This window comes from Lysobacter sp. Root983 (assembly GCF_001429345.1).
GTDB lineage: Bacteria > Pseudomonadota > Gammaproteobacteria > Xanthomonadales > Xanthomonadaceae > Lysobacter.
The window spans coordinates 114,011-229,353 of sequence record NZ_LMJO01000017.1; the positions used below are offsets into that span (position 1 = coordinate 114,011).

General features: G+C 68.9%; 91 protein-coding genes and 2 tRNA genes (2 of these 93 running past the window's edge). 47 read left to right on the forward strand and 46 right to left on the reverse strand.

The genetic code is table 11. The annotated features are described in order from the left end of the window. A protein-coding gene (locus ASE43_RS16295; protein WP_057161225.1) for a SufE family protein crosses the window boundary here: on the forward strand, positions 1–111 show its end. The gene continues 342 nt to the left of window position 1, outside the view; 111 of the gene's 453 nt are visible here — the last part of the coding sequence; the start codon falls outside the window, past its left edge; the stop codon is at positions 109–111. Continuing rightward, positions 108–1,361, forward strand: coding sequence for an MFS transporter (locus ASE43_RS16300; RefSeq protein WP_056173703.1), 1,254 nt, complete (start codon positions 108–110; stop codon positions 1,359–1,361). Before ASE43_RS16295 ends, ASE43_RS16300 begins: the two co-directional genes overlap by 4 nt. A gap of 209 nt (positions 1,362–1,570) precedes the next feature. Here the strand turns inward: ASE43_RS16300 and dksA are convergent, their stop codons facing one another. Further along, a complete protein-coding gene (gene dksA / locus ASE43_RS21390) occupies positions 1,571–2,647 on the reverse strand; it encodes an RNA polymerase-binding protein DksA (protein ID WP_082576228.1) in 1,077 nt (358 codons plus the stop codon). A gap of 278 nt (positions 2,648–2,925) precedes the next feature. Between dksA and yidD the strand changes: the two genes are divergently transcribed. The 3 genes from yidD to ASE43_RS16325 are packed head-to-tail and all read left to right on the forward strand — an operon-like array spanning position 2,926 to position 5,386. Continuing rightward, positions 2,926–3,174 (forward strand): membrane protein insertion efficiency factor YidD, encoded by a 249-nt coding sequence (gene yidD / locus ASE43_RS16315; RefSeq protein ID WP_200943927.1) that lies wholly within the window; start codon positions 2,926–2,928, stop codon positions 3,172–3,174. Beyond that, positions 3,159–4,490 (forward strand): dihydroorotase, encoded by a 1,332-nt coding sequence (locus ASE43_RS16320; RefSeq protein ID WP_057161227.1) that lies wholly within the window; start codon positions 3,159–3,161, stop codon positions 4,488–4,490. The genes yidD and ASE43_RS16320 overlap by 16 nt, the downstream gene beginning before the upstream one ends. After that, positions 4,487–5,386, forward strand: a complete 900-nt coding sequence (locus ASE43_RS16325) for a M23 family metallopeptidase (RefSeq protein WP_057161228.1) — start codon at positions 4,487–4,489, stop codon at positions 5,384–5,386. Before ASE43_RS16320 ends, ASE43_RS16325 begins: the two co-directional genes overlap by 4 nt. 26 nt (positions 5,387–5,412) lie before the next feature. Here the strand turns inward: ASE43_RS16325 and ASE43_RS16330 are convergent, their stop codons facing one another. From ASE43_RS16330 to efp, 7 genes are all read right to left on the reverse strand, one after another. Beyond that, complete coding sequence (locus ASE43_RS16330; protein ID WP_162258804.1) at positions 5,413–7,005, reverse strand: diguanylate cyclase; 1,593 nt, start codon at positions 7,003–7,005, stop codon at positions 5,413–5,415. A 535-nt stretch (positions 7,006–7,540) separates the two neighbouring features. After that, entirely contained in the window at positions 7,541–8,473 is a 933-nt protein-coding gene (gene folE2 / locus ASE43_RS16335; protein WP_235568775.1) for a GTP cyclohydrolase FolE2, read from the reverse strand. A 147-nt stretch (positions 8,474–8,620) separates the two neighbouring features. Further along, complete coding sequence (locus ASE43_RS16340; RefSeq protein WP_162258805.1) at positions 8,621–9,379, reverse strand: squalene/phytoene synthase family protein; 759 nt, start codon at positions 9,377–9,379, stop codon at positions 8,621–8,623. Further along, on the reverse strand, positions 9,376–10,062 hold the full coding sequence (locus tag ASE43_RS16345; RefSeq protein WP_056173686.1) for a phosphoglycolate phosphatase: 687 nt from the start codon (positions 10,060–10,062) through the stop codon (positions 9,376–9,378). Before ASE43_RS16345 ends, ASE43_RS16340 begins: the two co-directional genes overlap by 4 nt. After that, entirely contained in the window at positions 10,059–10,808 is a 750-nt protein-coding gene (gene ubiG / locus ASE43_RS16350; RefSeq protein WP_057161231.1) for a bifunctional 2-polyprenyl-6-hydroxyphenol methylase/3-demethylubiquinol 3-O-methyltransferase UbiG, read from the reverse strand. Before ubiG ends, ASE43_RS16345 begins: the two co-directional genes overlap by 4 nt. Positions 10,809–10,854: 46 nt before the next feature. After that, on the reverse strand, positions 10,855–12,195 hold the full coding sequence (locus ASE43_RS16355) for a TRZ/ATZ family hydrolase (protein WP_057161232.1): 1,341 nt from the start codon (positions 12,193–12,195) through the stop codon (positions 10,855–10,857). A 377-nt stretch (positions 12,196–12,572) separates the two neighbouring features. Then, entirely contained in the window at positions 12,573–13,139 is a 567-nt protein-coding gene (efp, locus tag ASE43_RS16360; RefSeq protein ID WP_055909928.1) for an elongation factor P, read from the reverse strand. A 217-nt stretch (positions 13,140–13,356) separates the two neighbouring features. On the opposite strand from efp, the gene epmB reads away from it, so the two are divergent. Then, a complete protein-coding gene (gene epmB / locus ASE43_RS16365) occupies positions 13,357–14,388 on the forward strand; it encodes an EF-P beta-lysylation protein EpmB (protein WP_057161233.1) in 1,032 nt (343 codons plus the stop codon). 62 nt (positions 14,389–14,450) lie between these two features. Next, complete coding sequence (locus ASE43_RS16370) at positions 14,451–16,526, forward strand: EAL domain-containing protein (RefSeq protein WP_057161234.1); 2,076 nt, start codon at positions 14,451–14,453, stop codon at positions 16,524–16,526. A 252-nt stretch (positions 16,527–16,778) separates the two neighbouring features. Here the strand turns inward: ASE43_RS16370 and ASE43_RS16375 are convergent, their stop codons facing one another. The 4 genes from ASE43_RS16375 to htpX form a co-directional block, all read right to left on the reverse strand. Then, positions 16,779–17,081 (reverse strand): hypothetical protein, encoded by a 303-nt coding sequence (locus ASE43_RS16375; protein ID WP_056173673.1) that lies wholly within the window; start codon positions 17,079–17,081, stop codon positions 16,779–16,781. Continuing rightward, entirely contained in the window at positions 17,074–17,610 is a 537-nt protein-coding gene (locus ASE43_RS16380; RefSeq protein WP_057161235.1) for a hypothetical protein, read from the reverse strand. Before ASE43_RS16380 ends, ASE43_RS16375 begins: the two co-directional genes overlap by 8 nt. Continuing rightward, positions 17,607–18,245, reverse strand: coding sequence for a TetR/AcrR family transcriptional regulator (locus ASE43_RS16385; RefSeq protein WP_057161236.1), 639 nt, complete (start codon positions 18,243–18,245; stop codon positions 17,607–17,609). Before ASE43_RS16385 ends, ASE43_RS16380 begins: the two co-directional genes overlap by 4 nt. Positions 18,246–18,439: 194 nt before the next feature. Further along, the gene (gene htpX / locus ASE43_RS16390) at positions 18,440–19,348 is read right to left on the reverse strand and encodes a protease HtpX (RefSeq protein WP_056173664.1); all 909 of its coding nucleotides are present in this window, start codon (positions 19,346–19,348) and stop codon (positions 18,440–18,442) included. A 197-nt stretch (positions 19,349–19,545) separates the two neighbouring features. On the opposite strand from htpX, the gene gluQRS reads away from it, so the two are divergent. The 4 genes from gluQRS to phbB (ASE43_RS16410) all read left to right on the forward strand — a co-directional run bounded on the left by gluQRS (position 19,546) and on the right by phbB (ASE43_RS16410) (position 22,834). Next, positions 19,546–20,469, forward strand: coding sequence for a tRNA glutamyl-Q(34) synthetase GluQRS (gene gluQRS, locus ASE43_RS16395; protein ID WP_057161237.1), 924 nt, complete (start codon positions 19,546–19,548; stop codon positions 20,467–20,469). Between the two features lie 43 nt (positions 20,470–20,512). Continuing rightward, positions 20,513–21,253: an acetoacetyl-CoA reductase gene (gene phbB, locus ASE43_RS16400; RefSeq protein WP_056173658.1), complete on the forward strand. Its 741-nt coding sequence runs from the start codon at positions 20,513–20,515 to the stop codon at positions 21,251–21,253. Positions 21,254–21,497: 244 nt separating this feature from the next. Continuing rightward, a complete protein-coding gene (phaR, locus tag ASE43_RS16405; RefSeq protein ID WP_057161238.1) occupies positions 21,498–21,998 on the forward strand; it encodes a polyhydroxyalkanoate synthesis repressor PhaR in 501 nt (166 codons plus the stop codon). Positions 21,999–22,093: 95 nt separating this feature from the next. Further along, positions 22,094–22,834: an acetoacetyl-CoA reductase gene (gene phbB, locus ASE43_RS16410; protein ID WP_056176436.1), complete on the forward strand. Its 741-nt coding sequence runs from the start codon at positions 22,094–22,096 to the stop codon at positions 22,832–22,834. A 226-nt stretch (positions 22,835–23,060) separates the two neighbouring features. Here the strand turns inward: phbB (ASE43_RS16410) and ASE43_RS16415 are convergent, their stop codons facing one another. Both ASE43_RS16415 and ASE43_RS16420 read right to left on the reverse strand, forming a co-directional pair. Beyond that, entirely contained in the window at positions 23,061–23,993 is a 933-nt protein-coding gene (locus ASE43_RS16415; RefSeq protein ID WP_057161239.1) for a M48 family metallopeptidase, read from the reverse strand. Between the two features lie 88 nt (positions 23,994–24,081). Further along, positions 24,082–25,917 carry a formylglycine-generating enzyme family protein gene (locus ASE43_RS16420; protein ID WP_082607333.1) on the reverse strand — a complete coding sequence of 612 codons (1,836 nt, stop codon included), beginning with the start codon at positions 25,915–25,917 and terminating at the stop codon, positions 24,082–24,084. A 157-nt stretch (positions 25,918–26,074) separates the two neighbouring features. Between ASE43_RS16420 and rnd the strand changes: the two genes are divergently transcribed. From rnd to ASE43_RS16460, 10 genes are all read left to right on the forward strand, one after another. After that, positions 26,075–27,160: a ribonuclease D gene (gene rnd / locus ASE43_RS16425; RefSeq protein WP_056173647.1), complete on the forward strand. Its 1,086-nt coding sequence runs from the start codon at positions 26,075–26,077 to the stop codon at positions 27,158–27,160. Positions 27,161–27,197: 37 nt separating this feature from the next. Continuing rightward, positions 27,198–27,273 (forward strand) — tRNA-Ala (locus ASE43_RS16430). 166 nt (positions 27,274–27,439) lie between these two features. Further along, positions 27,440–28,750: an antiviral reverse transcriptase Drt3a gene (gene drt3a / locus ASE43_RS21395; RefSeq protein ID WP_082607334.1), complete on the forward strand. Its 1,311-nt coding sequence runs from the start codon at positions 27,440–27,442 to the stop codon at positions 28,748–28,750. Then, entirely contained in the window at positions 28,743–30,707 is a 1,965-nt protein-coding gene (drt3b, locus tag ASE43_RS21400) for an antiviral reverse transcriptase Drt3b (RefSeq protein WP_082607335.1), read from the forward strand. Before drt3a ends, drt3b begins: the two co-directional genes overlap by 8 nt. Positions 30,708–31,171: 464 nt before the next feature. Further along, the gene (locus tag ASE43_RS16435) at positions 31,172–31,588 is read left to right on the forward strand and encodes a helix-turn-helix transcriptional regulator (RefSeq protein WP_057161241.1); all 417 of its coding nucleotides are present in this window, start codon (positions 31,172–31,174) and stop codon (positions 31,586–31,588) included. A 43-nt stretch (positions 31,589–31,631) separates the two neighbouring features. Further along, entirely contained in the window at positions 31,632–32,042 is a 411-nt protein-coding gene (locus ASE43_RS16440) for a VOC family protein (protein WP_056173641.1), read from the forward strand. A gap of 89 nt (positions 32,043–32,131) precedes the next feature. Next, entirely contained in the window at positions 32,132–32,350 is a 219-nt protein-coding gene (locus ASE43_RS16445; RefSeq protein ID WP_057161242.1) for a hypothetical protein, read from the forward strand. A gap of 174 nt (positions 32,351–32,524) precedes the next feature. Next, a complete protein-coding gene (locus tag ASE43_RS16450; protein WP_057161243.1) occupies positions 32,525–32,974 on the forward strand; it encodes a DUF1801 domain-containing protein in 450 nt (149 codons plus the stop codon). A gap of 294 nt (positions 32,975–33,268) precedes the next feature. After that, the gene (locus ASE43_RS16455) at positions 33,269–34,921 is read left to right on the forward strand and encodes a multicopper oxidase domain-containing protein (protein ID WP_057161244.1); all 1,653 of its coding nucleotides are present in this window, start codon (positions 33,269–33,271) and stop codon (positions 34,919–34,921) included. A gap of 54 nt (positions 34,922–34,975) precedes the next feature. Continuing rightward, positions 34,976–35,704, forward strand: coding sequence for an FKBP-type peptidyl-prolyl cis-trans isomerase (locus ASE43_RS16460; RefSeq protein WP_057161245.1), 729 nt, complete (start codon positions 34,976–34,978; stop codon positions 35,702–35,704). 21 nt (positions 35,705–35,725) lie between these two features. Here the strand turns inward: ASE43_RS16460 and ASE43_RS16465 are convergent, their stop codons facing one another. Beyond that, on the reverse strand, positions 35,726–36,877 hold the full coding sequence (locus ASE43_RS16465) for a metallophosphoesterase (protein WP_057161246.1): 1,152 nt from the start codon (positions 36,875–36,877) through the stop codon (positions 35,726–35,728). Positions 36,878–36,967: 90 nt separating this feature from the next. Beyond that, entirely contained in the window at positions 36,968–40,021 is a 3,054-nt protein-coding gene (locus ASE43_RS16470; RefSeq protein ID WP_057161247.1) for a TonB-dependent receptor, read from the reverse strand. 215 nt (positions 40,022–40,236) lie between these two features. Between ASE43_RS16470 and ASE43_RS16475 the strand changes: the two genes are divergently transcribed. Both ASE43_RS16475 and ASE43_RS16480 read left to right on the forward strand, forming a co-directional pair. Continuing rightward, on the forward strand, positions 40,237–40,788 hold the full coding sequence (locus tag ASE43_RS16475) for an RNA polymerase sigma factor (RefSeq protein ID WP_082607338.1): 552 nt from the start codon (positions 40,237–40,239) through the stop codon (positions 40,786–40,788). After that, positions 40,785–41,804: a FecR domain-containing protein gene (locus ASE43_RS16480; RefSeq protein ID WP_057161249.1), complete on the forward strand. Its 1,020-nt coding sequence runs from the start codon at positions 40,785–40,787 to the stop codon at positions 41,802–41,804. The genes ASE43_RS16475 and ASE43_RS16480 overlap by 4 nt, the downstream gene beginning before the upstream one ends. Before the next feature lie 152 nt (positions 41,805–41,956). Here the strand turns inward: ASE43_RS16480 and ASE43_RS16485 are convergent, their stop codons facing one another. From ASE43_RS16485 to ASE43_RS16500, 4 genes are all read right to left on the reverse strand, one after another. Beyond that, the gene (locus tag ASE43_RS16485; protein ID WP_057161250.1) at positions 41,957–44,749 is read right to left on the reverse strand and encodes a TonB-dependent receptor; all 2,793 of its coding nucleotides are present in this window, start codon (positions 44,747–44,749) and stop codon (positions 41,957–41,959) included. Between the two features lie 70 nt (positions 44,750–44,819). After that, on the reverse strand, positions 44,820–45,767 hold the full coding sequence (locus ASE43_RS16490; protein ID WP_057161251.1) for a helix-turn-helix transcriptional regulator: 948 nt from the start codon (positions 45,765–45,767) through the stop codon (positions 44,820–44,822). Between the two features lie 354 nt (positions 45,768–46,121). Then, positions 46,122–47,900, reverse strand: a complete 1,779-nt coding sequence (locus ASE43_RS16495) for an ATP-binding protein (RefSeq protein ID WP_057161252.1) — start codon at positions 47,898–47,900, stop codon at positions 46,122–46,124. Positions 47,901–47,910: 10 nt separating this feature from the next. Further along, entirely contained in the window at positions 47,911–48,660 is a 750-nt protein-coding gene (locus tag ASE43_RS16500) for a response regulator (RefSeq protein WP_056173603.1), read from the reverse strand. A gap of 140 nt (positions 48,661–48,800) precedes the next feature. Between ASE43_RS16500 and ASE43_RS16505 the strand changes: the two genes are divergently transcribed. From ASE43_RS16505 to ASE43_RS16520, 4 genes are all read left to right on the forward strand, one after another. Beyond that, positions 48,801–50,099: an FAD-dependent monooxygenase gene (locus ASE43_RS16505; protein ID WP_162250601.1), complete on the forward strand. Its 1,299-nt coding sequence runs from the start codon at positions 48,801–48,803 to the stop codon at positions 50,097–50,099. Further along, the gene (locus ASE43_RS16510) at positions 50,096–50,518 is read left to right on the forward strand and encodes a winged helix-turn-helix domain-containing protein (RefSeq protein WP_056173598.1); all 423 of its coding nucleotides are present in this window, start codon (positions 50,096–50,098) and stop codon (positions 50,516–50,518) included. The genes ASE43_RS16505 and ASE43_RS16510 overlap by 4 nt, the downstream gene beginning before the upstream one ends. A 114-nt stretch (positions 50,519–50,632) precedes the next feature. Next, positions 50,633–52,162 (forward strand): S8 family serine peptidase, encoded by a 1,530-nt coding sequence (locus ASE43_RS16515; RefSeq protein ID WP_057161254.1) that lies wholly within the window; start codon positions 50,633–50,635, stop codon positions 52,160–52,162. A gap of 83 nt (positions 52,163–52,245) precedes the next feature. Beyond that, a complete protein-coding gene (locus tag ASE43_RS16520; RefSeq protein ID WP_056173590.1) occupies positions 52,246–54,084 on the forward strand; it encodes an ABC transporter ATP-binding protein/permease in 1,839 nt (612 codons plus the stop codon). 114 nt (positions 54,085–54,198) lie between these two features. On the opposite strand, the gene ASE43_RS16525 is transcribed toward ASE43_RS16520, so the two are convergent. Further along, entirely contained in the window at positions 54,199–58,332 is a 4,134-nt protein-coding gene (locus ASE43_RS16525) for an autotransporter domain-containing protein (protein ID WP_157500019.1), read from the reverse strand. Positions 58,333–59,007: 675 nt separating this feature from the next. Then, entirely contained in the window at positions 59,008–59,481 is a 474-nt protein-coding gene (locus tag ASE43_RS16530) for a hypothetical protein (protein WP_235568777.1), read from the reverse strand. A 290-nt stretch (positions 59,482–59,771) separates the two neighbouring features. Between ASE43_RS16530 and ASE43_RS16535 the strand changes: the two genes are divergently transcribed. From ASE43_RS16535 to ASE43_RS16575, 9 genes are all read left to right on the forward strand, one after another. Next, positions 59,772–59,848 (forward strand) — tRNA-Arg (locus tag ASE43_RS16535). Between the two features lie 80 nt (positions 59,849–59,928). Next, positions 59,929–61,461 (forward strand): aldehyde dehydrogenase family protein, encoded by a 1,533-nt coding sequence (locus ASE43_RS16540; RefSeq protein ID WP_056173582.1) that lies wholly within the window; start codon positions 59,929–59,931, stop codon positions 61,459–61,461. 58 nt (positions 61,462–61,519) lie between these two features. After that, positions 61,520–62,260, forward strand: a complete 741-nt coding sequence (locus tag ASE43_RS16545; RefSeq protein ID WP_057161256.1) for a metallophosphoesterase family protein — start codon at positions 61,520–61,522, stop codon at positions 62,258–62,260. Between the two features lie 51 nt (positions 62,261–62,311). After that, the gene (locus tag ASE43_RS16550; protein WP_057161257.1) at positions 62,312–62,641 is read left to right on the forward strand and encodes a hypothetical protein; all 330 of its coding nucleotides are present in this window, start codon (positions 62,312–62,314) and stop codon (positions 62,639–62,641) included. A gap of 107 nt (positions 62,642–62,748) precedes the next feature. Beyond that, entirely contained in the window at positions 62,749–63,804 is a 1,056-nt protein-coding gene (locus ASE43_RS16555) for a quinone-dependent dihydroorotate dehydrogenase (RefSeq protein WP_056173573.1), read from the forward strand. Next, complete coding sequence (gene murB / locus ASE43_RS16560; RefSeq protein ID WP_057161258.1) at positions 63,801–64,847, forward strand: UDP-N-acetylmuramate dehydrogenase; 1,047 nt, start codon at positions 63,801–63,803, stop codon at positions 64,845–64,847. Before ASE43_RS16555 ends, murB begins: the two co-directional genes overlap by 4 nt. A gap of 20 nt (positions 64,848–64,867) precedes the next feature. Beyond that, positions 64,868–65,755 carry a DMT family transporter gene (locus tag ASE43_RS16565; protein WP_057161506.1) on the forward strand — a complete coding sequence of 296 codons (888 nt, stop codon included), beginning with the start codon at positions 64,868–64,870 and terminating at the stop codon, positions 65,753–65,755. Positions 65,756–66,038: 283 nt separating this feature from the next. Then, positions 66,039–67,442: a pectin acetylesterase-family hydrolase gene (locus tag ASE43_RS16570; protein ID WP_056173568.1), complete on the forward strand. Its 1,404-nt coding sequence runs from the start codon at positions 66,039–66,041 to the stop codon at positions 67,440–67,442. Positions 67,443–67,457: 15 nt separating this feature from the next. Further along, the gene (locus tag ASE43_RS16575; RefSeq protein ID WP_082607340.1) at positions 67,458–68,066 is read left to right on the forward strand and encodes a hypothetical protein; all 609 of its coding nucleotides are present in this window, start codon (positions 67,458–67,460) and stop codon (positions 68,064–68,066) included. 131 nt (positions 68,067–68,197) lie between these two features. On the opposite strand, the gene ASE43_RS16580 is transcribed toward ASE43_RS16575, so the two are convergent. The 5 genes from ASE43_RS16580 to ispG form a co-directional block, all read right to left on the reverse strand. Further along, positions 68,198–68,659: a hypothetical protein gene (locus ASE43_RS16580; protein WP_056173564.1), complete on the reverse strand. Its 462-nt coding sequence runs from the start codon at positions 68,657–68,659 to the stop codon at positions 68,198–68,200. A gap of 264 nt (positions 68,660–68,923) precedes the next feature. Then, on the reverse strand, positions 68,924–70,612 hold the full coding sequence (locus ASE43_RS16585) for a YadA-like family protein (protein ID WP_057161259.1): 1,689 nt from the start codon (positions 70,610–70,612) through the stop codon (positions 68,924–68,926). Between the two features lie 109 nt (positions 70,613–70,721). Next, positions 70,722–74,051 carry a S8 family serine peptidase gene (locus ASE43_RS16590; RefSeq protein ID WP_057161260.1) on the reverse strand — a complete coding sequence of 1,110 codons (3,330 nt, stop codon included), beginning with the start codon at positions 74,049–74,051 and terminating at the stop codon, positions 70,722–70,724. A gap of 308 nt (positions 74,052–74,359) precedes the next feature. Then, positions 74,360–75,088 carry a phosphatase PAP2 family protein gene (locus ASE43_RS16595; RefSeq protein WP_082607341.1) on the reverse strand — a complete coding sequence of 243 codons (729 nt, stop codon included), beginning with the start codon at positions 75,086–75,088 and terminating at the stop codon, positions 74,360–74,362. Further along, the gene (ispG, locus tag ASE43_RS16600; protein WP_057161261.1) at positions 75,063–76,334 is read right to left on the reverse strand and encodes a flavodoxin-dependent (E)-4-hydroxy-3-methylbut-2-enyl-diphosphate synthase; all 1,272 of its coding nucleotides are present in this window, start codon (positions 76,332–76,334) and stop codon (positions 75,063–75,065) included. Before ispG ends, ASE43_RS16595 begins: the two co-directional genes overlap by 26 nt. A gap of 140 nt (positions 76,335–76,474) precedes the next feature. Here ispG and xseA point away from each other — a divergent pair, with 140 nt between their 5' ends. From xseA to ASE43_RS16620, 4 genes are all read left to right on the forward strand, one after another. After that, entirely contained in the window at positions 76,475–77,830 is a 1,356-nt protein-coding gene (xseA, locus tag ASE43_RS16605; protein ID WP_057161262.1) for an exodeoxyribonuclease VII large subunit, read from the forward strand. Between the two features lie 296 nt (positions 77,831–78,126). Beyond that, the gene (locus tag ASE43_RS16610; protein WP_057161263.1) at positions 78,127–79,773 is read left to right on the forward strand and encodes an acetolactate synthase large subunit; all 1,647 of its coding nucleotides are present in this window, start codon (positions 78,127–78,129) and stop codon (positions 79,771–79,773) included. Positions 79,774–79,814: 41 nt separating this feature from the next. After that, positions 79,815–81,287 carry an aldehyde dehydrogenase family protein gene (locus tag ASE43_RS16615; RefSeq protein ID WP_057161264.1) on the forward strand — a complete coding sequence of 491 codons (1,473 nt, stop codon included), beginning with the start codon at positions 79,815–79,817 and terminating at the stop codon, positions 81,285–81,287. Positions 81,288–81,660: 373 nt separating this feature from the next. Next, positions 81,661–83,595 carry a VWA domain-containing protein gene (locus ASE43_RS16620; protein WP_235568780.1) on the forward strand — a complete coding sequence of 645 codons (1,935 nt, stop codon included), beginning with the start codon at positions 81,661–81,663 and terminating at the stop codon, positions 83,593–83,595. Here the strand turns inward: ASE43_RS16620 and ASE43_RS16625 are convergent. Further along, positions 83,585–86,380, reverse strand: coding sequence for an EAL domain-containing protein (locus ASE43_RS16625; protein WP_235568808.1), 2,796 nt, complete (start codon positions 86,378–86,380; stop codon positions 83,585–83,587). The two genes, ASE43_RS16620 and ASE43_RS16625, sit on opposite strands and share 11 nt — an antisense overlap. Before the next feature lie 313 nt (positions 86,381–86,693). Between ASE43_RS16625 and ASE43_RS16630 the strand changes: the two genes are divergently transcribed. The 5 genes from ASE43_RS16630 to ASE43_RS16650 are packed head-to-tail and all read left to right on the forward strand — an operon-like array spanning position 86,694 to position 91,080. Further along, positions 86,694–87,248: an RNA polymerase sigma factor gene (locus ASE43_RS16630; RefSeq protein ID WP_056173542.1), complete on the forward strand. Its 555-nt coding sequence runs from the start codon at positions 86,694–86,696 to the stop codon at positions 87,246–87,248. Continuing rightward, complete coding sequence (locus tag ASE43_RS16635) at positions 87,245–88,300, forward strand: hypothetical protein (protein WP_057161265.1); 1,056 nt, start codon at positions 87,245–87,247, stop codon at positions 88,298–88,300. The genes ASE43_RS16630 and ASE43_RS16635 overlap by 4 nt, the downstream gene beginning before the upstream one ends. 10 nt (positions 88,301–88,310) lie before the next feature. Then, entirely contained in the window at positions 88,311–88,913 is a 603-nt protein-coding gene (locus ASE43_RS16640; protein ID WP_056173537.1) for a YigZ family protein, read from the forward strand. Further along, entirely contained in the window at positions 88,910–90,691 is a 1,782-nt protein-coding gene (locus tag ASE43_RS16645; RefSeq protein WP_057161266.1) for an ABC transporter transmembrane domain-containing protein, read from the forward strand. Before ASE43_RS16640 ends, ASE43_RS16645 begins: the two co-directional genes overlap by 4 nt. A gap of 20 nt (positions 90,692–90,711) precedes the next feature. Further along, complete coding sequence (locus tag ASE43_RS16650) at positions 90,712–91,080, forward strand: MmcQ/YjbR family DNA-binding protein (RefSeq protein WP_057161267.1); 369 nt, start codon at positions 90,712–90,714, stop codon at positions 91,078–91,080. Between the two features lie 60 nt (positions 91,081–91,140). Here the strand turns inward: ASE43_RS16650 and ASE43_RS16655 are convergent, their stop codons facing one another. The 12 genes from ASE43_RS16655 to ASE43_RS16710 all read right to left on the reverse strand — a co-directional run bounded on the left by ASE43_RS16655 (position 91,141) and on the right by ASE43_RS16710 (position 105,413). Continuing rightward, positions 91,141–92,322 (reverse strand): S1 family peptidase, encoded by a 1,182-nt coding sequence (locus ASE43_RS16655; protein WP_057161268.1) that lies wholly within the window; start codon positions 92,320–92,322, stop codon positions 91,141–91,143. A 936-nt stretch (positions 92,323–93,258) separates the two neighbouring features. Beyond that, complete coding sequence (locus ASE43_RS16660) at positions 93,259–94,491, reverse strand: S1 family peptidase (RefSeq protein WP_057161269.1); 1,233 nt, start codon at positions 94,489–94,491, stop codon at positions 93,259–93,261. Positions 94,492–95,026: 535 nt separating this feature from the next. Next, positions 95,027–96,196, reverse strand: coding sequence for a S1 family peptidase (locus ASE43_RS16665; RefSeq protein WP_057161270.1), 1,170 nt, complete (start codon positions 96,194–96,196; stop codon positions 95,027–95,029). A 448-nt stretch (positions 96,197–96,644) separates the two neighbouring features. Next, positions 96,645–97,850, reverse strand: coding sequence for a S1 family peptidase (locus ASE43_RS16670; RefSeq protein ID WP_162258806.1), 1,206 nt, complete (start codon positions 97,848–97,850; stop codon positions 96,645–96,647). Positions 97,851–98,282: 432 nt separating this feature from the next. Continuing rightward, positions 98,283–98,702, reverse strand: a complete 420-nt coding sequence (locus tag ASE43_RS22700) for a L,D-transpeptidase family protein (RefSeq protein WP_057161511.1) — start codon at positions 98,700–98,702, stop codon at positions 98,283–98,285. Positions 98,703–98,811: 109 nt separating this feature from the next. Beyond that, positions 98,812–100,449, reverse strand: coding sequence for an acyl-CoA dehydrogenase family protein (locus ASE43_RS16680; protein ID WP_157500023.1), 1,638 nt, complete (start codon positions 100,447–100,449; stop codon positions 98,812–98,814). Positions 100,450–100,523: 74 nt separating this feature from the next. Beyond that, positions 100,524–101,765, reverse strand: coding sequence for an NAD(P)/FAD-dependent oxidoreductase (locus ASE43_RS16685; protein ID WP_057161272.1), 1,242 nt, complete (start codon positions 101,763–101,765; stop codon positions 100,524–100,526). Positions 101,766–101,886: 121 nt separating this feature from the next. Then, on the reverse strand, positions 101,887–102,093 hold the full coding sequence (locus ASE43_RS16690) for a cold-shock protein (protein ID WP_056176409.1): 207 nt from the start codon (positions 102,091–102,093) through the stop codon (positions 101,887–101,889). 192 nt (positions 102,094–102,285) lie between these two features. Further along, positions 102,286–103,059, reverse strand: coding sequence for an S-methyl-5'-thioinosine phosphorylase (locus ASE43_RS16695; protein ID WP_057161273.1), 774 nt, complete (start codon positions 103,057–103,059; stop codon positions 102,286–102,288). A 1-nt stretch (position 103,060) separates the two neighbouring features. Continuing rightward, positions 103,061–103,630, reverse strand: coding sequence for a hypoxanthine-guanine phosphoribosyltransferase (locus tag ASE43_RS16700; protein ID WP_056173511.1), 570 nt, complete (start codon positions 103,628–103,630; stop codon positions 103,061–103,063). Next, positions 103,630–104,625 carry a beta-N-acetylhexosaminidase gene (gene nagZ / locus ASE43_RS16705; RefSeq protein WP_056173508.1) on the reverse strand — a complete coding sequence of 332 codons (996 nt, stop codon included), beginning with the start codon at positions 104,623–104,625 and terminating at the stop codon, positions 103,630–103,632. Before nagZ ends, ASE43_RS16700 begins: the two co-directional genes overlap by 1 nt. Before the next feature lie 272 nt (positions 104,626–104,897). Further along, positions 104,898–105,413, reverse strand: coding sequence for a CYTH domain-containing protein (locus ASE43_RS16710; protein WP_057161274.1), 516 nt, complete (start codon positions 105,411–105,413; stop codon positions 104,898–104,900). 1,169 nt (positions 105,414–106,582) lie between these two features. Between ASE43_RS16710 and ASE43_RS16715 the strand changes: the two genes are divergently transcribed. Then, on the forward strand, positions 106,583–107,914 hold the full coding sequence (locus ASE43_RS16715; RefSeq protein WP_235568786.1) for a S8 family serine peptidase: 1,332 nt from the start codon (positions 106,583–106,585) through the stop codon (positions 107,912–107,914). Between the two features lie 97 nt (positions 107,915–108,011). Here ASE43_RS16715 and rlmD read toward each other — a convergent pair whose 3' ends face one another. From rlmD to ASE43_RS16730, 3 genes are all read right to left on the reverse strand, one after another. Next, entirely contained in the window at positions 108,012–109,367 is a 1,356-nt protein-coding gene (gene rlmD, locus ASE43_RS16720; protein WP_057161276.1) for a 23S rRNA (uracil(1939)-C(5))-methyltransferase RlmD, read from the reverse strand. A 146-nt stretch (positions 109,368–109,513) separates the two neighbouring features. Continuing rightward, entirely contained in the window at positions 109,514–110,119 is a 606-nt protein-coding gene (locus ASE43_RS16725; RefSeq protein ID WP_056173498.1) for a YdbL family protein, read from the reverse strand. A 35-nt stretch (positions 110,120–110,154) separates the two neighbouring features. Beyond that, positions 110,155–112,194 (reverse strand): hypothetical protein, encoded by a 2,040-nt coding sequence (locus ASE43_RS16730; RefSeq protein ID WP_157500025.1) that lies wholly within the window; start codon positions 112,192–112,194, stop codon positions 110,155–110,157. Positions 112,195–112,240: 46 nt separating this feature from the next. Here ASE43_RS16730 and ASE43_RS16735 point away from each other — a divergent pair, with 46 nt between their 5' ends. Next, positions 112,241–112,978 (forward strand): response regulator, encoded by a 738-nt coding sequence (locus ASE43_RS16735; protein WP_057161513.1) that lies wholly within the window; start codon positions 112,241–112,243, stop codon positions 112,976–112,978. An 82-nt stretch (positions 112,979–113,060) separates the two neighbouring features. Here ASE43_RS16735 and recO read toward each other — a convergent pair whose 3' ends face one another. The 3 genes from recO to rnc all read right to left on the reverse strand — a co-directional run. Continuing rightward, positions 113,061–113,822, reverse strand: a complete 762-nt coding sequence (gene recO / locus ASE43_RS16740) for a DNA repair protein RecO (RefSeq protein WP_057161278.1) — start codon at positions 113,820–113,822, stop codon at positions 113,061–113,063. 94 nt (positions 113,823–113,916) lie between these two features. After that, the gene (gene era / locus ASE43_RS16745; RefSeq protein ID WP_056173489.1) at positions 113,917–114,813 is read right to left on the reverse strand and encodes a GTPase Era; all 897 of its coding nucleotides are present in this window, start codon (positions 114,811–114,813) and stop codon (positions 113,917–113,919) included. A gap of 54 nt (positions 114,814–114,867) precedes the next feature. Continuing rightward, a protein-coding gene (gene rnc, locus ASE43_RS16750; RefSeq protein WP_057161279.1) for a ribonuclease III crosses the window boundary here: on the reverse strand, positions 114,868–115,343 show its 3' portion. The gene runs 202 nt beyond the window's last position; 476 of the gene's 678 nt are visible here — the last part of the coding sequence; the start codon falls outside the window, past its right edge; its stop codon occupies positions 114,868–114,870.

The following is a 115,343-nucleotide window of genomic DNA, read 5'->3' on the forward strand; positions in this document are numbered from 1 at the left end:
GCCGACTACATCGCCGACATCGGCTTGGCCAAGCACCTCTCGCCGACCCGCAGCAACGGCCTGTCCTCGCTGCTGGCCTTCATCCGCGACCAGGCCCGTCGCCGGCTGTGAACGCAGCGGCGACCGCCCCCGAGCCGTCGCTGCTGCATAACCGCGGTTTCGTCGGCCTGCTGGTCTATCGCCTGCTGGCGATGCTGTCGTACCAGATCGTCGCGGTCACGGTCGGCTGGCACATCTACAAGCTCACCAAGGACACCCTCGCGCTGGGCCTGATCGGTCTGACCGAGGTAGTGCCCTACTTCTGCTTCGCCCTGTTCGCCGGCTACGCGGTCGATCACCTGCCGCGGCGCAAGCTCGGCATGTTCGCCTGCCTGGGCCTGCTGCTGACCACCCTGATGCTGGCCGGCGTGGCCAGCGGCCACCTGCCCGCGGGCGCGTTCGGCATCGGCACCCTGACCATCTATGCGGCGATCGCGATCAACGGCGTGGTGCGCGCGTTCCTGTCGCCGGTCTACATGTCGCTGTTCGCGCGCGTGCTCAAGCGCGAGCAGTTCGCGCGCGGCGCCGGCGTCGGCAGCGTGGTCATGCAGACCGGGCTGGTGGTGGGACCGGCGCTGGGCGGCGGCCTGATCGCCTGGGGCGGCATGACCTCGGCCTACCTGACCTCGGCTGCGTTCGCGCTGGCCGCGGCCATCGCGATCGTTTCCCTGCGCGTGACCGAGCCCGCGCCCGCGGCCGAACGCGCGCCGGTGTTCAAGAGCATCGGCGAAGGCCTGCGCTTCGTGTTCAACAACCAGATCGTGCTGGGTGCGCAGGCGCTGGACATGTTCTCGGTGCTGTTCGGCGGCGCGGTCGCGCTGCTGCCGGCCTTCATCCACGACGTGCTGCATTACGGACCCGAGGCCTTGGGCATCCTGCGGGCGGCGCCGGCCGCCGGCGCCGTGCTGGTCGGGCTGTGGCTGGCGCGGCATCCGCCGCAGAAGCACGCTGGGCGCTTGCTGCTGTACGCGGTGGCCGGTTTCGGCCTGTGCATCATCGGCTTCGCGCTGTCGCGCCAGTTCTGGCTGTCGGCGACCATGCTGCTGTTGTCGGGCATGTGCGACGGCGTGTCGGTGGTGCTGCGCTCGACCATCCTGCAGTTGTCGACGCCGGACGAAATGCGCGGCCGGGTGTCGTCGATCAACGGCATCTTCATCGGCTCGTCGAACGAGCTGGGCGCGTTCGAATCGGGCGTGGCGGCCAAGCTGCTGGGCCTGGTGCCGTCGGTGGTGTTCGGCGGCTGCATGACCCTGGCGGTGGTGGCCGCGACGGCGAAGCTGGCGCCGAAACTGCGGCGCTTGAATCTGCGCGATTTGCAGTAGCAGCGCTGGTCGGTCGAGCTTAAAAGCAAATCCCCCCTAGCCCCCCTTTTTCAAAGGGGGGAACAGCAAGCCGGCCTTTCGACGCACTGCCTCCCCCTTTGAAAAAGGGGGATTGAGGGGGATTGAGGGGGATTTGCTCCTGCTCGCGCCCAATAACGAAAAAGCCCCGCTCGCGCGGGGCCTTTCGCAAGCGATCCGAGCCGCCAGGCTCAGTCGCCCATCTGCTTCTGCATGTGCTCCCAACGCTCCTGCGCGTCGATGGTGCGCTCGGCGGTGAGGCGGGCTTCCAGACGCTCCAGGCCGATCTCTTCGCCGGTGTCGACGCAGAAACCGTAGTCGCCCGAGTCGACGCGCTTGAGCGTGCTGTCGATCTTGCTGATCAGCTTGCGGTAGCGGTCGCGGGTGCGCAGTTCCAGCGAGTTCTCGGTTTCGCGGGTCGCGCGCTCGGCTTCGTCGCCGACGTCGCGGACTTCGTCCTTCAGGTTCTCGATGGTCTGCTTGGATTCCTCGACCAGGTCGGCGCGCCAGCTGAGCAAACGCTGGCGGAAGTACTCCAACTGCAGCGGACTCATGTATTCCTCGTCCACGGCCGGGCGATAGCCCTGCGGCACGATCGGACGGCCAGTGGCCTCATCGTTCTGGTACGGGACGACCTTCACCTTGGCCTTGGGCGCGGGCGCCTGGGGCTTGGCGGCCACGGCCACGGCGACCTTGCCCAGGGGGCGGGTTGCGGCGGGCTTGGCGGCGGGCGGGGTCGCAGCGGTGGGGGACTTGCTGGAGACTGGTTGGGTCACTGTGCTCTTTGCGGGTTCGTTCTTGCTCGCGGGCGTCGCCACCGGTGCGGTCTTGGTCGGCGGGCTCGCTGCGGGTTTCTTGACGACGGTGGGCTTGGGCTCTGGCTTCCTTGCCGCGGCCGGCGGGGCCACCACGGGTTTCTTGACCACCGGGGCCTTGCTGGCGGCGACGGGCTTCTTGGCCGGCGCAGCGGGCTTGGCCGCGGGCTTCTTCACGGGCGCCGCCTGCTTGGCGACGACCGGCGATTTCTTGGCCGCAGGCTTGGGCGCGGGCTTCTTGACCGGCGCCGCCTTCTTGGCCGCGGGTTTCTTGACTGCGGGCTGCTTGGCGACCTTCTTGGCGGCGACCTTGGCCGCGGGCTTCTTCGCCGCCGGCTTCTTGGTCGCGGTTTTGCTGGCCGCAGTCTTGGAGGAGGCGGCCTTCTTCACGGCCGGCTTGACGGTCTTCTTAGCCGCCTTGGCGGCCTTCTTCGCAGGTTTTTTCACTGCCACGAGCGGCTTGTCCTTCTATTCCCTGAGGGAACTCCCGGACCGTTCCGGAAGCTTCGCGAACCGCGAGGTCCGCTCGGCGATCAAATACACAAATGCGCGACCGCCGCAAGCGAAATCCGCCGTACCCGGCATTTTTCGCCTCGTCAGGCCAACCCTGTCACTGGGGTTCGCCCGGCCTTGCCTTGCGCTTGCCTTGTGAGAGGAAAGCGCGCTGTTATACCCTGCCCCGACTACTGCGGCAACCGCAATCCGACACCGGTCGTCCGCATTAAGGAAACGTGATCGACCGCCTCCTCATCGTCCTGCTACGCGGTTACAAGCGCTGGATCAGTCCACTGCTGGGGCCGCGCTGTCGCTTCTATCCGACCTGCTCGGAGTATGCGATGCAGGCGATCGCCCGTTTCGGCGCCTTCAAGGGCAGCTGGCTCGCCTTGCGGCGGATTTTGCGCTGTCACCCCCTGCACCCCGGCGGCCACGACCCGGTGCCGCCCCTGGACCCCGGAAAACACTCATGTCATCGACACTGATCGTCAACGCCCGCTTGGTCAACGAAGGCCGCGAATACGACGGCGACCTGCGCATCGAAGACGGCCGCATCGCCCGGATCGGCGCCGGCCTGTCCGCGCGCGACGGCGAAATCGTGGTCGACGCCGGCGGCCGCCGCCTGCTGCCGGGCATGATCGACGATCAGGTCCATTTCCGCGAACCGGGCATGGAGTACAAGGCCGACATGGCCACCGAATCGGCCGCGGCGGTGGCGGGCGGGCTGACCACCTTCATGGACATGCCCAACACCAACCCGCCGACCCTGAATGCCGAGGCGCTGGAGGACAAGTACCGCCGCGCCGCCGGCCGCGCCTGGGCCAACTACGGTTTCTACCTGGGCGCCAGCAACGACAACCTGGCCGATATCCAGCGCCTGGATCCGCGCACCGCGCCGGGCGTGAAGGTGTTCATGGGCGCGTCCACCGGCAACATGCTGGTCGACGATCCGGTCACCCTGGACGCGATCTTCCGCGACGTGCCCACGCCGATCATCACGCATTGCGAAGACACCCCGATGATCGATGCCGAACTGGCGCGCTACAAAGCCAAGTACGGCGACGACATCCCGGCCGAATGCCATCCCGACATCCGCTCGCGCCAGGCCTGCAAGAAGTCCACCGAGCTGGCGATTTCGCTGGCGCGCAAGCACAACACCCGCCTGCACGTGCTGCACATCAGCACCGCCGACGAGCTGGCCCTGTTCACGCCCGGCCCGATCGAAGGCAAGCGCATCACCGCCGAAACCTGCATCCACTTCCTGCGTTTCGACCGCGCCGATTACGCCGCGCTCGGCCATCTGATCAAGTGCAATCCGGCGATCAAGGACGCCAGCGACCGCGAGGCGCTGATCCGCGCCGTGGCCGAGGACGTGATCGACGTGCTGGCCACCGACCACGCGCCGCACACGCTGGAAGAAAAGGCGCGCCCCTACACCTCCGCGCCCAGCGGCCTGCCGCTGGTCCAGTACGCGCTCAACGCCGCGCTGGAGCTGGTCCACGAAGGTCGCCTGAGCACGGCCCAGGTGGTCGACAAGTTCGCCCACGCGCCGGCCAAGCTGTTCGACGTCGAAGGCCGCGGCTTCCTGCGCGAGGGTTACGCCGCCGACCTGGTGTTGATCGACGACACGCCCTTCACGGTGCGCCGCGAGGACGTGCTGTCCAAGTGCGGCTGGTCGCCGTTCGAGGGCCGCACCTTCCATTCGCGCATCGCCTCGACCTGGGTCAACGGCGTGCTGGCCTGGGACGGCGCGCGTCTGGTCGGCGCCGCCAACGGACAGCGCCTGGCGTTCGCACGATGAGGTCGGCCGCGGCGGTCGCGCTGGCGACGCTGGCGCTGGCCGCCTGCAGCGCGGCGATCGCGCAAAGCCAGCCCGCGCAGGCTCCGATGGCCGCACCGGCGCCCGCCGCAGACAGCGCCGATCCGCGCGTGGTGTTTCCGCCGTCGGTGCAGCAAGGCGCGATGGTGATCGGCAAGGTGCCGGCCGGCGCGACCGTGCGCTACGGCACGCGCACCCTGCGCGTCACGCCCTACGGCTCGGTGGTGTTCGGCATCGGCCGCGAGCAGGCCGCGCCGGTCGAGGTCGAGGTGATCGACGCCGACGGCCGCAGCCAGCGCGTGAGCATCGCCGTGCTGCCGCGCGACTGGCCGATCGAACGGATCAACGGCGTGCCGCCCAAGACCGTGAATCCGCCGCCCGAGATCGCCGAACGCATCCGCCGTGAGCAGGCCCTGGTCACCGCCGCGCGCGATCGCGACGACGAGCGCGCCGACTTCGCCCAGGCCTTCGTGTGGCCGGTACGCGGCCGCATCAGCGGGCGCTTCGGCAATCAGCGCGTGTACAACGGCCAGCCCGGCTCCGCCCATTCGGGCATGGACATCGCCGCGGCCACGGGCACGCCGGTGCTGGCGCCGGCCGCGGGCGTGGTCGCCTTCGCCGCGCCCGACCTGTACCTGACCGGCGGCACCCTGCTGCTCGACCACGGCCACGGCATCAGTTCGAATTTCCTGCACCTGTCGCGCATCGACGTGAAGGTCGGCGACCGCATCGCGCAGGGCCAGGTCGTGGGCGCGGTCGGCGCCACCGGCCGCGCCACCGGGCCGCACCTGCATTGGGGCATGAACTGGTTCGACGTGCGCATCGATCCGCTGCTGGTGCTGGAACGCGGCGACGCGGTGCGCGCCGGCGCGAAGTAAACCCACCCATCGCGCCGCGGCGGGCGCTAGTGCACCAGTTCCTGCGCGCGCGAAGCGCTGTGGCCGGTCACGCGATCGCGGCCGGCGGACTTGCTGGCGTACAAGGCCGCGTCGGCGCGCTCGAGCAGGTGCTCGGCGGTTTCCTCGGGCATCAGCTCGGCCACGCCCAGGCTGAGGCTGGACGCCAGCAGCTTGCCGTCGATCGACAGGGGCCGGCAGTTCACCGACGAGCGCAGGTTCTCGGCCACGCCCAGGGCCTCGCGCAGTTGGGTGTCGGGCAGCACGACCAGGATCTCGTCGCCGCCGTAGCGGCCGAACAAATCGTAGGTGCGCAGCCGGTTGCGGGTGCGCAGCGAAATGATGCGCAGGGTCTGATCGCCGACCCGATGGCCGTGCTCGTCGTTGATGCGCTTGAAGTGGTCGACGTCGAAGAACACCACCGACAGCGGGCGCCGGCTCTTGTGCGCGGACTCCACCGCGGCCTTGAGGCGGGCCTCGATCGCCGGCCGCGTCATCGCGCCGGTCAGTGCGTCGTAAGTCGCCTGGCGGCTGGCCTGGTCGCGATCGCGGCGCAGCTGCTGCAGCTTGTCGGACAACCCGATCATCAACACCAGTCCGCCCATCGCGAAGCCGACCGGGAAGGCGTAGTCCATCCACTCCGGATTGCCCCACCAACCCAATAAACCGGCGAAACGCAGGCCGGTCAGCACGAACATCGGCGCCCACGACAGCAGCAGGAAATAGGCTTCGCGCTGGCGCCGCAGCGCGCCGATCGCGCCGGCCGCCATCACGATGCCGTAGCCGATCAGCAGGACCAGGTTGGCCGCCACCGCGACCAGCGGCGCGACCGTGGCCAGGGTCACCAGCATCAGCAGCACGATCGAGATGTTGCAGACCATCAGCAGCCGCATCAGCCGCGGCTGGGTCTGGCGCAGGCTGAGGTAGTGGGCCATGAAGGCGTTGCTGGCCAGCACCGCGATCAAGCCGAACATGCGCCCGGCGCGCGCGTCGTCGCTGACCAGCATCGCCAGGAACGGAATCGAACGCGCTTCGCCGCCGTAGCAGATCAGGTACAGCAGCTGCGCCAGCAGGGTCAGGCTGAGCATCAGATAGCTGCGCTCGCCGATCCCGGCCCAGAAGCCGAACCCGAGAATCGTCAGCACCACCATCGTGGTGAGCACGGCGGTGCGCCAGGCGACATGGGTCATGTCCTTGGCGTGCACCACCGCCAAAGGCTCGATCGAAGCCGTCATCGGCAACGGCGTCAGCGATTGCACGCGCAGATACACCGATTCGCCGGCGGCCAGGCCGTGGCTCAAGGGCACCACCAACGCGCGTGTGGAGGCGGTACGGTCGGCGCCGTTGCCCAGCAACGCGCGCGGCACCGGCAGCGGCGAATTCGGCAGCCAGACTTCGACGCGATTGAGGTGCGGCGAGCGCAGCACCAATTGCGGCTGATCGGCGGCGGAGCGATCGCGTGTCGCGGTCAACCGCCACCAGCGCGGCGCGCGTTCGCGTTCGCGCACGGACAGATCGGACACGGGGACGAAACGGTCGTCGAAGTCGCCGGCGATGACCTGCACGGGCAAGGGGTCGGCCCCCAGGCGCGAGAGTTGCAAGGATGGCGACTGCGCCGGCGCGACGGCCGCCACTAGCATCCCCAACCAGACCATGACGGCCTGCCACCTACGACGCGAGGGTCTCCCCATAACCCGCCCCGGCACGCTGCAACGCTTTGAGCATAGCCCAATGAGCGTGACGACGCGCACGGTTTGACGGCCGTTTAGGTGCGCTAGACGGCCGGTAGAGGTGCTTGAAGCGAGGGTGGGTGGTGGCTTTCGGATGCCAGCCGCGTGCCGCTCTGGACGGGGCGGCTAGCCGGGGCCGGCGACCGGGCCAACCCTCTCCGCAACGCGGCTGGAACGATGGGTGGCGAGTCGGCCGGGCGGCCGACAGGCGCTCGGCGTGGCGCGCCCCGCGACCGCCAAATAACGCGGAAGTCGCTGCACCGTCGGCTGTGCAGACCTAAAGCGCAACCCGCTTTCGCGGCAATGACGGATTGCATTGGCGCCGACGCTTGGCGACGTCGCCAGCCGCTCGCGGTGCGTTCGCGGAACCAACGGCGGCCCCGCCGCGCGGTCCCTCAGTAGCCGCTCAGTCGCGCGCGCCCTGCCCGCTCACACGTGCGACCGCATCGTGCGCATGCAGGCTTTCGAAATGCGCGACCTGCGCATCGTAGCGGTCGATGCGCGGGTCGCCCGACAACGCCGCGGCGACCCGGCGGGCCGCGTCTTCGCAGAACATCAGGTTTTCGGCGTTGAGGCGGGCGAAGGCCTGCTCGTCCTCGCGCTTGACCGCGGTCTGCACCGGCGTGCCCAGGGCCTGCTCGATGGCATCGATCAGCGCGTTCAGCGGCAGCTCGTCGAAGGCCGGACGCAGTTCGACCCGGATATCGGCGCGGCTGCGCTGCGCGTGCGGCGTGGCGGCCAAGCCGCGCTCGGACGCCAGCCACTCGCCGACCACGGCGGTCGACAACGGACGGGCGGCGGCGAAGTCCTCGACGAAGCGTTCGGCGTTGAGCTGGCGCGACAGCGCCGCCGAGGCCGGACAGGTGCTGGAGTACTCGACCGAGAAACGCAGGCCCAGATGCAGATGACCGTCCAGCAAGGTCGCGTCGATCTCGACCGGATAGCGCTTCCAGCCGGCGTTGGCGCTGGCCAGGGCCGGGCGCAGCAGCAGTTGCTCGTAGCGCAGCAGCAGGCGCGCGGCGCTGGAGAGTCCGCCCTGACCTTCGATCAGCGCCTGCAGCACGCGCCGCAGCCCGGCCGGGGTGACTGTCTCGCTGGCGAAGGCGTCCTGCAGTTGCAGGTACATGCGCGACATGTGGATGCCGCGCGCGTCGGCGTCGCGCAGATCGACCGAGACGTCGACCGAGGCCGCGACTTGGATCGCCTCGCCGTTACCTGAGGCCACGCGCAGCGGCAGGGCGATGTTGGACATGCCGACCCAGTCCAGCGGACGCGCCGCGGCAGCGGCGTCGAAGGCGACATCGGGAAGGCGACGCGGGGTGTTGGAATGGGTGGTCACGACAGCTTCGATAAGGGCGGCGTGGGGGACCGCAACGCAGGCCATTCTACCGGCCGGGCCGGGCCCGCCCCTGTCCGGGGCTGAAACGCTGTGTCTGCGCGGCCGCGATTGGGCCGTGTACGCGCCGCGCCTATGTGCCGGCGCGGCCTAGCGGCGGCCGCGCGCGCCGCGCCAGGCGCTGAGCAGCGCGCGCCAGGGCGACAGCGGCCGGGCGGCGTCGCCGGCGCGCAGGCGCGCCAGCGCCAGCGCGGCCCACAGTCGCCTGGGCAGGCTCGCGGCCGGCTCGGCGGGCCAGTGCGCGCGCAGTTCCTGCGCCCAAGCGGCGACCGCACCGGCCTCGCCCACGCGTGCCAGCACGCCCAGCGGCACGGCGCTTTCGCCCTCGTGGGCCAGGCGCGCGTGGAGCAGGCCGGCGCCGGTCGCGGCGGTATCGCCGGGACCGGCCGCGACGCCGAACAGGGCCGCATCGACCGCGGCCAGCGCGGCCGCGTAGGCCTGTAGGGAGGCGCTCGCGTCGTCGCGGTCGAGCGGACGTTCGCGGGTTTCCAGCAGCGTCGGCAACGCCGTCGCCAACGCCGCCCAGGGCGCCGCCTGGCGCTGCAAGGCCTGGCCCAGCGGATGCCGGCGCCGGCCCTGCGACCAGCCCTGCAGCTCTTCCAGCCACCAGCCCAGCTTGAGCTCGCCGGGCCGGGCATCGCGTCCGCCCCAGGCGGCATCGGCCAGCTCCTGCTGCAGCGCGGCCCAGGCCAGCGCGGTCTGGCGCTGCGCGGCCGGCACGAAGGTTTCGGCCAAGGCCCATTCCGGCCAGCGCGCGCGCCACTTGCCGATGAAGCTGGCCAGGGCGTCCTCGGGCGCGGCGGCGCCGTGGTCGCCGTCGCGCGCCTGATCGGCCTGCGGTTCGCTCATCGCGTGGGCGGCCACGCCGCCGCCGCGCACAAGGTATCGGGTTGTTCGATCAGGCGATCGCCCTGCCAGGCCAGCGGATCGTCCTCGGCCAGGCGGTAGCCCCACAGCGCGACCACCGACGGCATGCCGGCCGCGCGCGCGGCGATGATGTCGCGCTCGTCGTCGCCGACGTAGACGCAATCGGCCGGCGCCACGCCGATGCGCTCGGCGGCCACCAGCAGTTGCAGCGGATCGGGCTTGCGCTTGGCCAGGGTGTCGCCGCCGATCAGCACCGCGCAGCGCGATTCCCAGCCCAGCAGCGGCATCAGCAGCTGCGCCAGATACTCGGGCTTGTTGGTGACGATGCCCCAGACGCTGCCGGCGGCTTCCAGTTCGGCCAGCATCGCCTCGATGCCGTCGAACGGTCCGCCGTGGCGGCCGAGTTCGCGCTGATAGTGGTCGAGAAATTCCTGCAGCCAGCCGCTGCGCTGCTCGGCCGGCACCTGCGGAAACGCCGCCGCGAGCATGGCCTGGCCGCCGCGCGACACGTGCGGGCGCAGCTGCGACAGGGGCATGGGCGCGTCGCCGCGCGCGGCGCGCATCACGTTCAGCGCGGCCAGCATGTCCGGCGCGCTGTCGAGCAAGGTGCCGTCCAGATCGAACAGCACCGCCTTGGGAAACGCCGTCGCCGCCTCGCGGTTCATGCGCTTTCCGGCTTGCGCGCGCAGGCCAGGTAGTTGACGTCGGTGCGCGCGATCACGCGCGCGGCGTTGCGCCAGGGTTCGTACATCAGACCGCTCACGTCCTCCAGTTGCAGCTCGGCCGCGCGCAGCCACGCCGCCAGCTCGGAGGGCTTGATGAAATCGCGATACTGGTGGGTGCCCTTGGGCAGCACGCGGGCGACGTACTCGGCGCCGACGATGGCCAGCGCGAACGCGGCCGGGGTGCGGTTGAGCGTGGACAGGAACAGACGCCCGCCCGGCTTGAGCAGGCTGGCGCAGGCGCGCACGATCGCCGAGGGATCGGGGACGTGCTCCAGCATTTCCATGCAGGTGATGGCGTCGAAACTGCCCGGCTGTTCGGCCGCCAGCGACTCCACCGATTGCTGGCGATAGTCCACGCGCACACCGGTTTCCAGCTTGTGCAGGCGCGCGACCTTGAGCAGTTCCGGCGCCAGGTCGATCGCGACCACGTCGGCGCCCTCGCCGGCCAGGGCCTCGCTGAGCAGACCGCCGCCGCAGCCGACGTCGAGCACGCGCGCGCCGCTCAGGGTGCTGCGCTGCGCGACATAGCCCAGACGCGCCGGGTTGAGCGCGTGCAGCGCCTTCTGCGGGCCCTGCGGGTCCCACCAGCGGTTGGCCAGGGCGCCGAACTTGTCGAGTTCGGCCTGGCTGTAGTTGTCGTCGCCGCCGGTCGGGGCCGATTCGGACGCGGTGCCGTGTGCGCTCATGGGAGGACTGCCTGTGCGTACGTGAAAAGGGGGAACGGCGCCGGACTCAACGCCCGAGCGCGGCGATCCGGCCGCGCCATTGGCGCGCGTTGGCGATCAGGGCCTGGACGTCCATATCCACCAGCACGCGCTGGCGCAGCTTGGCGGCGCCGGCGATCCAGACATCGCTGACCTGATGGCGGCCGGTGGCGTAAATCAACTGCGAGACCACGTGGTGCAGCGGCTGGGTTTCGAGCTGGTCCAGGTCGACGCAGACCAGGTCGGCCTGCTTGCCGACCTCGATCGAGCCGACCCGGGTTTCGAAGCCGAGCGCGCGCGCGCCGCCCAGGGTGGCCGCGCGCAACGCGCTGAACGCGTCCAGCGCCGAGGCGTCGTCGGCCACGGCCTTGGCCAGCAGCGCGGCGGTGCGGGTCTCGCCGAACATGTCCAGGTCGTTGTTACTGGCGCAGCCGTCGGTGCCGATCGCCAGGTTGACCCCGGCGTGGTGCAACTTGCAGGCCGGGCAGAAACCCGAGGCCAGCTTGAGATTGGATTCCGGGCAATGCACCACGCTCACGCCGCGCTGCGCGCACAACTCGATCTCGGCGTCGGTGAGCTGGGTCATGTGCACCGCGATCAGACGGTCGGTGACCAGACCCAGGCGGTCCAGCCGCGCCAGCGGGCGCTGGCCGTGCAGCTTGATCGAGTCGGCGACTTCCTGCGCGGTCTCGTGGGTGTGCAGGTGCACCGGCAGATCGAGCTGATCGGCGAGCATGCGGACGCGCTCGAAATTCGCGTCGCTGACCGTGTACGGCGCATGCGGCGCGAACGCGGTCGCCACCAGCGGATCGTCGCGCCACAGGTCGTGAACCTCGCCGGCGCGGTCGAAGTACTCGTCCGAACTCTGGGCCCAGGCGGTCGGGAAATCGATCACCGGCAGGCCGACCCGGGCGCGGAAGCCGTGGCGCTTGTAGACCGCGGCCTGGACGTCGGGGAAGAAGTAGTTCTCGTTGGCGCAGGTGGTGCCGCCGCGCAGCATCTCGGCGATCGCCAGGGTGACGCCATCCTCGACGAACTGCGGCCCGATCACCGCCGCCTCGACCGGCCAGATATGGCCTTGCAGCCATTCCATCAGCGGCAGGTCGTCGGCGATGCCGCGCAGCAGGGTCATCGGGTTGTGGGTGTGGGCGTTGACCATGCCCGGAATCAGCGCCGCTTGCGGGCGCGATACCGTCTCGGCGGCGCGATAGCGGCCGCGCGCTTCGGCGGTGGGCAGCACGTCGACGATGACCCCGCCGCGCACCGCCACGGCGTGGTCTTCCAGCACCACCGCATGCGGTTCGACCGGGACCACCCAGCCCGCTTCGATCAACAGGTCGCAGGATTGGGTTTCGGTATCGGTCGTCATTCGCGTATTCGGCCCTTCGTTTTCGCGCAACGGCGGCGCGTATCGATAGCGTAGCGGGTCGGGGGCCGATTGCGGTTACGCGCGGATGGCTAGGCGCGGGGTAGCGTTCGGACCGCCCGGCTCAGGCGGTGGCGCCTGGGCTTTGGTGGATACCCCGCTTGCGCGGGAGGATCCTGATTCGATCGCGGATGTGGGGGTCGAGGGAATTCAACGTGGCGCTGAAGTCTCTGGATCCCCTTCGCAAGGGTGACGCAATTGCATCGCGATCGCGGGGAGCCTAGAGAATCCAGCATGGCGCTGAAGGCACTGGACCCCCGCTTTCGCGGGGGTGACGCATTGGCAAAGCCGTGGCCGCTGTGCGGCCACGGGCCAATGCGTCACTTCACTCGGCTGACGTACTCGCCCGAGCGGGTGTCGACCTTGATGATTTCGTCCTGGCCCACGAACAGCGGCACGCGCACGACCGCGCCGGTTTCCAGGGTGGCCGGCTTGCCGCCGCCGCCGGAGGTATCGCCGCGCACGCCCGGGTCGGTCTCGGTGATCTTGAGCTCGACGAAGTTCGGCGGCTGGACCGCGATCGGCACGCCGTTCCACAGCGTCACCACGCACTCTTCCTCGCCCTTGAGCCACTTCTCGGAACCGCCCATGCCGGCCTTGTCGGACTGGACCTGCTCGAAGGATTCCTGGTTCATGAAGTGCCAGTACTCGCCGTCCGAATAAAGGTACTGCATATCGGTATCGACCACGTCGGCCTGTTCGACGCTGTCGGTGGCCTTCATGGTCATTTCGACCACGCGGCCCGACTTGATGCTGCGGTACTTGATGCGGGTGAAGGCCTGGCCCTTGCCCGGCTTGACGTACTCGGTCTCGGTGATGATGCACGGGTCGTTATTGACCAGGATCTTCTGTCCGGTCTTGACGTCGTTCATGCCCAAGCTGGCCATGCTGAAACTCCTGCGAATGTAAGAATGAAGCGGTTGCGCCGGCCGGTACGCGGGGCCCCGACGGATAGGGGCCGCCGTACCGACGGCGGGAGGCTAGAATGTCGGGCTGCGCCAGCCACCGCCGCCGAAAGGCCGGGCGGGACGCGAACGGGACCGGAGCCGGGGAAACCCCAGGGCGCCGGGCCCACGAAACCGGATCCATACAAGCTAGCCCCGCATGATACCCGCAGCCCCGGCCTCCATACAGCCGCAGCCCCTCCCGCCCCCCGGCGCGTCCGCGCGCTGGCAGGCGCTGTGGCGCGACGCGGTGCGCGATCCGCGCGAGCTGCTGGCCCTGCTGGGGCTGGACGGCATCGCCGCCGGGGTGTCCGACGCGGCCGCCGCGCAGTTCCCGCTGCGGGTGCCGCGCGGCTTCGTCGCCCGCATGCGCGCCGGCGACCCGCACGATCCGCTGCTGCGCCAGGTCCTGCCCTTGGACGAGGAGCTGCGGCCCATGCCCGGCTACGTCCTGGACCCGGTCGGCGACGGCCTGGCCAAGGCCGGCGACGGGGTAATCCGCAAGTACCGCGGCCGCGCCCTGCTGGTGACCACCGGCAGCTGCGCGATCCACTGCCGCTACTGCTTCCGCCGCCACTTCCCCTATGCCGAGGAAACCGCGGCCGCGGCCGGCTGGCGCGCCGCGATCGACCTGATCGCAGCCGACCCGCAGATCGACGAGGTCATCCTGTCCGGCGGCGACCCCTGGTCGCTGGCCACGCCCAAGCTGGCCGAGCTGACCCAGGCCCTGGCCGCGGTGCCGCATCTCAAGCGTCTGCGCGTTCACACCCGCCTGCCGGTGGTCCTGCCCGAGCGCGTCGACGCCCCGCTGCTGGCCTGGCTGCGCGCCCTGCCCTGGCCGGTCACCGTGGTCCTGCACGCCAACCACGCCCGCGAGTTCGACGACGCCGTCGACGCCGCCCTGGCCCGCCTGCGCGCGGCCGGCGCGACCCTGCTCAACCAGGCCGTGCTGCTGCGCGGCGTCAACGATAGCGTCGAGGCGCTCGCAGATTTGAGCGAACGCGGTTTCCGTGCCGGCGTCCTGCCGTACTATCTGCATCAACTCGATCGTGTGCAGGGGGCTGCGCACTTCGAAATCGAAGACGAACGCGCCCGCGCGCTGCATCGCGCGCTGGCCGCTCGGCTTTCTGGCTATCTGGTTCCAAAACTGGTGCGCGAGATCGCCGGAGATCCCGGAAAGCGACCGCTGTAACGCGGTTCGCATGGACTCCGGCCCGGCCTTCGTGTCATAAACGCGGGCCACGGAGGTGGTGAATGCAATTCGGCAAAGACATGGTGCTGCGCCTGCTGATCGTCGACGACAGCGTCGAGGCGGCGGAAGCCATCGTCAGCGGTCTACGCAACAGCGGCATCGCCGTGCGGCCGTCGCGTCCCGAGAACGAAACCGAGCTGGCCGCGCAGGTGCTGCAGCAGCCCGACCTGGTGCTGGCCGCGCGCGATGCGCGCAATCTGCCGCTGCCCAAGGTCATGCAGCAGGTCGACAGCACCGGCAAGGACCTGCCGGTGTTGGTCCTGCTGGACAGCGTCGACGACACCGGCCTGCTGGAAGTGCTGTCGATGGGCGCGCGCAGCGTGATCCTGCGCGGCCACACCGACCACGTGCAGAACGTGGTCCGCGCCGAATGGGCCGACCTGGAAGCGCGCCGCTCGCTGCGCCGCCTGGAAGCCCAGGTGCGCGAGACCGAACGCCGCTGCGACACCCTGATCGATTCCTCGCGCGAGCCCATCGCCTACATCCACGAAGGCATGCACATCCGCGCCAACGCGGCCTACCTGGAGATCTTCGGCTTCGAATCCTTCGAAGAGATCGAGGGCATGTCGCTGCTGGACCTGGTCGCACCGGGCCAGGTCGACGGCTTCAAGCAACTGCTCAAGCAGCTGTCCAAGGGCGAGGCGCCGCCGCCGCGCTACGAAACCGAGGCGCGCGCGCTCGACGGCAGTCATTTCGCCGCGGTCATGGAATTCACCCCGGCCAGCTACGAGGGCGAGCAGTGCCTGCAGGTGATCCTGCGCCGCCAGGAGTTCGACCCCGAACTGGCACGCGAGGTCGAGGCCCTGCGCCAGCGCGACCAGGTCACCGGCCTGCTCAACCGCGCCACCTTCCTGCGCGCGCTCGAGGACGCGGTGTCCGACACGGCCCAGAACAACAGCCACCACGGCCTGCTGCTGATCGAGCCCGATCACTACGCGCGCCTGCTGCAGGAAATCGGCCTGGACGCGTCCGACGAGCTGATCGCCGCGTTCGGCGAGCGCCTGCGCACCGCGATCGGCCCCGACGATGTCGCCGCGCGCTTCTCCGAGCACCAGTTCGCGGTGCTCACGCCCAACTGCGACTACCACGCGACCTCGGCCCTGGCCGACCGCCTGCGCACCGCTTTCGCCGACCACGTGCTGGAAACCCCCAGCCGTTCGCTCAACACCACCGTCAGCATCGGCGGCGTGCAGATCGGCGAGAAGATCGCCAGCGTCACCGCGGTGCTGGGCAAGGCCAGCCAGTGCGTGCTGTCCAGCATCGGCGTGGGCGGCAACCGCACCGAGCTGTTCGATCCGGGCGCGGCCGACCGCGCCGAGTCCGAACGCGTCGAAGCCTGGGTCACGCGCATCCGCGACGCGCTCGACGCCGACCGCTTCCTGATGAACTACCAGCCGCTGATCAATCTGCACGGCGAGCCGATGGAGATGTACGAGGCCTACCTGCGCATGCAGGGCGAGCCGGGCGAACTGGTGCAGCCGCTGAGCTTCCTGCAGATCGCCGAGGAGCACGGGCTGCTGTGGGAAATCGACCGCTGGGTGGTCGGCAAGGCGATCCAGGTCATCGGCGACCGCCTGCGCGCCGGCAAGCGCACCACGCTGCTGGTCAAGATCACCCAGGCCTCGCTGCAGGACGAAAGCCTGCTTCAGCACATCGAAGAGCAGCTGGCGCGACAGAACGCCGAAGGCAGCCTGCTGGTGCTGCAGCTGCCCGAGTCCAAGGTCTTCACCCACCTGCGCGCGGCGCAGGAGTTCCAGGCCCGGGTCGCCCGCTACGGCGTGCGCGTGGGGCTGGAGCAGTTCGGCTCGGGCCTGAACTCGTTCCAGATGCTCAGCCATTTCGACGCCTCGTTCCTGAAGATCGACCGCGCCTTCATGGAAGACCTGCCCAGCAGCGCCGACCACCAGCAGCGCATCCGCGAGATCGCCAGCAAGGCGCGCGAACTGGGCAAGCAGACCATCGCCGAATTCGTCCAGGACGCGGCCAGCATGTCCTTCCTGTTCGCCGCCGGCATCGACTACGCCCAGGGCCACTTCCTGGCCGCGGCGGGCCCGGATATGGATTACGACTTCCAGTAAGGCGTCGGGAATCGGGAATCGGGAATCGGGAATCGGGAATCGGGAATCGGGAATCGGGAATCGGGAATCGGGAATCGGGAAAGGCTACGGCCGCCTTCGTTGCCCCGAGTCGGCTTAGTCACGGCCATCCCGCATTCGAAGCCGAAGTCAAAAACTGACAAGCCGAGCAAGCCCCGCTTTTCTTCCCCCTTTGAAAAAGGGGGACTGAGGGGGATTTGCTTTTGAGCTTACCCAGGCGCGCTACCTACGCATTCAACCCGCCCCCAACCGATACAAATGCACCGGCTTGATCTCCGCCCGCGCGATCACGCCCTTCGCCTCCAGATCCAGCTGCACCGCCTTCAGCCACCAACCCGCCGTCTTGCCCTGCGGAAACAGCGCCTCCGGCAACCGCGGCAGCAACGCCTCCTTCGCCTCCGCCACCTTCAACCCCGGCGCTGCCTTCGGCAGCACCGACAGCAGCGCCTTGCGCATCGCCGTGTACTTGGCGCGATCCACCCGCTCGGTCTTGCCGGGCGTGTTGACGTTCTCGATCTCGATCTTGTCGTCAGGCATCGACCTTCCCTCCCACCTCGACCTTCGGGTTGCGGAACCCCATCGCCACCCAGGCGCCCAGCAACTTGGCGTAGAAACGCACCGTGTGGGTTTTCAGGTTGGGGATGTCGTCCGGCACCCGGGACGCATCGGCCAGGTCGCCCACCATCGTGCGCATCTGCGGCTTGGGCCGCGTCGCCGCCGGCCACAAGTGCGAGTACACGCTCAGCCAATGCGCGCCCTTCATCTCCAGGAACAGCGGCGTGTTGCAGCAGGTCGCGACCACGCGGCGCGAACCGGCGCCGGGACTCAGGCGGAACTCGGCCAGCTGCGCCGCGTCGGCGAGGATGCGGATGCGGTCCTTGCGGTACTCCGCGCTGGGCGTGGCGCCGTAGGACGTGAGCAGGCTATGCGCGCCGGGCAAGGTCGCCAGGCGCCCCGCCGCCTCGCGGCAGCTGTCGCACAGGCATTCGGATACCAGGATCGGCGCGCCGCTGGCTTGCAGACGGGTGCGCCCGCAGGCGCAGGCCAGGGTGGTGGTCTCATTCATGCCGCTTGCTCCTGCTCGACGCGGAACAGATGCCGGATGTACCGGTCCAGATGATCCAGCGCTTCGCGCGCAAGCTCGGGATCGTTGCCGGCCTTGGCCAGCACGAAGCCGCCCTGGATCACCGTCTGGGTATGCCGCGCCAGGCTGGCGGCGCTCCACTCGCGCGCATCGATGCCGCGATCGCGGCGCGCGCGCTCGATGTCGGCTTCCAGCGTGGCGGTGTGGCCGAAGATGCTGCGGCCGCAGGCGTCGCGGATCTCGGGCGCGCTGGTGTGCACCTCCTGCGCCATAGTCCCGACCAGGCAGGTGAACTCGGCCAGGTCGCCGGCGATGATCGCCTTGCGGAACGCGACATAGGCCAGCACGCGGTCCAGCGCATCGGCCGGCTGGTGATACGGCGCGGCCGCGAAAAAGGCGGTGGTGGTCTCGGCCCAGAACTCGGCCGCGGCCACGCCCAGCGCGTCCTTGCTGCCGAAGTGATGGAAGAACGCGCCCTTGGTCACGCCGGCCGCCGCGCACAAATCGTCGACGGTGGTGGCCGCGTAGCCTTTGGCGCGGATCACGTCCCGCGCCGCTTCCAGGAGCCGGATTCGTGCGCCGCCGCGCTCGGGCGATTGCTTGGTAGGTCTGGCCATGGGCCAAACATACCAAATAGTCGGTATGTGTCAACCCTACCCACGCAAAGCCAGCCGCGTTCCAGCCCCCACACCCCCTAGGAGCGGCGCAAGCCGCGACCCACCCGCGCACGAACCCCAAAAAACTCCCCCAGCCCCAAAGAAAAAAGCCCGCCATTCGGCGGGCTTCTTCCTGACTGCTCGGCCGCGCTAGATCAACGCGCCACCACCGACCCGCGCACCGTCTCGACCGGCGCATTGCGCAGCGCCGTGATGCGCTCTTCCAGCGGCGGGTGGCTGCGCAGCAGCTTGGACAGGCCGTGGCCGACCGCGCCGCTGATGCCGAAGGCCTGCACCTGCTTGGGCAGAGTGCTCTCGCCGTAGGTCTGGGCCAGGCGCTCCAGCGCGCCGATCATCTTGTCGCGACCGGCCAGGCGCGCGCCGCCGGCGTCGGCGCGGAACTCGCGGTAACGCGAGAACCACATCGCGATCATGCTGGCGAACAGGCCGAACACCATGTCCAGCACGAACACGATCACGTAGTAGCCCAGGCCCGGGCCGCCGTCGCGGTTGCCGGACAGATAACCGTCGATCACGCGGCCGACCAGGCGCGCCAGCACGATCACGAAGGTATTGAGCACGCCCTGGACCAGCGCCATGGTCACCATGTCGCCGTTGGCGACGTGGCTGACCTCGTGGCCCAGCACCGCCTCGGCCTCATCGCGGCTCATCGAGCGCAGCAGGCCGGTCGATACCGCGACCAGCGCGTTGTTGCGGTTGGCGCCGGTGGCGAAAGCATTGATCTCGGGCGCGTCGTAAATGGCGACCTCGGGCATGCCGATGCCGGCCGCTTCGGCCTGACGGCGGACCGTGTTCACCAGCCACTGCTCGGCCTCGTTGCGCGGCTGCTCGATCACGTGCGCGCCGGTGCTGCGCTTGGCCATCCACTTGGACAGGAACAAGGACACGAACGAGCCGCCGAAGCCGAACAGGGTGGCCATGATCAGCAGCGAGCCATTGCGCCCGGTGGTGATACCGAACGACTGCAGAACCGCCAGCACGATACTCAGCAGGGCGAGGACGGCCAGGTTGGTAGCGAGGAATAGAGCGATGCGTTTGAACATGGTCGTGGGGTTAACCGTACCCGCGCACCGTGCGCGGTCCGGAACAAAATGTGGCAGGCTCCCCGTGAATTCAAGTGAAACCCAGCCCCGCGCGGCTTTGCCCGGCGAGTCGGTTTAACTACGCTCTCCGCGCCCGATCGGCCCAAGGCTCGCGCCCGCCGTACCGCCCCGCCCCAAGACCAGCCGCCCGCACGCCCTTGCCCACGCCCCCCGCTCCCAGCTACCGCGGCCGTTTCGCGCCCTCGCCCACCGGCGACCTGCACTTCGGTTCGCTGCTGGCCGCGTTCGGCAGCTGGCTGCTCGCGCGGCATGCGAATGGCACCTGGCTGGTGCGCATAGAAGACCTCGATCCGCCACGCGAAGTCGCCGGCGCGGCCGAGCGCCAGTTGCGCGCCTTGCGCGCGTTCGGCCTGGAATCCGACGAATCCGTGCTGCGCCAGAGCGAACGCGGCGAGATCTACCGCCTGGCGCTGGAGGATCTGCTAGCGCGCGATCTCGCCTTCGCCTGCCATTGCAGCCGCAGCGACCTGGCCGCGGTCGGCGGCATCCACCGCCGCTGCGTGGCCGCGCCGGAACGCCCCGGCCGCACGCCGGCGATCCGTCTGCGCGTGGCCGACCACAGCGTGGTCGCGTTCCAGGACCGCATCCGCGGCGCGCAGAGCCAGGACGTCGCGCAGGACGTCGGCGACGTGGTCCTGCGCCGCGCCGACGGCTACTGGGCTTACCAATTGGCGGTGGTGGTGGACGACGCCGCCCAGGGCATCAGCGACGTCGTACGCGGCGCCGACCTGCTCGATTCAACCCCGCGCCAGATCCTGCTGCAGCGCGCGCTCGGCCTGCCCACGCCGCATTACGCCCACCTGCCGCTGGTGCTGGGCAGCGACGGCCGCAAGCTGTCCAAGTCCGATGCCGCGCTGCCGGTGGATCCGCAACGCCCGCTGCCGGCGCTGCGCGCGGCCTGGCAGGCCCTGGGCCAGGCGCCGGTGGCCTTGTCGGGCGCCGGCACGGTGCCGCAATTGCTCAACCGCGCGCAGGCAGAGTTCGACCCCGGTCGCATTGCGTCCACACCGACCGTTTCGCTCGCCGCGATGCACAACGGCGATTTCATATTTGCTGACTAGAATCGGGTCAGGGCCGCACCGTCGCGGCCGTGGAGAGGAAGACATGCAGTCACGCGTCGCATTGGTCACCGGCGGTACCGGTGGCATCGGCACCTCGATCGTCCAACGCCTGGCCCAGATGGGTCATCGGGTCGCGACCAACTATCGCGACGAGGCCAAAGGACGCGCCTGGCAGGCGCAGATGAAAGGACTCGGCATCGATGTGGCGCTCGCGCAAGGCGACGTGTCCTCCCCCGAACAGGCCGAAGCGCTGGTACGCAACGTCGAAAGCCAGCTCGGTCCGGTCGACATCCTGGTCAACAACGCCGGCATCACCCGCGACTCGACCTTCCACCGCATGACCCCCGAGCAGTGGACCGACGTGATCGGCACCAACCTCAATTCCTGCTTCAACGTCACCCGCCCGGTGATCGAGGGCATGCGCGAGCGCAAGTGGGGCCGGATCGTGCAGATCAGCTCGATCAACGGCCAGAAGGGCCAGTACGGCCAGGCCAACTACGCCGCGGCCAAGGCCGGCATGCACGGCTTCACGATTTCGCTGGCGCAGGAGAACGCGAAGTTCGGCATCACCGTGAACACGGTCTCGCCGGGCTACATCGCCACCGACATGGTCATGGCGGTGCCCGAGGAAGTGCGCAACAAGATCGTCGCGCAGATCCCGACCGGCCGCCTCGGCAACCCCGAGGAAATCGCCTACGCGGTGGGCTTCTTCATCCCCGACGAGGCCGGCTGGATCACCGGCGCCAACCTGTCCGCCAACGGCGGCCAGTACATGGGCTGGTAAAGCCCGTACGCGCCGCGCCGGCAGGCGCGGCGCCCCCGGTTCGGGCACCCTCGGCGCCCGGCCGTGCCGTATACGTCGTGCAGACCCCGCCTCCGCGGTCGCGCAGCCGGCGCCGCTGGCACATCGAATCCACCACGCTCCCTGCCCCGCGGCTCGGCCTGCGGCCGGGTCCGACCTTGCCTGTTGCAAGCCCCCTCGGCCTGCGCCATGCTGCAAGGCACCACGATTTTAGAGCCAAAGCTCCATGGCCTCGACCCGAGTCATCAAGAAGTACCCGAACCGCCGTCTGTACGACACCGAGATCTCCAGTTACATCACCATCGAGGACGTCCGCCAGCTGATCGTCGACGGCGAGGACTTCGAGGTCCGCGACGCCCGCTCGGGCGACGATCTGACCCGTCAGGTGCTGCTGCAGATCATCGCCGAGCACGAACAAGACGGCGAACCGGTGCTCTCGACCCAGTTGCTGAGCCAGATCATCCGCTTCTACGGCGACTCGCTGCAGGGCTTCATGGGCAACTACCTGGAGCGCTCGATGCAGACGTTCCTGGATCAGCAGGCGCAGTTCCGCAATCAGGTCGGCGGCATGCTCGGCCAGACCCCGTGGGCGATGATGAACCAGCTCACCGAGCGCAACCTGACCCTGTGGAAGGAATTCCAGCAGAACCTGTCCGGCAGCGTCGGCCAGAGCCCGGCCTCCGGCACCGGCACCAAGCCCAAGGGCGACACCAAGCGCGAGCGTTGAGCCGCGCATCGATCACCGACCGCGACGGCTCGCGCGCATCCGCGCGCGCCGCGCGTGCGCGTAGCCGGCCCGCGCCGGCGCAGGGGGAACACCACATGAGCAAACGCATCGCCGTCGTCAGCGGCGGCATCGGCGGTCTCGGCAGCGAGATCTGCAAGACCCTGGCCCGCGCCGGCCGGCGCGTGATCGCGATCGACCTGGCCTCGCGCGAGGAACGCATCGCCGCGTTTCGCGACGAAGTGCGCGGCCTGGACGTGCGCTTCGAAGCGGCCAACGTCGCCGACTACGACGATTGCGCGGGCACGGTCGAGCGCATCCACCGCGAAGAGGGCGCGATCGACATCCTGGTCAACGCCGCCGGCATCACCCGCGACACCAGCCTGCGCAAGATGGACAAGCGCCAGTGGGACGAGGTGCTGGGCGTGAACCTGGACGGCGTGTTCAACCTGTGCCGCCACGCCGTCGACGGCATGGCCGAGCGCGGCTTCGGCCGCATCGTCAACATCAGCTCGGTCAACGGCCAGACCGGCCAGTTCGGCCAGACCAACTATTCGGCCGCCAAGGCCGGCATGCACGGCTTCACCATGGCGCTGGCGCGCGAAGTCGCGCGCAAGGGCGTCACCGTCAATTCGGTCTCACCCGGCTATTGCGAGACCGCGATGGTGATGGCCGTGCCCGAAGACATCCGCGCCAAGATCGTAGACAGCGTCCCGGTCGGCCGCCTCGGCAAGCCCAGCGAAATCGCGCGCACCGTCGAGTTCCTGACCGCGGAGGACGCCGGGTTCATCACGGGCGCCAACATCCCGGTGAACGGCGGCTTGTTCATGAGCTTCTGAGAGCGTCGCGTGCGGGTAGCGCGCGCACGCAGGCCCGGTTTCGTGGCGATCGGTCCAAAAGCATCGCGGCTCACGCCGCTCCCACAGAAAGCATCGGCGCTGTAGGGTGCGGTGATAACCGCACCGTCGCGTGGTTCGGACTTACGTGATGATGCGGTTCGCCTTCGGCTCACCACATCCTACAAAGGCGCGGCGAAGCCGTAGGGCGCGGCGAACCCGCCCCGCCTCACTTCAACGGCGGCTGCCCCGCGCAATACTTCTGGTAATACGCTTCCGCCTGCGGCATCAGCCCCTGCAGCACCTGGATGCGATTGGCCGGATCCGGATGCGTGGACGCGAACTCCGGCGGACGCTGCCCGCCGCCCAACTGCTCCATCCGCTGCCACAGCGGAATCGCCTGACGCGGGTCGTAGCACGCCGCCGCGGCCAGCATCAGGCCGACCTGATCGGCCTGCGTCTCGTGGTTGCGTCCGTACGGCAGCACGAAACCGTATTGCGCACCGGCGCCCAGCGCGCCCATCACCGCCTGCTGCTGTTGCGGGTCCATGCCGCCCAGCGCCACGCCCGCCGCCATCTGCCCCATCTGCACCAACTTCTGCTGCGCCATGCGCTGCGAACCGTGGCGCAACAGCGCATGCGCGATCTCGTGCCCCATCACCACCGCCAGCGCGCTTTCGTTCTCGGCGATCGGCAGCAGGCCGGTGTACACCGCCATCTTGCCGCCGGGCAGACAGAACGCGTTGGCTTCCTTGGAATTGATGACCGCCACATCCCACTTGAAGCCCTGATAGTCGGTGGGTGCCTGCTGCTGATGCTGGGCGGCCAGATCGGCGGTGACCTGCGGCACGCGGTTGATCAGGCGCTGCGCGATCTCGCGCACCTGCTGGCTGACCTGGTTGTCGGCCGGCACCAGCGCGCCCTGCTGGCTGGCATCGCCCAGCACCTGCTGGAACGCCTGCGCGCCCAACTGCACTTCCTCGTCGGCGCTGGCGCCGTAGTGGGCCTGCTCGCCGGTGTAGGGATCGGTCTTGGCGCTGCCGAACCAGGACCAGGCCGCATAGCCCGCGAACAGGATCAGGATCCACCAGCGTATGCCGCCGAAACCGCGGCGCTGGCCGCCCTGACGTTGTTGCGCGTTCCCGAAGGGGTCGATCCGCATCTGTAGTCCTCCGCCCTGCCTGGTCTTGCCGCCTGCGCCGGCGCTGCCGGCTCCGGACGGGCGCACGGCCCGTCTGCCGCCCATCCTGTCAGATATCGCGCACCACGCGGAAGCCGATGCGCGCGCTGGTGGTGTCGGCGTCGCTGCCCTGGCGCCAGGCCGAGCGCGTCTGCGCCGGCGAACTGGCCCAGGAGCCCCCACGCAGCACCCGTGTGCGGCAGCCCGGGTTGACCCAGGCCTCGCCGTTGCGCGGCGCGCGCCGATAGCTGTCGTGCCAACAGTCGCCGACCCATTCGCTGACGTTGCCGGCGATGTCGTGCAGCCCGAAGGCGTTGGCGCGGTAGCGCCCCACCGGCGCCGGGCCCCAGGCGTTGTCGCCGTAGCCGGCGAAGGCGTTGTTCCAGCGCCGCCCGGTCGGCGATGCGTCCAGGGCGCCGGTCAGGTTGCCGACCCGGGTCAGCGGCGCGCCCTCGCCCCAGGGATAGGTCTGGGCGCTGCCGGCGCGCAGCATGTATTCGAACTCGGCCTCGCTGGGCAGCCGGTAGTGGTGCCCGGTCTGCTTGGACAGCCAGGCCGCGTAGGCCATCGCGTCCTTGGCGCTCACGTGCACCACCGGCAGATCGTCGCCGGCCTTGGCGCCGGCGTAGTCCGACTGCCAGTCGACGTTGCCGCGCCGGACCAGGTTGCCGCTGCGCTCGTCGTAGGCGGTGGAATAGCCGCGCCGGCTGGCGCGCGCGCGGTGCTTGGTCGCGTTCATGAAACGGCGGAACTCGCCCACCGTGATCTCGGTGCGCGACACCGCCAGGCCGCGGTCGAAGCGGATGTTGCGGGTCGGGCGCTCGGCGTCGCTGGAGCCGACCTCCTCGGCCTCGGCGCCCATGCGGAACGCGCCGTGCGGGATCACCACCATGGTCGGCCCGCGACCGCCGCTCTGCATGGCCTCGGTGAAGGCCTGGCCGGGGCGGAACAGACCGTAGTGGGTGGCCAGCTCGATGCGCTCGCGCAGCTCGACCGCGGCCGGGTCGCCGGACGGCGCGATCCGCAGCAGGTTCGCCAGCAGCACCCGCGCCTCCTCGATCCCGCGCGGGCGCGGCAACGCCGCCAGCCCCAGATCGCGCAAGCGCCCCACGCGCGCCGCGCGCTGCGTGGCGATGCGGCCCTGGGCGTCGGCGGCGGTGCTCATCTTCGGCCGCACCTGCGCGGCCAGCGCCAGCCAGCGCTCGGCGCCGGCGTAGTCGTCGCGGTCGGCCGCGACCTCGGCGCGCCGGATCAGCGCGCTCTCGGCCGCGGCGATGCCCTGGCTGGCGCGCACATCGCCGGGGCGCAGCTCCAGCGCCTCGCGGAAATAACCCAGCGCCCCGCCCTTGCCGTCCTCGCCGATGCGCCCGGCGTTGAGCTCGCCCTCGCCCAGGCGATTGGCCTCCTGGGCCTGATCGGCGCGGTCCACGCGCTGCAGATAGGCCCCGACCTTCTTGTTCTCCGGCGCGACCGCGCGCGCCACCGCCGCGGCCTCGTGCGCGCCGCGCAGCTGCAGCGGATCGTCGTCGATCCCGTCCAGGGCCTGATCGCCCTGCACGATCAGCATCGCCAGCGCGCGCTCGAAGCCGGCGGCGACCTTAACGTCGTTGGGCGCGTACTGCAGCAGCGCGTAATACAGCGGAATCGCCGCGTCGGCGTCCGCGTACAACTGGCCGGCCGCCAGCGCGGCGTCGGCGCGGCTCTTGAGCGCCTTGGCGTTGGCCTCGTCCACCGCGATCGCGGGCGGCTGCCAGGCCGGCACCGGCGATACCGCCTGGTCGGCGCTGATGGTCACGATCGGCGTGCGCCCGGCGGCCGGGTTCGGCGTGGCAGGCGTCGACGGCTCGCGCGTACACGCCGCAAGCAGCACCACCACCGCCAAACCTGCCCATGCCTGTGCGCGCAAACGTCCTCCGCAGCCTAATCCATCGATCCTACGGGACCGCCCCGGGCCGGCGCCGACGGCGCGGGCCCGGACCGGGCGAAAGTAGGCTATTGTCGCCCGCCGCGGCAACTTCGTCGCGCCGGCACCGCCGCACCGTCCCGCACACGTTCAGATCATCATGCCCATTTGGATCTCCCAGCCTGCCGCGCTGCAGGAATATTTCGCCTCCCGGCCCGCGCGCATCGGCCTGGACACCGAGTTCATCCGCGAGCGCACCTACTGGCCGCAGCTGGCGCTGGTGCAGATCGCGGTCGGCGACGAGATCCTGCTGGTCGACCCGCTCAAGCCCGGCATCGCCGAGGCGCTGGCGCCGATCCTGGCCGACACCGCCATTCTCAAGATCATGCACAGCGCCAGCGAAGACCTGGTCGCGTTCATGCATGCCTGCAAGGTCGTGCCCAAGCCGCTGTTCGACACCCAGCAGGCCGCCGCGCTGGCCGGCATCGGCGGCGGCCTGGGCTATCAGAAACTGGTCGAACAACTCACCGGCGTGACCCTGGCCAAGGGCGAGACGCGCTCGGACTGGCTGCGCCGCCCGCTGTCACCCGCGCAGCTGGAGTACGCCGCCGACGACGTGCGGCATCTGTTCGCCATGCACGACGCACTGGACGGCCAGCTCGGCCAGCTCGGCCGCCGCGAATGGCTGGCCGAGGACGCCCAGCGCACCGTCCACAACGCCGAACACGAAGGCCTGGAACGCTGGCCGCACCTGAGCATGCGCAGCGCCCAGTTCCTCGACCGCAACGCCCAACGCCGCCTGCTGCGCCTGCTGCGCTGGCGCGACGCCTACGCGCGCGACCACGACCGCCCGCGCAGCTGGATCCTCGACAACGAACTCGCCGTCGCGATCGCGCGTTCCAACCCGGCCGACCGCGACCTGCTGCAAGCGCAGCTCGACGCCCACCCCAAAGCCCCGCGCAAGCTGGGCGACGTGGTCTGGACCGCCCTGAGTACCCCGCTGCCCGACGAAGAACACGCCCCCGACGCCTCGCTAGGCGAAACCCGCGACAAACAACGCCTGCGCAAGCTGCAGGACGTGGTCGCCGCGCGCAGCGCCGAACTCGGCCTGCCCGACGGCGTACTCGCCTCGCGCCGCTGGCTGGAGTCCCTGCTCGACCACGGCGACTGGCCCGACGCCCTCTCCGGCTGGCGCCGCGCCGCCCTCGAACCCGGCCTGGCCCCGCTGCTGGCCGCCCAGGACTAGCGCCCTCGCCGCCGGGCCGTTACACTTTTAAGCACGTGGGGCGGTAGCTCAGCTGGGAGAGCGTCGCGTTCGCAATGCGAAGGTCGAGGGTTCGATCCCCTTCCGCTCCACCAATTAGTCCAACCAGAACAGCGTGTTACGCCTTGCGGTGTGACGCGCTGTTTTGTTTTGGATGAAACACTTTTCTGCCGAGTCTTCAATAAAAATACGGCCAAGCCACTCGCAAGCATCTGCAATAGCACTACCATCGGCTCGTAGGACCTGAGGGGAACTCAAGGAATGAAGCCGACGCAGGATTTCACTTCTCAGAATCTCTTCTGGATGAAGGGCCGCAAAGTCGCGGAAAGCATCAAGAAGCATGCACCAACCACCAAAACTGGTTGGCTAGACCTTGCGAAGGCCACTGAAGACAAAATTGCTCGTGGAACCTTTCGCTTTACTGGGCTGTTTGCCTCAGAGGCATCCGGCAAGCCCGCGCTCTCAACATCGAGTCCGGCCGATGCCCTCGTTCTGAGAAAGATCAACGGAAACATCCGGCGGGCGTATGGCATTAGGCAAGCACAGCGCGCTCAGTCTGTGAAACTTGCGCGCATCGCGCTTGCCGAAGGTACGCCAAAGGGAGTTATCTCGCTCGATCTGAAATCGTGCTTTGAGAGCATTACCCCTAGAAAAGTGACTGAGAAGCTGCGGGAAGATGCCAAGGTCTCGACACAAACCATCCATCTCTTGGAACAGTTCCTTTCTCAAGCCAAGAAGTTTGGTACCAATAAATATACCCGAGGACTCCCGCGAGGGATTCTTGTGTCATCCACACTGGCGGAGCTTTACTTAAAAGAACTCGACGAGCGTATCGCACGCATGGACGGCGTCTATCTATACATTCGCTATGTGGATGACATCCTCGTGATTGCGGCACGCCCATCCAGACAAGCACTCGAAGAGATTTCCGGCATCATTACAGACCTTGGACTACTTTTGAATGCCGCAAAGTCCCGAGCCGTGGACGCAGCATGCCAATGCGCTTTCGAGTGCTCGCACAAAATCGGGAAATGCCCGTGCCATCCGAAGTGCAAATGCGAACGCACCCCAGACAATTTCGAGTTCGTCGATTACCTAGGGTACCGCCTGATCTTCACGACAGGTTGCAAACTCAAGGAGCAGACGTGCTACGCCATGATCGCGCAATCGAAGGCGCAGCGAACCAAGCAAAGAGTAGCAGCAGCAATTACGAACTTTAAGAAGACTTCAGACTATCTATTGCTTCACGACAGCCTTAAGTACCTGACATCAAATGTCACTATTGATAAGACACTTCGCCGCTCGATACTTTCATCGGGGATCGCTTACACCTACGACCAGTACGAAGAGCCTAGCGACGGTCCGGGACGCTTTAGTGGTTGCTCATTGTCAAGCTTAGACACTTTTCTAAGGACACGACTGCGCACACTTTTCTCGACCACCCATCTCAGCTACATGCAGCGCCGATCGCTCCTTAGGAACTCATTCGTCTATGGGCACAAAAACAAGCACCGAGCATCTTTTACCAGAGCTCGAGCGCTAGAGATTAGAAGGACTTGGTCTCGTGCCTGACAAGAAGAAACGGATTGACATCCGGGCTCCTGAGCGAGCCCTCCTAACGGACACGCTCCCATACGAGATTCCGATCTACTTTACGAACGCCAACTTGGCCATCCTCGCGATGCAAGCGCGATTGAAGCAAAACAAGCATGGTCTCCACTCAAAGTTTTTGCTCTACGCAGAGGATGCAAAAGCTACGCGCCCATTGATGTATGAAATTAGGCGAAGCGGACAGGCTGCAAGGCGGCTAAGCCTAGCGCATCCAATCAGTCAACATAGGATCAGCACGTTCTACGAAAAGTACGACCACCTCATTAGCAATGCTTGTAGTCGCAGTTCGCTGTCGCTGCGCTACCCGAGTCGAGTGGCAACGCACTATGTGGACCCACGCTATGCAGACACCAGCGAATCCTCATCCGCTAATCATGCAGATGAAGACCCCGCTGGCTTTCGTGATCAGAGCCGATGGGCATCGACGTACTTCAGCTATCGCGACTACACCTTGAGCCACAAGTTTTTCGAAAGCGAGGAATTCCTTGAACTGGAACGACGATACAGCCGCCTTCTGAAGCTCGACATCTCAAGGTGCTTCGACTCAATTTACACGCACAGCATCGAATGGAGCATGCGAGGCAAAGACTTTTCGAAAGACCAACTCGGGAAACGGCTCACTACTTTTGAATCAAGCTTCGATTCAGCGATAAGGCACGGCAACTGGGATGAGACCCATGGAATCCTCATTGGGCCAGAATTCTCTCGCATTTTTGCAGAAATCGTCCTTCAGTCAGCCGACCGGAGTATTCTATCGTCGCTTGACGCTGGAGTAACAGACGCTTGTGTAATCAGGCGCTATGTCGATGACTACTATGTCTTCTCTAACTCGCAAGACCTACTGGACAAAGTTGAGGAGGTCATCCGCAAGTCACTCCGCGATCTCAACTTGCACCTCAACGAGCACAAGAAAGAAACACTTACAAGGCCATTCGTTTCTAAAGTCAGCGTAGCTCGCAGCGGCGTTGCTGAAGCAATTGATGAATTCTTTGAGCGGACCGCCGCAGCAACAAATCCGATGGTTGACCCCATGGACCCTCGCGATATTGAGCGCGCAAAGACTTCACTCATTGCTCGCCTCAGAAGGCTCTCAGTCGAACTAGGGACACCCTATGAAAGATTTGCATCTTTCGCTCTTTCAGTCCTAAAGAGGAAGCTCGAAGAGGTTCGCACCCATCTATCCGAAGAGAAGCCTGTATTCACACAGGGGCATTTGGCTCGCCTTTCGTGGCTCACAGCAATCATGAGATCTGCACAGTTCCTCTACTCAACGGATCATCGTGCAACCACTTCAGTAAAACTTGCTGCGATCTATGCGCTCACCGTTGAAATGTCCTCAAGCCTAGGTTGCGCACGCGCACCTCTGGAGCGACAGATACTAGATGGCCTCCGAGATGTGACGATGGGCGCGCATGCCACAGATGCGGACGAGGTCACCAGAATAAACCACATCACCAGCGTCGACCTCATACTAACCGAGGATCGACGAATAGAACTCCAAGACATCGAACGCTATATTGGAACGACTACAGACCCAAATCAAGCGCGGACACTATCAGCATTCCAGCTTATTGCCATCTTGTTCTTGTGTAGAAAGAGAAAACGGTTTTCCTATCTACGAGATGCGACCGCTTTAGAGTTTAAGCGTCGCATCCTCGATCGAACGTTTCGACCGACGAAAGACGCCACACATGCGCTACTACTTGCGGAGTTTATCGCCTGCCCGTATTTGGATGCCGACACAAAGATTGACCTGATAAAGCACTGCAATGAACTTGTCCTGGGAGTCAGATGCACCAACAAGGAAGCGCTTGCCATTGCGAATGAGGCGTCTTGGATTTCATTTACGGACTGGAGCTCCACCAGTGACTTAGCCACGATGCTTGCGCGCAAGGAGTTGACACCTGCGTACGAATAGGCAGACTAGCCCAGTGGTGGGGGCGCGCTCCTTGGTGTAAGGCATAAGCCCTGCACCCTGCAATCCCTTGGTGGCTCACCAAGTCATCGGGCCAAGGGAAGGAAGTCCAAGTTGTCATGCTGCTTCACCGGCGACGAGCGTTCTCGACTGAGCATCAGAGCAGATATGATTCGACGCCGCGCACACACTAGCGAACCCCATCACCCTAAAAGCCCGCCATGCGGGCTTTTTTGTTACTTTCATTCCACTACAACTTAGCTTTTTAAGCGCCTTCGATAAAATAGCTCGCGCATCACATTTACTATTCAGCCCCTCACTTCCACCAGATTGTCGCCGATTTATGAGGCCTCCTGATGCCGGGTTCCAAGGACCACCAAAGCATGAACGGGCCTCCGGCTAAGCCTGCATCCGATGCCCTCCGTGCGAGAAACGATTCGATCGCGCATGCGAGCGTCACTCCAGGCATGCCCACCAATATCCGTGACCTTACCCGTCTCCGCCGCGTCCGCGACCGCATCGACCGCGAGTACGCGCAGCCGCTGGACGTGGAGGCGCTCGCGCGTGGGGTGCATATGTCGGGTGGGCATCTGAGTCGGGAGTTTCGGGCGGCGTACGGGGAGTCGCCGTATAGCTATCTGATGACGCGGCGGATCGAGCGGGCGATGGCGCTGCTGCGGGTCGGCGAGATGAGCGTGACCGAGGTCTGTTTCGCGGTCGGGTGTTCGTCGCTGGGGACCTTCAGCACCCGCTTCACCGAGCTGGTGGGGGTGTCGCCCAGCGTGTATCGGCGCGAGGCGGCGGCCGCCACCGAGGGGATGCCGGCGTGCGTGGCCAAGCAAGTAACCAGACCGATCAGGAATCGAGAAGCGCCGGGCGACTAGGCGCGGCTAGCATGACGGCTCCTACCCATACCGCAGGACTGCCATGAACCTCAGCATTCACTCCAGCTTTCTCGCCCACACCGATCCGGAGGCCTCGCTGGCCTTCTACCGCGACGCGCTGGGCTTCGAGGTCCGTAACGACGTGGGCTACAACGGCATGCGCTGGATCACGGTCGGCCCGGTCGGGCAGCCCGAGGTGTCGATCGTGCTGTTCCCGCCCAGCGCCACGCCGGGGGTGACGCCGGAGGAGCAACGTGTCATCGCCGAGATGATGGCCAAGGGCACTTACGCCATGATTATCCTGGCCAGCCCGGACCTGGACGCGACCTTCGACCGCGTGCAGGCCACCGGCGCCGAGGTGATCCACGAGCCGACGGTGCAGCCTTACGGCGTGCGCGACTGCGCGTTCCGCGACCCCGCCGGCAATCACGTCCGCATCAACGAAGTGCGCTGAAGCATTCGCTTTCGATGTTCGCAACCGCCTAGGGGTAACGGCCGGCCGCTCGCCGCGTCCCGGGGCGCCCATCGTCAAAGGATCTCTGCATGAATCAGTGGATACGGCAATTCCACCGTTGGATGTCGATGATTTTCACCCTGTCCGTGATCGCGACCTTTATCGCGCTGGCGCAGAAGCAGCCGCTGGTCTGGGTGTCCTACGGGCCGCTGGCGCCGCTGGCTCTGCTGACGATCACCGGCCTGTACCTGTTCGCGCTGCCGTACCTGAGCCAGTGGCGCAGGCGCTCCGGTGCCGACTCCACGTGAACCCGGCGGGCGCACCCTAGGCCGCGTCCGATGCCCTCCGGGCCAGTGCCACTCGCCCAGCGGGTGGCGCTGGCCTGACCTCCCCCAACGCCGCTACCCTGCCCCGGCCCGATCCGGCAGCGCCCGCTGACGCGGCCTGCTTCCACGGCCACCGATCGCATTAGGAGATTCCTCATGACCGCGAAGAAGAAAGCCGCCCCCAGCAAGACCCCGTCCAAGGCCTTCTCGGCCGAAGAACGCGCCGCGATGAAGGAACGCGCCAAGGAACTGAAGGCGCAGGCGAGCAAGGCCGAGAGCGAAAAGGACCTGATCGCGAAGATCGGGGAGATGCCGCCCGCCGATCGCGCCATCGCCAAGAAGCTGCATGGCATCGTCACCGAGGTCGCGCCGCACCTGTTCCCCAAGACCTGGTACGGCATGCCCGCCTACGCCAACGAGGACGGCAAGATCCTGTGCTTCCTACAGGCCGCGTCCAAGTTCGGCAGCCGCTACGCGACCTTCGGTTTCAACGATGTGGCCCAGCTCGACGACGGCGAGATGTGGCCGACCGCGTTCGCGCTGAAGTCGCTGGACGCCGCCGAGGAAAAGAAGATCCGCGCACTGCTGAAGAAAGCCCTGGGCTGAGTCCATCGTCGAACCCTCGAAGCGCGCCGACACCGCGCCCGCGACGGGGGGGGGGCCGAACCCGGCAGACGCAGCATCGAGCGATGTCCTCAGCTCACCGCGGCCGTTTCGCCAGTCCGCTCGCCAGTGGGAACGCTGGCGCGCGGACGCCCTGCCAGCCATAGCCGTTATGCGTTTTCGCGACAGCCGCCGCGCGCGCGAATGTGGGATACACCGCGGTTTTACGGCAATGATTCCATGACAGAATCCGGCGGCTTGGGGAGCCGCGAGCGCGCGGCGTGAGGGCAAGGCTGCATGACTGACATCACGCGTCGCCGCCTGTTCGTCGGATTGGCCGCCGCGGCCGCGGTGGTGGCCGCCACGCCCTGGCTGTTCAAGCGCCGGCGCGAGCACGACCACGCCATGAACCCGGCGGCGGACGCGCACACGGCGCCCGGCCTGCCCAACGCGCAACCGTTCCAGACGCCGCTGCGCCTGCCCGGCCGCGAAGGCCTGTTCGCGGAAGTCGCGCTGTCCGCGTCGCTGGCCTTGAGCGCGCGCGCGGCGGCGTTCCCGATCTTCGCCGGCAAGCCGACGCCGGTCTGGCACTACGCCGGCAGCGTCGAGGGGCGCGCCGTCGCCAATCCCCTGCTGTGCGCCGCCACGGGCGACAGCGTCGAAGTCGTGCTCGCCAACGAGCTGACCGAAGCCACCACTATCCATTGGCACGGCCTGAGCATCGACGAGGCCAACGACGGCAGCGGCCTGCATCCGGTGGCGGCCGGCGCACGCCAGACCTACCGCTATCGCATCGACAACCGCGCCGGCCTGTACTGGTACCACGCGCATCCGCACGAGCGCACCGGCTTGCAACTGCAGCGCGGGCTGGCCGGGTTGTTGCGGGTCGAGGACGAGGAAGATCGCGCGCTGGGCGAGCGCCTGGGCCTGCGCTGGGGCGAGCGCGACCTGCCCTTATTCATCGCCGACAAGCAGGTCGACGCCGACAACGCCATCGTCTATCGCATCGGCACCGACGACTGGATCGGCAATCGCGTGCTGGTGAACTGGACGCCCGAGCCTTTCCTGGAAGTGCTGCCGGCGCTGTACCGCCTGCGCCTGGTCAACGGCTGCAACGCGCGCATGCTGCGGATCGCGTTCGACCACCAGGGCCAGCCGCTGCCGTTCCGGCTGATCGGCACCGACGGCGGCTTGCTGGCGCAGGCCTGGAGCATGGACGACGTGTTCCTGGCGCCGGCGCAGCGCATCGACGTACTGGTCGACTTCGGCGCGCTGGCGCCCGGCGCGCGCGTGCTACTGCGCAGCCTGGAATACGTGGCGATGGAGAACGAGGACGAGTCCGGCGCGTTCGCGCCCGATCCCATGGGCGACCATCCGGGCGCGGCGCCGATGGGCGATGCGCTGGACCTGATGCAGTTCTGCGTGGCCGCGTGCAGCGACAGCCAGCGCCGTCAGGCCAGGCTGGCGTCGGCCAATGTGCCGGCTGCGCTGAGCGCGCTGCCCGCGCCGCCGGACACCGCGGCTTGGCCGGTGCGGCCGATCCGGCTGCGCATGGACAGCGACGGCACCTGGTTCATCAACGACTGGAACTACCACCAGGTCGGCCACGCGCCGGTCTTCAGCGTCAAGCGCGGCAGTCGCGAGGTCTGGGAAATCCGCAACAACATGACCAGCATGCCGCACCCGATCCATCTGCACGGATTTCAGTTCCGCGTGGTCTCGCGCAGCATCAGCCCGCCCGACGTGCGCAGCCGCAAAGTCGCGCCGCAGGGCCTGGGGCCGCAGGACCTGGGACTGAGCGACACCGTCGTGGTCTGGCCGGGCGAGATCGTACGTATCGCGATCGATTTCTCGCAGCCGTTCTCCGGCACCCAACGCTACATGCTCCATTGCCACAATCTGGAACACGAGGACATGGGCATGATGGTGAGCTTCGCCGTCGAGGACTGACGCGAGGCCGCGCGCTTGCCCATGGGATGTCCAACTCAGGAGAGAACCCCCGTCATGAACCGTGTCGCACACCTCTGTCTGCTCGCCTTGCTGCCCATCGCGCTGAGCGCCTGCCAGCCCAAAGGCGGCGATACGGCCGCGTCGCCGGACGCAGCGCCGCTGCACCTGGACGACGCTCGCGCCAAGACCAGCTACATGGTCGGCCTGGACCTGGCCAAGCAGGTCGCGCCGGTGCGCAATGAGGTCGATATCGACATCGTGGTCGCCGCCTTGCGCGCCGCCCACGCCGGCCAGAAGCCGCGGTTGGACGAGGCCCAGGTCGCGCAGATCCGCAAGGACTTCGTGCGCCATCTGCAGGACCAGCGTAAGACCGAGCAGGCGGCGCTGGCCAAGAAAAACCTCCAACGCGGCCGCGAATTCCTGGCCGAGAACGGCGCCAAGCCCGGCATCGTCAAGACCGCATCGGGCCTGCAGTATCAGGTCGTGCGCGATGCTAAGGGCGCCAAGCCGGCGGCCGACGCGACGGTGCGGGTGAACTACATCGGCGCGGTGCTGGACGGCAAGGAATTCGAGAACACCTACGCGATCGACCACCCGTCCGAGTTTCCGCTCAGCCAGATCATGCCCGGCCTGCGCGAAGGCCTGATGTTGATGCCCACCGGCAGCAAGTACCGGTTCTGGGTGCCGGCCGCACAGGGCTATGGCGAGGCCGGCGTGCCCGGCCAGGTCGAGCCGAATGCGACCCTGGTGTTCGACGTCGAACTGCTGGAGATCGCCGGCTGAGGCGCGCTCCGTCGCAAGCGCTCAATCCTCGGCGCTTGCGGCCTGGGTCAACGGCAGACGCGTGCCGTCCAGGGTGCCGCGGCTCAAACGCCCGTCCTCAACGATCAGCAGTTCGCCGGACTCGCCGTTCTTGATGCTGCTGTCGACCGAGATCACCGCGCCGTCGAAGTACAGGCCGACCGTCTTCATCGAGGTGTGGCCGACGACGATGCGCTTGACGCCGCTGCGGTGCAGGATCGCGTCCACGCGCGCCTGATCCAGCTGCGAGTCCGTGAAGTAGCCGCGGTACCAGATCGGGCTGGTCTTGCCGTTGTAGAGCCCGCTCAGCACCGGGTCCTGCGACCACACCGCCTTGGGCGTGCCCAGCGAGGCGCGGTAGCGCGCGTTGGCGTCGCCGCGCTCCAGCCCAAGCGCCAGGTATTCCTCGGCGATGCCGCCGTGCACGAACAGCAGGTCGTCGATCTGCGCCATCACCGGCTTGCTGCGCAGCCAGCGCCCCAGCACGGTGTCGGGGCCGTAGAGTTCGGGATAGGGCTTGCCCAGCAGCGTCGCGTTGGTCTTGTAACCGTCGTTGACGTAGCGCAGGTCGTTGGCCAGCACCATGATCTCGTGGTTGCCCAGCAGCAGATGCACGCCGCCGCCGGCCTTGCGCGCCTGGCGCTCCAGTTCGTAGATCAGCCATAGCGCCTGGTTCACTTGCGGGCCGCGGTCGAACACGTCGCCGACGATGACCAGATGGCCCTTGCCGTAGCGCCATTCGTGGCGCTGGTCGATGACGCCGTTGGCGCGCAGCAGTTGCACCATGATCTCGTACTGGCCGTGCACGTCGGACAGGGCCGCGATCCGCGACACGCGCTTCACCGGCGCGCCCGAGTCGGGCGTGGCCGGCGCCGAGACCTCGATCGCACGCGGATAACCGCATTCGGGCTTGACCTCGACCGGCCAGCGCGGGGCCGGGATCGTGCGCTCGATAAGCTTGCCGCCGCAGACCCAGCGCGCCGACACCTGGCCCGGCTCGTAGCTCAGATAAGGGCCGTCGTCCAAGGCCGGCGCTGGCGCCGCGAGCTTGGTGTCGGCGGGTCGCGGCTGGCCGTCGCCGGCTTGCGCCTGCGCGGCACCCGCGCAGGCCAGGCACGCGGCCAAGGCCAGCGTTCGGTGCAGCCCGTTGCTCATGCTTCGTCTTCCCGGTTCGTCCGTCCGCCGCGCGAGGCGGCCCGAAGAGGATGGAGCCCGGCACGCCGGGCCCCATCGTCGGCTACGACCTTACTTGAACTGGTACTCGAACTGCAGCGCCAGCTCGCGCCCGATCGGGCTGTAGGCGTCGTAGAAGTACGGGAAGCTGTTGTTGGTCTCGTCGTCGGGGTGCAGGTTGTTGAACAGGTTGTTGACGTAGAACTTGAGCGCGGCCTGTTCGGTGATCTGCTTGCCTATGTTGGCGTTCCAGATGAAGTGCACGCCGGTGCGGCCGACGCCGCCGAACTTGGGCAAGCTGCCGTAGCGAGTCATGAACAGGCTGGACGACCAGTCGCCGCGACGCCAGCTGGCGCCCGCGCGCACGCGGCTGCGGAAATCCAGATTGGTCGGATCGTCGCGCCAGTCGCGGTCGACGCCGTCGGTGGCGAACACCTGCTGCTCGGACTTGAGGGTGTGCGACCAGTTCAGATCGAAGCGGTAGTCGCCGAACCGATCGGTCTTGAGCCGCCAGTTGATGCCGGCGTCGATGCCGGCGACGCGGCGGTAAGACTGGTTGATCGGCGCCGAGCGGACCTCCACCACCCGGTCGATGGCTTCGTTGCCTTCCGGACGGCGCGTGACCAGCGCGGTGACCGCCTGGCAATAGCCCGAGCCCGGTGCGAACTGGAACGGCTGGCCATTGAGCATCTTGCCGGTGCGGCAGCCCGCCTCGCCGGCCAGGATGCTGCCTACGCTGAGGCGTTCGATCGCGCCGTTGAGCTCGATGTTCCAGTAGTCGGCGGTGATCGACACGCCGTCGGCCACGTCCCAGACCACGCCCGCGCTCCAGGACTTGCCGGTCTCTTCCTCGAGATTCGGATCGCCCTCGCTGAGGCTGAACATGTTGTAGCTGTAGCCCGAACAACCCGGGTTGGCGCCGGCGGCGATGCAACGCCACACATCGGTGTTGCTGCCGAAGCTGCCGCTGCCCTCGCTGAACACCCAATGCAGGTCGGGCGCCTTGAAGCTGGTGGCGTAGGCGCCGCGTATCAGTAGCGACTCGGTCGGGCGCCATTCCAGGCCCACATTCCAGGTGCGCGCGTCGTCGACCGCGGTGATGTCGTCGTACTTGTCGAAGCGCCCGGCCAGGCTGGCCTTGATGGTCTGGGTGATCGGCACGCTGAACTCGATGCCGGCCGCGTAGCGGTCGCGTTCGCCGCCGCCGTTGGTACCGGTGAGGTTGTACAGCTGGACCACGCCCGGCTGCACGCGCGGGTCGCTGGACAGGTCGTAGCCCTGCGAGCTGGCTTCGACCACGCCGGCCACGCCGACCGGGCCGGCCGGCAGATCGAACAGTTCGCCGGTGACCACGAAGCTGGCGGTATTGACCCAGGACTCGGCTTCATAGCGCGCCAGCGTGGAGATCGAGGCGTATTCCTCCGGCGTCATCGGCCGATACCAACGGTCCAGATTCAGGCGATGGATCGGCACGCCGTTGGGACGAGTGCCCAGTTGCGGGCCGAAGAAGTAGTCGTTGACCAGGTTGCCGACCATGCGCCTGCGCGTGCGCTCGAAGTAGTAGTCGGCGCGGCTGAGGGTGAGGTCCCAGTCCCAGCGCTGCGCGAAACTGCCGCGCAGACCCACCGCGACGTCCAGCGAGCGTTCGTAATAGTGCTGATTCATTTGCTCCACGCCGCCCAGATCGACCGGCGTGAGCAGGCGATTGGGCGCGATCACGCTGTTGAACTGCGGGTCGTAGAAATCGCCACGGCGGCCGACACCGTCGGTGTGCGGGCCGGTGATGCTTTCGAAGCCGCCCAGGGATTCGACCTTGGAGCGCCAGGCCTGCACCGAGGCCCAACCTTGCAGGCCGTCGCTGAAGTCCCAGGTGCCGAACACGTAGCCGGCCAGTTCGTCCTTGCCCTTGCTCAGGTGCTGGTAACGCGCGTCGTTCCAGGTGCCGCAGCCGTCGCCCAGGGTCTGGACGTTGTTGGAGCTGATGCGCTTGTAGGTATGGCGCACGAACTCGCCGCCCCAGCGCTCGCAGGTGCCGGCCGGCGGCGCGATCAGCGGGCTGGAACTGCTGGTGCTGCCGCGGCGGATGCGCAGGCCGGCGTCGGGCTGCACACCCAGGCGCGGGTCGACCACCGGATTCTTGCGCAGGTCCCAATCGTCGCGCTGGAAGCCGTACAGCAGTTCCTGGTTGTAGTACTGGAACGCATAGGTCACGCCCCAGTTCTCGCCGGTGCGTCCGCCGGTCCATTGCAGGTCGAAGCGGTCGCGCCCGCCCATCGAGCTGGTGCCGGTGCGCAGTTTGATCTCGTCGCCCTGGTAATCGCGCTTGAGCACCACGTTGACCACGCCCGACACCGCGTCGGCGCCGTAGATGGCCGAGGCGCCGCCGGCCAGGATTTCGATGCGGTCCACCGCGCCGGAAGGGATGTTGCCGAAGTTCTGGAAGTTGCTGCGGCCTTCGTACGGAAAGGGATAGTCGGCGGCGCGGCGGCCGTCGATCAGCAGCAGCGAACGGCCGGGGCCGAGGCCGCGCAGGTTGAGCGGATGGGCGTTGGCGGAAAAGCCGCCGGACAGCTCGGTCTCGACCGCGCCGTTGGCCATGACCAGCGTGTCCAGGGCCTCGAATACGGTAGCGTGGCCTTCGCGTTCGAGCTGCTCGGCGCTGATCACGGTGATCGGCGACGGGCCTTCGATCTCGGCGCGCTTAATGCGCGAGCCGGTGACCTGGACGGTGGCCAGGTCGGTCGGGTCGGGTTCGGCGGCGGCCGCCTTGGCTTTGGGCGGCGGCGCGGTCGGCGTCTGGCGCGGACGCGGCGTGGCCGGCGCGGCGACGATGGTGATCACGCCGCTGCGGGTGACCCGGTAGCTCAAGCCGCTGCCTGCGAGCAGGCGCTCCAGCGCCTGCGTGAGCGTGTAACGGCCGGACAAGGCCGGCGCGGCGCGATTGCGCACCAGCTCCGGCGGCACCAGCATCTGCGCGTCCCCCGACGCGGCCAGCTGGTTCAACGCGGCGCCCAGCGGCTGCGCCGGCAGTGCGTAGTCGTGCGCGGCGCCTTGCGTCTGCGCCTGCGCGGCATGCGCTCCGATGCAGGCCGACAAGCCGAGCGCGACGCTCAGCGCGACCGTCAACGGATGCCGCGTGCGCCACGGCTTCGCTCCCCTCGAAACTGTTCCCATTGAAACCTTCCCCCGGCTGACGATGGAGCCGTCCCTGACTTGAGTATTTGCGCTCCCTTGACCGATGCAGACGCAGCGCCGCACCGATCCCTCAGTCGACCGCATCGCACTTGCCGTCGCGCCCGCCATCACTTAGCGTGCGACCACCTGGCGGAGGCTGCAAGGCGATGAACGAGGGCGGGATAGACGCAGCGGAGCTGAGCGGTCCTGCATCGGGCCGCGCCGACCTGCCGCGCATGATCGAGCAGCACCGGCCCGCGCTGGTGCGCTATTTCCTGCGCCATCTGCCCAACGCCGACGACGCCGAGGACCTGGCGCAGGAAGCGCTGGTGCGGCTGATGCGCATGCCCTCCACCGCCGATGTGCTCAATGTCGAAGCCTACCTGCTGCGCATCGCTTCCAATCTGGTGCGCGACCGTTTCAGGCGCGACGTCAGCCATTGCACCCAGCAGCACGTATCGCTGGACGAGCTGACCGGCGACTGGCCGAGTGAGGTGCCTTACGGCGAGCGCGTCTACGAAGGCAACAAGCGCCTGCAGTTGTTCCTGTCGGCGCTGGACGAGCTTTCGCCGCGCTGCCGGCAGGTCTTCCTGCTGCAGCGCTACGAAGGCCTGACCTACAGCGCGATCGCCAGGCGCCTGGAGATCAGCGTGAGCGCTGTGGAAAAACAGATGATGCGCGCCCTGCTACATTTCGATACGCGATTGGGAGATCCGTGAGCACCACCCGTCTTAACGTCGTCGAAGGCGGCGATCCGATCCGGCGCCAGGCCGCGGCCTGGTTCGCGCGGCTTCGCGCGGACGACGTCAGCGAGAGCGACCGTCGCGACTGCCGGCAGTGGCTGAACGCCGACCCGCGTCATCGCGCTGCCTACGAACGCATCGAGCGCATGTGGTCGACCTTGGGCGAGCACGCGCCGCATCCGGAGGTCGCGCTGCGCATTCGCGCCGAAACCCCGGCGCCGGCCGCGCCCGCGTCGGCGCGCAAGCGCGGCACGCGCGCGGCCTGGTGGAGTGGCGCGGCCGCCGCGCTGGTCGCGCTGGCGGTGATCGGTTGGCGCTTACAACCGGCGCCGCCCGTGCCGGAACAGCACTACGTCACCGCGATCGGCGAAAGCCGTACGATCGCGCTGGCCGACGGCTCGCGCGTGAGCCTGGACACCGACACCCGCCTGCAGGTGCGGTTCTCCGGCGAACAACGGCGGATATCGCTGGTGCGCGGGCGTGCCTTCTTCCGCGTCGCCAAGGAAACGCGCCCGTTCCTGGTCCAGACCGAGGACGGCAGCGTCAAGGCGGTCGGCACCGAATTCGAGGTCTACCGCCGCGAGGGCGAGATCGAAGTGGCGCTGATCGAAGGCCGCGTGCTGCTGTTGGCCGCCGCGGCCGACGGCGCGGCGCCGGTGCAGTTGGCGACGCTGGACCCTGGGCAGAAAGCCAGCTTCGGCCAGCGCAAGCCGCTGCGCATGATCCAGCCCGATCGCCACGCCGCCCTGCCCGCCTGGTTGTCGGGCAAGTTGGCCTTCGAGGACCAGGCCCTGCCGGCGGCGGTGACCGAATTCAATCGCTACAGCCATCGCCGCATCGTGCTGCAGGGCGAGGCGGTGGCGCGGATCCGGGTCAGCGGCGTGTTCCGCAGCGACGATCCGCATGCCTTCGTCGAGGCCTTGCAGGAGCTGTACCCGGTGGCCGTGTCGGCCTCGCCCAGCGGCGACCTGCTGCTCAGCGACCGGCGTTAGAGCGTCCGCGCTTTCGTTTCGCAACGCCGGACGCGGCGTCGCGACCTCCATCAACGCAAAACCCCGGCACCGTCGGTACCGGGGTCGTGTCGCATCGATCCGCCGCGGCCGTAATGGCCGCGCCGATCCTGGCGGGCATGCGCCCGCCTCGCTTAGAAGCGCTGGCGGTACTGCATGTAGTAGAACCGGCCCGGCACGTCGTACTGCTGGTCGAACTGGTTGTACGGCGCGGTCAGGGCCAGCGGCGGGTCCTTCGCGAACACGTTGTTGGCGCCGATCGAGACGGTCGCGTTCCAGGGCGTGTTGTAGCGGAACTGGAGGTCGTGGTACGTGACCGCGCCCAGGTGGTTCTCCAGCGTCTGCGGGCTGGAGCAGTAGGCCTTGAACGCCGCCGGGCAGGTCTCGTCGATGCCCGACTTGTAGCGCATGCCCCAGGTCGCGCCGAAGTCGCCCTTGCTCCAATCCAGGTACAGGTTGGACTTGATGCGCCAGTACGGATCCTGCGGCAGGTACAGGCCTTGGCGTTGCTCGGGCTTGGAGTCCTTGGTGGTCTTGGCTTCCCAGTTGGCGGTGTAGCTGGTGTCCCAGGTGACCGAGAACTTGCCGTAGGCGGTTTCCGGCAGACGGTAGTTGACGGTGACGTCGTAGCCCTCGACCTCGTACTCGGCCAGGTTCAACAGCGGCAGGTCCATGTCGGTGATGGTGCCGGGGTTGCCCGGATAGGCGTTGTCGCGCTTGAACAGGGCGCAGTACACCGCGCGCTCGCCGGGCGTGCCGGAGTAGCACTTGTCGAGCACGAACTGCGCGGTCGGCCGCGTGATCGCGTTCTCGATGGTGATCCGGTACCAGTCCACCGCGATGTCGAAGCCCTGCAGCCAGCTCGGGCTGTAGACGAAGCCCAGGGTCTTGCTGATCGAGGTTTCCGGCTGCAGGTCCGGGTTGGACTTGTTGGTGAACGGCTCCACGGTCTGTCGCGACGATCCGCTGCCGGACTGGGTGTAGCCGTTAGGCACGCCGTCGGCGGCGCAGCGCGCGGCCACGGTCGGATCGCTGCGCTTGCCCGAATGGCTGGAGCAGGGATCGGCGTAGCTGACGAAGGTGTCGGAGTCGCCGGCGTAGAGGTTGGTGATGCTGGGCGCGCGGAAGCCTTCCGACCAGTTGCCGCGGATCAGCAGATCGTCGAACGGCTTCCAGCGGAAACCGAACTTGCTGTTCAGGGTGTCGCCGAAGTTGCTGTAGTCCGAATAGCGCGTGGCGATCGAGAAATCCAGCAGCTTGGCGAACGGCAGGTCGGCCAGCACCGGCACCGCGAACTCGGCGTAGAGATCGTCCAGCGAGTAGTCGCCGCGGGTCGGCTTGCTGCCGTTGCCGGTGCTCAGGCCGGCGGCGATGAAGGCGTCCGGATCGAACTGGCCGCTCTCGGTGCGGTGCTCGTAGCCCGCGGCGAAGCCCAGCGGACCGGCCGGCAGATCGAACAGCTCGCCGCTGATGTTGGCGGTGTAGCTCTTGGATTCGACCTTGCGCGAGTCGTGGGCGGTGAAGGACACGTAATCCAGCGCCTCCTTGCTGATCGAACCCAGGCCACCGAGCGGATTGATCGGCACGCAGCCGGCGATCACCGCCGTGGGCGTACCGCAGCGGGCGACGCCGCCCCCGTCGACGAAGGACGGGCCGTAGGCGTTGCGCAGCGCGGCCAGGTTGAACAGACCGTAGGTCAGGGTGTTCTCGTCGCTGCGGTCGTAGCGGTAGCCCACGTCCCAGTCGAAGGTGCGCTCGCCGAAGTTGAAGTAGCCTTCCAGGCCGCCGTAGAAGTGGAAGTTCTTGACGTCCTGGTTGAACGAGCGGCCACCCGATTCCTGGAAGCGGCGGCTCACGCTGATCAGGTCGCGTGCGCCGGCGGTGCCCTTGGTCGGGTTGTAGATGCTGTCCTTGTTCAAGGTCAGTCCGGTGACCGGCATGGCCGCGAGCAACTGCTCGGACAGGCGCTGGTTGTACAGGGTCTCGACGCGGAAGGTCAGGTTATCGGCGATGTCGAAGGTGCTCTGCGCGAACAGCGACTTGCGCTCCTGCGGGGTCAGCAGGTAGTTGTCCGGGGCGGTGTTGTAGCCGTGCGTGTTGGAGCTGAACGGTACGAAGCTGTTGTTGTTGCCCAGCACGTAGCGCTTGTTGTCGCGCGGGTCGACGAACGAGCCCGGAAAGCCGGTATTGCTCTGGCCGCCGAAGAACGGCGGGCCACCGGACGAGATCTTGCGATCGCCGGCCATGACCTGCTCTTCCTTGACGTAGGAACCGCCGATCAACAGCGAGGAGCGATCGTTGCTTACGCCCAGCGAGAAGTCGTAGGCCTGGCGCATGCCGTCGCCCTGGCCGAACTGGCCGATGTAGGCGCCGGCCTCGGCGCCCTCGAAATTGCTGCGGGTGATGATGTTGACCACGCCGGCGATGGCGTCGGAGCCGTAGATGGTCGAGGCGCCGTCCTTCAACACTTCGACGCGCTCGATGATCGAGGCCGGGATGGTGTTGAGGTCGACGGTGCCGTCGAGCTGGGTGGTCCAGCGGCGGCCGTTGACCAGCACCAGGGTGCGGCCGCTGCCGAGGTTGCGCAGGCTGATGCCGGCCGAGCCGTCGCCGCCGTTGTTGAACGTGGTGTTGAGCGCGGCGCCGTTGGTCGAGATGCGTTGCAGCACGTCGGCGACCGAGGTCACGCCCTGCTTGTCGATCTCGGCGCGGGTCAGGGTGAAGATCGGCTGCGAGGTCTCGATGTCGGCGCGCTTGATGCGCGAGCCGGTGACCTGGATGCGATCGATTTCGGTCGGCGCCTTCTCGTCGAGCGCGGCGGCCGCGTCCTGAGCCTGCGCGACCGGCGCGACGACCGCCAGCGCGATGGCGATTTCCAGCGGCAGCCGCGCGCGGCGCGCGGCGGAGGTGGTGGCGTACTGCTTCATCTAGACAAGTCCCCTCGTAGTGGTGGTTGCGTTTCGCGCCTTGTTACAGGCGCGTTAAACGCAGGCCAAACTACGGCGCGGCGAGTCCTAGCTGGGTGCGCAATACGGGCGCGGGACTTGCGGATTTCTGGCCGCTGGCTTGCAGGCTGCGATATTCGCTGGCGGTGCAGCCCATGCGCGCGCGGAACGTGCGCGCGAAGCTGCACGGCGAATCGAAGCCGCAGGCGTGGCTGACCTCGCCTATCGACAAACGGCTTTCGCGCAGCAATTCGCAGGCCTGTTGCACACGCTGGTTCACGCAGGCGGCCTGCACGGTGATGCCGTACACGGCGTGGAAGGTCTTGGAGATCCACCAGGTCGAGAAGCTGGTGAGCTGCGCGAGCTCGTCCATCAGCACCACGCGATGGGCGTTGCCGCGCAGATACAAGCGCGCACGTTGCAAACGCCCCAGCACCTGACGCTGACGCGCGCGGCGGCGGCCCGGGCAGCGCTCCAGCAATTCGTCGAGCTCGTGCTGGGTTTCGTGCACGTAGGCCAGCAGCATGCGGAACGCGGCCAGGCGCTCGTTGGCCAGCCCCTGGCCGGAGGCGGCGGTCGCGCTGCGTCGCCACAGGCGGACCAGCGCGCGTCGCTGGGCGGCGTCGACGCGGCCCTCGCCGGGAATCAGGTCGATGCGCGTGTGGCGTTCGATCTCGCGCATCAGCGCGGGCTTGCAGCTGAAGCCGATGACCAGGCCGCGACGCTCTGTGTCGATGCGCGGCGCGCTGTCGCGATCGAACGCGATCCATTGATTGCGACTCAGGGCGAAACGCCCCTCGCGGCTCTCGATTTGCGAGCGCCCGCGCAGCTGCAGCCAGTACGAGGGCGAGGTGCCGGAAACGCGCACGCTGCCGAAATCGCGCACCAGATAGAGTTGGAAGCCGTCGTTGGACGGCGCCCGGTCGCTGTCGATCATCTGTCCGGACTCAATGCTTTCCCAGCCTTCCTGGCTGCCGTAGTGGTGGTATTCGCTTTGCATCGTCGCTGCCCCTGTCGGCCTGACCGCATCGCGCGGCATCGGGCGCAGGACGCCGGCGCGCGCGCCGACGGCGCGGGCGAGCTGCGCCTGCGGTGAGGTGGAAGGGCGATCCGGCCCGTGGTTCGTTTACGCGTGCGTAGCGCGATCGGCTGCGTGGCGCGTACCGTCGCGCTGTGGTGTCGCGACGCCGTCGAGTGTTGCGATGCGCGCTTGCGCACGGTTCGAATTGATTCGAACGATCGCGATCGCGTTCATGTCGCGTATGGATTGCGCACAGGTTTATGCGCGATTGCGAACGCGCTGAAGACACGATCCGCAACATCGCGTATCGCGGCCGACATCGCGATGCGCCGCTCAGCCTGGCCTGGGCAGTTCCACGCGCACCTGCAGGCCGCCCTGCACGCCCGGCGCGAGCGCGATGTCGCCGCCGTGGCCGCGGATCACGCTGCGCGCGATAGACAGGCCCAGGCCGGAGCCGCCGGCGTGTCGCGCGCGCGCGTCGTCCAAGCGCCGGAACGGCGCGAACGCATGTTCGTACTGTTCGGGCGGAATGCCGGGCCCGGCGTCGACCACGGTTACGCGCAGGGCCTGCTCGGTTTCCTGCAGCGAGACCCGCACGCGGTCGCCGTAGCGGCAGCCGTTGTCGATCAGATTGGCGAAGGCGCGCCGCATCGCGATCGGCTGGCAGGGCAGATAGGCGTGATCGGGACCGTCGTAGAGCGCGTCGCCGCCGGCGTCGGCGACGTCGTCGCACAGACTGATCAGCAGCGAGGCCAGATCGACGGTCTGATGCGGCTCCAGGCTGGCGTCCTCGCCGGCGAAGGCCAGGCAGCCGGAGATCATGGTCTCCATCTGCGCGATCTCGGCCAGCAGGCGCTCGCGGTGGCCGTCGTCGACGTATTCGGCGTACAGGCGCATGCGCGTGAGCGGCGTGCGCAGATCGTGCGAGATCGCGGCCAGTTGCTGGGTGCGGTCGTCGACGAAACGCTTCAGCCGCACCTGCATTTCGTTGAACTTGTGCGCGATCGCGGCGTACTCGGGGATGGTCATGCCCTCGATTGGGGTCGGCTCGCGCTCGCGCCCCAGGCGCTCGGCGGCCTGCGACAGCTTGGTCAGCGGCTGCAGGAAACTGCGCGCGGTCCATACCGACAGCCCCGCGACCGCGACGATCAGCAGGGCCATGCCGCTGAGCTTGAACAGATGATGCAGCCAGCGCGGACTCGGCCGGCCGGGACTGGCCAGCAACCAACCACCGTCGGGCAACTCGATCGCCACCGACATGCGCGGCAGCGCCTCCTCCGCGCGCAGGCCGTCCAGGAACGGCGGCCCCACGACCGCGCCCAGGACCATGCCGAGCCGTCCCATCGGCGTGGTCGCGGGCGCCGCGTCGACGCGGCGCAGTGCGATGTTCGGCGGCAAGGCCACGCCGGCGGGGTCGCGCAAGGCGGTCACGCGCGGCTGGGTCTGCGGCATCGGCGGCGCCCAGGCCGGCTCGGTATCGTCGGGCATGCGCGGCCGCAGCGCGACCACGCCCTGCCGCTCCAGCGGCGCCGGCGCGAATTCGGACGCATCCTCGCTGCCGACCGGCAAGGTCGGCACCGGCGCGACCACGCCAGTGCTGGGCAGCGCGGCGATGGTGACCAGGCCGGCAGCCGGGCGCGCGGCCACCGACAGAATCTCGCCGCGCTCGGCGCCCTGGCGCGGCACCACCACGGTCACCTGGCGCACGCCGCCGCCGTGTTCGTCGGGCAGCACGTTCATCGACACCGCGTAGGCGCCGCCGCTGGTGTCGGGGTTTTCGACCAGGCGCCGGCGCATGCCCTCGATCAGGCCCGACAGCGGCGGACCGTGGCGGTCGTCGCTGGGCGGCAGCAAGGCGAATTCGAGCTTGCGCCGGTGCGTGGCCTCCTCGGCCGCGGCCGCGCGCTGATCCTTCGGCAGCGCGGCGATCATCGCCCGCACGTCCAGCGCCTGCTCCACCAGCGATTGCTCGTCGACCAGGGTCGGGCCGGCCGAACGCAGGGCCATGCCGATCGCGATATCGATCAGCAAGGTCATGGCCATGGTCGACAGCACCACGATCGCGATGCGCGGCGCCAGCCGCATCCGCGACAAGGACAGGCGCGCCTTCATCGATCCAGCCTCACCGCGCGCGCGCCTCGCCGGCGACGCTGACGTCGGCGGCGAAGATATAGCCCTCGTTGCGCACGGTCTTGATCAGGTTCGGGCGCTGCGGACTGTCCTCGATCTTGCGCCGCAGGCGACTGATCTGGACGTCGATGCTGCGGTCGTAGGGCGTGAGCACGCGGCCCTTGACCAGGTCGATCAGTTGATCGCGCGAGAGCACGCGTTGCGGGTGTTCCAGGAACGCCAGCAGCAGGTCGAACTCGCCGCTGGTCAGATCGGTGAGCGCGCCCTGCGGCGAAACCAGGCTGCGGTGGCGGGCGTTGAGCTTCCAGCCCATGAAGGCGTACTCGGAGCCGCCGCGCGCGGCGCCGCGCCAGTCGGCATCGGCGCGGCGCAGCAGGGCGCGGATGCGCGCCAGCAGCTCGCGCGGATTGAAGGGCTTGGCGATGTAGTCGTCCGCGCCCAGCTCCAGCCCGACCACGCGGTCGGTGTCGCCGTTCATCGCGGTCAGCAGGATCACCGGCACCTGGCTGCTGCTGCGCAGCTTGCGGCACAGAGTGAAGCCGTCGTCGCCGGGCATCATCACGTCCAGCAGCACCACACTGACCGGTTCGGCGGCCATGCGCTCGGCCATGCCGACGCCGTCGCCGGCCTCGAGCACGCGCATGCCGTGGTCGCCGAGGAAGCGCGCGAGCATGGAACGGATGGTGTCGTCGTCGTCGACGACCAATACGGTAGGTGCGGCGCTGGCGTAGGCGGATCCCATGGGGCGCAGGTTAAACGAAGGCCGGGGGCGGCCCATGCTCTGTAACACAGTGAAACAAAACGATGGATAGCCGAAATCGCCCGGGCGGGCGCGCTGCCTAGGATTCAAGGGTCGCCGCCCCCACGGTCCGAATGCCGCGCATGTCTTCTTCGACGTTGCAGCTCTCCCCCGCTTCGCGCCGCGCCATCCCGGCCGATGCCGCGCCCCTTGGCCAGTCCCACGCGGCGCCGCGCGCCGCCGCCCAGGCCCGCCACCCGCTGCGCGGGCGCAAGGTGGCGGTGGTCGGGGCCAGCCTGGGCGGCCTGTGCCTGGCCCGGTTGCTGCAGCGCCAGGGCGTCGAGGTCGAGGTCCACGAGGCGCGCAGCGCCAGCGACCCGGCCTGGTACCGACGCACCCTGGCGATCGACCGAGAACCGGCGCTCAAGGCCCTGCGCGCGGCCGAACTGGGCCCGTTGTTCGAGCGCTGCTGCGAGCGCGAGCGCGCCTACACGCGCCTGGTCGACGCCCAGGGCCGGCGCCAGCGCGACCGCGCCCTGCCCGTGCGCGCCTTGTCGCAATGGCGGATCGAGTACGGCCTGCTGCGCGACCTGCTGTTGAACAGCCTGGAACCCGGCAGCGTGATCTGGGGTCGGCGCTTCACCTCCCTGACCAGCGCGCCCGACGGCAGCCAGCGTCTGAACTTCGCCAACGGCGCGCGCGGCAGCGCCGACCTGGTGATCGGCGCCGACGGCGCCTGCTCGCTGCTGCGTCCGTATGCGACGCCCAGCGGCCTGCGCTATTCCGGCGTGACCCTGGTCGAGGCCCAGGTGCCGCTGCCGGAACTGCGGGTGCCGCGCATCGCCCTGTGGCTGGACCAGGACCGGCTGGCGGTGCGCGACGCCGACGCGGCCCTGATCGCGCAGCGCAACAGCCAGCGCGGCATGGACCTGCGCATCGCCCTGCGGGTGCCGCGCGACTGGTCGCTGCGCGGCGTGGACTGGAACGATTCGGCGCAGGCGCGCGGGCTGCTGCGGCAACAACTCGCGCATTGGGATCCCAAGTTCCTGCGCCTGATCGACGCCGCCGAACCGCGCTTCGCCGCGCGCGCGCTGCTGACCAGCGCGCCCGACCGCGCCTGGGCCGAACGCGGCGCGATGACCTTGTTGGGCGCGTCCGCGCGCATGGCGCCGATGCTGCTGAACGATCGCAAGAACGGCGAGCTGCAGGACGCACGGGAACTCGCGCAGGCGCTGACCTCGCCGCGCCATCGCGACTCGATCGCGGCCGCGCTGGCCGACTACGAACGCGGCCTGCTGACGCGCGCGGTCGACGAAGGCCGCGCCGCCCAGCGCGTGCTCGCCGCGCTGCTGCCGCAGCCCAGCGTGATCGGGCCGGCGCGCTCGTGGCGGTCGATGGCGCGCAGCCTGGGCAGCTTCGCCGGCCGCTGGCTGCCGCGATGAATCTGACCGGCACCTGGCCCCTGCAGGCCCTGCCCGACAGCGCCTCTGCGTCGAGCGGCGGGCGCGGCCGCGGCATCACCGCCCACGCCGCCGCCGCGACTGAACGCACCGCGGCCCTGGCCTCGGCCCTGACCGACGCCTTCGGCAATCCCAAGCGCGGCCAGATCCTGTTCTACGCCGCCAGCGCGCCGGGGCTCAGCATCGGCGACCTGTCCAGCCTGCTCGGCTGCAGCGTGTCGCTGGCCTCGCAGTACGTGGCGCAGCTGGAACATCAGGGCTGGCTGGCGGTGATCAGCGACGGTCGCCGCCGGCGCGTGCGCGTGGCCGACGAGAGCCGGCGCCTGGCGATCGAAACCCTGCGCGCGATGGCCGACGAACTCGGGCCGATGGCGCCGCTGCGGGCGGTGGGCGAGCGCTAGCCGCCCGCAACGACGGCCGCGCGCCCGGCCAGGCGCGCGCGCTGCGCCGCCGCATGCCTTGCGCGGAGAACGCAGTACGCTGACCGCTGCCGTGCCCGGTATCGGACAGCCGCCATGCCCTTCTCTCTGCGTTGCGTCCTCGTGTTGTGGTGCCTGATCGCCTGGCCGGCGCTGGCGCAGACGCCCAAGGTGGCCGCGGCCGCGCTGGCGCGTGCGCAGGCCCAGGGCGAGGCGCCGGTGTTCGTGCTGCTGAAAACCTCCGCCGCCGCGCCCGCCGCACGCGGCGCCTCGGCGGCGCGGTTGCATCCGCAGGTACGCCCGGACGTGGACGCAGTGCTGGCGGCGCTGCCGCGGCGCGCGCAGAGCCGCGTGCTGCGCCGCTACCAGCGCGTGCCCGGTTTCGCCCTGCGCGCCGACGCCGCGACCCTGGCCGCGCTGGCGCGCGATCCGCGCGTGGTGCGGGTGGACCTGGACGTCGGCGGCTCCGGCGGCGCGCTCGCCCCGGACAACGCCCTGGTCCTCAACAACCTGCACGAAGTCGCGGGCGCCGGGTATTCCGGCGCCGGCATGAAGGTCGCGGTGATCGACACCGGCATCGACAGCGACCACCCCGATTTCGCCGGCCGCATCGTCGGCCAGGCCTGCTTCTGCGGTGTCGGCGGCGGTTGCTGCCCGAACGGCGGCGCCAGCCAGAGCGGTGCCGGTGCGGCCGAGGACGATCACGGCCACGGCACCAACGTCGCCGGCATCATCGGCGGCAACGGTACGGTCGCGCCGCGCGGCGCCTTGCCGCAGGTGAGCTTGGTCGCGGTCAAGGTGCTGGATCGCAACAACCGCTTCTGCTGCAGCGCCGACATCGTCGCCGCGCTGGACTGGGTCGCGGCCAATCATCCCGACGTCGACGCGGTGAACCTCAGCCTGGGCACCGATGCGCAGTTCGCCGGCGACTGCGACAGCGCCACCGCCTGGACCCAGGCGATGGCGGTGGCGATCGGTAACCTCAACGCCCAGGGCGCAGTGGTCACGGTGTCCAGCGGCAATCAGGGCAGCCTCAACGCGATGGCCGCGCCGGCTTGCGTGCGCAACGCGGTGTCCACCGGTGCGACCTGGGACTTCCACGGCGGCGCGATCACTTATCTGGGCTGCAGCGAAACCTCGACCGCGCCCTTGCAGCCGACCTGCTTCGCCAACCGCAGCGCCAGCACCGATCTGTTCGGCGCCAGCGCGTTCGTGACCGCGGCCGGCATCAACGGCGGCAGCTCCACCTTCGGCGGCACCTCGCAGGCGGCGCCGCAGGCCTGCGCCTGCGCGATCGCGCTGAAACAGGCGGCGCCGGCCAGCACGGTGGCCCAGCGCATGGACGCGATGAGCCTGTCGCGCACGCGCATCCAGGACCCGGCCAGCGGGCGCAGTTATCCCTTGCTGGATTGCCGCGACGCCTTCGGCCTGCTCAATCCCGAGGTGTTCGGCCCGCTGCCGATGAACGGCTCGCAGCCGCTGATCCCGCCGGCCGATCCGCCGGCCGGCCTGAGCGGCGCGCCCAAGCCCACGCCGACATCGGCGCCACTGCCGCCCGCGCCGCGCGTCGCCCCCGTGCGCGAGGCGCGCGAATCGCGGGTACGCGGGGCCCTGCGCCTGCGCTGAACGCCGCGTCGGCACCTGTCGCGACTTGACCTCAAGCGGCCTTGAGGTCCTATCCTCCACGCCATTCCCCCACCGGTTTCTGCATGAACACCCCTGCCCCCGTCGACACGGAGGTCGTGCCGGTCGCACGCGCCGCCGGCTCGCGCGGCGACTACTCGGTCGTCGCCGAACTGCTGCCCTACCTGCGCCCGTATCTGGGCCGCATTCTGATCGCGCTGGGCATGGTGCTGGCCGCCAAGCTGTTGAACCTGGCCGTACCGATGGTGCTCAAGCGCATCGTCGATGGTTTGAACGTCGCCCCCAGCCTGCTGGTGCTGCCGGTCGGCCTGCTGGTCGCCTACGGCGCGGCGCGCGTCGGCACCACCCTGTTCGGCGAGCTGCGCCAGATCGTGTTCGCGCGGGTGATGGCGCGGACCTCGCGCGAAGTCACCCTGCGCGTGTTCCGGCATCTGCATGGGCTGAGCCTGAAGTTCCACCTCGGCCGCCGCACCGGCGGCGTCGCCCGCGACGTCGAACGCGGCGGCACCGCGATCACCGACCTGCTCGACTGGACCCTGTACTCGATCGTGCCGGTGATCCTGGAAGTCAGCCTGGTCACCGCGGTGCTGGTATGGACTTACGACTGGCGCTTCGCCTGCGTGACCCTGGTCACTTTGGTCGCCTACGGCGCCTGGACCTTCGCGGTCACCGAATGGCGCACGCGCTACTACCGCGCCGCGGTCGAGGCCGACACCCGCGCCAACGAACGCGCGGTGGATTCGCTGCTCAACTACGAGACCGTCAAGTACTTCAACAACGAGGCCCACGAAGCCGCGCGCTACGACGACAACCTGCGCTCGCTGGAGAACGCGCGGGTCAAGTCGACCAAGACCCTGGCGATCCTCAACCTGGGTCAGAGCGCGATCGTCGCCATCGGCGTGACCGCGATGATGTGGCTGGCCGCGAGCGGCGTGGTCGCGGGCGAACTCACGGTGGGCGATCTGGTGCTGGTCAACGCCTACCTGCTGCAGCTGTCGGCGCCGCTGAACATGCTGGGCATGATGTACCGCGAAGTGAAGCAGTCGCTGACCAACATGGAGCGATTGTTCGGCTTGCTGGACGAGCGCCACGACGTGCGCGATGCGCCCGGCGCGGTGGCGCTGGCGCCGAGCCGGCCGCGCGTGCGCTTCGAGCAGGTGCATTTCGGCTACGACCCGCGCCGCGAGATCCTGCGCGGCATCGATTTCGAGATCGCCTCCGGCGGCACGGTGGCGGTGGTCGGGCACTCGGGCTCGGGCAAGTCGACCCTGGCGCGCCTGCTGTACCGCTTCTACGACGTCGACAGCGGCCGCATCAGCATCGACGGCCACGACCTGCGCGAACTGACCCAGTCCTCGCTGCGCGGCGCGATCGCGATCGTGCCGCAGGACACGGTGCTGTTCAACGACAGCATCTACTACAACATCCGCTACGGCCGCCCCGAAGCCGAGCGCGCGGAAGTCGAGGCGGCCGCGCGCGCGGCGCACATCCACGACTTCATCGCCGCCTTGCCCGACGGCTACGACACCCCGGTCGGCGAACGCGGCCTGAAGCTGTCCGGCGGCGAGAAGCAGCGCGTGGCGATCGCGCGCGCCCTGCTCAAGAACCCCTCGATCCTGATCTTCGACGAAGCCACCTCGGCCCTGGACTCCAAATCCGAGCGCGCGATCCAGGCCGAACTGGACCGGATCAGCGTCGGCCGCACCACCCTGGTGATCGCGCACCGGTTGTCGACGGTGATGGACGCCGACCAGATCCTGGTCATGGACGCCGGCCGCATCGTCGAGCGCGGCGAACACGGCGAACTGCTGCGCCGCGGCGGCGTGTACGCGCAGATGTGGATGCTGCAGCAGCGCGAGGCGGAAGCCGGGCCGGAAGCCGGCGAGCCGGCCGCGGTCGTGTGATCGAGAGCCGATAAAACGACGGGCCCGCATGGCGCATCCGCCAGCGGGCCCGTTGCATACAGCGCTGGCGATCCGCCCGCGACCGGCGCCCTGCGGCGCCGGCCGTGGCCGGCCTCAGTCGCCGGTCTTGGCGGTGGCCTGGGCTTCGTCGCTCAGATCCGGCGCCATCGCCGACATCGGTTGCGCGCGCGGGTTGAACGACAGCAGCAGGCCGAAGCTGGTGCTGGGGTCCTGGCCCGAGGCGTGCTCGCGACGCAGCAGCACCGACAGCTTCCAGCCGCTGGCGATATCCAGGTCCACGCCGCCGCCGTACATCAGCGCGTTGTTGCCGTAGCTGCGCAGGCCGAGCGTGTAGTCGTTCGCGACCGGCATCACCACGTAATTCAGATCGACGTTGCTGTTGTTGCTGATCGCGTCGCGGTACTCAAGCATCCAGTAGGGCCGGAACAGACCCTTCGCGCCCTGCACCAGGTAGCTGCCTTCCAGCCCCACGGCCAGACCGTTGTTCTTCACGGTCTGCGAGCTGTAGGCCAGGTCGTAGATGCCCAGGCCGAACTCGCGGTACGCATCCAGACGCGTGCGGCTGGCGTCGAAGCGACCGTAGCTGGTCAGGGTCATGCGATCGCCGGTGCGCTCGTAGCCCACGGTCAAGGCGCCGAAGGACTGGCTGCCGTCGCGTTCGGCGGTGCCCATCGCGGCGGCCGGATCGCTCCAGCGCTTGATGTCGAAGCCCAGGCGGCCCCAGCCCAGGGTGCCGTCGACGAACAGGTGCTCGCCGTGGCGCCACAGGCCGTACACCGACAGCGAGCGCTGATCGGCATCCAGGCGCGAGCTCGAACGGGTCAGGTCGGTGTCGTTCCAGGCGAAACCGCCAGCCACGCCGAACAGGAACTGCTCGTTGATGCGCCAGTCGGCGCCGACCGTGATGCCGTCGCTGCGGAAGTTGTAACCCTCGCTGCCGCTGCGGCCCTCGCGGTCGCCGGCGGTCACGGTACCCGCGGTCCACACGCCCCAACCCGGCGGCAGGCGCAGCGCATCGTCGGACACCAGCTGCGCGGCCGGCAAGGTCAGGCTGTTGTTGCGGCCGCTGGCCACGTTCAAGCTCAAGCCGTTGCTGGAACGGTTGCCGCTGCCGTGGCGCAGCTGACGCAGGCGATCGCGGATGTTGGACTGCTGCGCCATCGCGAAGCGCACGCTGGTATCGACCTGGGCCTGCAGCAGACCGACCACGCCCGGATCGCGGGTCGGGTCGGGACGCGCGGTGACCGACAGACCGGTGCTGACCGAGGCCTGCAGGTAGTTCGCCGTCGCCGCCTGGGTCGCAACCAGAGTGGCCGTGCCGGGACCGACGATGGTGACCCGGCGTCCGCTCACCGTCGCCACCGCGGTGTTGCTGCTGGTGAAGGTGAAGGCGCCGCTGGGGTTGCTGCTGGTCGGATTGGGCAGATCGAACGCGGGCTCGCCCACGGTCTTGACCACGTTGCCGATCCAGCTCAGCACCGGCGTCGCGGCGCCGATGGTGACGGTGCGCGTGACCTGCGCGGCGGCGGTGTAGCTCGTATTGCCGGCCTGATTGGCGGTCAGCACGCAGTTGCCCGCGGCCAACATGGTCACCACGCTGCCGGCGACGCTGCATACCGCCGGCGTGGTGCTGGCGAACACCACCGGATTGCCCGAGGCGCCGCCACTGGCGGAGACCGAGAAAGTGCCGTTGGGCGCGTAGGTCGGCGCGGCCGGGTTGGCGGTGAAGTTGCTGATCGTCTGCGGGGCCGCCGCGATCGTCACGTTCAAGCTGACCTGCGGCGCCGCGCTATAGCTGGCGTTGCCGGCCTGGTCGGCGGTGAGCGAACAGGTGCCCGCGGACACCATGGTCGCGGTGCCGCCGGCGACGGTGCAGACCGCCGGCGTGGTGCTGGCGAACACCACCGGGTTGCCCGAGCCGCCGCCGTTGGCGGAGAGCGCGAACGTGCCGTTGGGCGCGTACACCGGCGCGGCCGGATTGGCGGCGAAACCGGTGATGGCCTGGGTCGCCGCGGCGATCGTCACGTTCAAACCGACCTGCGGCGCGGCGCTGTAGTTGGCGTCGCCGGCCTGATTGGCGGTGAGCGAGCAGGTACCGCCGCCGAGCATGCTGACCGTGCTGCCGCTGACCGTGCACACCGCCGGCGTGGTGCTGGCGAACACCACCGGGCTGGTCGAGGCGCCGCCGCTGGCGGAGACCGTGAACGTGCCGCCCGGCGCATACGTCGGCGCGGCCGGGTTGGCGGCGAAGCCGGTGATCGTCTGCGTCGCAGCCGAGATGTTCACGTTCAAAGCCACTTGCGGCGCGGCGCTGTAGTTGACGTTGCCGGCCTGGTTGGCGGTCAGCGCGCAGTTGCCCGCGCTCTGCATCGTCACCGTGCTGCCCGCGACGGTGCACACCGCCGGCGTGGTACTGGCGAACACGACCGGATTGCCGGACGCGCCGCCGCTGGCCGAGAGCGTGAAGGTGCCGCCGGAGGCGTACACCGGCGATGCCGGGTTGGCGGCGAAGCCGGTGATCGTCTGCGTCGCGGCCGCGATGTTGACGTTCAAAGTAGCCTGCGGCGCCGCGCTGTAGTTGGCGTTGCCGGCCTGGTTGGCGGTCAGCGCGCAGCTGCCCGCGCTCTGCATCGTCACCGTGCTGCCGGCCAAGGTACACACCGCCGGCGTGGTGCTGGCGAATACCACCGGATTGCCGGACGCGCCGCCGCTGGCCGAAACCGTGAAGGTGCCGCCCGGCGTATACGTCGGCGCGGCGGGGTTGGCGACGAACGCGGTGATCGCCTGCGCGACCGTGGCCACCGTCAGGCTGTACGCGCGGGTGCCGCTGAAACCGTTGCTGGACGTGGCCTGGACCGTGAAGTTGTAGGTGCCGGTAGCGGTGGGCGTACCGGACAACGCGCCCGCCGCGCTCAGGCTCAGCCCCGTGGGCAAGGCCCCGGCGCTCAACGAGAACGTGTACGGCGCGGTGCCGCCGTTGGCGCTGCTGGCGGTGATGGTTTGCGAGTACGCGACGTTGTAGACCGGATTGGGCAAGGTCGCCGGCGCGACCGTCGTGGTGACCGTGGTGCAGACCAACGCTGCGCTGGTCACGTCGGCGGCGATCGCGTTGCCGCTGCTCGGGGTAACGCTGCACAACTGCCCGGCCGGTGGCGAAAGTACGCTGATGGTCCAGTTCGCGCCGCTCGGCAAACGGGTCGGGAAGACATAGCTGTTGGCGGCCTGCGCCACCACGACCTGCTGCGTGCTGACCGGATTGGTCGCGCTGAGCTGCAGGGTGACCGCGCCGGTCTGGCCGCTGGCCGGGCCGCCGACCGCGAACTGGGTCGGCGCGAAACAGATCAGCGCCGCGCCGTTGCCGGCCTGCACGCCGTTGTTGATGGTGACCGCGGTCAGGCCGGTCGCGCCCGAGCTGCCGCCCGCGCCGCCGCCGCCGCCGCCGTTCCAGTTCTGCTGGCAGCCGGTGGTGCCGACGCCGGCACCGCCGCCGCCCGCACCGATCGTGGCGCCGCCGCCACCGCCGCCGCCGTAGCCGGCGCCGATGAAGGAACCGGAGAAATTGAAGGAGTCGCCGCCGTTGCCGTTGGCCGCGTCGCCCGCGGTCGCCGGGAAGCCGCCGCAACCGCCACCGGCCGCACCGCCGGTGCCGACCGAACCGCCGCCGCCGCCGTAGGGGCCGGGACCGCCGGGCACGTCCGCGCCCGCGCCGCCGACACCGCCGCCGCCCACGCCGCCGGCGCCGCCGGCGATCACGTTGGACGTGCTCCAGCCCGCATTGCCGCCGCCACCACCGCCGCCGGCGATGCCGACGCGGTTGCCGACGCCGTTGCCGCCCACGCGCAGATCGGTGGCGCCGCCGCCGATGCCGTCCACGCCTTGGCCGAGGCCGCCGGGATTGACCGCCTGCGAGGCCTGCCCGCCGACCCAGATCGACAAGATCGCGCCCGGCGTGACCGCCAGGGTGCCGCGCACGCGTCCGCCCAGACCGCCGGTGCCGCCCGGAGAATTCGGGCTTCCGCCGATGCTGCCGGCGCCGCTGCGACCGGCGCCGCCCTGGGCGCCACTGAGGTAGACGGTCAGCGAATGCACGCCGGCCGGCACCGCGAGGGTTTGCTCGCCGCCGGTGAAGCCGAACGCCGCCGGGGTCTCCCCGACCGCACAGCTTTGCGCCTGCGCCGGGCCGATCAGGGCCAGGCCCGTCAGCAGCACCGCCCCCAAGAACGCCATGGATTTGCGCGCCATCCGCGTCAGCGGATCAGCGCAAGCGGACACCGGCACACCGGCGTTTAACGCCTTGCCTGCACAACGATTCATTACCGCCCCCTAGTACGGATCGCATCGACGCGTCCGCAAAATGTGTGTACTCACGGCACACTTTAGTGTGTGACAGTGCGCACAATTTCCCCGCGCAAAGATTGCATGTCGTCGCTTAGGGGGCAATCCCCGGGATCGGGTAGCCGGCTGGACCGGGCCGGTCGGGCGGCAGGGCCGCCCCCTCGGCGCGGGGGCGTCGCCGCGGCGACGCCGGGCGTCGCAACGCCCGCTCCCCAACCGACGCGAACACGCCAAACCCCTGGAATTCAGCGCGTCCACGCTAGCCACGCTGCGCTGCCGTGGGCGCGGCGTCGGTGCTACACCTCCCTGATTCCCCCCGGACGACCTCGATCACCCGTGTGTCCTGACTCCCGCTTAACGGCACAATTAAGGTCATCAACGGTAGTCACAGGGATGAGCGGCCACGCCCCCCCCCAGGGACGGAGCCGACGACGAGGCGCTCAGCGGGCAGGATCGGGGCCGGACGGGCCCCGGGGCGGCGCGCGCAGGCGTGCGCGCCGCGGCGTCATCGGATCGGCCAGGGGCCGATCGACGCCTGTCGGGCCGCAGCGGCGGCCCCGGTCGGCATCAGTAGGACGCGCCCGCCGGCAGCGGACGGCGCTCGAACAGGGGCACGGTCGCGCCGGTGACCGGGCTGCCGTCGGCCTTCCAGACCAGGGTTTGCGCTGGGAACTCCTCCTTGCGCGTCATCGCATCGACCTTGGCCGCGATCAGCTTGGCCGCGCCCTTGGCGTCGGGGTTCCAGGCGAACACGCCGGCCGCGCCGTACCAGACCGCGGGAGTGGCGGCGTCCAGGCGGCGATCCGGGCACAGGATGTAGCTGCGCTGGGCCAGCACCCGCAACGCGCCCACTGGAACCGCGCGCACGCCGGGCGTGGTGCGTTCCTTGGAATGCCCCGGGCACAGCCGCGCGGCTTCGGCGATCGCCGCTTCGTAGACCTGGGCGTCGGACTGGGCGCAAGCGCCCGTGGCGGCCAGGGCCAGAGCGGCCGCGACGCCGCCCTGGAACATCCATCGATTGCAGTTGGGATCGATACGCATGCGTGAAGCTCCTTTATCCATGTCGGAAATACCGCGATGACGCGACCGTAGCGCAGGCGGAACCTCGTTCGACGCCGCGTACGGCGCAACGGTCATGGCCAGAGTAATCGGGCGGTTCGAGGCGAATGTGAGCGTTCGGTGAGGCGCCGCCCCGCCAATGCGGCGCGGCGAACATGGCGGCGCTCGCGCTGGGCCGAGTACAATTGGTGGATTGATTCGCCGGCTTTAGTCGCCTCACCCGGTCTGCCACACGGGGCGCCAAGCCACGCAAGCGATTGATTTCATTGCACGGCCCCGTAGCTCAGCTGGATAGAGCATCCCCCTCCTAAGGGGAAGGTCACACGTTCGAATCGTGTCGGGGTCGCCAAATGGATCGCACATCCATGTACGCAATCCCGCACATCCATGTGCGGATTTTTCAATGCTTTTGACTCCGGAGTTTTTTCGATGACGCACGCAGTTTTGACCGCCCTAGGCCTGAAAGACCTGGAGTCCGGCACCTATCTCGGCCACGGCGAATGGGCCGCGACGCGCGACGCGGGCGTGCTGGAATCGATCAACCCCACCGACGGCGAAGTGCTGGCGCGTGTGCAGGCGTCCTCGCAGAGCGACTACGACACCATCGTCGAGCGCGCCCAGGCCGCGTTCGCGGTGTGGCGGACCACTCCGGCCCCGCGCCGCGGCGAAGCCATCCGCCTGTGCGCCGACGCGCTGCGCAAGCACAAGGACGCGCTGGGTTCGCTGGTCGCGCTGGAGATGGGCAAGTCCAAGCCGGAAGGCGACGGCGAAGTGCAGGAAATGATCGACATCGGCGACTTCGCCGTCGGTCTGTCGCGCCAGTTGTACGGCCTGACCATGCACTCCGAGCGTCCCGGTCACCGCATGTACGAGCAGTGGCATCCGCTGGGCATCGTCGGCGTGATCTCGGCTTTCAACTTCCCGGTCGCGGTGTGGGCCTGGAATTCGTTCATCGCGGCGATCTGCGGCGACATCACGATCTGGAAGCCCTCGCCCAAGACCCCGCTGTCGGCGGTGGCCTCGATGAAGATCTGCAACGAAGCGCTGCGCGCCGGCGGCTTCCCGGACATCTTCTTCCTGTTCAACGACGCCGGCACCGAGCTGGCGTCGAACTTCGTCGACGACAAGCGCATCGGCCTGATCAGCTTCACCGGTTCGACCAAGGTCGGCCGCCACGTCGGCGAGCGCGTCGCGCGCCGCATGGGCCGTTCGCTGCTGGAACTGGGCGGCAATAACGCCATCATCGTCGACGCCAGCGCCGACCTGAAGCTGGCGATCCCGGCGATCGCGTTCGGCGCGGTCGGCACCGCCGGCCAGCGCTGCACCACCACGCGCCGTTTGTTCGTGCACGAGTCCATCCACGACGACGTGCTGGCCAAGCTGGTCGCGGCGTTCAAGCAGGTCGAGAAGAAGATCGGCGACCCGACCGACCCGACCAACCTGATGGGCCCGCTCAACAGCCGCGATGCCGTGCAGGCGTATCTGGATGCGGTCGAGAAGGCCAAGGCCAGCGGCGGCACCGTCGCCACCGGCGGCGCGGCGATCGAGCGCCCCGGCAACTTCGTGCTGCCGACCATCGTCACCGGCCTGACCAACGACGCCGAAGTCGTGCAGACCGAGACCTTCGCGCCGATCCTGTACGTGATGAAGTTCAAGACGCTCGATGAAGCCATCGCGCTGCAGAACGACGTGCCGCAGGGCCTGTCCTCGTCGATCTTCACCGCCAACCTCAAGGCGGCCGAGGCCTTCCTGTCGGCGGCCGGTTCGGATTGCGGCATCGCCAACGTCAACATCGGCACCTCCGGCGCCGAGATCGGCGGCGCGTTCGGCGGCGAGAAGGAAACCGGCGGCGGTCGCGAGTCGGGTTCGGATGCGTGGCGCGCCTACATGCGCCGCCAGACCAACACCATCAACTACTCCGACGCGTTGCCGCTGGCGCAGGGCATCAAGTTCGACCTCTGAGGTCGCAACCGCAAGACCAGGCGGGCCTGCCCAGGCGGGCCCGCTGCGGGAGCACGCGATGCGTATCGCCGTCGTCTCCGATATCCACGGCAATCTGGATGCGCTCAGCGCGGTCCTGTCCGACATCCGCGCGCGCGCCTGCGACCTCACCGTCAATCTCGGCGACATCCTGTCCGGCCCGCTGCAACCGGTGGCCACCGCCGATCTGCTGATCGGCCTGGAGCTGCCCACCATCCGCGGCAACCACGAACGCCAGCTGCTGGACACGCCGCGCGCGCGCATGGGCGAGTCCGACGCGTACGCGCACGACGTCTTGCGCGAGGACCAACTGGCCTGGATCGCCTCGCTGCCGGCGACGCTGGCCCTGAGCGAGTCCGTCTACCTCTGCCATGGCACGCCGCGCGACGATCTCGAATACTTCCTCGAACATCTGGACGACGGCGGTCCGCGCGCGGCGAACCAGGACGAGGCGCGGCAGCGCGCGGGCGACATCCAGCACGCGCTGATCCTGTGCGGCCACACCCACATCCCGCGCGCCACCCGTCTCGACGACGGCCGCCTGCTTTTGAATCCCGGCAGCGTCGGTTTGCAGGCCTATCACAGCGAACACCCCAGCCCGCACGACATGGAGGTCGGCGACCCGCGCGCCCGCTACGCCATCGTCGACGACGCCAGCGGGCGTTGGCAGGCGGAGCTCATCGCGGTGGATTACGACCACGAAGCCGCGGCCGCGCTGGCCCTGCGCAACGGACGCGCGGATTGGGCGCGCGCCCTGCGCAGCGGCCGGGTCGCCGGCTGAGCGAGCTGTCGCAACGCGGCCGCTGTCGTGGGTCGGTACCGGGACCGCGCCGTGAACCGTCCCGAACTCGAAGACGTCGGCGCCTGGCCGCTGATCGGCCAGGCCCTGGCTGCCCTGGCCTGGGCCCTGGCGGTCTGGACCTGGCTCGCCACCGCCCAGCTCCACGAACACCTGGGTCGCGTGCTGCCCGCGCAGTTCGTCGCCCTGCTGGCGGTGATCTGCGGGCACAAGGCGCGCGCGGCGATCCGTCGCCGCGAGGAGCCGGCCGGCGGCAGCGGCCTGACCGCGGCCGCCCTGTGGCGGGGCTATCCGGTGCTCCTGACCCTGTTGCCGGCGCTGGGTTTCGTGGTGTTTTTCCTGTGCTGCGGCGTAGTGGGATAGGCCGCGGCGGGACGCGTCCGGCGCCCCCGCGGACGATCCGCGCTCGCCTGATGAGCGCCGCATAGGCGATAATGCGTATTCGTTCTACAGCGGACGCCTGCGATCCCGTGTACAGCCTCGCCCGCCCCTTTCTCTTCGGACTGGATGCCGAACGAGCGCATGGCCTTGGCCTCACGGCGCTGGAAACGGCTTATCGCACCGGCCTCAACCCGCTGCTGACCACACGGCCCAAGCCGTTTCCGACCAAGGCCTTCGGCCTGACCTTCCCCAATCCGGTCGGCCTGGCCGCCGGCCTGGACAAGAACGGCGCGCATATCGACGCCCTGCTCGCGCTGGGTTTCGGCTTCGTCGAGGTCGGCACGGTCACGCCGCGGCCGCAGGAAGGCAATCCCAAGCCGCGCATGTTCCGCCTGCCCGAGCACGAGGCGGTGATCAACCGGCTGGGCTTCAACAACGAGGGCGTCGATGCCCTGGTCCGCAACGTCGAGCGCGCCCAGCGCCGCCACGGCCTGCTCGGCATCAACATCGGCAAGAACAAGGACACCCCGAACGAGTCGGCCGAGGACGATTACCTGCTGTGTCTGGAGCGGGTGTATCCGCTGGCCGACTACATCACGGTCAACATCTCCTCGCCCAACACCGCCGGCCTGCGCGAGCTGCAGGAAGAGCAATCCCTGCGCCGCCTGATCGGCACCCTGCGCGAGGCGCAGGAGAAATATGCCGGCCTGCACGGCAAGCGCGTGCCGATGTTGGTCAAGATCGCGCCCGACCTGTCCGATCACGACATCGAGGCCGCCGCGCGCGTGCTCAGCGAATTGCAGGTCGACGGCGTGATCGCCACCAACACCACCGTCTCGCGCATCGCCGTCGAAGGCTCGCCGCGCGCGACCGAGGTGGGTGGCCTGTCCGGGCGCCCGCTGATGGGCCAGTCGACCACCGTGCTGCGCATGCTGCGCACGCGCCTGCCCGAATCGATCCCGATGATCGGCGTGGGCGGCATCCTGTCCGGCGCCGACGCGGTAACCAAGATGGCCGCGGGCGCGGCCCTGGTGCAGTGCTACACCGGCCTGGTCTATCGCGGGCCGGCGCTGGTCAACGAATGCGTGGAAGCGATGCGTCGCCGCAAGGAAGCCCCGAGCCGCGGCAACGTCCCGCCGGCATGAGCGACGCCGTCCGCCTCCTGCGCGAGGCCGCGCTGACCCGACGCAACACCTTCGGCGTGGCCGCGACCGCGCCGGTGCTGGCCGAAGTCGCCGACGCCGCGCGCCTGGACGAGGTCCTGCGCCTGCCCGAACTGCAGGGCGGCATCGCCCTGATCCTGGGCGGCGGCAGCAATCTGTTGTTCGCCGGCGATCCCGCCGGCCCGGTGCTGGCCCTGACCGGCGAGCGCGTGCAGGTGCTGGGCGAGCGGCCCGATGGCGACGGCGCGATCCTGCGCGCCGACGCCGGCGTGCCCTGGCACGGCTTCGTGATGCGCACGCTGGAAGCCGGCTACGCCGGCCTCGAGAACCTGGCCCTGATCCCGGGCACAGTCGGCGCCGCACCGATCCAGAACATCGGCGCCTACGGCGTGGAGGTGCGCGACTTCGTGCACGCGGTCGAGGCCTATGAACCGGCCACCGCCACCCTGCACCGCTTCGACGCCGCCGCCTGCCGCTTCGCCTATCGCGACAGCCTGTTCAAGCAAGCGCCCGATCGCTACCTGGTGACCGCCGTCGAGTTCGCGCTGCCGCGCACGCCCGCGCTCAAGCTGGACTACGCCGGCCTGGGCGAGGAACTGGCGGCGATGGGCGTGGACGCACCAACGCCGCGCACGGTCGCCGAGGCGGTGATCGCGATCCGGCGCCGCAAGCTGCCCGACCCGGCCGTGCTCGGCAATGCCGGCAGCTTCTTCAAGAATCCGATCGTGCCGCGCGCGCAGGCCGAGGCGCTGCTGGCCGAACACGCCGCGCTGCCGGTGTTCCGCGGCGCCGACGAGGACAGCCGCAAGCTGTCGGCAGGCTGGCTGATCGACGCCTGCGGCTGGAAGGGCTACCGCGACGGCGACGCCGGCGTGGCCGCCTCGCACGCGCTGGTGCTGGTCAACCACGGCCAGGCCAACGGCGCGCAGCTGCTGGATCTGGCGCGCCGCATCGCCGACTCGGTGCAGGCCCGCTTCGGCGTCGCGATCGAACCCGAGCCGCGCCTGATCGGCGCACGCTGGTGAGCGCCCCGCTGTCGCAACCGATGCGCGCGGCGGCCTACATGCTGGCCAGCACGCTGTGCTTCGGCGCGATGGCGATCGTGATCCGGATCGCCTCGGCCGAGCTGCACACCTTCGAGATCGCGTTCTTCCGCAACTTCTTCGGCCTGCTCGCGGTGCTGCCACTGCTGGCCGGCGCCAACCGCGCCGCCCTGCGCACCCAGCAGCTACCACGCTACTTCGTGCGTTGCGCGATCGGCATCTGCTCGATGCTGGCCGGGTTCTGGGCGATCGGCCACCTGCCGCTGGCGCAGGCGATTTCGCTGTCGTATTCCACCCCGTTGTTCGTGACCATCGCCGCGGTGCTGTTCCTGGGCGAACAGGTGCGCGCGCGGCGCTGGGCCGCGGTCGCGCTGGGCTTCGTCGGCGTGCTGGTGATCGTGCGCCCAGGTTCGACCGACTTCACCGCCGGCACCCTGATCGCCCTGCTCGCGGCGGTGCTCAGCGGCGTGGTCGCGATCCAGATCAAGCAGCTGTCGCGGGTCGATTCGGCCAACACGATCGTGCTGTACACCTATCTGTTCTGGGTGCCGATGTCGCTGCTGCCCGCGTTGTTCGTGTGGGAATGGCCGCAGGGCGTGATGTGGGTGTGGGTGGTCGCCGCCGGCGTGCTCGGCACCGGCGGTCAGGTGCTGTGGACGCACGCACTCAAACTCGGCGAAGTCTCGGCGCTGACCCCGATCAGCTTCATGCAGCTGCCGCTGGTCGCGGTGGCCGGCTGGCTGTGGTTCGGCGAATCCATCGACCGCTGGACCGTGATCGGCGCCAGTATCATCCTGGCCTCCAACGCCTACATCGCCCACCGCGAGGCGGTGCTGGCGCGGCGTGCGGCCTCCAACGCCGCCAGCGAAGCGGCGGCACCGGGCGAATAGGCCCCGCATCGCCGCAGCGTCATGCTGCGGCGCAAGAACCGCAGCCGCCCGCGCCCCGGTTCCGTGACCGGATTCCGGGCATAAACGGACACGCAGGGCTGCGTTTGCGGCCAATCGGCCGTGTGCGCGCGATACGCATTGACGGTGCCGCGCCTGCGGCGATATCCAGACGCAGCAGTATGGACAGGGGGCTGCCGCGACGGCATCGGACCGGGGGGACCGAGAACACGTCGCGTCGCGCGGGCACCGCCCGCACACATCGCACGCAAAGGAGAGCTAGGCCATGGCCAATACCCGTTCCGTCGCCGTCGTCCTGCTGGGAGGCGCGATCGCGCTGGCCAGCCCGCCGCTGTTGGCCGAAGAAGGCGACTACGGTTTCTTCCAGACCCTGGGCAACCTGGTCTCGCCGCCGCGCGCCAACAACCCGGTGCAGCCGGCCCAGCGCCAGGGCCAGTACCCGCTGCTGAGCAAGGATGCGGCCAAGGCCGACGGCTTCAGCCCCGGCGCCTACTACCAATGGCAGACCGTGCAACTGCCGGCCGAGACCGGCGCGGTCTGCGGCGACGGCTCGCCGTACAAGATCTTCGTCAACCGCGTGCCCAACACCACCAACACCATCATCTACATGGAAGGCGGCGGCGCGTGCTGGGACTACGCCAGTTGCTCGGGCCAGAGCGGCATCCGCGGCGCGCGTAATCCCAACGGCATTCCCGACGACTACATGAGCCTGCTCAATCCGGGCGCCAGCCTGGTGAGCCCGTTCGTGACCCGCGTCAGCCCCTTCGATGCGGTCAAGACCCAGAACTGGAACATGGTCTACGTGCCCTATTGCACGGGCGACATCTACGGCGGCGACAAGGTCGCGGTCTACAACGATCCCAGCAATCAGGCCCCGCCGCTGGTGTGGCACCACAACGGCCTGCGCAACTCGCGCGCGGTGGTGGCCTGGCTGAAGGACAACCTGCCGCGCCCGGGCCAGATGCTCAGCACCGGCTGCAGCGCCGGCGGCGCCGGCAGCCTGATCAACTACGACCCGCTGCGTCGCGACCTGGCGCCCACGCGCAGCTTCCTGATCGACGATTCCGGCCCGATCTTCCCGACCCCGCGCAACGGCGACCCGGCGCAATATCCCTCGCAACCGCTGATGGCGCACATCCGCGGCGCCTGGGGCCTGGACGCGCCCAACGGCCCGCTCGCCTACCTCGCCAGCGGCCTGCCGCAGTTGGATCTCAACGAACTGGGATCGCTGTATCCCGCGCTCGCCAACAAGCACGGCGGCGATCGCCTGGGCGCCACCCATTTCTGGCAGGACCTCAACTACTCCTCGTATTCCTACGAGCGTTTCCACGCCGATATCCAGGCCGCGCCGAACCAGGCCGCCAAGGAAGCGCTGATCCACGCCAAGTGGGGCACCGACACCCAGCGCCTGTCCGCGCGCCTCAACACCTTGGACAACTTCGGCGGCTATTTCCCGCAGTACCGCGCGCTCAACGAAAGCCATTGCACCACCATCGTCGATTTCAAGAACGGCGACGTGCAGGCGCAGAACCTACAGCTGAAGCAGTTCATCGACAGCGTGCTCGACGGCAACGGCAAGGTCGTCGACGCCAGCGAAGCCAACGACCAGGCCGACCGCGCCAAGCCGTTCAACCTGCTGTACTGGCTGGTCGACCAGCTACTGGGCTAAGGCGCGGCCGCGCGTATGAGCCGCACCAAGCTGTTGTTGATCGCCCTCGCCGTCGCGGCCCTGGCCGCGGCGGTGCTGGTGGCGCGCTCGCGCGAGGCTCGCGCGAGCGTCGCCGCCGTCGCGGGCGCGCAGGCCAGCCCGACCGACGCCAGGCAAGCCGCGCTGCTGGCCACGCCGCAAGCGCGCGCCTATCGCGATCGGCAACACTTCCGCGACCAGGCGCAGCGCTACTTCCGCGACGCCGCGGCACTGAGCGCGGCCGAACGCACGCGCCAGGCCCAGGCGCTGGAACAAGACGTCGACGCCTACGAGCGCGCCGGCGAACTGTCGGCCGGCGAAACCATGCTGCTGCGCGTGGCCCTGATCCAGGCCACCGTGCCCGACCAGGCCGAACAGATGCGTCAGGTCGAAGCCATGGCGACGCGCTACCGCGCCATCGCCGACCAGCGCAACGCGCAGTGGCTGGCGCAGCAACGCCAGGACCAGCGCTTCCAGTCCTACAAGCAGCGCGAGGCCCAGGTGGTGGCCGAAGTGGCGGCGCTGATCAAGATCCCGGGCGGCCTGACCCGCGACGAGTACCTGCGCCAGCGCCTGCAGACCGAACGCGAACGCGCGTATCGATAGCGTCGCGGCGCGCGATGCTCCACACGCGACGACACTCGTAGGATGCGGTAAGCCGAAGGCGCACCGCATCGCCCGACGCGAGCAGCCCAGCACGCAGCGATGCGGCTATCAGCGCATCCTGCGAGACAGGCTCACTTGACCTTGGATATCCCCAGATAGGCGTAACCGGCCGAGATCGCCAGGCCGATCCAGGACTGGCCGTACGCCACCAGTTCCTTAGGCAGGGTCGGATTGCGGTCCAGCCCCAGGATGAAGGCGTACAGGCCCACCGAGGTCCATACCAGCATGCAGACGATAGAAATCGACGACTGCATGATGGACTGCCAACTGCCTGGCGTTTGCGAACGCACGCCCAGCAAGGAGGGCACGTCGCCCGGCTCGGCGATGGCGAGCTGCGCGATCACCAAGGCCGATACCAGTCCTGCGATCCAGGAGAAGGCTTGCGACATGGCCGGGGTGAAACCGCAGTTAGGCTCGTCGGTTTCGCAGTTCGCCGTCACTCCGTAGCGGAAGAAGATGTAGACGTAGAGCGAAAGCAGGATGATCACGATCGGCGCACCGAACCAGGCGCGCGCATTGCTGTTGTCTGCCATGTCCTTTCCCCTGTATTGGCGCGTCGCGCCAAATCCCGGCCAAGTCCTTCGCCGGCGCGCAAACACTGTGGCGCGGGTGCTGCGTCGTCAAGTCGCGGTGCAACACGCGCCCCAAGCCGGCCCTCGCCTGGGCGCGCCTGCGGCCGCGTCGTATACCGTGCGACAGCAAGACCAGCTCGACACGCCGCTGCGCGACGACCCGCTTCGCCCAAAAAAACGGCGCCCGGAGGCGCCGTCAATGTGTCGCACATTCCCAGGGAAGCCTTACCAACCGAAACCCACACCCACGCCCGCCGAGCTCTCCGAGCTGCTGAAAGCGCCGCCGAAGGTCACCGTGGCGCGTTCGCTGATCGCGCGCTGATAACCGATCGACAGAGCCTGCTCGCCGTTCTGGAAGCCCGCACCGACCGCGACGCGGTTCTTGGTGTGGATGCCCGCGGCGGAGGTCGCCATCTGCACCATCGCCGCGGTCATCGCGCCGGCGCGATCGATGCGACGATCGGTGCGGTCGAAGCCCCACTGCATGTCGCTGCGCAGGTCGTCGATCGCCACCATCGGCGCCGCGATCGCCTGGGCGAAGCGGGTGTCGGTGTAGGTGTTGGCGGTGCGCAGCGTAGCCACGTCGCCGGCGTCGGCGTGCGTGTTGGCGGCGTTGAGCGTGGCCGCGTCGCCTGCGTCGGCGTGTGCGTTGGCCTGGTTCAGCACCACCGCGTTGTTGCTGGTCACGCGCGAGTCGGTGTAGTTGTTGGCGCTGGCCAAAGTGCCCGCCGCGACCGTGTCGGTGTAGGTATTGGCGCTATTGAGCGTGGTGGCCGCCACCGTGTCGGTATAGGTGTTGGCGGCGTTCAAGGTGTTGGCCGCGACGGTGTCGGTGTAGGTGTTGGCCGCGTTCAAGGTGGCGGCGTTGCCGTCCTGCAACTGAGTCAGATTGACCGCGTCGGTGCCCTGGGTGCCGGCGGCGACGTTGGTGATCTGGCGTTCGTTGCCGGTATCGCCCACCGACACCGTGTTGGCGCGGTTGGCGTTGGAGCCCGCGCCCAGGGCGACGCTGTTGGTGGCGCTGGCGTTGCTGCCCTGACCGATCGCGGTCGCGTTCTGCACGGTCGCCTGCGCGCCGTAACCGAACGCGCTGCTGCCGATGCCGCTGGCGACGCTGCGGCCGCCGAAGGCGCTGGACTGGTCCGCGGTGGCCTGCGCGCCGCCGCCGTAGGCGCTGGATTCCAGGCCGCTGGCGGTGGTCACTTCGTCCGGATCGACCACGCCGTCGCCGTCCTTGTCGACCCAGCCGCCGTTGGCGGTGGCGCCGTCGGCGCTGGCGACGCTGTGCGCGCCGGTCGCGGTGCTGCCCTTGCCGCTGGCGGTGGAACCCGCACCGTTGGCCGTGCTGGCGTCCCCCGAGGCGACCGAACCGCTGCCGCTGGCGCTGCTGAGCTCGCCGCTGGCGATGGCGTTGTAGCCGTGTGCGGTGCTGCCCAGGCCGCTGGCTTCGCTGAAGGCGCCGGTGGCGGTGGCGTTGTCGTTGGTCGCACGTGCGCCGGCGCCGCTGGCGCTGCTGAACTGGCCGGTGGCTTCGCTGGCGGTGCCGGTGGCGGTGGCGAATTCGCCGCTAGCGTTGCTGCCGCTGCCGGAGGCGGTGGCGCCAAAACCACCGGCCTGCGCGCCCTGGCCCACCGCGGTGCTCTGATCGCCGCCGGCGTTGCTGTCGGCGCCCACCGCGGTGCTGCCGGTGCCGCTGGCGGTGCTGGCCGCGCCTACCGCGGTGCTGCCGTCGCCGCTGGCGGTCGCGCCGCTGCCGCAGGCGGTGGCGCCGCCGCCGGCCGCGGTCGCGCCGCCGGTGGTGGTGCCGCCCAGGCCGTCGTCGAGCAGGCAGGGTTCGCCCGCCATCGCGGTGGCGGGCAGGGCCAGCGCGAGCAACAGCGCGGACGACAGGAGCGTGGAGTGCATCTGCTTCATTGCGTTCCCCCTAAGGAATCGATTGGATGGGCCGTGCAACGCGGCCCGTACCGGTATCTGAGAAATCGCCGGGCCCGTTGCCGGGCCCGGCGAAGTTAGCGAGCCAACGTTACGGCGTGACCGTCAGCGTTACGCGCGCGGCGACCTTGGGCTTGACCGGGTCGTTGCTCGCCACGCAGATGTAGCCCACGTGCGTGCCCGCGCTCAGGCCGGCCGCGTTGAGCTGCACTTGGGCGTTGTTGCCGACCGCGCCCGGGTTCACGCGTCCCATCGCGCTCACCGGTGCACCGATCCACGGCGCGCCGCAGGCGTTGGACGCGCCCACGTTCCAGGCCAGGCCCGCGAAACCGGTGGCCGCGGTCCAGGCGCCGGCGCCGGCGGTGGTCACCGTGATGGTGCGGAACACGGTGTCGCCCGTGTTGGAAGCGAACCACACCCAGCGGTTGGCGAAGCTCGAACGCGCACTCACCACCAGCCAGTAACGGCCCGGCAGCAGATCCACGTTCTGGCCGGCGGTGGTCAGGTTGAGGCCGATGTTGGCGCCGGTGATGGTCACGCCGGCGGCGGTCGGTGCGGCGGTGTAGCTCCACACGGCCACGCCCGGCGACGCTTGCGGATTGCCTTCCGGATTGCCGCCGCTGTCGCGGAACAAGGTCCAGGTCAGGCTGGTCGCGGTGGTCGCCAAGGGCTGACCGCTGGACACGAAACCTTCCGTGTACAGCGTGACGATGCGCGTGGCCTCGGTCACGGTGAAGTCGTCGGCGCTGAACTGCGCCGCCGAACCGGCGGTCGCCGGATCCGTGTACGTGGTGGCGCGGAAACCGCTGCTGACCGCGCCGCGCGGCGCATCCAGCAAGGTGCGCAGGCCCTGCCCGGTGTTGTCGATCGTGTAATCCAGACGCGAACCGCCGAGGTTGTCGATACGGAAGTTGGCGAAACCGGTACCGCCCACGGGCAAGGTCGCCGCGATCTGCAGCGGGTTGAGCGCGATCACCGGCGGCGGCACGGACACCGCCACGGGCAGGCGCAGGGTCGGCTGGTCGAGCGTACCGATCGAGGTCGGGGTCAGCACCAGGGTGCCGAAGTTCCAGGAGCCGTCGGCCGGCAACTGGTAGCTGTTGACCGTGACCTTGACCGCCTTGCTCTCGCCCGGATTGAGGGTGAACAGCGCCGGCGTGATCGTGCCGCTGAGACCGGTCAGCTTCACCGTCCAACCCTGGCGCACCGTCTGGGTGTTGCGGAAGGTACGCGTGAACACGCAGCGCTCCACGCAGCGCGCCTTGGCCAGGCTGGGCTGGTTGAGGTTGGCGAGGTCGCCGCCAATGGCCGGATCGGCGGCCAGGTAGTTGGCGCGGATTTCGTTGAGCACCAGACCGGCACGCAAGGCGAGGTCGACGCGCAGACGGCCACCGCCGCGATCGAACGGCGTCGCCGGCGTGATCGAATCCTCCTTGAACACCTGCTGCTCGGCGGTCATCACCAGCGCCGACTTCACTTCCGGCACGGTCCAGGTCGGACGCGCCTGACGCAGCAGACCGGCGGCGCCGGCGTGATGCGGCGACGCCATCGAGGTACCGCTCATCAGGCCGACCGCGTTCTCCGAACCGCTGATCGCGGTGCCGGCGACCACCGCCAGGATGTTGACGCCGGGCGCGGTGACATCGGGCTTGAGCAGATCGTAAGTGCCGGCCGGACCGCGCGAGCTGAAGTCGGCGAGCACGTCGGGCGTGTTCGGGATCGGCAGCACGCTGATGCCGGCGGTGCCGGGGTTGCCGGCCAGGAAATCGCGCACCGCGTTGGCGTCGGTCTGCAGCATCGCGAAGCCGGGGATGGTCGCGCCGGTCATGGTCGGGATCAGGCCGCCGGCGGCGTTGTTGGCGATCACCACGGCCACCGCGCCGGCGGCGGCCGCATTGCCCGACTTGATCGTGAACGAACAGGTACCGCGGCGGATCACCGCGATCGCGCCGGCGAAGGTGCCGGCCGGATACGCGGCGCAGCCGTCGTCGACGGTGTCGATGCCCGGGCTCACGCGCAGCGGCGTGGTCGGCGCAATCGAAGCGGTGAACGCGACGCCGCCGGTGCCTTCGTTGAGCACGATCGCGCTCAGCGCGGCCGGCACGGTGCCGGGGCCGGTGACCTGCAGGACCGGATTGAAATCCTGACGGCCGTGTTGCGCCGCCGCGGTCGAACCGGTCCAGGGCTCGAGGTGGCCCATGGTGTTCGGGCCGGGGCCACTATTGCCGGCCGAGGTCGCCACGTAGATGCCGGCGTTGACCGCGTTGAGGAAGGCCAGCGAGACCGAATCGCTCCACGGGTTTTCGCCGCCGCCGACCGAGAAGTTCAGTACGTCGACGATGCCGTCGGCGACCGCCTGATCGACCGCGGCGGCCGACGAGGTGTTCGGGCACAGGCCGCGACCGGTGGCCGTGTTCGTGTAGCACACGTCGTAGGCGATGATGTTGGCGTGTGGCGCGACGCCGGAGATCAGGCTGTTGCGGCCCTTGAAGTTCACGGTGCGGAAGTTGCCCGCCGTGGTCGCGGCGGTATGGCTGCCATGGCTGTTGGTGTCGCCGAAGCCCGGTTCCTCGCGGATATTGGGCGCGCCGCAAGTGTTGCCCGGTGCCGCGCACACGAAGTCGTAGCCGCCGATCAACTTGTCGTTGCAACGCCCCGCATCGACGCCGCCTGCGGCGCAGGTGCCCAGGTAGTTGCCGGCGCCCAGCGGATTGACGTGGGTGTAACCCTGCTCATCGGTGGCCGCGAACGAAGGGCTGCCGAAGTTGATGCCCGAATCGATGATGCCGACCACCACGCCCTCGCCCTTTACCGGGCTGGTCGGCGAATTCCACAACTGCGGCGCGCCGATCAGGGTCGGGCCGACGTCGGTGTCCTGCTCGTACTCGCGATATTCCTCGACGAACTGCACCTCGGACAGGCGCTGCACCTGCTGCGCCTCGGCCTCGCTGAGGTCGGTGACCACCGCGTTGAGCGCGTGCTGCATGCGGCGCTCGATCCGCAACGGACGACCGATCGCGGCGGCGATGCCGGCCTCGTGCTGGCGCTGCGCGCCTTCGAGGTGGCGCACATAAGCGCGGGCGCGCGAACTGCGCACATCGACGCGGCCTTCGCCAGCCGCGGTCGCGGCGGCGCGCGCCATCTGCGGCACGCCGGGCTGGCCCACCATGCGCTCAGGCGCCGGCAAACCCTGGACCTCGCCACGGTAGGTCGCCAGCGGCGCCTCGCGGTAGACCACGATGTACTTGCGGACCTGCTGCTCCGGCAAGTTGTTGTTGGCGCCGGCATTGGCCGGCGGCGCGCCGCCGATCGGCGCACCGGCGTCGGATACGCCGCCGCCGAGCATGACGGTGGCGCCGGCGATCGCGGCCAGCGCACCCAGCGCCAGCCCGATCGTCCATCGGTTGAATCGTATAGACATTGCAACGTCCCCTAGTGCGATGACCGCAAAGCGTTCGCCCACCGGCCGGCGCGATCGCCGGGCCCGGCAGGCCCAATTGGGAGTTCTCGTCTTGCTTATGCGGAGCCGGAACAGCCGCGCGTACGCAGGCCTCTCCGATGCGCCGTCCGGCGCCTTCCCCCAGCGCCGACCCTAACCATAACGGCGACGGATACGGATTGCCCTACCCCATTAGGCACATTGAAATCACGGGCCTGGCACCCGGAAGGTGCCCCAGGGATCAGAATCGAGACCCAGGCACCACGCGCTGGCGGCCCGCTACCCCGTGGCTAGGCCCGCGGAGTGCCTCGCCAGGGCCCCACCCCACCCCGGAACGCCAGCAGATACACCGCCACCGCCCAAGCCGTGGCCACCGACCAGCCGGCGAGGATGTCGGAGGGGTAATGCACGCCCAGGTAGACCCGCGACAGGCCGACCAGCAGGACGAAGGCGGCCGCGATCACCGCCACCGGCCAGCGCCAGCGGGTGCGCCAGGCCAGCAGGGTCAGCACGCAGGCCAGGGTCGCCGAGCCCATGGCGTGGCCGCTGGGGAAACTGTAGTTGTGCTCGGGCGCGATCGATTCCCACAACGACGGCCGGTCGCGCGCGAACGCTTGCTTGGCGGCGATGTTGAGCAGGGCCGAGCCGCCCAACGCGATCGCGGCGTAGGTGGCCTCGCGGAAACGCCGCAGCAGGCTCAGCGCCAGCACGAACGCGATATCGAACGGGACCACGCCGTAGAGATAGCCCAGCTGGCTGATCGCGACGAAGAAGCGGTCGTAGCCCTCGCGCGCCAGCGAATGGGCGAATTGCAGGATCGGTACGTCGAACGGAATGATGTCCTGCTCGTGGATCTCGTCGGCCAACTCGACGAAGGCCCAAAGCGGCAGCAGCAGGCCGGCGAACACCAGCAGCAGGCGCAGGCCGTGGCGGCGCAGGAAGGCGACGCCGAAGCGGGCTTCCTGCTTCAGCGCGGCATCGTGGAGCGGCGGCTCAGGCACCCGCTGCGCGAGCGCCATAGTTGCGGTCGACGTAACGGTCGATCAGGTCGACGAACTCGTCGGCGATGCGTTCGCCGCGCAGGGTCACGGTCTTCTCGCCGTCCTCGAACACCGGCGCCGATGGCGCTTCGCCGGTGCCCGGCAGCGAGATGCCGATGTTGGCGTGACGCGATTCGCCGGGGCCGTTGACCACGCAACCCATCACCGCCAGGGTCAGGTTCTCGGCGCCTGGGTGGCTGATCTTCCACTCCGGCATCTTCGCGCGCACATGCTCCTGCACCTTCTGCGCGAGTTCCTGGAAGAAGGTGCTGGTGGTGCGGCCGCAGCCCGGGCAGGCGGTGACCATCGGCGTGAACGCGCGCAGGCCCATGGTCTGCAGCAGTTCCTGGGCGACGATGACTTCGTTGTTGCGCGACTGGCCAGGCTCGGGCGTGAGCGAAATGCGGATGGTGTCGCCGATGCCTTCCTGCAACAGCACGCCGAGCGCGGCGCAGGAAGCGACGATGCCCTTGCTGCCGATACCGGCCTCGGTCAGCCCCAGGTGCAGGGCGAAATCGCCGCGGTTGGCGAGCTCGCGGTAGACCGCGATCAGTTCCTGCACGCCGCTGACCTTGGCGCTGAGCACGATGCGGTCGGCCGGCAGGCCGATCTCGACCGCGCGCTGGGCCGAGTCCAGGGCCGAGCGGATCAGGGCCTCGCGCAGCACCCGGCCGGCGTCCCAGGGTTCGGCGCGGGCGTGGTTCTCGTCCATCAGGGTCGCCGCCAGGGCCTGGTCCAGCGAGCCCCAGTTGGCGCCGATGCGCACCGGCTTGCCGTGCTTGATCGCGAACTCGATCAGGGTCGCGAACTGGCTGTCCTTCTTCTTGCCGAAACCGACGTTGCCGGGGTTGATGCGGTACTTGCCCAGGGCCTCGGCGCAGGCCGGCTCGGCGGTGAGCAGTTGATGGCCGTTGTAGTGGAAGTCGCCGATGATCGGAACCTCGATGCCCATCATCGCCAGCTTGTCGACGATGCGCGGCACCGCCGCGGCGGCCTCGACGGTGTTGACCGTGACCCGCACCAGCTCCGAGCCCGCGCGCCACAGCTCGGCGACCTGCTTGGTGGTGGAGGCGACGTCGGCGGTGTCGGTGTTGGTCATCGACTGCACCACCACCGGCGCGCCGCCGCCGACCTCGACCGCGCCGATGCGGACGCTGCGGGTCAGGCGACGCGGCAAGGGGCCAAAACCGGGATGGGCGCAGGGCAAGGGAGCGTCGGAATTCATGCCTCTATTGTAAAGCCGGGATTTGGGATTGGGGATTTGGGATTCGTAAGGCATAGAGGCGCCCCAGCTTTAACGAATCCCGAATCCACAATCCCGGCCCTAAAAGCAGTACGGTATCGGGCCGTAACGCCCGCCCGAACATGAACGCCGCCGCGCCCGACCACGTCCTCTCGCCCAGCCAGCTCAACGCCCTGGCGCGCAATCTGCTGGAGGACACCTTCCCGCTGGTCTGGGTCGAGGGCGAGCTGGGCAATCTGTCGCGGCCGTCGTCCGGACATCTGTACATGACCCTCAAGGACGCACGCGCGCAGGTGCGTTGCGCGATGTTCAAGCCCAAGAGCAGCTGGCTGAAGTTCGTCCCGCGCGAGGGTCTGCGCGTGCTCGCGCGCGGCCGTCTGACCCTGTACGAGGCGCGCGGCGATTACCAGCTGGTGCTGGACCACATGGAGGAGGCCGGCGAAGGCGCGCTGCGGCGCGCGTTCGAGGAACTCAAGGCGCGCCTGAGCGCCGAGGGCCTGTTCGACCCCGAACGCAAGCGCCCGCTGCCGCGCTACCCGGCGCGCGTGGGTGTGATCACCTCGCCCAGCGGCGCGGCGGTGCGCGATGTGCTCAGCGTGTTCGCGCGGCGCTTCCCGCTGATCCAGGCGGAGGTGCTGCCGGTGCCGGTGCAGGGCGAAGGCGCCGCGGCCCAGATCGTGAGCATGCTGCAGCGCGCGGCGGCGTCCGGCCGCTACGACGTGCTGGTGCTGGCGCGCGGCGGTGGTTCGCTGGAAGACCTGTGGGCCTTCAACGACGAGCGCCTGGCGCGCGCGATCGCGGCCTGCGAGGTGCCGGTGGTCTCGGCGATCGGCCACGAGACCGACTTCAGCCTGTCCGACTTCGCCGCCGACCTGCGCGCGCCCACCCCCTCGGTCGCGGCCGAACTGATCGCGCCGGACCGCGACGAACTGCTGCGCCGCCTGCGCCAGCTCGACGCGCGCCTGCGCAACCTGCAACTGCAGCGCCTGCGCCAGGCCATGCAACGCGCCGACCGCGCCGCGCTGCGGCTCAACGCGCTGCGGCCGCAGGCGCGCCTGCAGGCCCTGCGCCTGCGCCAGGCCGAGGCGCTGCGCCGGCTCAGCGCGGCCTGGCAGCGCCAACTCGAACGCGAACGCGCGCGCCTGCGCCACGCCGATGCGGTGCTGCGCGCCAATCACCCGCAACGCCGCATCGCGGCCCTACGCGAACGTCTGAGCGCGCTCGCGCCGCGCCCGCGCGCCGCGATGGCGCGCCGGCTCGCCCACCAGGGCCTGCACCTGCGTGGTCTGGCACGCTCGCTGGAAGCGGTCAGCCCACTGGCCACGGTCGCACGCGGCTACGCCATCCTGCAGCGCGAGGACGGCCAGGTCGTGCGCAGCGTGTTGGATGCGGCACCGGGCGACCGCCTGAGCGCGCGCGTCCAGGACGGGCGGCTGCGGGTGAAGGTCGAGGGCGGGGACGACGGCGCGGCCGTCTGAGACGCGGCTCGATACGCGTTGCGCCGCAAACGGGATTCATCGCGGCTGACGCCGCTCCCACAGCGGCGGTACCGGGAACCAGGGGCTTACGCAGGCCCCGCCGCAGCGCCGCAGCTGCGCCTGTGGGAGCGGCGTAAGCCGCGATAACGCCGCCTCGCACCGACGATGGCGTCAACGGCCGACGCCCCTACCCACGCGACGCACCGTTCCGCCCAAGGCGCCCCGCCATCGCCCATCGCTAACACGATCTGAGCGAGGATCGCAGGACTCGGGCGCAGCCCACCACGGAGTCCCGCATGACCAAGGCGTCCGATCTGTTCGTCGCCGCGCTCGAAGCCGAAGGCGTGGAGTACGTGTTCGGGATTCCGGGCGAAGAAAACCTGGACCTGCTGGAATCGCTGCGCACCTCCACGATCAAACTGGTCCTGACCCGTCACGAGCAGGCCGCCGGTTTCATGGCCGCGACCTACGGCCGCCTCACCGGCAAGGCCGGCGTCTGCCTGTCCACCCTGGGCCCGGGCGCGACCAACCTGGTCACCCCCGCCGCCTACGCCCAGCTCGGCGCCATGCCGATGCTGATGATCACCGGCCAGAAGCCGATCAAGACCAGCAAACAGGGCCATTTCCAGATCGTCGACGTGGTCGACACCCTGCGCCCGCTGACCAAGTACACCCGCCAGATCGTGTCCGCCGACGCGATCCCGGCGCGCGTGCGCGAGGCCTTCCGCCGCGCCGAGGAGGAGCGCCCCGGGGCCACCCACCTGGAGCTGCCGCAGGACATCGCCGCCGATCCTACCGAGGCCCGGCTGATCCCCGCTTCGTACTCGCGCCGCCCGCTGGCCGAGGACAAGGCCATCGCGCACGCCGCGGCCGCGATCATGCGCGCGCGCCATCCGCTGCTGATGATCGGCGCCGGCGCCAACCGCAAGACCACCGCACGCCAGCTGCGCGCCCTGATCGCCAAACTCGGCATCCCCTTCTTCACCACCCAGATGGGCAAGGGCGTGGTCGACGAAACCGACCCGTTGTGGCTGGGCAACGCGGCATTGTCCGATCACGACTTCGTGCACCGCGCGATCGACGCCGCCGACTGCATCGTCAACATCGGTCACGACGTGATCGAGAAGCCGCCGTTCTTCATGCGCGAGGGCCGGCGCACGGTGATCCACGTCAACTACGCCAGCGCCGAAGTCGACGCGGTGTACTTCCCGCAGATCGAAGTGGTGGGCGACATCGCCAACGCGGTCTGGCAGCTGTCGGAGGCGATCGCGCCGCAGCCGCACTGGGACTTCGCCTTCTTCGACCGCGTGCGCGCCGCGATGGAAGCGCAGATCGACGAGCGCAACGCCGACCCGCGCTATCCGCTGGTGGCGCAGCGCCTGGTCGCCGACGTGCGCGCCGCGATGGGCAAACGCGACATCGTGTGCCTGGACAACGGCCTGTACAAACTCTGGTTCGCGCGCGGCTATCGCTGCCGCCGGCCCAACACGCTGTTGCTGGATAACGCGCTGGCGACCATGGGCGCGGGCCTGCCCTCGGCGATGGCGGCGCGCATCGTGCATCCGGACCGGCGCGTGCTGGCGGTCTGCGGCGACGGCGGCTTCATGATGAACTCGCAGGAGCTGGAGACCGCGGTACGCCTGGGCCTGGACCTGACCGTGCTGGTGCTGCGCGACGATGCCTACGGCATGATCAAGTGGAAGCAAGCCCACGAGCGCTACCCCAGCTTTGGCATGGACCTGGGCAACCCGGATTTCGTGAAGTACGCCGAAAGCTACGGCGCGCGCGGCCACCGCCCCGCCAGCAGCGACGAGTTCCTGCCGCTGCTGCGACGCGCGCTGGACGCGCCCGGCGTCGACCTGATCGAAGTGCCGATCAACTACGCCGACGACGACCGTATCCTCAACGAAGACATCCCGCGCCTGAGCGCCGCGGTGCGCTGAGCGCCGACGCCCACCACCTCCGTACGCAACCGGAATCCGCCATGGCCAAGTCCCCCTCCAAGTCCAAGACCGTCTCCGGACTCAAGAGCAGCTATCCCTACTACCTCGCCAACCGCCCGGTCGCGGCCAACACCGACCTGGAAGTGCTGGACAAGTACAGCGGCAAGGTCGCCACCCGCGTCGCCTTCGCCGATGCCTCGGTGGTGCGCAAGGCCATCGTCGCCGCGCACAAGGCGCGCGAGGCCATGGCCGCGTTTCCGCCCGACGCGCGCCGCGACGTGCTCGAACACTGCGTCAAGCGCTTCAGCGAGCGCCATGAAGAACTGTCGGTGGCCCTGTGCATCGAGGCGGGCAAACCGATCAAGGACGCGCGCGGCGAAGTCACCCGCCTGATCGACACCTTTCGCATCGCCGCTGGCGAGGCCACGCGCCTGGACGGCGAGATCATCGAGTTGCAGATCTCCCCGCGCACGCGCGGCTACCGCGGCATGGTCAAGCGCGTACCGGTCGGGCCCTGCAGCTTCATCACCCCGTTCAACTTCCCGCTCAACCTGGTCGCGCACAAGGTCGCGCCGGCGATCGCCTCCGGTTGCCCCTTCGTGCTCAAGCCCGCGGTCAAGACCCCGGTGGGCGCTCTCATCATCGGCGAGGTGCTGGCCGAGACCGACCTGCCCCGCGGCGCGTTCTCGGTGATCTGCTGCTCCAACGAGGACGCCGGCGCGCTCACCGAGGACGAGCGCATCGCCCTGCTCAGCTTCACCGGCGGATTGATCGGCTGGGAGCTCAAGGCGCGCGCGGGCCGCAAGAAGGTGACCCTGGAGCTGGGCGGCAACGCGGCCTGCATCATCGACGAAGACCCGGGCGTGCCGCTGGACCACGTGGTCGAGCGGCTGGTGTTCGGCGCCTATTACCAGAGCGGCCAGAGCTGCATCAGCGTGCAGCGCATCTACGCGCACGCGGCGATCTACGACCAGTTGCGCAAGAAGCTCAAGGCGGCGGTGTCGAAGCTGCGCATGGGCGACCCCCGCGACGAGCGCACCTTCATCGGCCCGGTGATCGACGAGGCCGCGGCCAAGCGCATCGAATCCTGGGTGACGGCCGCGCGCAAGGGCGGCGCCAAGCTGATCGCCGGCGGCGAACGCCGCGGCAACATGCTGCCGGCCACGCTGCTGGAACGGGTGCCGCGCGACAGTGATCTGTTCCGCCAGGAAGTGTTCGGCCCGGTCGCGTTCATGGCCCCGTTCGAGGATTTCGACCAGGCCCTGGCCCAGGTCAACGACAGCGACTTCGGCCTGCAGGCCGGCGTGTTCACCGGTCGCCTCGACCACGCCATGCGCGCCTGGGACCGCCTAGAGGTCGGCGGCGTGATCGTCGGCGACGTGCCCAGCTTCCGCGTCGACAACATGCCCTACGGCGGCGTGAAAAATTCGGGCCTGGGCCGCGAGGGCGTGCGCTACGCGATCGAGGACATGACCGAGCAGCGGCTGTTGGTGATTCGGGATCCGGTGGCGTAAGACTGTTTTAGTCCCTCTCCGGCTGACAGTGCCCGAAGGGTGTGCAAGGCTGAAAGGAGTTGGGGTGAGGGCCGGCGCGAGCACTCCACTCCAAGCTCGCACGGCGCGCTCATCCGCCCTGCGGGCACCTGCTCCCGCGAGAGGGAGAAGGCTTAAGGCGACGCAGGGTGCGGTGACAACCGCACCGTCGCGATGGTGCGGTTCGCTGCGCTCGCCACATCCTACCTATGGCGCCTCGCGCGCGCGGCGCACGAAGGGTGGGCAAGGCTGAGGGGGCTTGGGGTGAGCGTCCCCCACACGCGATCGAGACGCCTTTAACCCCGCTTCGCCAAGCCATGCGTTTCGACCCAGGACCTCCCTGGGAACCGCCCGCATGAACGCCAAGCCGCAGCCCTACCCCAGCTCCCTCCTGTTCGTCGCCGTGCTCAGTGCGCTCGCGCTGAGCGCCTGCCACACCAGCACCCGCAACGACGCGCCCAGCGCCGACAAGGCCGATGCGCGCAGCGAACGCCATACGGCGCAGACCGCGCCGTCCGCAGCCGACGTGGTCGCGATCCGGGACCAGGCCGCCGGCGCGGTGGCGGCCGCGGACGCCGCCAAGGCTGCCGCCGACTCGGTCGCCAACGCCAGCGTCGAGTTGCCGGAAGCCAATCTGTCCATGCGCCGCGCGCCAGGCGCGCCGCCGCCTCCGCCGGCTCCGGCAATGGCCTACGTCACCGAGTCCAAGCAGTTGGCACCGGCTTCCACGTTGGAGGCCATCAACGTCAGTGGCAGCCGCATGAAGCGCGCTCAGATCGGCACCGCGTCGCCGGTGATGGCGGCTCCGTCCGTGGGCTTCTTGGGCGATGCGCAATTTCAACCCGCCAACACCGAAAAATACGCCGCGCGCGAAGACAACCCCGTGCGCCGCACCGCCGACGAACCGCTGTCCACCTTCTCGATCGACGTCGACACCGGCAGCTACAGCAACGTGCGCCGCATGCTCAACCAGGGCGTGCGTCCGCCCGCCGACGCGGTGCGCGCGGAGGAGTTCATCAATTACTTCGACTACGGCCACCCCGCCCCGACGTCGCGCGACACGCCGTTCCGGGTCACCACCGAACTCGCGCCGGCGCCGTGGAACGCGCAGCGACAGCTGCTGATGATCGGCATCAAGGGCTACGACGTGCCCAAGGCCACCCTGCCGCCGGCCAACCTGGTGTTCCTGATCGACACCTCCGGCTCGATGGATCAGCCCGACAAGCTGCCCCTGCTCAAGAGCGCCTTCGGCCTGTTGACCAAACAGCTGCGCCCGCAGGACCGCATTTCGATCGTGGTCTACGCCGGCTCGGCCGGCCTGGTCCTGCCGCCCACGCCCGGCGATCGCCAGAGCGAAATCCTGGAGGCGCTGGACCGCCTGCAGGCCGGCGGCAGCACCAACGGCGGCGACGGCATCCGCCTGGCCTATGCCATGGCCAAGCAGGCTTACGTCAAGGACGGCGTGAACCGGGTGATCCTGGCCACCGACGGCGACTTCAATGTCGGCACCGTGAGCCAGGGCGCGCTCGAGACGCTGGTCGCCGATCAGCGCAAGAGCGGCATCGCCCTGACCACGCTGGGCTTCGGCCAGGGCAACTACAACGACGCGCTGTCGGAAAAACTCGCCGATGTCGGCGACGGCAACCACGCCTACATCGACACCCTGCAGGAAGCGCGCAAGGTGCTGGTCGAGGAAATGGGTTCGACCATGTTGACCATCGCCCGCGACGTCAAGATCCAGGTCGAGTTCAACCCGGCCCTGGTGTCCGAGTACCGTCTGATCGGCTACGAGAACCGCGTGCTCAAGCACGAGGATTTCAACAACGACAAAGTCGACGCCGGCGACATCGGCGCCGGCCACGAGGTCACCGCGCTGTACGAACTCACGCCGGTCGGCTCCACCGCCGCGCGCCTGCCCGCGCTGCGCTATCGCGAAGCGCCCGCCGCGCAGGCCGGCAAGAGCGGCGAGATCGCCAACCTCAAGCTGCGCTACAAGCGCCCCGGCCAGGACGCCAGCCGCCTGATCGAAACCCCGATCCTGCGTTCGCAGCTGCATGCCCAGCCCGGCGAGTCGATGCGCTTCGCCGCCGCGGTGGCCGCGTTCGCCGACGCCTTGCGCGGCGGCAGCCGTTCCGACGGCTGGGGCTGGGACAAGATCGAGGCGACCGCGCGCGCGAGCAAGCTGGACGATCGCTGGGGCCAGCGCCGCGAGCTGGTGCAGTTGATCGAACGCGCGCGCCGCCAGATCGCTGGCGACACGCCCGCCACCGCGGTCAGCGTTAGCGAGTGAGCGCCTGCCGCAGCGGCGCCTGCGCGCGCTCGGCCGGGTGCCCGAACAGATAGCCCTGGCCGTAGGCGCAGCCCAGTTCGCGCAATGCCGCGAGCTGGGCTTCGTTTTCCACGCCTTCGCCGATGGTGTGGATGCCCAAGGTGCCGGCCAGCGCCTGGATCGCGCGCACCACCGCCACGCTCTCGGGGCGGGTTTCGCCGACCAGGCCGGCGACGAAACTCTGATCGATCTTCAGGCACTCGATCGGGAACCGATGCAGGTAGGACAGCGCCGAGAAGCCGGTACCGAAATCGTCCAATTGGGCGAGCACGCCGTGGCCGCGCAAGGTGCGCAGCATGCGCAGCGCGCGCGGCACGTCGTCCAGCAGCGCGCCTTCGGTGATCTCGATGCGCAGCCGGTGCGGGTCGGCGCCGGCCTCGTCGATCATGCGCAGCAAGCGGTCGGCGAAGTCCGAGGCGCGGAAATGCCGCGGCGAGACGTTGACCGACACGTAGCCCTCGCCGCCTTCGGCCAGCTGCCGCATCACTTGCGCGTACAGCAGCCAATCGACCTCCTCGATCAGGCCGCTGTCCTCGCCCAGGCCGATGAAGTCGCTGGGCAGCAGCAGGCCGCGGCGCTCGTGGCGCCAGCGCAGCAGGGCCTCGTGGCCGATCACGCTGTGATCGCTCAGGCGCACGATCGGCTGGTAGTAGGCGATGAAGCCGTCGCCGTTGATGGCGCGACGCAGGTCGGCTTCCAGGTCGAGGATGCGTACCGCCTGTTCGCGCATGGCCTCGTCGAACACGGCGCAGCGGTCGCGGCCGGCGGATTTGGCGCGGTACATCGCCGCGTCGGCGTCGCGCAGCAGCTCGGCGCCGGTGCGGTAGCGCGGGTGCCACATCGCGATGCCCAGGCTGGCCGAGGGGAACACCTCGCGCCCAGCCACCCAGCACGGCTCGCCTAGCGCGCGCAGGATCCGGTGCGAGAGCTCCTCGGCCACGCGCAAGCCGTCGATGTTGTCGACCAGGATCGCGTATTCGTCGCCGCCCAGGCGCGCGACCGTGTCGTCGGTGCGGACCGCGGCGACGATGCGGCGCCCGGCTTCGATCAGCAATTCGTCGCCAGCGGAGTGGCCGACGCTGTCGTTGACCAGCTTGAAGCGGTCCAGGTCCAGGAACAGCACCGCGAATTGGCGGCGCGGATCCTGCTGGGCGCGCGCGATCGCGGTCTCCAGCCGTTCCAGCAGCTGGCCGCGATTGGGCAAGCCGGTCAGGGCGTCGTGCAGGGCCTGATGGGTGAGCTGCTGCTCGGCGCGCAGGCGCTCGCCGATCTGCGACAGCAGCTCGGTGTTGGCCTGGGCCAGCTCGCGGGTGCGCGAGGCCACGCGCTGCTCGAGTTCGGAATGCGCCGTGACCAGGCGGTCCTGGGTCTGCTTGCGCGCCAGGCCGTTGCTGATGTGGTGGGCGACGAAGGTCAGCAGTTCCTGGTCGCGCACGGTGAAGGCGATCGCCGGCGAATAGCTCTGCACCGCGATCACGCCGACCACGTGGTCGCCGCGGAACAGCGGCACGCCCAACCAGCAGTGCGCCTGCGAACCCAGGCTGCGCACCAGGCCGGCCGCAGCCAGGCTGGCGATGCGGTTGCGGTCGGCCAGCAAGGCCTGGCCGCGCTTGATCACGTATTCGGTCAGGCCCACGCCCAGGCGCCGGCTCTCGCGGATCGGGTCGCGCTCGTCGATCGAGTACGGAAACTCCAGGTGCTCGCCGTCGTCGGCGATCAGGGCGATGTAGAAGTTGCGCGCGTACAGCAGTTCGCTGACCACGTCGTGGACCTGGGCGTAGAAGCGCTCCAGCGTTTCGGAGGTGATCGACAGTTCGGCGATCCGGAACAAGGCGCGCTGCAGGCGCTCGGCGCGTTGGCGCTCGATGATCTCGGCCTGCAGATCGCGGTTGCTCAGCTGCAGCGCCTGGGTGCGCTCGGCGACCCGGCGTTCCAGCTCCTCGCGGGCGCGGTAGCGATCCAGCGCGGTCAGAATGTGCTGGGCCACGAATGCCAGCAGCGCGCGCTCTTCGTCGCCGTACAAGCCCGGGCGGTCGTAGCTTTGCACCACGATCGCGCCGCAGACGCGGTCGTCGCGGCGCATCGGCACGCCCAGCCAGTCCTGGCTGTCGGGGCCGTGGGTCAGGTCCTGGGTGACGTTGAGCTGCTCGCGTATCGAGGCCGAGGACCCCTGCAGCGGCTCGCCATGGCGCAGCAGCGCCAGGGTCAGGCTGTTGGGCATCTCCTCCCCGCGGATCTCGCGCTCGGGCTCGGCGATGTAGGTATCGATGCGGTCGGCGAAGTACAGGAAGCGCAGGCTGTCGCGCACGTCGTCGTAGAGCACGATGTAGCAGTTCTCGGCGTACATCAGGCCGCCGACCACGCCGTGGATGCGGCGCAGCATGTCGACCATGTCCAGATCCGAGCCGGCCAGGTCGGCGATCTCGTACAAGGCCTGCTGCAGGCGCTCGGACTTTTCCAGCGACTCGACCCGCGCCTGCGCGCGCGCCGCCGCCAGCTGCACCGCCACCAGGCGCTGCGCCAGCGCCAGCCAGGGCTCGCGCGCGGACTGCGCCAACGGCGCGCCCAGTTGCGCGCACAGCGCCGCACGAGTGCCGTCGTCCAGGGTCCAGGCGGCCGCGACGCGGTCGGGGCGTTCGGGCTCCGGCCCGTGGCCATCGAGCAGGCGTTCGGCGATCGCGGCCGATTCCGGCGCCGCGCTCGCGGCCGAGCCGCCGACCACGCCGCGCGCGTCCAGCCAGCGCACCGCCACCCGCGAGCCCGCCGGCAGGCCGTCGCACAGCGCGCCCGCCAGCTCATCGCCGGTTCCAGGCGCCCCCGCGTGGACGCCTGCTGCTGGCCTTCCGGTTGTCTGCACCGCTACAGGCCTCTGGATCGTTCATGTTTCTACAACGCAGGGCGCAGGATAGCCTGAGCGGACGGCCGCGAACCGCCAACCCCGTCGCGGCCCTTGGGCCGTTCGTCTGGACATGCACCTGGCGATCGCCCCCCACCCTGGGGCCGTCCGGAGGGAGGCCCATGGCTTCCCGTCGGCGGCGCCAACCCGTACCCTGCCGCGGATGAATTCGGCTGCGGACGCAAGCGACGACGTATTGATGCTGGCCTGGACGGGCGGCGATACGACGGCGTTCGAGACCCTGTACGCCCGCCACCGCGGCCCGCTGTACCGCTTTTTGCTGCGCCAGGTGCGCGATTCGGCGCTGGCCGACGAGTTCTTCCAGGACGTCTGGCAGCGCGTGATCGCCGCGCGCCACGGCTGGAAGCCGGACGCCGCGTTCAGCACCTGGCTGTTCCGGATCGCTCACAATCGGCTCAACGATTACTGGCGCGGTCTCAAGCACCGCCCCGCCGCCCCCGAGGACGGCGACGAGCGCGCCGCGCGCGTGCCCGATCCGACCACGCCCGAGCGCGAACTGTCCGAATTCGAACAGCGCCGCCGCTTGCAGCGCGCGATCGAGGAATTGCCCGAAGAGCAGCGCGAGGTGGTGCTGCTGAGGCTGGAGCAGGAGCTGAGCCTCGAAGAGATCGGCGACATCACTGGCGCCGGACGCGAAACGGTTAAATCCAGGCTGCGCTACGCGATGGACAAGCTGCGGCTGAGGCTGAACGAATGAAGCGCAACACCCCCGATCCGTTGTCGCCCGAAGAACGCGCCCTGGCCGACCGCCTGGCGCGGCTGGGGCCGCACGACGGCCCCTCGCCCGCGCTGGACGCGAAGATCCTGGCCGCGGCGCATGCCGCTGCGACGAGTTCGCGCCCGCCGCAGCGTACGCGGCGGCGCTGGGCCCTGAGCGCGATCCCGGGCGGCCTGATCACCGGCGTCGGCGTGGCCGCGACCATGGCCCTGGCGGTGGGCGTGGTCTGGCAGCTGCGCCCGATCAGCCCCTCGCGGGAGGCGCCGATCCACGAGCCCGCCGACGGCGCCTTCACCAGCGCCGAGATGATCGCGCGCCCGCGCCAGACCATCGCGCCCCCGCCTCCGCCGGCCGCGCCCGCGCTACCGCAAGCCAACATGAGCCGGCCCGGGCCGCAGGCGTCCGCCGATGCGGCCGCCGCGTCGGTGGCTGCGGCGCCGCCGCTCGCGGCCTCCGCCGCCAAGCCGGCCGCCGAAGCGCCGGCGCAAGCCGCCGACGGCTACACCTTCTACGAAAGCGACGCGCCCTCGCCGGCCGCGCCCAGCGCGCGTCGCCAACGCACCGATAAGGGCGTCGCGGCCAACGCGGCCGCGCCGGCCGATGTAGCCGCCGACGCCGCGGGCAACATGTCCGGTTTCTACAGGGCGCCCGACTACGCGCCGCCTGCGCCGGCTGCCAAGCCGGGACAGGACTCGGACCCCTTCAGCCTCAGCCCCTCCAAGGCGCGCCGCGCCGCCGAAGCTGCCGAACAGCGCCGCGAAACCGAGGCCAAGCAGGAAACCACGCTGGACCGCATCGAGGTCACCGGCTCGCGCATCAAGCGCGCCGACATCGAGAGCGCGCAGGACGTCGCGATCGCGCTGCCGCCGCTGCGCGAGGACGCGCGCCTGGAACGCGCCGAATGGCTGGAACGCATCCGCGCCCGCCGCGACGCCGGCGACGTCGACGACGCCCGCGCCAGCCTCAAGCTGTTCCGCAAGACCTACCCGCGCGTGCGCATCCCCGACGACCTGCGTCCGCTGCAGCGATGAGGTTCGCGCCTTGAGCGCGGCCACGCTGGCGGCCGAGGTCTCGCACGAAATCGAGGTCAAGCACAGCCGCTTCCTGGCCCTGGCCGCGCCGGTGGACACGCCGGAGGCCGCGCTGGCCTTCCTCGCCCGCGTCGCCGATCCCGCCGCCACCCACAACTGCTGGGCGTACCGGATCGGCGCCCAGTACCGCTTCAACGACGACGGCGAACCGGCCGGTACCGCCGGCCGGCCGATCCTGGCCGCGATCGAGGGCCAGGGCTACGACCGAGTGGTGGCCGTGGTCACGCGCTGGTACGGCGGCATCAAGCTCGGCGCCGGCGGCCTGGTGCGCGCCTACGGCGGCTGCGCGGCCGAGTGCCTGCGCCGGGCCGAGCGGCGCGAACTGATCGTGCTGCGCAACGCGAGCCTGAGCTACGCATTCGAGGACACCGGCGCCGTGCACGCGGCCCTGGCCGCCCACGGCGCCGACAAGCTGGACGAGGATTTCGACGCCACGGGCGCCCGCATGCGCATCCGCCTGCCCGAAAACCGCCTCGACGCCTTGAAAGCGCAGCTGCGCGACGCCACTCGTGATCGGGTACGCCTGCGCGCCGAAGACGCCGATACCCCATGACCGACACCGCCGACACACCGCCGGCTCCGACCGCTGCCGCCAAGGCGCCCATCGGCAGCCTGCGCACCCTGTGGCCGTTCGTGCGCCGGCACCTGGGGCTGTTCATCGCCTGGCTGGTCGCCCTGGCCGCGTCCAGCACCGCCACGCTGAGCCTGCCGCCGGCGTTCAAGACCATGATCGACCAGGCCTTCACCCAGGGCGGCGGCGCGATCGATCAGGCCTTCGTGCTGCTGTTCGGTGTCGCAGTCGCGCTGGCCCTGGCCACCGCCGCGCGCTTCTTCTTCGTCTCGCTGCTGGGCGAACGCGTGGTCGCCGATCTGCGCCAGCAGTTGTATACGCACCTGATCGGCCTGGACGCCGGCTTCCACGACCGCAGCCGCAGCGGCGAGCTGGTCTCGCGCCTGACCGCCGACGCCGAACTGCTGCGCAGCGTGGTCGGCTCCAGCATGTCGGTGGCGCTGCGCAGCTCGATCACGGTGATCGGCAGCATCACCATGCTGTTCATCACCGAACCGCGTCTGGCGGCCTACGCGATGCTGGGCATTCCGCTGGCGGTGCTGCCGATCGTGATCGGCAGCCGCCGCCTGCAGAAGATCTCGCGCGCCAGCCAGGACCGCGTCGCCGACGCCAACACCCTCGCCAGCGAAACCCTGGGCGCGGTGCGCACCGTGCAGGCGCACGCGCGCGAACCCTACGAACGCGGCCGTTTCGACGCCGCGCTCAAGATCGCGGTGGCGACCGCGCGTAAGCGCATCGGCATCCAGTCGCTGGTCACCGCGGTGGCGATCACCCTGATCTTCGGCGCGATCACCCTGGTGCTGTGGTCGGGCGCGCACGAAGTCGCGCGCGGCCACATGACCGCCGGCACCCTGGGCCAGTTCATCCTCTACGCCCTGATCGCGGGCGGTTCGGTCGGCGCCCTGGCCGAGGTCTGGAACGATCTGCAGCGCGCGGCAGGCGGCATGGGCCGGATCAGCGAACTGCTCAACGAGGACAGCGCGATCGAAGCGCCCGCGCAGCCGGAGGCGCTGCCGCAACCGGTACGCGGCGAGATCGCGTTCGACGACGTCACCTTCCACTACCCGATGCGCCCGGACTTGCCGGCGCTGGACGACTTCACCCTGCGCGTGCGTCCAGGCGAAACCGTGGCCCTGGTCGGCCCCTCGGGCGCCGGCAAGAGCACGGTGTTCTCGCTGCTGCTGCGCTTCCATGATCCGCAGTCCGGCGCGGTCCGCGTCGACGGCATCGACGCGCGCCGGCTGGACCCGTCGGCGCTGCGCGAAACCATCGCCCTGGTGCCGCAGCAACCGACCATCTTCGCCGCCACGGCGCGCGACAACATCCGCTACGGCCGCCTGGAAGCCGACGATGCCGCGGTCGAAGCCGCGGTGCGCGCCGCCCACGCCGCCGACTTCATCGACGCCCTGCCCGAGCGCCTGGACACCGAACTGGGCGAGCGCGGCGCGCGCCTGTCCGGCGGCCAGCAGCAGCGCATCGCGATCGCGCGCGCCCTGCTCAAGGACGCGCCCATCCTGCTGCTGGACGAGGCCACCAGCGCGCTGGATGCGCAGAGCGAACGCGCTGTGCAGCAGGCGCTGGAAACCCTGATGGAAGGCCGCACCACCCTGGTGATCGCGCATCGCCTGGCCACCGTGCTCAAGGCCGACCGCATCGTGGTCATGGACCGCGGCCGCATCGTCGCCGAGGGCAGCCACGAGCAATTGCTGGCTCAGGACGGTCTGTACGCGGAACTGGCGAAGCTGCAGTTCCTGGACTGAGCCCGAGGACGCGCGCCGGCATGGACACGACCCAGCTGAAGAAGTTCTGCGCGAAGTTCCCCGGCGCCGTGTCCACCCTGCACGGCCACCCGTCCAACATCCTCACCTACGCGGTCGGCGACAAGACCTTCGCCTATTTCAAGACCAGCGAACCCGAGCGCTGGCGCTTCAGCATCAAGGTCACGCCCGATCGCTTCCTGGAGCTGACCGGCGTGCCCGGGATCAAGCCCGCACGCTGGATGGGCCGCTTCCGCTGGATCACCATCGTCGACGTGCGCAGCGTGCCGGCCGACTACCTGCGCGAGCTGGTGGAGTGGTCGTACCAGGAAGCGCTGGGCAAGCTCAGTCGCAAGCGCCGTGCGCTGGTGCTGAACGGCATCGACCCGTGACCGTAACCTGAGCCGCGAGGAGAACGCCCCGCCGGAGCGAGGCGTTCCCCTGGCCGACGCTTACCGCGTCATCAGCGTCAGCCCGTACTGGCTGAGGATCGGGTTGAGCCTATCGAAGTACATCCTGACTTGCGACGTAGGCAGCGAACAGTTGGTCCCGTCCGCGCCCACGTTACCGCCCGAGGTCACACCCTGCGCCTGACCGGCCGGGGTGATCCAAGCGCCGCCGGAATCGCCTTTACCGGCGCAGGCACTGGACTGGGTCAGGCCCCTCACCGTGCCTTCCTGGTAGTTCACGGTGACATTCTTGCCGGTAATGGAGCCGCAGCGGTACCCGGTGCGATAGCCCGAGCGGCAGACCGCCGCACCGATCGCCGCCTCGACGCTGCCCCGCACGGGCACTACGCCGCCGTTGTGGTCGGTGATTTCGGGCAACACGGTATGGGCGGTGCTGACCTGGACGTACGCACGATCGGTGCCGGGGAAGTTCGAGTGCGTGAACGATCCCAACGTCGAATTGCCCACATACACGCGGGTACCGACCGAACCGCAATGCCCGGCGGTCGCGTAGCCCGCAATGCCGCTACGCCTGGCCGGGATGCCGACCGAGCAGCCGAGGGTGGCGCCGGGGCTGAACCCATACAGCATGCCGCCGCGGATGGTGGCGACCAGGCTGGGCTTGTCCGCCGATTCGACGAAGCGCACGGTCGCGACATCGGCGCCGCTGGCCGCGACCAGGTCGATCGCTTCCTCGCTGGCGCCGGGGGAGAACGTCACCACCACGCTGTTGCTCGTGGGGTCCACATGCCACGAGTGCACGCCGGAGTAGAGCTTACTGATGCCCAATACGCGGCGCTGGGCGCTGCTGTCGAGCTGGCTCATCGACGACTGCAGCCGGCTCAGGCTGTAGCGCACGCGGCGCAATTCCACGCCCGGCACCGCCAGCGCCTTGGCGCCGGCGGTGGCGGCGACAAAAACGAAACTGCCGTCGGCTTTACGCTCGATCCAGCTACCGGCATAGCCGGCGCCGAGCTGGCGCTGGGCCAACGCCGCCTGCGATTGCGATACCCGCTCGGTTTTCAGGTATTGCGACATCTGCTGGGCATTGACGCCCATATCACGCTGCATCGCCGCCTTCAGCACCGGCGACACTTCGTCAGCGGCCATGGCGCTACCGCAAGAAATGGCCGCGACGGCCACGACCAGCGGCAGCAGCGAACGCTTGGATTTGGAATGCTTCATGGAGAACTCCTGATGCGTTGAGCGTTTCCGCTCGGGGGAATTGACATCGTCGGAACCACCACGATGGGTAAACACGAACGTGGCGGGCATTGCCTGGTGACGCGGCGGAGCTTTCCCACGAGAGACGGGAACGCTTCGCGCGAACGAACTGCGTGAACAAAGTCGAGCCGTCATGACCGGGGACAGGATCGCGACGTCAAAAACAGCTCGCGTGCTGCGCTTGCACGACCTCGCACTGGTCGTTCTGCCGATTCGGCATATCGCCTTCGCACTCATGCATTGACCGTGCCCGGCGGTGGCGATCAGCGAACGGAAGAGGCTTGCATGGCGATTTCCTCCTGATAAATGGCCGTTACTCGAATGTGCGAAAACCGGTGGGATTGCTGAATCTCATCGTCAGCACCGCCATGACCGTCGGGATGGAACCGACTGCGTCGAAATCGACATCGCGATTGCGGACGCTTTTAGAAGATCAACTGCACGACAGTCCGTACAAGCCGATCGCAAGAGCGCGAACCGCCGAAAACAGGACTGCAATCACAGGAACGACATCGAGATCTGCGTGCGCGCGTGAAAATATTCGCACCCGTTTCGATACCCGAAAAAATGCGGCACACAGGGCGCATGACTTTTGCACGGACTATTTGGCAATCCGCCATGACTCAAAGGCACACGCCTTGCACTCGGCGCAGCTGCTGCCGCGACCGTCATCGACAGCGACGGCAACTGGAATGTGGACAGCGACCTACATGCAGGCATCCAACGTCGCGAGCAACGCTACTGTCGGCGCGCAAGAGCGCCTGCGCGGGCCACGATGGCCGCCCAAGCAAAGAGGTCGGTACCGCCATGCGCTGGCGTCATCGCATGCACGCAAGCAGACCTAAAACCCGGAGCTCCCGTCGTGACGGGAGCTCCGGGCCGTGCTTGCGATGGCGATTAGCCGGTCACCAAGGTCAGGCTGTAGGTGCTGAGGATCGGGTTGATCGGCGTGAAATGGGTCTGAACCTTGTTCTGCGAATGCATGCAGTTGTGGGCGAAGGGCTCCGGCCCCAACAGATTCGCGGTCGAGGTCACGCCCTGGGCCTGTCCGGCCGGGGTGAAGAACGAGCCGCCCGAATCGCCCTTGCCGCCGCAGGCATTGGTGCGGGTCATGCCGCTCCAGGTGACCACGCCCGCGCTGGTATTGGCTTGCGTGGTGACGTTGATGGCCGTAATCGTGCCGCAGCGGGTCCCGGTGGTTCTGCCGGAACGGCAGACCACCGCACCGACCGGCGCCGGAACCGATCCCTTCACCGTGATGAAGTTGTTGTGGTTGTAGTCCACCACCCAAGGCGCGATCGTATGCTCCGGGTATACCGTGACCCAGGCCTTGTCGCTTTTCGGGAAATCGGACAACACGAAATGCCCGGTCAGATTGCCGGCAATCCAGACCTGTTGGCCCGCTTTGCCGCAATGTCCGGCCGTAGCGTAGCCCTTGTGCTCGTTCTGCATGACCATGAAGCCCACCGAACAGTACGAGGTGTACTGACCGACGGGATAGGTGTATTCGAAGCCGCCGGCGACCATGATCGCCGCCATCGCCTGTTGCTCGCCCTGGCTGGTCTCGAAGCGCACCGCGCCGGCGTCCGCCGAACTGGCGGCCACGAAGTCGACCGCGGCGTCGGTCGCGCCGGGCGCCAACTCGACCACCACGGTGTTGGTCGTTTGATCGACGTACCAGGCATGCACACCGTCCAGGGATTTGCTGATGCCGGGAATGCGCGACTTCGCGCCGCGGTCCAGCGACGCCATCGTGTCGTTCAGATGCGACAGGCTGTGGCGCACGCGACGCAGCTCGATGCCCTTGCGGCCGGCCAGGGCCTTGCCGCTGCCGGAGGTCGCCACCACCTGACGGAACGAACCATCGGCACCGCGCTCCAGCCAACTGCCGGCATAGCTGGCGCCCAGGGCGCGCTTGGCCGCGGCTTCTTCGGTGGCGGCAGCGCGTTCGAACTTCAGATACTGGCCCAGCTGCTGGGAACTCAGCCCCAGATCGCGCCGCATCGCATTCTTCACTTCGCTGGACAATTCGTCGGCGGCCACCGCGCCACCGCTGGCCAGCAGGGTCAGGCCGGCGCATGCGATCGCGCGCAGGGGCAGGTTTCGGGTTTTGGCGGAGATAACGGGCATACGGAGTACTCCAGGCGAGAGGAAGAGAGCACCGCTGCGCACCCACGAAGATGCGAGTGCCGGCCGTCGCGCGCTCTTGGGCGCCGCGACGAAAACAGAGAAGCAATCGCGTGCGGGTCCCGCAAGACGGCAGGAATGTGCCTGGACGCGCGGCCTCGACCGCGCCTCGGGCGCGATGGCGCAATGCGCGCTCGCGGCGCGGACATGCCGCGATGGAATCCGTCGCGAGCAACGAAACGCGCGCTACAGCGCGCTTAACTCTCGGACACGAGCCTGCGTCTGCGCGGCGCTGAACGCATCACGCACACGCTTTGGCTACGCAAACGGTGAGATATCGGGCCGGCGAACGGCAGGAGATCCGCACACTTCATTGGCGCTTGTGTGCGCAGCGCGATCCCACGCCTACGACCAAAGCATAAGATGCGCGCCGCCATCGAAATCGCGTTATGCGACTGCGATCACTCGGCGCAAGCCGCCGAACGACCGCGGACGCTCCCTGGGCGGGAGCGTCCGGGTCGGTTGCGCTGACGAACGCTTACTGCGTCAGCAGGGTCAAGCCGTACTGGCTGAGGATCGGCGTCAGGCGCTCGAAGAACGTCACCCGCTGCGCCTGCGCCACGCCGCAGTTGTTGGTGCTGCCCTGCGGAATCTGCCCGCCCGAACTCACGCCCTGGGCCTGCCCGGCCGTGGTGATCCAGGAGCCGCCCGAGTCGCCGCCGCCGATGCAGGCGTTGGAGCGCGTCAGGCCGCGCACCGTGCCCTCGGCGTAATTCACGGTGACGTTCTTGGCGGTGATGGTGCCGCAGCGATAGCCGGTGGTGCGGCCCGACCGGCAGACCGCCGCGCCGGTCGCCGCCTCGGTGCTGCCGCGCACGATCACGTTGCCGCCGGCGTAGTTGCTGACCAGCGGCTGCAGTGTATGCGTGGAGCCGACCTGGACCCAGGCGCGATCCGTGCCCGGAAAGTTGGATTGCGCGAACGAGCCCACCACCGCGCCGCCCACCCGCACCGTCGCGCCCGCCGAACCGCAATGGCCGGCGGTGACGAAGCCCTTGGTCGCGCCGCGCGTGACCGAGAAACCGACCGAGCACAGGTACTGGTTGTTGATGGTGTATTCGATGCCGCCGCGAATGGTCGCGGTCAGACGCGGTTCGCCCACCGATTCGACGAACCGCACGACATCGGCGTCGGCGCCGCTGGCCGCGACCAGGTCCACCGCCTCGTCGGTCGCGCCTGGCGCCACCGCGATCACCACCGAGTTGCTCTGCGGATCGACGTACCACGAATGCACGCCGCCGTAGAGCTTGCTGATTCCCAACACGCGCTGTTGTGCGCCGCCGTCGAGCCGGTCCATCGCCGACTGCAGCCGTCCCAGGCTGTAGCGCACGCGCCGCACTTCGGCGCCGGCCACCGGCGAGGCGTCCGCGCCTGCGGTGGCGACGACGAAGGCGAACGAGCCGTCGCTCTTTTGTTCGATCCAACTGCCGGCATAGCCCGCGCCGAAGCGGCGTTGCGCGAGGGCAGCCTGCTGTTCGGCGATGCGCTCGGTCTTCAGGTATTGCGACCACTGCGCCGGCATCACGCCCAGGTCGCGCTGCAGAACCGACTTCAGGACCGGATCGGTCGGGTCTGCGGCGATGGCACTGAATGCCGCGCTGGCGATGGCGAGCGAGAGCAGGCAGCGACGTACGTTGGTACCTTGCATGGCGAGTTTCTCCTTGAGTGAGCGTATGCGCTCGGGGACGGCCCGGGGTGGGCCGCGGCGCCGCGTATCGGCGGCGGCCTGAACTCGGGCGCGTTCCGTGCCACGACGAGAGAACAGGCCTGCTCAAGGAAGCAAAGCCGCGCGCCCACGGCAATCGGCATGCACAGGCCGGGATCACAGCGGAAGCTTGAATCGAATCACAAGACCGCAACGCTCCCGCGCGACGTTCATCGCGGTGAAGGTCGCGTCACGACGGATAGACGCGCGTAAGGACGTACGCCAACCGACCCAGCCGAGTCGCACGGCAACGACGCTGCGGGCGGAATATCCCAACCAATCGGGCGGCTCATGCGGGCGCGACCGGAGCAGCTAAAGCGTTCGAAGAAACATCGCGACCGCGAACGCTCCACGGGCGGGAGCGTTCGTGGTCGCTTGCGCTACTGGGCGCTTACTGCGTCACGAGAGTCAGGCCGTACTGGCTCAGGATCGGATTCAAACGCTCGAACCAGCTGACCCGCTGCGAAGCCGAAATGTTGCAATTGCTGTCGGTGCCGTCGTCCGCAAGCTCGCCACCCGAGCTCACGCCCTGGCCTTGACCGGCGGTGGTGATCCAGGAGCCGCCGGAATCGCCGCGCCCCACGCACGCATTGCCCTGGCTCAGGCCGCGCACGGTCAGGATCGAGCCGTCGTCCATTTGGTAGTTCACGGTGACGTTCTTGGCCGTGATCGTGCCGCAGCGATATTGAGTGGTACGACCGGAGCGGCACACCGCAGCGCCGATCGCGGCTTCGGTGCTGCCGCGCACCGAGACGTAGCCGCCGGCATAGTTGGTGACCTGACCCACCAAGGTATGGCTGTTGCCGACCGTCACCCAGGCGCGGTCGTTGCCCGGAAAATGCGACTGCGTGAACGAACCCACGGTGACGCCGCCGATCCGCACCGTCTGGCCCTGCCCACCGCAATGGCCTGCGGTCGCGAAGCCCTTGACGCTACCGCGCGTCACCGGGAAGCCCACCGAGCACAGGAAGGTGCCGCCCGAGGTCGGCATCTGATACTCGATGCCACCGCGGATGGTCGCGGCCAGTCGCGGCACGGTCGCGGATTGCACAACCCGCACCGTCGAGGCGTCGGCGCCGCTGGCTGCGACGAAATCGATCGCCTGGTCGAGCGCGTCCGGTGCGGCGCTCACCACGACCGAATTGGTGGTCGGGTCCACGTACCAGGAATGCACGCCGGTCATCGGCTTGCTGATGCCCGGGATGCGACGCTGCGCGCTGGCGTCCAGCGAGGACAACGCCGAACGCAGGGCGCTCAGGCTGTGACGCACGCGACGCACTTCGACGCCGGGCGCGGCAAGCACCTTGCCCGCGCCGGAGGTCGCGGCGACCGCGGCGAAGCTGCCGTCCGCGCGACGCTCGATCCAGCTTCCCGCGAAGCCGGAGCCGAGTTTCCACTCCATCGCCTGAGCCTGACCCTCAGCCAGGCGCTCGGCTTTCTGGTGCTGCGCCAGCTGATGCGGCGCCACGCCCAGGTCGCGTTGCATGGCCAGCTTCAGGCCTGGATCGAGCTCCTCGGCGGCCATGGCGTGGCCCGATAGCGCGGCGGAAGCGACGACCAACGACAACAATGAACGACCTATCTTGGATCCCTTCATGACGACTTCCTCATTTGACGAGCGATTGCTCGTAGCGTGGACGATCCGTTCGGATCGGTGGATCGAAGCGACGCGGCGCGTCGCATCGGCCGTCTGCCGTCGAATGCTCGTTAGGTACGATTCGTTGGCAGGCGCGTCCACGACAACAGAGCCGCGAACGGCGCAACAAGCCGCGCGCATCGACTCGGTCCGCATAAAAGTTGGAAGCGGATCACAGGAATGGATATGCGCATGCGATAGCGCACATCGTCGGATGCGATCGATGCGGATGCCGGAAAACACGAGCGAAAATCGCGCGCGTCATGCGGGCGCAGCGACGAACGCAACCGATACTTGCGCTGCTACACGCGCTCGGCACTTTGTGCGTGATACGACCGCATTTCGATAGCGCCGATTGCTGCGTTTGCAGGCACTATCGGCTCGAAATCGCGTTCATGGCTGGATGCGGATCGGCGTGCCCGTCGGTACTCGACGCCAGATTTCCTCGATCTCGCCATCGCTGACCGCAGCGCAGCCGTCGGTCCAGTCTTCGCGCCACCAGCGCGCGCTGCCCCCGTGGATCATGATGTCGCCGCCGGGGTCCACGCCCTGCTCGCGCGCCCACCGACGATCGCGCTCGTTCGGATACGACACCCGCAACGACAGGTGGAAGGCGCTGTTGGGATTGCGATCGCTGATGCGGTACTCGCCCTCGGGGGTACGCTCGTCGCCTCGCCGCTGCTTGTGACCCTGTGGCGCGTCGCCCAGGTCGATGCGGTACCGGCCGATCACCCGGCCCTCGCGCAGCAGATCCATGCGGCGCTCGGACTTGTCGATCACGATGCGGTCGGCGCGCTGCGCGGACGGCAGCAGGACCGGCGCGTCGCGCCCGTACGCGCAACCGGCACCGTGCGGTCGTCGTCCTGGGCGCAACCCGCTATCGCCAACAACGCAAGCCACAACGACGTCCGCAGCGGCAGGTTCATTCCGGCAGCGCCCGCTGCAGGATCGCCGCGTAGTCGACATCGCCCGGCAGGGTGCCGAAAGCCAGGCCGTGCGCGCCGCCCAGTCGGCTGCGGCAGAAGGCTTCGGCGCAGGGGCTGCGCGCGTCCAATAGCACGCCGGCTTGCATCGCCAGCGCGAGGCGCTCGACCCAGTGCCGTGCCTGACCTTCCTCGATGCGCACGCGGCCGTCCAGCACCGGTTCGAGTTCGGCGATGCGCGCATCCAGCGCCGCGTCGGCACCGAGGTGGCCGCGCAACTCGTTGAGCACCGCATGTCCCGCCTCCGGCTCGCGCGCCAGCGCGCGCAGCACGTCCAGGCATTGGATGTTGCCGCTGCCCTCCCAAATCGAATTCAGCGGCGCCTGCCGGTACAGCCGCGGCAGCAGCGACTCCTCGACGTAACCGGCGCCGCCCAGGCACTCCTGGGCCTCGTTGACGAAGGCCGGGGCGCGCTTGCAGATCCAGTACTTGCCCACCGCCGTAGCGATGCGCGCGTACGCGGCCTCCCCGGCATCCAGCGACGCACGATCGACCGCGCGCGCGACCCGCAACGAGAACTGCAACGCCGCCTCGGCCTCGATCGCCAGGTCGGCCAGCACGTTGCGCATCAGCGCGTGCTCGACCAGATGCTTTCCGAACGTCTGCCGATGGCGCGCATGATGCAGCGCCTGCGCCAACGCCATGCGCATCTCGGCGGCCGAGCCCAGCATGCAATCCAGACGGGTCAGCATCACCATCTCGATGATGGTCGCCACGCCGCGGCCCTCGTCGCCGATGCGCTGGGCCCAGGCGCCCTCGAACTCGACTTCGGACGAGGCATTGGACCAGTCGCCCAGCTTGTCCTTGAGCCGCATCAGGCGCAGCGCGTTGCGACTGCCGTCGGGGCGCCAGCGCGGCAGCAGGAAACAGCTCAGCCCGGCCGGCGCCTGCGCCAGCACCAGGAACCCATCGGACATCGGCGCCGAGAAGAACCACTTGTGCCCGACCAGGCGGTACTCGTCGCCGGACAGCGGCGTGGCCACGGTCTGGTTCGCACGCACGTCCGAGCCGCCTTGTTTCTCGGTCATGCCCATGCCCAGGGTCACGCCGGCCTTGTCGCCCATCGGCAGGTCGCGACCGTCGTAATGCGGCGCGGCGGCCTTGCGCGCCCACTCCGCCAGCGCGGGCGCATAGCGCAGCACCGGCAACGCCGCGTGGGTCATGGTCAGCGGACAACTCGTGCCCGGTTCGACCTGATGGTGCAGGTAACTGAGCGCGGCGCGCGCCACATGCGCGCCGGCGCCGCCGTGATGCCAGGAGTAGCCGGCCACGCCGTGCTCGATCGCGGCCTGCATCAGGGCGTGATAGTTGGGATGAAACTCGACCAGGTCGATGCGCTGGCCATAGCGGTCGTGGCTGCGCAGACGCGGGCGATCGCGGTGGGCGTCGAAGCTGAGCGCATACAGCGCGTCGCCGGCCAGGGCCGCATACGCCGAGAGCCGGGCGACGTGGTCGCCGCCGCCCTCGCGCGCGACCGCGTCGCGCAAGGCCGCGTCGTCGCGCCACAGATCGCGCGGCGCGAACGGCGGCGGTTGATTCTCGACCCGGTGGGTCGCGAACGGCGGCAGCTCGGACATCGTCGACTCCCTGCGAACGGCGCGAGCTTCGATTCTAGAGCGTCCGGCGCGCCGATCGCGACCGCCGCGCTCGCTCAGGGCTGCTCGCCCATGCGCTGCTCCAGCGCCTCCAGGAAGGTCGGCGCCAACGGCAGCGCGCCGAACCAGCCGCTGCGCAGGCCGGTGAGCACGCGCAGCATCTGCCCGCGCCCGCCCGGCACCCGCGACATCGGATGGAACACCCGGTCGCGCAGCGCGGCGATGCGGTCGTAATCGGACTGGAACAGCGGCGTGAGCCAGCGACTCCAGAAGTGATAGACGCCTACGTGCTTGCGGCGCTGACTCTGGTAGTGCGCCAGAGCGTGCGGAATGTCGGGTTGCGTGCGCAGCGCGTCGCGCAGCGCCAGCGCATCCAGCAGCGCCATGTTCACGCCCTGCCCCAGTTGCGGGCTCATGGCGTGCGCGGCGTCGCCTAGCAACACCGCGCGATCGCGATGCCAGCGCCGCGCGACCGCGTCGCGGTAGCGCGCCTGCGCCAGTCCCTGCGGCACGGCGGTGTCGCGCAGGCGCGCGGCCGCTTCCGGCCACACCGCCGCGACCGCGCCGCGCCAGGCGCTCTCGTCCCGGACCGCGTCGCTGTCCAAGGCCGCGACCGGCAAGCTCCAGAAGAAGCTCAGGCGTTCGCTGGCGTCGCCGGGCCGGCTGCCGACCGGCAGCATGCCTATCATGCGGCGCGCGCCGACATAGCGTTGGCGCAGTTCGTCCTGCCAGGCCCAATCGCCGCGCTCGACCAGACACCATTGCGCGCCCCAGGGATAAGGCCGGTCCAGCGCGGGCGCCGCCACGCCCGCGCGCAGCAACGAGGCCGCGCCGTTGGCGACGACGATCAGGTCGTAGGGCCCGTGCTCGTCGCCATCGGCGTCGCGCAGCAGGCCGCGCGGGTGATCGAGGGCGACGATGTCGCGGCCGCAGTGCACGCGCCGGCCCTCGTCCCAGGCCTGGTCCAGCAGGGCGAACAGCGCGCCGCGCTGCAGTCCCAGGCCGAAATAGCGCGGGTGCAATTCGCGATAGCGCATGTCCATCACCGCGCGCCCGGCCACGGTCTCGCCGTACAGACGTCGCACGCGCGCGCCGTAGCGCAGCGCGGCGTCGAGCAAGCCCAGTTCCCACAGCACGCCCAATCCAGTGGGCTGGAGCAGGAAGCCCGCGCCTACCGGGCCGAGCACCGGTGCGCGCTCGAACACTTCGACATCGTGGCCGTCGCGACTGAGCAGCAAGGCGGCGGCTTGGCCGCCGCTGCCGTAGCCGACGATGCCGATGCGCAACGGGGTACTCATGCGCGACTCCTAAGCGCATGGCGCCAAGAAAAAAGCCCCGCCGTAGCGGGGCCTGGAACACAGACCGGGCCGGATCGCGGCTGCGAGCAGCGCATCCGCAAGCGTCGACCCAGCAAATCGATCACGCCGCGGGCGTCACTTCGGACGCCTGCGCGCCCTTCGGTCCTTGGGTCAGCTGGTAGCTGACGCGCTGGCCTTCCTGCAGGCTGCGAAATCCCTTCGCAACGATGGCGGAGAAGTGGACGAATACATCGGCGCTGCCGTCTTCGGGCGAGATGAAGCCGAAGCCCTTGGCGTCGTTGAACCATTTCACGGTGCCGTACTGCATATCCTTATTGACCTCATGCTGGATGCGTTTGTCGTGCGCCATCGCGTCGGGGCGACCGAGACGCATCGCGAGTATATGCAAACTGAACAGGATGATGACAAGCATCTGGCGGACGAATACGGATGTCGCGACGCAGGAAACTGCGACGCAACGGCCGACTGACGCTGAGCGTCAGAAAAATTGCGATGCAGATCACTTTGCCAGCAGTGTCGCCAGCAATTTCGGCAGTTCGGCGGTCGCCGCGGCGACATGATCGAGCACGTCCTGCAGCGTGATTATTTCGTCCGGATCGGGCCCCGCGCCGGCGGCCCAGTTGGCGACGATGGCCAGGCAGGCGTAATCCAGGCCCAGCTCGCGCGCCAGTCCGGCCTCGGGCATGCCGGTCATGCCGACCAGATCGCAGCCGTCGCGCCGCATGCGCGCGATCTCGGCGCGCGTCTCCAGACGCGGCCCCTGGGTGGCGCCGTAACATCCTTCGTCGACCATCGCCACGCCGGCCTCGCGCGCGGCCGCGATCACCGCCTGGCGCAGGCCACGCGTATACGGCTCGCCGAAATCCACGTGCAGCACTTCGCCGCCGCCGCGGCCTTCGGCATCAACTTCGCACAGGGTCGATATGCGTCCCCAGGTGTAGTCGATCAGCTGATCCGGACAGGCCAGCACGCGCGGGCCGAAACGTTCGGTGATGCCGCCGACGGTGTTGAGCGCCAGCACGCGCTGCGCGCCCAGCGCCTGCAGGGCGGCGAGATTGGCGCGGTAGTTGATCGCGTGCGGAGGCAGCGAATGGCCTTCGCCGTGGCGGGCCAGGAACGCGACCCGACGCCCGCCCAGCGTGCCGATCCGGATCGGACCGGACGGCGCGCCGTAGCGCGTGAGCGGCTGATGGGTTTCCACGTCCGCCAGCTCGGCCAGCTTGTACAGGCCGGTGCCGCCGATGACGGCCAGATCGATGCTTGCCTCGCCCATCTCAGTCCTTCAATGCGTAGATCGCGGGCAGGTTGCGGCCCTGCTCGTGGTAGTCCATGCCGTAACCGAACACGTAACGGTCCGGCACTTCGATGCCGACGTAATCCGCGCAGATGCCCGGCACGCAGCGATCGTGGGCCTTGACCGCGAGCGCGGCGATGCGCACTTCGCTCGCGCCCTGCTCGCGACACCATTCGCGGATCGCATGCAGGGTGTGGCCCTCGTCGAGGATGTCGTCGGCCAGCAGCACGCGACGCCCGCTCAGCGCGGTCGCCGGACGATGCTTCCAGACCAGCTCGCCGCCTGAGGTCGCGCCGCGATAACGAGTGGCGTGCAGGTAGTCGAATTCCAGATCCAGGCCGCGCTCGCCCAGTTCCATCGCCAACTGCGCCGCGAACGGCAGGCCGCCATGCATCACGGTCAGATAGACCGGCCGCTCGCCGGCGTAGTCGGCGCGGATGCCGTCGGCCATGCGCGCGATCGCCTGCTCCAGGGTTTTGCGGTCGAACAGCAGATCGGCGTTGCGCAGCGCCGCGGCCAGATCGGCGCCGTTGCCGGTTTTTGCGCTCATCAGGCCAGGCCCTCGACGCGACCGCGGCTGTCGCCGTAGCGCTGATCGGCGATCAGGCCGTCCCAACCCATCGCGCCGCGGCCGATCAGGCCGGTCAGCGCCATGGTGTTGAGCTTGCGGCCGGCGACCGCGGCCAAGGATTCGTCGACCAGGTTCGGATGGCAGACCAGCACCACGTCGCAGCCCGCGTCCAGGTGCGCGTCGATGCGCGCCTTGACGCCGCCGACCGAGAACGCGGCGGCCATGCCGATGTCGTCGCTGAAGACCACGCCGCGGAAGCCCATGTCCTTGCGCAGGATCTCCTCGATCCAGCGCGGCGAATAGCCGGCCGGTTCCGGCGCGATCTCCGGATAGACCACGTGCGCCATCATCACCGCATCGGCCTTGGCCTCGATGCCGGCGACGAACGGAATCAGATCGGTCGCGCGCATCTCGTCCAGGCTGCGGCGATCGACGGCGTTGTCGAAATGGGTGTCCTCGAGCACCGAGCCATGGCCCGGGAAATGCTTGAGCGTCGCGGCCATGCCGGCCGCATGCATGCCGCGCACGTAGGCGCGGGTGAACTCGGCGACGATCCGCGGATCGGCGTCGAAGGCGCGATCGCCGATGGCGCGATTGCCGCGCCCCAGATCGACCACCGGCGCGAAGCTGAGGTCGACCCCGCTGGCCTGCACTTCCTGCGCCATCAGCCAGGCGTGTTCCTCGGCCAGCTTGAGCGCGGCGGCGGGATCGCTCGCGTAGCGGCGGCCGAACCCTTCCAGCGCCGGCAGCGCGCTGTAGCCCTCGCGGAAGCGCTGCACGCGCCCGCCTTCCTGGTCCACGCAGATCAGCTGCGGACGCGGCGCGGCCTCGCGGATCGCGGCCGACAGTTCGGCGACCTGCGCCTTGGACGCGAAGTTGCGGGTGAACAGGATCACGCCGGCGCAGGCATCGTGCTGCAACCAGTCGCGCTCTTGCGCGGTGAGTTCGGTACCGGCGACGCCGATCACGAGCATGCGGGGACTCCTAGCGGGTATGGCTGCGCTGACTGCGCGGGGCCATTGTCTCGCAGAAGCCGCTACAGGCGTAGCCCGGGGCCCCTGCGGGCGCGGCGGCGGCGATTTCGGGGCGTTTCACGAAATGGCAACGATGGCTGGATCCGGCTTCGCGCCTGGAGAGCGTCGCTCTGAACCCACCCGGCCAGCGGACAGCCCGCCGGCGTTCAATCGCGCACGAACCTGCGGTTCCTAAACACACGCCCTCCCCTGTCCAAAGCGGGAGGCCAAACTCAGGGCGCCTGGCCGGAGCGCTCGTCGGCGCTCCAGTCGGCGTAGGGGCGCGCGGCCAGGGCCAGGTTGTAGTAGCGCGCCGCGTCGGTCACCTCGCGGCCCAGCCAGTCCGGGCGAGCATAGGCCTCATCGGCGTGCTGGAGCTCCAGTTCGGCCACCACCAGCCCGGCGTTGTCGCCCAGGAACTCGTCGACCTCCCACAGGTGGCCCTGGTGCTCGACGTAGTGGCGACGCTTGTCGATCGTGCCGCCGGTGCACAGCGCCATCAGCGCGCGCGCGTCGGCGACCGGAATCGGGTAATCGAACTCCTGCCGGGTATGACCCAGCTCGCGCGACTTCAAGTTCAGATACGCCGCATCGCCCGCGATGCGCACCCGCACCGACGCCTTCATCGCACCGCTGTCGAGGATCGCCAGATCGTTGAGATACCCCTGCGCCATCGGCACGATTTCACGCGCCGCGTCGCGCCAGCCGTCACCCGAGACCAGGAATTTGCGTTCGATTTCGATACCCATGCATCCCCGTAGCGCCGGCCATGACCGCACAGCCGTCTTGTTCAAATCAGACCGCGCAACGATACCGTCAATCGGCCCAACCGTCGCCCCAATCGGCCATTGCCATTGCCATTGCCATTGCATTGGAATCCAAAAGCCCCGCACTCACACGACCAACTGTAGACCCGAAGGGCGGCGCGCAGGACGCGCGCCGTTTTTCGAATGGACAAGGATGTCCATTCGAAAAATCCCGGCGAAAGCCCCGAACTCGCAGGGGAGGGTTGGTCACGCTAGCCCTTCTCTTTGGTTACTTTTGACCGAAGGGAATCCAGACGGACTCTTGGGCTAGCAAGAGAAAGTGNGGATGTCCATTCGAAAAATCCCGGCGAAAGCCTCGAACTCGCAGGGGAGGGTTGGTCACGCTAGCCCTTCTCTTTGGTTACTTTTGACCGAAGGGAATCCAGACGGACTCTTGGGCTAGCAAGAGAAAGTGACCCGCATGCGCAGCAGGCGGAAGCCGTTGACCTTCGGTCTGGAAAGACGAAAGCAAAGCAAGAGCAAATCCTCCCCAACCCTCCTTTTACAAAGGAGGGAGCTAGGAGCGGGAGAACGTGACCCGCATGCGCAGCAGGCGGAAGCCGTTGACTTCCGTGACGGGCCTACGAAAGCAAAGCAACAGCAAATCCTTCCCAACCCGCCCGGCCAGCAGGCGCAGCCTGCCGGCGCTCAGCCGTGCACGAACCTGCGGTTCGTAAGCCGCACGGCTTCACCCTTTTCCAAAGGAGGGAGCCAGGAGCAAGAACCCGCTTGCGTTCAGCCGTGCACGAATCTGCGGCTCGTAAACGCACGATTTCGCCCCGCAAATGAAGAAGCCAGGGTCTAAAAGCTCACCCGCGACACTTCCGCGCCCTTAGCCCCGTCCAGACGCGATCGCGGCAGCCCGGACCTGGCCAGAATTTTTATGAATAGCCGCACATAAGAGCGATTTTGATCCTCAATGGCACTCTTAATGTGCCTACTTGGCAGCAATCCCAGCTTGCCGCGGCATTACGCGCTGCGATGCAGCAAGCATCCTCGGATTTTCCCGCTACATTCGCCCGCAGCCGCCCACTGCCTGGGCGGTCTTACCGGGGGTCTTTAGCCTTATGAACAAGCGTATCCGCGTCGGTTTGATCGCAGGCGCAGTAGCCATGGCACTGGGAACATCCTTCGTCGCGCAAGCGGGCGGACGGCCCGATCTGGCGCTGAAAGGTTTGAAGGAAGGTCGCGCGCACGCGAGCGGCGAATTGCTGGTGAAGTACCGCGACGGCGCCAATGCCGGCGCGAGCGATGCGGTACAGCGCGGCCTCGGCGCGCAGAAGGTGCAGACCGTGCGCCCCGGCAAGGGCGGGCGCGGCGAGCTGTCGCTGCTCAGACTGCCGGCCAACGTCGACCTCGCCGCCGCCGTGAGCGCGCTCAGCAACGACCCGGACGTCGAATACGCCGAGCCGAACTGGCTCCTGCACCACGATGCGTTCTCCAACGATACGTATTACACCAACGGCACCTTGTGGGGCATGTACGGCGACGTCGGCAGCCCCAACAACCAGTACGGCTCGCAGGCCTCGGAAGCCTGGAACACCGGCTCGACCGCATGCGGCAACGTGATCGTCGGCGTGATCGACGAAGGCATCTATTGGCAGCACGAGGATCTGGCCGCCAACATCTGGACCAATCCCTACGACGCCGCCGACGGCATCGACAACGACGGCAACGGTTTCGTCGACGACGTGCACGGCTGGGATTTCAACGGCGATACCAACGACATCAACTCCGGCGGCGCCAGCGACGATCACGGCACCCACGTCTCCGGCACCATCGCCGGCGTCGGCGGCAACGGCAAGGGCGTGGCCGGCGTGTGCTGGAGCGGCGTCAAGCTGATCAGCGCCAAGTTCCTCGGCCGCCGCAGCGGCAGCACCGCCGATGCCGTGCGCGCGATCGACTACTTCAACGACCTCAAGACCCGCCATGGCCTCAACATCGTCGCCACCAACAACTCCTGGGGCGGCGGTCCGTTCTCGCAATCGCTCAGCGATGCGATCGACCGCGCCGGTCAGGCCGACATCCTGTTCGTGGTGGCCGCCGGCAACGACAGCGTGAACTGCGAGGGCAACACCTCCGGCGCGTGCTACCCGGCCGCGTATCCGAACAGCAACATCCTGTCGGTGGCGGCGCTGCGCAACACCGGCGCCCTGGTCTACAACTACGGCGTCACCACGGTCGACATCGGCGCGCCCGGCTACGCGATTCCGTCGACGGTGCCGGTCAGCTCGAAGGGCAAGCTGGTGTCGGGCTACGCCAGCTACAACGGCACCTCGATGGCGACCCCGCACGTCACCGGCGCCGCCGCGCTCTACGCCTCGCGCCATCCCGGCTCGACGGCGCAGCAGATCAAGGCCGCGATCATGAACGCGGCCGTGCCCACGCCGTCGCTGAGCGGGAAGACGGTCACCGGCGGGCGTTTGGACGTCAGCGGGTTCTGAACCGCAACAGCAACCCAGCGCGTTAGCGATACGGAAGAACCCGGCCTAGGCCGGGTTCTTTTTTGCGGACAAGGCAGCGTCAGCCGCCGCCTAAGCATCAGGGCTCGAACAGCGCGATCGACTCCACATGCGCGGTGTGCGGAAACATGTCCATCACCCCGGCCGCGCGCAGCTTCCAGCCCTTCTCGCGCACGAGATAGCCGGCGTCGCGCGCCAGCGAAGCCGGATGGCAGCTCACGTAGACGATGCGCTTGAACTGCTTCAAGGGCAGTTGGGTCAGCACGAAGTCCGCGCCCGAGCGCGGCGGATCCAGCAGCAGGCGGTCGAAGCCCTCGCGCATCCAGGCTTCGCCGCTGAGATCCTTGCCCAGATCGGCGGCATAGAACTGCGCATTGGTCAGTCCGTTGCGCTCGGCGTTCTCACGTGCGCGCTTGACCAAGCCCGCCTCGCCTTCCACGCCCACCACCTCGCGTACCTGGCGCGCCAGCGGCAGGGTGAAATTGCCCAGGCCCGCGAACAGATCCAGCACCCGGTCGTCCGGCTGCGGCGCCAGCAGGTCCAGCGCATGCTGAATCATGCGGCCATTGAGTCCGGCGTTGACCTGGATGAAGTCGAGCGGGCGGAACGCCAGCTCCAGATTCCACTGCGGCAGCGAGAACGCCAGACGCGGCTCGGCCGGCCATAGCGGATGCACGCTGTCGACGCCGCCGGGTTGCAGGAATACCGCGAACCGATGCTCGCGCGCGAACGCGACGATGGCCTCGCGGTCGGAGTCCGACAGCGGCGCCAGATGACGGAAGGTCAGCGCCACGCCGCCGTGCGCGTTGTCGCCGTCGTCGAGCATGGCGTCGCCGGCGATGAACTCGATCTGCGGAATCTCGCGGCGCGCCTGCAGTCCATCGACCAGCGCCGCGAGCGCGGCGATCTTGTCGCCGATCTCGGGGATCACGGTCTCGCAGCGCACGATGTCGGCGACGAAACGCGGATCGGTCTCGCGGAAGCCGACCAGGGTCTTGTCCTTCTTCTCGACCCGACGCACCGAGAACCGGCCCTTGCGGCGATAGCCCCAAGCCGAATCGGTGAGCGCGGGCAGGACCCGCTCGGGCGTGACGTGGCCGATGCGCTCCAGGTTTTCCAACAGCACGTTCTGCTTGGCCAGGATCTGCCGATCCTCGGCCATGTGCTGCAGGGCGCAGCCGCCGCAGGTGCCGAAATGCTGGCAGCGCGGCACCACGCGATCGGCCGAGGCTTCCAGCACCTCCAGCGTGACCCCTTCGTCGTAGCTGCGCGAGCGCGCGGTCTGCTTGGCCATCACGCGTTCGCCGGGCAAGGCGCCGGCGATGAAGACCGCTTTGCCGTCCGGGCGCCGGGCGACGCCGCGGCCATCATGGGTGAGGCCGCCGATGGCGGCCTCGAAGGGAGTTTGATCGATGCGGGCCACAGCTGCTGGCAGGAATCAAAGGCCGCGCATTGTCGCAGAAAGGCCGGGATTAGGGATTCGAGATTCGGGATTCGGTTCAGGCGGCAACGCAGCGGCAAGCGATCCGTAGGAGGTTTGAACCGAGACCTCGAGTGCCGAACCCCGAATTCCAGCCCCGATTACTTCTGCTTCCAGCCGCCGCCGGCGTCCTGGTACCACCAGCCGGCGCGGGCGCTGTCGGTCCACTGGCGCGCGAACACCTTGCGGATCTGCGGCTCCCATTCCGGATGGCCGTTGGCCACCGCGACCTCGCGGTAGACCGCGGCAGAGTCGCGGTTCTGGTCGGCCACCGCCTGGTTCACGCCGACCCGCTCGGCCAGCGGAATCTTGGCCGCGTCGCGCACGTCGATGCTGCCGTCGTTGCCGAAGCCGAGCGCGCCGGAATCGAAGTGCGCGCGCAGCTGACCGTCGAAACGGCCCTTCATGCGCGCCTGGATGGCCTGGATCGCCGGCGTCTTGATGGTGATGTCCGGCGAGGACTGCGCATAGGCGCTGCCGATGCCGACCAGCGACAGCCAGTCGATGCGCGGGCCCAGCGAGGCGCTCTGCCCGCCCGGCTTGGGCGCCGGAGCCGGCGTGGTGGCCGGCTGGGTGTCGTCGCCGATCACCTTTTCGACGAACTCCTTGGCCGCTTCCTTGGCCTCGGCGGCCGGGAAGTACACGTTGATCGTGACGCAGGCCGTGAGCATCACGGCGGCGACCGGCAAACCCATCCAACGGCGCATGTTCGTTTCCTTCTGAAGAATGTTCTACGACGGGATTATTCGACGACGGGTTTGACGTCGCCCTTGCCGACGGCTTCCAGCCGTTCCAGCAAGGTCGGCCAGTCGACCCGGCGGTTGATGCCGACCACGTCCAGCCGCGGCAGTCCCGCGCCTTGGACGATAATAAAGGCCTTGTCGCCTGAATCCTTACTGGCCGGGCCCAATCCGTCCATATGGCAGACCTCGTCGGCGAGCCGGCAGGAGATGCCCAGGCGCGCGTAGCCGAAGTCGTCGAAGAAGCCGATCAGCATGCCCTGCAGGCTGCCGACGAAGGAGGCGTCGCCCACGCTGGACAGGTCCTGGACCGCGCGCTGGCTGATGCGCTGGCGGACGCCGCGCTTACGCTCGGTGCGCAGGTGGGCGTCGAACGCGACCGGCTGCCAGTCGACCAGGCGCAGGGCGTCGATGCGGCCGTCGAGCTTGCCGGTGATGCTGCCGAAACCGAGCACGCCGGTCAGCGATTCCAGGTCCAGATCGTCCAGCGCGATGTCGGCCGAGAGCGTGGGCGCGACGCCGAACGGACGCTCCATCGCCAGCGAGGACACGCTCACGCTGCCGCCGAACAGCTGCATGGTCAGGCCGCCGTCGAAATCCAGGCGGTCGTTGGCGTAGTGCGCCTGCGGGATGCGCCCGCTGAGCTCGCCGCTGAAGGCCGGGCCGTCCACGGCCTTGGCGATGCGGCCGATGTCGAGCCGGTCCAGGCCCAGGCCGAAGCGGATGTCGAGCCCGTGTTCTCCCGCCGGCGGACGCAGGCGCAGGCCGTCGAAACTCACCTGCCCGCCCAGCATGGGGAAGCTCACCGTGCGTTGCAGGCGCAATTCGCCCGCGCCGCTGGTGAACGGCAGCTGCGCGGGGCCGAAGTCCAGGCCGTACAGCGCGCCGCCGCTCCAGCTCAGCGCGCTGGCGACCGGCGCGTCGGCCGAGTAGCGCAGGTTGCCGGCCAGGCCGTCGAAACGGAAGCGGCCCTGCGGATCGTCGATGGCGGCGTCCTGCAGGCTGGCGTCGGCCGCATGCAGCTCGCCGCCGGCCACGCGCACGCGCGCCTGCATGGCGCCGCGCAGCTGCAACTGGCCCAGGCCGGCCAGGCCCAGGAAGCCGGTGAGATAGCCGTCGCGCAGGGGCGTCAGGTTCGCGCTGCGCAGATCCAGTTCCAGCGCGTCCAGGCCGGCGTCGGGCGTGAGCGCCGCGCGGCCTTCGGCGCTGAGCACGCCTTCGTCGCGCCACAGCAGGCGCGGCAGCTGCCAACCCTGCGCGCCCTGGCGCTGCGCGGTCAGCTCCACGGCGACATCGCGTTGCTGCAACGACAGGTAGGCGTTGCCGAACAGCAATTCGCCGCCGCGCAGGCGGCCGTCCAGGTCGAAACGGGTGAGTTCGCCGAAGCGCGCGTCCAGGGCGAGTTCGGCGCCCAGGTGCTCGGCCGCGATCGTGCCGTCGGGCGTATCGAAGGCGCCGCCGCGCAGGCTGATCGGGCCGGCCACGCGCAGCGGTTGGCGCTCGGCGGCGGTGACGGTGAGGCGGGCGTCGAGCTCGCCGCCCTTGAAACGCGCCTCCGGCCAGGCCTGCGCGGCCAGGGCCTGGGTCCAGGCCAGCGGCACCCGGGTCAGATCGATCCGGGTCGCGTCGGGCGCGGCCGCATTGCGGTGCAGCGCGACCACCGCCGCGCCGCGCGACAGACGCGCGTTGGTGACCGCCACGCCCAAGTCCAGCGCCAGCCGCAAGGGCGCGGCGCGCCCGGAGCGCAGCTCGCCCTCGCAACGCCAGCCGCCGCGACCGTCGCGCTGCAAGGGGCAGCGCCAGCTCACGTCGGCGAATCGGTAGCCCAGGTCGGGCGCGACCACGCTGGCCGCGCGCAGGCGCAGCTCGCCCTGCGTCGCCTGTGCCGGCCAGTCCAGCGACACCTGCACCTCGCGCAAACTTGCGACGGCGGTCTCGATCCGGCCGATCTTCGCGTTCAGGCTGCGCGCGCCGGCGTCGCCGGCCAGGCAAAAACCCGGAAGCGACATCCACAGAAGCAGGCGTACTATCGGAGACGACATAGCCGGCAGCATAACCAGCGGAGCCCCCGACCCGATGGAACCGACGATGAATTCGCCGCGGATCCCCCGTTTGCTTCTGGTCGAAGACGATCCGACCAGCCGCGCCTTCCTCACCGCCGCCGCGCAGGCCCTGCCCGCCGACATCGACGGCGCCGACAGCGTCGCCGCCGCGGTCGCCCTGGGCAATGCGCAGGATTACGACCTGTGGCTGTTCGATGCCAACCTGCCCGACGGCAGCGGCATCGAACTGCTCGCACGCCTGCGCGCGCGCCATCCGCGCACGCCCGCGCTCGCGCATACCGCCGCGGCGGACGCCTCGGTGCTGGAAGGCCTGATCGCGGTCGGTTTCACCGAGGTGCTGGTGAAGCCCCTGCCCGCGGCGGCGGTACGCGCCGCGATCGCGCGCACGCTGGGCCTGGAAGGCCACGATCAGCGTGCGGTCGCCAGCGTGGCGACTGGCGCCAAGCGGCCTGTGTGGGACGACGAGGCGGCCGCCAGCGCGCTCAACGGCAACGTCGCGCACGTGGACACCTTGCGCGGCCTGTTCGTGCAAGAGCTGCCAACCACCCACGAAGCCATCCTGGCCGCCGCCCATCGCGAGGATCTGGATACCGTGCGCACCGAACTGCACAAGCTGCGCGCGAGCTGCGGCTTCGTCGGCGCGGCGCGCCTGAGCGATGCGGTACGGGCGCTGCAGAACGAGCCGGACTCGCGCGAGCGCCTGGCGCGTTTCGACGATGCGGTGCAGGACACGCTGGCGACTGGGTTGCCGGTGGAAAGCTAGATCGCGGCGAGTAGGGCATCGTCGCGCGAGCGACGATGCGGCTCGCCAGCGGCTCACGCATCCTACGAACGGCGTGGTGGCGCTAGCCTTCGACGCCGTCTTCGCGCGTCGGTTTGGTACGCGGGGCGACGCGCGCCAGTTCCGTCAGCAATTCCCAGGACTTAAGCCCGCGCGGGCCGAGGTGGTGCGCGAGCACGCCGCGCATCGCCCGGCGCAGACCCGCCAGATCGTCGGCGCTGGGCAAACGGTCGTTGGCCAGGGCCAGCAGGGCCTGGCCGGTGGCCGCGCCGCTGCGGTCGGCGCGACCGCGATCGCTGAGCAGACGGCGCGGGCCGTGCTCGGGATCCAGGCGGTAGCGCGCGGCCGGGTCGATGGCCGCGCCGTCGCCGTCGTGGTGCCAGTCGAAACCGAAGCCCAGCGCGTCGAGCAAATCGCGTTCGAACCGGCGCAGGGTCCAACCCGGCGACACGTCGCCGCCCAAGCGCGCGCGCGCCTGCTCGTAGGCCGCGAACAGATCGGGCAGCGGATCGTTGCGCGGCGCCAGGCGCAGGGTCAGCTCGTTGAGATAGAAGCCGGCAAGCATGCCGTCGCCGGACAGGCGCGGCGCGGCGTCGAGCGCCTCGGCCGCGGTCAAGCGCGCAAGCTCGCCCATCTGCACCGCCTCGAAGCGGATCCATTGCAGCGGCTGCAACGCCGCGCGCAGCAACTGCTTCTTCGCTCCCTGTACGCCGCGCGCGACCAGACCGATGCGGCCGTGGTTCTGGCTCAACACCTCGACCAGCAAGCTGGTCTCGCGCCAGGGGCGCGTGTGCAGGACGAAGGCGGATTCGGCGGTGTAGCGCATGGGGCTAGGAGTGAGCGCAGAGAAGCGAGGAGTGAGAGGGAGCGAAGAGCGTGCGCTTTGACTCGCTCCTCACTTCTCTGCACTCACTCCTGCTTCAATCGTGATAGCCCAGCGAGCGCAGCGCGGCCTCGTCGTCGGACCAGCCTTCGCGCACGCGCACCCAGGTTTCCAGGAATACCTTGGCGCCGAACAGACGCTCCATCTGGATGCGCGACTTGGAACCGATCTCGCGCAGGCGCTCGCCGCCCTTGCCGATCACGATCGCCTTCTGGCCGTCGCGCTCGACCCAAATCACCGCGCCGATGCGCAGCATGGTGCCGTCGACTTCGAACTTCTCTACTTCCACCGTGGTCGCGTACGGCAGCTCTTCGCCGAGCTGGCGCATCAACTGCTCGCGCACCATTTCGCCGGCGAGGAAGCGCTGGCTCTTGTCGGTGATCTCGTCCTCACCGTACAGCGCGTCCTGCTCGGGCAGGTAGCCCAGCACGGTCTTGACCAGCGCCTCCAAGCCGTTGCGCTTGAGCGCGGAGATCGGATGCACGCCGGCGAATTCGCGGCCGTCGCTGATCTTGGCCAGATACGGCAGCAGCGCGGTCTTGTCCTTGAGCCGGTCGATCTGATTGACCACCAGCACCACCGGCATGCCGGCCTTGCGCAGCGCGTCGAAGGCCAGCGCGTCCTCGTCGTCCCACTGCCCCGCGCGCACCACCAGCAGGGCCACGTCGACACCCTCGATGGCGCCGCGCGCGGCGCGGTTCATCATGCGGTTCATCGCGCGCTTCTGCTCGCGGTGGATGCCGGGGGTATCGACCAGCAGCAGCTGACCTTCGGGGAAGGTGGCGATGCCGAGCAGTTGATGCCGGGTGGTCTGCGGGCGCGGCGAGACGATGCTGACCTTGGCGCCGACCAGGGCGTTGACCAGGGTGGATTTGCCCACGTTGGGGCGGCCGATCACGGCTACGTGACCGGCGCGATAAGGGGATGCGTTCATGCGTGGATTGTCCGCGTGTGCGGGCCCGAGGGCAAACCGACCGACGGCCGGGATTCAGTAATTCGGGTCCAGTTGGCGCAGCGCGGCCTCGGCGGCCAGCTGCTCGGCGGCGCGGCGCGATCCGGCTTCGCCCTCGGTGGCGATCGGCGGCTGGGCGATGCTGCAGCTGACCCGGAAGCTCTTGGCGTGGTCCTCGCCGGACTCCGACAGCAGGGCGTACAGCGGCAGCGGCTTCTGCCGGCCCTGCAGCCACTCCTGCAAGCGGGTTTTGGCGTCCTTGCCGACCTTGTGCGGCGGCGGCAGCGCCGCCATCGCGGCCTCGAACCAGGGCAGCACGCGCGCCCGGCAGGCTTCGAAACCGGCGTCGAGGTAGATCGCCGCGACCACCGCTTCCAGCGCGTCGGCCAGGATCGAATCGCGACGGTGGCCGCCCGACTTCATCTCGCCGGGGCCCAGGGTCAGGCGCGCGCCCAGTTCCAGGCTGCGTGCGATCGGCGCCAGCGCGGACTCGCGCACCAGCTCGGCGCGCG

What these genes read in the sequence shown, in the direction of transcription:
- ASE43_RS16620 (WP_235568780.1), top strand. Translation starts at nt 81,661, where the DNA reads ATGAACGCCAAGCCGCAGCCCTACCCCAGCTCCCTCCTGTTCGTCGCC.
- ASE43_RS16630 (WP_056173542.1), top strand. Translation starts at nt 86,694, where the DNA reads ATGAATTCGGCTGCGGACGCAAGCGACGACGTATTGATGCTGGCCTGG.
- efp (WP_055909928.1), bottom strand. Translation starts at nt 13,139, where the DNA reads ATGGCCAGCTTGGGCATGAACGACGTCAAGACCGGACAGAAGATCCTG.
- ASE43_RS16735 (WP_057161513.1), top strand. Translation starts at nt 112,241, where the DNA reads ATGAATTCGCCGCGGATCCCCCGTTTGCTTCTGGTCGAAGACGATCCG.
- ASE43_RS16700 (WP_056173511.1), bottom strand. Translation starts at nt 103,630, where the DNA reads ATGAGCGCAAAAACCGGCAACGGCGCCGATCTGGCCGCGGCGCTGCGC.
- ASE43_RS16340 (WP_162258805.1), bottom strand. Translation starts at nt 9,379, where the DNA reads ATGAGCGAACCGCAGGCCGATCAGGCGCGCGACGGCGACCACGGCGCC.
- ASE43_RS16415 (WP_057161239.1), bottom strand. Translation starts at nt 23,993, where the DNA reads ATGCGGATCGACCCCTTCGGGAACGCGCAACAACGTCAGGGCGGCCAG.
- murB (WP_057161258.1), top strand. Translation starts at nt 63,801, where the DNA reads ATGAGCGACGCCGTCCGCCTCCTGCGCGAGGCCGCGCTGACCCGACGC.
- ASE43_RS16730 (WP_157500025.1), bottom strand. Translation starts at nt 112,194, where the DNA reads ATGTCGTCTCCGATAGTACGCCTGCTTCTGTGGATGTCGCTTCCGGGT.
- ASE43_RS16680 (WP_157500023.1), bottom strand. Translation starts at nt 100,449, where the DNA reads ATGTCCGAGCTGCCGCCGTTCGCGACCCACCGGGTCGAGAATCAACCG.
- ASE43_RS16585 (WP_057161259.1), bottom strand. Translation starts at nt 70,612, where the DNA reads ATGAAGCAGATGCACTCCACGCTCCTGTCGTCCGCGCTGTTGCTCGCG.
- ASE43_RS16510 (WP_056173598.1), top strand. Translation starts at nt 50,096, where the DNA reads ATGAATCTGACCGGCACCTGGCCCCTGCAGGCCCTGCCCGACAGCGCC.
- ASE43_RS16635 (WP_057161265.1), top strand. Translation starts at nt 87,245, where the DNA reads ATGAAGCGCAACACCCCCGATCCGTTGTCGCCCGAAGAACGCGCCCTG.
- ASE43_RS16710 (WP_057161274.1), bottom strand. Translation starts at nt 105,413, where the DNA reads ATGGGTATCGAAATCGAACGCAAATTCCTGGTCTCGGGTGACGGCTGG.
- ASE43_RS16570 (WP_056173568.1), top strand. Translation starts at nt 66,039, where the DNA reads ATGGCCAATACCCGTTCCGTCGCCGTCGTCCTGCTGGGAGGCGCGATC.
- phaR (WP_057161238.1), top strand. Translation starts at nt 21,498, where the DNA reads ATGGCCTCGACCCGAGTCATCAAGAAGTACCCGAACCGCCGTCTGTAC.
- ASE43_RS16655 (WP_057161268.1), bottom strand. Translation starts at nt 92,322, where the DNA reads ATGAAGCATTCCAAATCCAAGCGTTCGCTGCTGCCGCTGGTCGTGGCC.
- ASE43_RS16580 (WP_056173564.1), bottom strand. Translation starts at nt 68,659, where the DNA reads ATGGCAGACAACAGCAATGCGCGCGCCTGGTTCGGTGCGCCGATCGTG.
- ASE43_RS16450 (WP_057161243.1), top strand. Translation starts at nt 32,525, where the DNA reads ATGACCGCGAAGAAGAAAGCCGCCCCCAGCAAGACCCCGTCCAAGGCC.
- ASE43_RS16670 (WP_162258806.1), bottom strand. Translation starts at nt 97,850, where the DNA reads ATGAAGGGATCCAAGATAGGTCGTTCATTGTTGTCGTTGGTCGTCGCT.
- ASE43_RS16355 (WP_057161232.1), bottom strand. Translation starts at nt 12,195, where the DNA reads ATGACGACCGATACCGAAACCCAATCCTGCGACCTGTTGATCGAAGCG.
- ASE43_RS16615 (WP_057161264.1), top strand. Translation starts at nt 79,815, where the DNA reads ATGGCCAAGTCCCCCTCCAAGTCCAAGACCGTCTCCGGACTCAAGAGC.
- ASE43_RS16590 (WP_057161260.1), bottom strand. Translation starts at nt 74,051, where the DNA reads ATGTCTATACGATTCAACCGATGGACGATCGGGCTGGCGCTGGGTGCG.
- ASE43_RS16500 (WP_056173603.1), bottom strand. Translation starts at nt 48,660, where the DNA reads ATGGGATCCGCCTACGCCAGCGCCGCACCTACCGTATTGGTCGTCGAC.
- ASE43_RS16435 (WP_057161241.1), top strand. Translation starts at nt 31,172, where the DNA reads ATGCCCACCAATATCCGTGACCTTACCCGTCTCCGCCGCGTCCGCGAC.
- era (WP_056173489.1), bottom strand. Translation starts at nt 114,813, where the DNA reads ATGAACGCATCCCCTTATCGCGCCGGTCACGTAGCCGTGATCGGCCGC.
- ASE43_RS16715 (WP_235568786.1), top strand. Translation starts at nt 106,583, where the DNA reads ATGGCACTGGGAACATCCTTCGTCGCGCAAGCGGGCGGACGGCCCGAT.
- phbB (WP_056173658.1), top strand. Translation starts at nt 20,513, where the DNA reads ATGCAGTCACGCGTCGCATTGGTCACCGGCGGTACCGGTGGCATCGGC.
- ASE43_RS16370 (WP_057161234.1), top strand. Translation starts at nt 14,451, where the DNA reads ATGCAATTCGGCAAAGACATGGTGCTGCGCCTGCTGATCGTCGACGAC.
- ASE43_RS16345 (WP_056173686.1), bottom strand. Translation starts at nt 10,062, where the DNA reads ATGAACCGCGAGGCGGCGACGGCGTTTCCCAAGGCGGTGCTGTTCGAT.
- ASE43_RS16485 (WP_057161250.1), bottom strand. Translation starts at nt 44,749, where the DNA reads ATGAAGCAGTACGCCACCACCTCCGCCGCGCGCCGCGCGCGGCTGCCG.
- ASE43_RS16375 (WP_056173673.1), bottom strand. Translation starts at nt 17,081, where the DNA reads ATGCCTGACGACAAGATCGAGATCGAGAACGTCAACACGCCCGGCAAG.
- ASE43_RS16565 (WP_057161506.1), top strand. Translation starts at nt 64,868, where the DNA reads ATGCGCGCGGCGGCCTACATGCTGGCCAGCACGCTGTGCTTCGGCGCG.
- epmB (WP_057161233.1), top strand. Translation starts at nt 13,357, where the DNA reads ATGATACCCGCAGCCCCGGCCTCCATACAGCCGCAGCCCCTCCCGCCC.
- ASE43_RS16725 (WP_056173498.1), bottom strand. Translation starts at nt 110,119, where the DNA reads ATGCGCCGTTGGATGGGTTTGCCGGTCGCCGCCGTGATGCTCACGGCC.
- ASE43_RS16515 (WP_057161254.1), top strand. Translation starts at nt 50,633, where the DNA reads ATGCCCTTCTCTCTGCGTTGCGTCCTCGTGTTGTGGTGCCTGATCGCC.
- ispG (WP_057161261.1), bottom strand. Translation starts at nt 76,334, where the DNA reads ATGAATTCCGACGCTCCCTTGCCCTGCGCCCATCCCGGTTTTGGCCCC.
- ASE43_RS16610 (WP_057161263.1), top strand. Translation starts at nt 78,127, where the DNA reads ATGACCAAGGCGTCCGATCTGTTCGTCGCCGCGCTCGAAGCCGAAGGC.
- ubiG (WP_057161231.1), bottom strand. Translation starts at nt 10,808, where the DNA reads ATGAGCGCACACGGCACCGCGTCCGAATCGGCCCCGACCGGCGGCGAC.
- recO (WP_057161278.1), bottom strand. Translation starts at nt 113,822, where the DNA reads ATGCGCTACACCGCCGAATCCGCCTTCGTCCTGCACACGCGCCCCTGG.
- htpX (WP_056173664.1), bottom strand. Translation starts at nt 19,348, where the DNA reads ATGTTCAAACGCATCGCTCTATTCCTCGCTACCAACCTGGCCGTCCTC.
- ASE43_RS16455 (WP_057161244.1), top strand. Translation starts at nt 33,269, where the DNA reads ATGACTGACATCACGCGTCGCCGCCTGTTCGTCGGATTGGCCGCCGCG.
- ASE43_RS16385 (WP_057161236.1), bottom strand. Translation starts at nt 18,245, where the DNA reads ATGGCCAGACCTACCAAGCAATCGCCCGAGCGCGGCGGCGCACGAATC.
- ASE43_RS16325 (WP_057161228.1), top strand. Translation starts at nt 4,487, where the DNA reads ATGAGGTCGGCCGCGGCGGTCGCGCTGGCGACGCTGGCGCTGGCCGCC.
- ASE43_RS16540 (WP_056173582.1), top strand. Translation starts at nt 59,929, where the DNA reads ATGACGCACGCAGTTTTGACCGCCCTAGGCCTGAAAGACCTGGAGTCC.
- phbB (WP_056176436.1), top strand. Translation starts at nt 22,094, where the DNA reads ATGAGCAAACGCATCGCCGTCGTCAGCGGCGGCATCGGCGGTCTCGGC.
- ASE43_RS16465 (WP_057161246.1), bottom strand. Translation starts at nt 36,877, where the DNA reads ATGAGCAACGGGCTGCACCGAACGCTGGCCTTGGCCGCGTGCCTGGCC.
- ASE43_RS16475 (WP_082607338.1), top strand. Translation starts at nt 40,237, where the DNA reads ATGAACGAGGGCGGGATAGACGCAGCGGAGCTGAGCGGTCCTGCATCG.
- ASE43_RS16545 (WP_057161256.1), top strand. Translation starts at nt 61,520, where the DNA reads ATGCGTATCGCCGTCGTCTCCGATATCCACGGCAATCTGGATGCGCTC.
- ASE43_RS16690 (WP_056176409.1), bottom strand. Translation starts at nt 102,093, where the DNA reads ATGCAGTACGGCACCGTGAAATGGTTCAACGACGCCAAGGGCTTCGGC.
- ASE43_RS16685 (WP_057161272.1), bottom strand. Translation starts at nt 101,765, where the DNA reads ATGAGTACCCCGTTGCGCATCGGCATCGTCGGCTACGGCAGCGGCGGC.
- ASE43_RS16445 (WP_057161242.1), top strand. Translation starts at nt 32,132, where the DNA reads ATGAATCAGTGGATACGGCAATTCCACCGTTGGATGTCGATGATTTTC.
- ASE43_RS16440 (WP_056173641.1), top strand. Translation starts at nt 31,632, where the DNA reads ATGAACCTCAGCATTCACTCCAGCTTTCTCGCCCACACCGATCCGGAG.
- ASE43_RS16530 (WP_235568777.1), bottom strand. Translation starts at nt 59,481, where the DNA reads ATGCGTATCGATCCCAACTGCAATCGATGGATGTTCCAGGGCGGCGTC.
- ASE43_RS16650 (WP_057161267.1), top strand. Translation starts at nt 90,712, where the DNA reads ATGGACACGACCCAGCTGAAGAAGTTCTGCGCGAAGTTCCCCGGCGCC.
- ASE43_RS16665 (WP_057161270.1), bottom strand. Translation starts at nt 96,196, where the DNA reads ATGCAAGGTACCAACGTACGTCGCTGCCTGCTCTCGCTCGCCATCGCC.
- ASE43_RS16595 (WP_082607341.1), bottom strand. Translation starts at nt 75,088, where the DNA reads ATGGCGCTCGCGCAGCGGGTGCCTGAGCCGCCGCTCCACGATGCCGCG.
- ASE43_RS16695 (WP_057161273.1), bottom strand. Translation starts at nt 103,059, where the DNA reads ATGGGCGAGGCAAGCATCGATCTGGCCGTCATCGGCGGCACCGGCCTG.
- drt3a (WP_082607334.1), top strand. Translation starts at nt 27,440, where the DNA reads ATGAAGCCGACGCAGGATTTCACTTCTCAGAATCTCTTCTGGATGAAG.
- ASE43_RS16460 (WP_057161245.1), top strand. Translation starts at nt 34,976, where the DNA reads ATGAACCGTGTCGCACACCTCTGTCTGCTCGCCTTGCTGCCCATCGCG.
- ASE43_RS16660 (WP_057161269.1), bottom strand. Translation starts at nt 94,491, where the DNA reads ATGCCCGTTATCTCCGCCAAAACCCGAAACCTGCCCCTGCGCGCGATC.
- ASE43_RS16380 (WP_057161235.1), bottom strand. Translation starts at nt 17,610, where the DNA reads ATGAATGAGACCACCACCCTGGCCTGCGCCTGCGGGCGCACCCGTCTG.
- ASE43_RS16490 (WP_057161251.1), bottom strand. Translation starts at nt 45,767, where the DNA reads ATGCAAAGCGAATACCACCACTACGGCAGCCAGGAAGGCTGGGAAAGC.
- rnd (WP_056173647.1), top strand. Translation starts at nt 26,075, where the DNA reads ATGCCCATTTGGATCTCCCAGCCTGCCGCGCTGCAGGAATATTTCGCC.
- xseA (WP_057161262.1), top strand. Translation starts at nt 76,475, where the DNA reads ATGAACGCCGCCGCGCCCGACCACGTCCTCTCGCCCAGCCAGCTCAAC.
- ASE43_RS16575 (WP_082607340.1), top strand. Translation starts at nt 67,458, where the DNA reads ATGAGCCGCACCAAGCTGTTGTTGATCGCCCTCGCCGTCGCGGCCCTG.
- ASE43_RS16320 (WP_057161227.1), top strand. Translation starts at nt 3,159, where the DNA reads ATGTCATCGACACTGATCGTCAACGCCCGCTTGGTCAACGAAGGCCGC.
- nagZ (WP_056173508.1), bottom strand. Translation starts at nt 104,625, where the DNA reads ATGCTCGTGATCGGCGTCGCCGGTACCGAACTCACCGCGCAAGAGCGC.
- ASE43_RS16505 (WP_162250601.1), top strand. Translation starts at nt 48,801, where the DNA reads ATGTCTTCTTCGACGTTGCAGCTCTCCCCCGCTTCGCGCCGCGCCATC.
- ASE43_RS16495 (WP_057161252.1), bottom strand. Translation starts at nt 47,900, where the DNA reads ATGAAGGCGCGCCTGTCCTTGTCGCGGATGCGGCTGGCGCCGCGCATC.
- ASE43_RS16520 (WP_056173590.1), top strand. Translation starts at nt 52,246, where the DNA reads ATGAACACCCCTGCCCCCGTCGACACGGAGGTCGTGCCGGTCGCACGC.
- ASE43_RS16645 (WP_057161266.1), top strand. Translation starts at nt 88,910, where the DNA reads ATGACCGACACCGCCGACACACCGCCGGCTCCGACCGCTGCCGCCAAG.
- ASE43_RS16525 (WP_157500019.1), bottom strand. Translation starts at nt 58,332, where the DNA reads ATGGCGTTCTTGGGGGCGGTGCTGCTGACGGGCCTGGCCCTGATCGGC.